Annotated in this window: 123 protein-coding genes, 1 tRNA gene, 1 pseudogene, 3 riboswitches and 1 other annotated feature (1 of these 129 only partly in view); of the genes and pseudogenes, 36 read left to right on the top strand and 89 right to left on the bottom strand. The window is 41.5% G+C overall.

Annotation, left to right across the window (positions count from 1 at the left end):
* From ABD010_RS03675 to ABD010_RS03635, 9 genes are all read right to left on the bottom strand, one after another.
* Nucleotides 1–492 carry the 5' portion of a DUF5412 family protein gene (locus ABD010_RS03675; RefSeq protein ID WP_343810385.1) on the bottom strand. Its footprint begins 30 nt before the window's first position, so 492 of the gene's 522 nt are visible here — the first part of the coding sequence; it begins with the start codon at nucleotides 490–492; the stop codon falls past the left edge of the window.
* 30 nt (nucleotides 493–522) lie between these two features.
* Entirely contained in the window at nucleotides 523–813 is a 291-nt protein-coding gene (locus ABD010_RS03670; protein ID WP_343810383.1) for a TIGR04104 family putative zinc finger protein, read from the bottom strand.
* Nucleotides 814–1137: 324 nt separating this feature from the next.
* On the bottom strand, nucleotides 1138–1320 hold the full coding sequence (locus ABD010_RS03665) for a PspC domain-containing protein (RefSeq protein ID WP_343810381.1): 183 nt from the start codon (nucleotides 1318–1320) through the stop codon (nucleotides 1138–1140).
* Between the two features lie 165 nt (nucleotides 1321–1485).
* Entirely contained in the window at nucleotides 1486–1623 is a 138-nt protein-coding gene (locus tag ABD010_RS03660) for a DUF1541 domain-containing protein (RefSeq protein WP_390350851.1), read from the bottom strand.
* A 27-nt stretch (nucleotides 1624–1650) separates the two neighbouring features.
* Entirely contained in the window at nucleotides 1651–2424 is a 774-nt protein-coding gene (locus tag ABD010_RS03655; protein WP_343810379.1) for a DUF4396 domain-containing protein, read from the bottom strand.
* A 321-nt stretch (nucleotides 2425–2745) separates the two neighbouring features.
* Nucleotides 2746–3711: an ornithine carbamoyltransferase gene (gene argF, locus ABD010_RS03650; RefSeq protein WP_343810459.1), complete on the bottom strand. Its 966-nt coding sequence runs from the start codon at nucleotides 3709–3711 to the stop codon at nucleotides 2746–2748.
* 23 nt (nucleotides 3712–3734) lie between these two features.
* Nucleotides 3735–5156, bottom strand: coding sequence for an argininosuccinate lyase (argH, locus tag ABD010_RS03645; protein WP_343810378.1), 1422 nt, complete (start codon nucleotides 5154–5156; stop codon nucleotides 3735–3737).
* Entirely contained in the window at nucleotides 5153–6412 is a 1260-nt protein-coding gene (locus ABD010_RS03640) for an argininosuccinate synthase (RefSeq protein WP_343810377.1), read from the bottom strand. Before ABD010_RS03640 ends, argH begins: the two co-directional genes overlap by 4 nt.
* Nucleotides 6413–6564: 152 nt before the next feature.
* On the bottom strand, nucleotides 6565–6897 hold the full coding sequence (locus ABD010_RS03635) for a DUF4363 family protein (RefSeq protein ID WP_343810376.1): 333 nt from the start codon (nucleotides 6895–6897) through the stop codon (nucleotides 6565–6567).
* An 84-nt stretch (nucleotides 6898–6981) separates the two neighbouring features.
* Here ABD010_RS03635 and ABD010_RS03630 point away from each other — a divergent pair, with 84 nt between their 5' ends.
* The gene (locus ABD010_RS03630; protein WP_343810375.1) at nucleotides 6982–7848 is read left to right on the top strand and encodes a DUF421 domain-containing protein; all 867 of its coding nucleotides are present in this window, start codon (nucleotides 6982–6984) and stop codon (nucleotides 7846–7848) included.
* 103 nt (nucleotides 7849–7951) lie between these two features.
* Here the strand turns inward: ABD010_RS03630 and ABD010_RS03625 are convergent, their stop codons facing one another.
* The 14 genes from ABD010_RS03625 to ABD010_RS03560 form a co-directional block, all read right to left on the bottom strand.
* Nucleotides 7952–8608 (bottom strand): ribonuclease H family protein, encoded by a 657-nt coding sequence (locus ABD010_RS03625; protein WP_343810374.1) that lies wholly within the window; start codon nucleotides 8606–8608, stop codon nucleotides 7952–7954.
* 158 nt (nucleotides 8609–8766) lie between these two features.
* Complete coding sequence (gene sspO, locus ABD010_RS03620; RefSeq protein ID WP_343810373.1) at nucleotides 8767–8916, bottom strand: small acid-soluble spore protein SspO; 150 nt, start codon at nucleotides 8914–8916, stop codon at nucleotides 8767–8769.
* 196 nt (nucleotides 8917–9112) lie between these two features.
* The gene (gene sda, locus ABD010_RS03615) at nucleotides 9113–9271 is read right to left on the bottom strand and encodes a sporulation histidine kinase inhibitor Sda (protein ID WP_343810372.1); all 159 of its coding nucleotides are present in this window, start codon (nucleotides 9269–9271) and stop codon (nucleotides 9113–9115) included.
* Between the two features lie 102 nt (nucleotides 9272–9373).
* Nucleotides 9374–12466: an AAA family ATPase gene (locus ABD010_RS03610; RefSeq protein ID WP_343810371.1), complete on the bottom strand. Its 3093-nt coding sequence runs from the start codon at nucleotides 12464–12466 to the stop codon at nucleotides 9374–9376.
* Nucleotides 12467–12486: 20 nt separating this feature from the next.
* Nucleotides 12487–13671 carry an exonuclease SbcCD subunit D gene (locus ABD010_RS03605; RefSeq protein WP_343810370.1) on the bottom strand — a complete coding sequence of 395 codons (1185 nt, stop codon included), beginning with the start codon at nucleotides 13669–13671 and terminating at the stop codon, nucleotides 12487–12489.
* 203 nt (nucleotides 13672–13874) lie between these two features.
* Nucleotides 13875–14837: a nuclease-related domain-containing protein gene (locus tag ABD010_RS03600; RefSeq protein ID WP_343810369.1), complete on the bottom strand. Its 963-nt coding sequence runs from the start codon at nucleotides 14835–14837 to the stop codon at nucleotides 13875–13877.
* A 135-nt stretch (nucleotides 14838–14972) separates the two neighbouring features.
* Nucleotides 14973–15818 carry a MurR/RpiR family transcriptional regulator gene (locus ABD010_RS03595; RefSeq protein WP_343810368.1) on the bottom strand — a complete coding sequence of 282 codons (846 nt, stop codon included), beginning with the start codon at nucleotides 15816–15818 and terminating at the stop codon, nucleotides 14973–14975.
* 29 nt (nucleotides 15819–15847) lie between these two features.
* Nucleotides 15848–16744 (bottom strand): ROK family protein, encoded by an 897-nt coding sequence (locus ABD010_RS03590; protein WP_343810367.1) that lies wholly within the window; start codon nucleotides 16742–16744, stop codon nucleotides 15848–15850.
* A 75-nt stretch (nucleotides 16745–16819) separates the two neighbouring features.
* Entirely contained in the window at nucleotides 16820–18499 is a 1680-nt protein-coding gene (locus ABD010_RS03585) for an FAD-binding protein (protein ID WP_343810366.1), read from the bottom strand.
* Nucleotides 18500–18526: 27 nt separating this feature from the next.
* A complete protein-coding gene (locus tag ABD010_RS03580) occupies nucleotides 18527–20023 on the bottom strand; it encodes a sodium:solute symporter family protein (RefSeq protein WP_343810365.1) in 1497 nt (498 codons plus the stop codon).
* Between the two features lie 15 nt (nucleotides 20024–20038).
* Entirely contained in the window at nucleotides 20039–20908 is an 870-nt protein-coding gene (locus tag ABD010_RS03575; RefSeq protein ID WP_343810364.1) for an N-acetylneuraminate lyase, read from the bottom strand.
* A 25-nt stretch (nucleotides 20909–20933) separates the two neighbouring features.
* On the bottom strand, nucleotides 20934–21605 hold the full coding sequence (locus tag ABD010_RS03570) for an N-acetylmannosamine-6-phosphate 2-epimerase (protein WP_343810363.1): 672 nt from the start codon (nucleotides 21603–21605) through the stop codon (nucleotides 20934–20936).
* Between the two features lie 335 nt (nucleotides 21606–21940).
* Nucleotides 21941–23419 (bottom strand): sodium:solute symporter family protein, encoded by a 1479-nt coding sequence (locus ABD010_RS03565; protein WP_343810362.1) that lies wholly within the window; start codon nucleotides 23417–23419, stop codon nucleotides 21941–21943.
* Between the two features lies 1 nt (nucleotide 23420).
* Nucleotides 23421–23609, bottom strand: a complete 189-nt coding sequence (locus ABD010_RS03560; RefSeq protein WP_343810361.1) for a hypothetical protein — start codon at nucleotides 23607–23609, stop codon at nucleotides 23421–23423.
* 188 nt (nucleotides 23610–23797) lie between these two features.
* Here ABD010_RS03560 and ABD010_RS03555 point away from each other — a divergent pair, with 188 nt between their 5' ends.
* Both ABD010_RS03555 and ABD010_RS03550 read left to right on the top strand, forming a co-directional pair.
* Nucleotides 23798–24337: a transcription repressor NadR gene (locus ABD010_RS03555; protein ID WP_343810360.1), complete on the top strand. Its 540-nt coding sequence runs from the start codon at nucleotides 23798–23800 to the stop codon at nucleotides 24335–24337.
* A 334-nt stretch (nucleotides 24338–24671) separates the two neighbouring features.
* Complete coding sequence (locus ABD010_RS03550; protein ID WP_343810359.1) at nucleotides 24672–24938, top strand: 4a-hydroxytetrahydrobiopterin dehydratase; 267 nt, start codon at nucleotides 24672–24674, stop codon at nucleotides 24936–24938.
* Nucleotides 24939–25010: 72 nt separating this feature from the next.
* Here the strand turns inward: ABD010_RS03550 and ABD010_RS03545 are convergent, their stop codons facing one another.
* From ABD010_RS03545 to ABD010_RS03525, 5 genes and pseudogenes are all read right to left on the bottom strand, one after another.
* Nucleotides 25011–25208: a M4 family metallopeptidase gene (locus ABD010_RS03545; RefSeq protein ID WP_343810358.1), complete on the bottom strand. Its 198-nt coding sequence runs from the start codon at nucleotides 25206–25208 to the stop codon at nucleotides 25011–25013.
* A 46-nt stretch (nucleotides 25209–25254) separates the two neighbouring features.
* Nucleotides 25255–26208, bottom strand: coding sequence for a hydroxyacid dehydrogenase (locus ABD010_RS03540; protein ID WP_343810356.1), 954 nt, complete (start codon nucleotides 26206–26208; stop codon nucleotides 25255–25257).
* Between the two features lie 163 nt (nucleotides 26209–26371).
* Nucleotides 26372–27238, bottom strand: a complete 867-nt coding sequence (locus ABD010_RS03535) for a DMT family transporter (protein ID WP_343810355.1) — start codon at nucleotides 27236–27238, stop codon at nucleotides 26372–26374.
* 105 nt (nucleotides 27239–27343) lie between these two features.
* Nucleotides 27344–27801, bottom strand: a pseudogene (locus ABD010_RS03530) (hypothetical protein).
* A gap of 5 nt (nucleotides 27802–27806) precedes the next feature.
* Nucleotides 27807–28595: a hypothetical protein gene (locus ABD010_RS03525; protein ID WP_343810354.1), complete on the bottom strand. Its 789-nt coding sequence runs from the start codon at nucleotides 28593–28595 to the stop codon at nucleotides 27807–27809.
* A 154-nt stretch (nucleotides 28596–28749) separates the two neighbouring features.
* On the opposite strand from ABD010_RS03525, the gene ABD010_RS03520 reads away from it, so the two are divergent.
* Nucleotides 28750–29292, top strand: coding sequence for a CBO0543 family protein (locus ABD010_RS03520; protein ID WP_343810352.1), 543 nt, complete (start codon nucleotides 28750–28752; stop codon nucleotides 29290–29292).
* Between the two features lie 53 nt (nucleotides 29293–29345).
* Here the strand turns inward: ABD010_RS03520 and ABD010_RS03515 are convergent, their stop codons facing one another.
* The 3 genes from ABD010_RS03515 to ABD010_RS03505 form a co-directional block, all read right to left on the bottom strand.
* Nucleotides 29346–29969 carry a DUF421 domain-containing protein gene (locus ABD010_RS03515; protein ID WP_343810350.1) on the bottom strand — a complete coding sequence of 208 codons (624 nt, stop codon included), beginning with the start codon at nucleotides 29967–29969 and terminating at the stop codon, nucleotides 29346–29348.
* 164 nt (nucleotides 29970–30133) lie between these two features.
* Nucleotides 30134–30206: transfer RNA gene (locus ABD010_RS03510), tRNA-Val, on the bottom strand.
* A 109-nt stretch (nucleotides 30207–30315) separates the two neighbouring features.
* Nucleotides 30316–31068: a GNAT family N-acetyltransferase gene (locus ABD010_RS03505; protein ID WP_343810347.1), complete on the bottom strand. Its 753-nt coding sequence runs from the start codon at nucleotides 31066–31068 to the stop codon at nucleotides 30316–30318.
* A 227-nt stretch (nucleotides 31069–31295) separates the two neighbouring features.
* Between ABD010_RS03505 and ABD010_RS03500 the strand changes: the two genes are divergently transcribed.
* The 7 genes from ABD010_RS03500 (at nucleotide 31296) to ABD010_RS03470 (ending at nucleotide 38452) form a co-directional block, all read left to right on the top strand.
* Nucleotides 31296–33029 (top strand): ABC transporter ATP-binding protein, encoded by a 1734-nt coding sequence (locus ABD010_RS03500; RefSeq protein WP_343810345.1) that lies wholly within the window; start codon nucleotides 31296–31298, stop codon nucleotides 33027–33029.
* Entirely contained in the window at nucleotides 33016–34833 is a 1818-nt protein-coding gene (locus tag ABD010_RS03495; RefSeq protein ID WP_343810343.1) for an ABC transporter ATP-binding protein, read from the top strand. Before ABD010_RS03500 ends, ABD010_RS03495 begins: the two co-directional genes overlap by 14 nt.
* Nucleotides 34834–35068: 235 nt before the next feature.
* Entirely contained in the window at nucleotides 35069–35797 is a 729-nt protein-coding gene (locus tag ABD010_RS03490) for an alpha/beta hydrolase (protein WP_343810458.1), read from the top strand.
* A 112-nt stretch (nucleotides 35798–35909) separates the two neighbouring features.
* Nucleotides 35910–36428, top strand: a complete 519-nt coding sequence (locus tag ABD010_RS03485) for a YjcG family protein (RefSeq protein WP_343810341.1) — start codon at nucleotides 35910–35912, stop codon at nucleotides 36426–36428.
* Nucleotides 36425–36856 carry a GNAT family N-acetyltransferase gene (locus tag ABD010_RS03480; protein WP_343810338.1) on the top strand — a complete coding sequence of 144 codons (432 nt, stop codon included), beginning with the start codon at nucleotides 36425–36427 and terminating at the stop codon, nucleotides 36854–36856. The genes ABD010_RS03485 and ABD010_RS03480 overlap by 4 nt, the downstream gene beginning before the upstream one ends.
* Nucleotides 36857–37099: 243 nt before the next feature.
* A complete protein-coding gene (locus ABD010_RS03475) occupies nucleotides 37100–37798 on the top strand; it encodes a DUF421 domain-containing protein (RefSeq protein WP_343810336.1) in 699 nt (232 codons plus the stop codon).
* A 192-nt stretch (nucleotides 37799–37990) separates the two neighbouring features.
* Complete coding sequence (locus tag ABD010_RS03470) at nucleotides 37991–38452, top strand: CotY/CotZ family spore coat protein (protein ID WP_343810334.1); 462 nt, start codon at nucleotides 37991–37993, stop codon at nucleotides 38450–38452.
* Nucleotides 38453–38618: 166 nt separating this feature from the next.
* On the opposite strand, the gene ABD010_RS03465 is transcribed toward ABD010_RS03470, so the two are convergent.
* The gene (locus tag ABD010_RS03465) at nucleotides 38619–39170 is read right to left on the bottom strand and encodes a CotO family spore coat protein (protein ID WP_343810332.1); all 552 of its coding nucleotides are present in this window, start codon (nucleotides 39168–39170) and stop codon (nucleotides 38619–38621) included.
* A 67-nt stretch (nucleotides 39171–39237) separates the two neighbouring features.
* Nucleotides 39238–40578 (bottom strand): magnesium transporter, encoded by a 1341-nt coding sequence (gene mgtE / locus ABD010_RS03460; RefSeq protein ID WP_343810457.1) that lies wholly within the window; start codon nucleotides 40576–40578, stop codon nucleotides 39238–39240.
* 194 nt (nucleotides 40579–40772) lie between these two features.
* Between mgtE and ABD010_RS03455 the strand changes: the two genes are divergently transcribed.
* The 4 genes from ABD010_RS03455 (at nucleotide 40773) to ABD010_RS03440 (ending at nucleotide 44977) form a co-directional block, all read left to right on the top strand.
* A complete protein-coding gene (locus tag ABD010_RS03455; protein ID WP_343810330.1) occupies nucleotides 40773–41954 on the top strand; it encodes an FtsW/RodA/SpoVE family cell cycle protein in 1182 nt (393 codons plus the stop codon).
* Nucleotides 41955–41962: 8 nt separating this feature from the next.
* Nucleotides 41963–42706: a bis(5'-nucleosyl)-tetraphosphatase PrpE gene (prpE, locus tag ABD010_RS03450; RefSeq protein ID WP_343810456.1), complete on the top strand. Its 744-nt coding sequence runs from the start codon at nucleotides 41963–41965 to the stop codon at nucleotides 42704–42706.
* Nucleotides 42707–42829: 123 nt separating this feature from the next.
* Nucleotides 42830–42931, top strand: a riboswitch (purine riboswitch).
* Between the two features lie 157 nt (nucleotides 42932–43088).
* On the top strand, nucleotides 43089–43676 hold the full coding sequence (locus tag ABD010_RS03445; protein WP_343810328.1) for a xanthine phosphoribosyltransferase: 588 nt from the start codon (nucleotides 43089–43091) through the stop codon (nucleotides 43674–43676).
* Entirely contained in the window at nucleotides 43673–44977 is a 1305-nt protein-coding gene (locus ABD010_RS03440; RefSeq protein WP_343810326.1) for a nucleobase:cation symporter-2 family protein, read from the top strand. Before ABD010_RS03445 ends, ABD010_RS03440 begins: the two co-directional genes overlap by 4 nt.
* 31 nt (nucleotides 44978–45008) lie before the next feature.
* Here ABD010_RS03440 and ABD010_RS03435 read toward each other — a convergent pair whose 3' ends face one another.
* From ABD010_RS03435 to yjbM, 3 genes are read right to left on the bottom strand one after another with little or no spacing between them, the layout of a single operon-like run.
* Entirely contained in the window at nucleotides 45009–45917 is a 909-nt protein-coding gene (locus tag ABD010_RS03435; protein ID WP_343810324.1) for an RluA family pseudouridine synthase, read from the bottom strand.
* Nucleotides 45918–45945: 28 nt separating this feature from the next.
* Nucleotides 45946–46773, bottom strand: a complete 828-nt coding sequence (locus tag ABD010_RS03430; RefSeq protein ID WP_343810322.1) for an NAD kinase — start codon at nucleotides 46771–46773, stop codon at nucleotides 45946–45948.
* A gap of 12 nt (nucleotides 46774–46785) precedes the next feature.
* On the bottom strand, nucleotides 46786–47394 hold the full coding sequence (yjbM, locus tag ABD010_RS03425; protein WP_343810320.1) for a GTP diphosphokinase: 609 nt from the start codon (nucleotides 47392–47394) through the stop codon (nucleotides 46786–46788).
* A gap of 136 nt (nucleotides 47395–47530) precedes the next feature.
* On the opposite strand from yjbM, the gene ABD010_RS03420 reads away from it, so the two are divergent.
* The 5 genes from ABD010_RS03420 to ABD010_RS03400 all read left to right on the top strand — a co-directional run bounded on the left by ABD010_RS03420 (nucleotide 47531) and on the right by ABD010_RS03400 (nucleotide 52437).
* Nucleotides 47531–48106 carry a CYTH domain-containing protein gene (locus tag ABD010_RS03420; protein ID WP_343810318.1) on the top strand — a complete coding sequence of 192 codons (576 nt, stop codon included), beginning with the start codon at nucleotides 47531–47533 and terminating at the stop codon, nucleotides 48104–48106.
* A gap of 82 nt (nucleotides 48107–48188) precedes the next feature.
* Entirely contained in the window at nucleotides 48189–48566 is a 378-nt protein-coding gene (locus ABD010_RS03415) for a globin domain-containing protein (RefSeq protein WP_343810316.1), read from the top strand.
* A gap of 493 nt (nucleotides 48567–49059) precedes the next feature.
* The gene (locus ABD010_RS03410) at nucleotides 49060–49959 is read left to right on the top strand and encodes a ClpXP adapter SpxH family protein (RefSeq protein ID WP_343810314.1); all 900 of its coding nucleotides are present in this window, start codon (nucleotides 49060–49062) and stop codon (nucleotides 49957–49959) included.
* 405 nt (nucleotides 49960–50364) lie between these two features.
* The gene (locus tag ABD010_RS03405) at nucleotides 50365–51558 is read left to right on the top strand and encodes a hypothetical protein (protein ID WP_343810312.1); all 1194 of its coding nucleotides are present in this window, start codon (nucleotides 50365–50367) and stop codon (nucleotides 51556–51558) included.
* A 696-nt stretch (nucleotides 51559–52254) separates the two neighbouring features.
* A complete protein-coding gene (locus ABD010_RS03400; protein ID WP_343810310.1) occupies nucleotides 52255–52437 on the top strand; it encodes a hypothetical protein in 183 nt (60 codons plus the stop codon).
* A 207-nt stretch (nucleotides 52438–52644) separates the two neighbouring features.
* Here ABD010_RS03400 and pepF read toward each other — a convergent pair whose 3' ends face one another.
* From pepF to ABD010_RS03360, 8 genes are all read right to left on the bottom strand, one after another.
* Nucleotides 52645–54456: an oligoendopeptidase F gene (pepF, locus tag ABD010_RS03395; RefSeq protein WP_343810308.1), complete on the bottom strand. Its 1812-nt coding sequence runs from the start codon at nucleotides 54454–54456 to the stop codon at nucleotides 52645–52647.
* 96 nt (nucleotides 54457–54552) lie between these two features.
* Nucleotides 54553–55737, bottom strand: a complete 1185-nt coding sequence (locus ABD010_RS03390) for a competence protein CoiA (protein WP_343810307.1) — start codon at nucleotides 55735–55737, stop codon at nucleotides 54553–54555.
* A gap of 265 nt (nucleotides 55738–56002) precedes the next feature.
* Complete coding sequence (gene mecA, locus ABD010_RS03385; protein ID WP_343810305.1) at nucleotides 56003–56707, bottom strand: adaptor protein MecA; 705 nt, start codon at nucleotides 56705–56707, stop codon at nucleotides 56003–56005.
* Nucleotides 56708–57008: 301 nt separating this feature from the next.
* The gene (gene spxA, locus ABD010_RS03380) at nucleotides 57009–57404 is read right to left on the bottom strand and encodes a transcriptional regulator SpxA (RefSeq protein ID WP_174612800.1); all 396 of its coding nucleotides are present in this window, start codon (nucleotides 57402–57404) and stop codon (nucleotides 57009–57011) included.
* A gap of 309 nt (nucleotides 57405–57713) precedes the next feature.
* Nucleotides 57714–58307 (bottom strand): GNAT family N-acetyltransferase, encoded by a 594-nt coding sequence (locus ABD010_RS03375; RefSeq protein WP_343810301.1) that lies wholly within the window; start codon nucleotides 58305–58307, stop codon nucleotides 57714–57716.
* A 671-nt stretch (nucleotides 58308–58978) separates the two neighbouring features.
* Nucleotides 58979–60196, bottom strand: coding sequence for a putative glycoside hydrolase (locus ABD010_RS03370; RefSeq protein ID WP_343810299.1), 1218 nt, complete (start codon nucleotides 60194–60196; stop codon nucleotides 58979–58981).
* A gap of 356 nt (nucleotides 60197–60552) precedes the next feature.
* Nucleotides 60553–61494, bottom strand: a complete 942-nt coding sequence (locus ABD010_RS03365; protein WP_343810297.1) for a cation diffusion facilitator family transporter — start codon at nucleotides 61492–61494, stop codon at nucleotides 60553–60555.
* Between the two features lie 42 nt (nucleotides 61495–61536).
* Nucleotides 61537–61836, bottom strand: coding sequence for an ArsR/SmtB family transcription factor (locus tag ABD010_RS03360; protein ID WP_343810455.1), 300 nt, complete (start codon nucleotides 61834–61836; stop codon nucleotides 61537–61539).
* 417 nt (nucleotides 61837–62253) lie between these two features.
* Nucleotides 62254–62351, top strand: a riboswitch (SAM riboswitch).
* Nucleotides 62352–62440: 89 nt separating this feature from the next.
* Between ABD010_RS03360 and ABD010_RS03355 the strand changes: the two genes are divergently transcribed.
* Nucleotides 62441–63547 (top strand): 5-methyltetrahydropteroyltriglutamate--homocysteine S-methyltransferase, encoded by a 1107-nt coding sequence (locus ABD010_RS03355; RefSeq protein ID WP_343810295.1) that lies wholly within the window; start codon nucleotides 62441–62443, stop codon nucleotides 63545–63547.
* A gap of 299 nt (nucleotides 63548–63846) precedes the next feature.
* Here the strand turns inward: ABD010_RS03355 and ABD010_RS03350 are convergent, their stop codons facing one another.
* The 5 genes from ABD010_RS03350 to ABD010_RS03330 all read right to left on the bottom strand — a co-directional run bounded on the left by ABD010_RS03350 (nucleotide 63847) and on the right by ABD010_RS03330 (nucleotide 68144).
* Nucleotides 63847–64425, bottom strand: coding sequence for a cysteine dioxygenase family protein (locus ABD010_RS03350; RefSeq protein WP_343810293.1), 579 nt, complete (start codon nucleotides 64423–64425; stop codon nucleotides 63847–63849).
* A 21-nt stretch (nucleotides 64426–64446) separates the two neighbouring features.
* Nucleotides 64447–65208: a sulfite exporter TauE/SafE family protein gene (locus ABD010_RS03345; protein ID WP_343810454.1), complete on the bottom strand. Its 762-nt coding sequence runs from the start codon at nucleotides 65206–65208 to the stop codon at nucleotides 64447–64449.
* Between the two features lie 59 nt (nucleotides 65209–65267).
* Nucleotides 65268–65825 carry a hypothetical protein gene (locus ABD010_RS03340; RefSeq protein ID WP_343810291.1) on the bottom strand — a complete coding sequence of 186 codons (558 nt, stop codon included), beginning with the start codon at nucleotides 65823–65825 and terminating at the stop codon, nucleotides 65268–65270.
* A gap of 33 nt (nucleotides 65826–65858) precedes the next feature.
* On the bottom strand, nucleotides 65859–67058 hold the full coding sequence (locus ABD010_RS03335; protein ID WP_343810289.1) for an FAD/NAD(P)-binding oxidoreductase: 1200 nt from the start codon (nucleotides 67056–67058) through the stop codon (nucleotides 65859–65861).
* A gap of 195 nt (nucleotides 67059–67253) precedes the next feature.
* Nucleotides 67254–68144, bottom strand: a complete 891-nt coding sequence (locus ABD010_RS03330; protein ID WP_343810287.1) for a LysR family transcriptional regulator — start codon at nucleotides 68142–68144, stop codon at nucleotides 67254–67256.
* A gap of 516 nt (nucleotides 68145–68660) precedes the next feature.
* Here ABD010_RS03330 and ABD010_RS03325 point away from each other — a divergent pair.
* Nucleotides 68661–68891 (top strand): heavy-metal-associated domain-containing protein, encoded by a 231-nt coding sequence (locus ABD010_RS03325; protein WP_343810285.1) that lies wholly within the window; start codon nucleotides 68661–68663, stop codon nucleotides 68889–68891.
* Between the two features lie 92 nt (nucleotides 68892–68983).
* Here the strand turns inward: ABD010_RS03325 and ABD010_RS03320 are convergent, their stop codons facing one another.
* Both ABD010_RS03320 and ABD010_RS03315 read right to left on the bottom strand, forming a co-directional pair.
* On the bottom strand, nucleotides 68984–70204 hold the full coding sequence (locus ABD010_RS03320; RefSeq protein WP_343810283.1) for a hemolysin family protein: 1221 nt from the start codon (nucleotides 70202–70204) through the stop codon (nucleotides 68984–68986).
* Nucleotides 70205–70365: 161 nt separating this feature from the next.
* Nucleotides 70366–71553: an amidohydrolase gene (locus ABD010_RS03315; RefSeq protein WP_343810281.1), complete on the bottom strand. Its 1188-nt coding sequence runs from the start codon at nucleotides 71551–71553 to the stop codon at nucleotides 70366–70368.
* A gap of 232 nt (nucleotides 71554–71785) precedes the next feature.
* Nucleotides 71786–71961: a binding site (T-box leader), on the top strand.
* 64 nt (nucleotides 71962–72025) lie between these two features.
* Between ABD010_RS03315 and trpS the strand changes: the two genes are divergently transcribed.
* Entirely contained in the window at nucleotides 72026–73024 is a 999-nt protein-coding gene (gene trpS, locus ABD010_RS03310) for a tryptophan--tRNA ligase (RefSeq protein ID WP_343810279.1), read from the top strand.
* A gap of 251 nt (nucleotides 73025–73275) precedes the next feature.
* Here trpS and ABD010_RS03305 read toward each other — a convergent pair whose 3' ends face one another.
* From ABD010_RS03305 to ABD010_RS03280, 6 genes are all read right to left on the bottom strand, one after another.
* Nucleotides 73276–74037: a YjbA family protein gene (locus tag ABD010_RS03305; RefSeq protein ID WP_343810278.1), complete on the bottom strand. Its 762-nt coding sequence runs from the start codon at nucleotides 74035–74037 to the stop codon at nucleotides 73276–73278.
* A 145-nt stretch (nucleotides 74038–74182) separates the two neighbouring features.
* Entirely contained in the window at nucleotides 74183–74386 is a 204-nt protein-coding gene (locus ABD010_RS03300) for a YuzI family membrane protein (protein ID WP_343810276.1), read from the bottom strand.
* Nucleotides 74387–74671: 285 nt separating this feature from the next.
* Nucleotides 74672–75907: a beta-ketoacyl-ACP synthase II gene (gene fabF / locus ABD010_RS03295; protein WP_343810274.1), complete on the bottom strand. Its 1236-nt coding sequence runs from the start codon at nucleotides 75905–75907 to the stop codon at nucleotides 74672–74674.
* A gap of 32 nt (nucleotides 75908–75939) precedes the next feature.
* Nucleotides 75940–76878: a beta-ketoacyl-ACP synthase III gene (locus ABD010_RS03290; RefSeq protein WP_343810272.1), complete on the bottom strand. Its 939-nt coding sequence runs from the start codon at nucleotides 76876–76878 to the stop codon at nucleotides 75940–75942.
* A gap of 101 nt (nucleotides 76879–76979) precedes the next feature.
* Entirely contained in the window at nucleotides 76980–77933 is a 954-nt protein-coding gene (locus ABD010_RS03285; RefSeq protein WP_343810453.1) for a BMP family ABC transporter substrate-binding protein, read from the bottom strand.
* A gap of 53 nt (nucleotides 77934–77986) precedes the next feature.
* A complete protein-coding gene (locus ABD010_RS03280; RefSeq protein WP_343810270.1) occupies nucleotides 77987–78565 on the bottom strand; it encodes a hypothetical protein in 579 nt (192 codons plus the stop codon).
* 122 nt (nucleotides 78566–78687) lie between these two features.
* Here ABD010_RS03280 and ABD010_RS03275 point away from each other — a divergent pair, with 122 nt between their 5' ends.
* A complete protein-coding gene (locus ABD010_RS03275) occupies nucleotides 78688–78876 on the top strand; it encodes a DUF2929 family protein (protein ID WP_343810268.1) in 189 nt (62 codons plus the stop codon).
* A 221-nt stretch (nucleotides 78877–79097) separates the two neighbouring features.
* Here ABD010_RS03275 and ABD010_RS03270 read toward each other — a convergent pair whose 3' ends face one another.
* Nucleotides 79098–79412 (bottom strand): hypothetical protein, encoded by a 315-nt coding sequence (locus ABD010_RS03270; protein ID WP_343810266.1) that lies wholly within the window; start codon nucleotides 79410–79412, stop codon nucleotides 79098–79100.
* Between the two features lie 100 nt (nucleotides 79413–79512).
* Here ABD010_RS03270 and ABD010_RS03265 point away from each other — a divergent pair, with 100 nt between their 5' ends.
* Together ABD010_RS03265 and ABD010_RS03260 are read left to right on the top strand one after the other, a co-directional pair.
* Nucleotides 79513–80325, top strand: coding sequence for an undecaprenyl-diphosphate phosphatase (locus ABD010_RS03265; RefSeq protein WP_343810452.1), 813 nt, complete (start codon nucleotides 79513–79515; stop codon nucleotides 80323–80325).
* A gap of 50 nt (nucleotides 80326–80375) precedes the next feature.
* Nucleotides 80376–80660 (top strand): YrhK family protein, encoded by a 285-nt coding sequence (locus ABD010_RS03260; protein ID WP_343810264.1) that lies wholly within the window; start codon nucleotides 80376–80378, stop codon nucleotides 80658–80660.
* Nucleotides 80661–80774: 114 nt separating this feature from the next.
* On the opposite strand, the gene ABD010_RS03255 is transcribed toward ABD010_RS03260, so the two are convergent.
* Nucleotides 80775–81014, bottom strand: a complete 240-nt coding sequence (locus ABD010_RS03255; RefSeq protein WP_343810262.1) for a DUF2249 domain-containing protein — start codon at nucleotides 81012–81014, stop codon at nucleotides 80775–80777.
* Between the two features lie 189 nt (nucleotides 81015–81203).
* On the opposite strand from ABD010_RS03255, the gene ABD010_RS03250 reads away from it, so the two are divergent.
* The gene (locus tag ABD010_RS03250) at nucleotides 81204–81899 is read left to right on the top strand and encodes a Crp/Fnr family transcriptional regulator (protein ID WP_343810261.1); all 696 of its coding nucleotides are present in this window, start codon (nucleotides 81204–81206) and stop codon (nucleotides 81897–81899) included.
* Between the two features lie 303 nt (nucleotides 81900–82202).
* On the opposite strand, the gene moaD is transcribed toward ABD010_RS03250, so the two are convergent.
* The 5 genes from moaD to ABD010_RS03225 all read right to left on the bottom strand — a co-directional run bounded on the left by moaD (nucleotide 82203) and on the right by ABD010_RS03225 (nucleotide 84706).
* On the bottom strand, nucleotides 82203–82436 hold the full coding sequence (moaD, locus tag ABD010_RS03245) for a molybdopterin converting factor subunit 1 (RefSeq protein ID WP_343810259.1): 234 nt from the start codon (nucleotides 82434–82436) through the stop codon (nucleotides 82203–82205).
* Nucleotides 82429–82902: a molybdenum cofactor biosynthesis protein MoaE gene (locus ABD010_RS03240; protein ID WP_343810257.1), complete on the bottom strand. Its 474-nt coding sequence runs from the start codon at nucleotides 82900–82902 to the stop codon at nucleotides 82429–82431. The genes moaD and ABD010_RS03240 overlap by 8 nt, the downstream gene beginning before the upstream one ends.
* Complete coding sequence (gene mobB, locus ABD010_RS03235) at nucleotides 82895–83401, bottom strand: molybdopterin-guanine dinucleotide biosynthesis protein B (RefSeq protein ID WP_343810255.1); 507 nt, start codon at nucleotides 83399–83401, stop codon at nucleotides 82895–82897. Before mobB ends, ABD010_RS03240 begins: the two co-directional genes overlap by 8 nt.
* 143 nt (nucleotides 83402–83544) lie before the next feature.
* Nucleotides 83545–83856 carry a metal-sulfur cluster assembly factor gene (locus ABD010_RS03230; RefSeq protein ID WP_343810253.1) on the bottom strand — a complete coding sequence of 104 codons (312 nt, stop codon included), beginning with the start codon at nucleotides 83854–83856 and terminating at the stop codon, nucleotides 83545–83547.
* Nucleotides 83857–83944: 88 nt separating this feature from the next.
* Entirely contained in the window at nucleotides 83945–84706 is a 762-nt protein-coding gene (locus ABD010_RS03225; RefSeq protein ID WP_343810251.1) for a prolyl oligopeptidase family serine peptidase, read from the bottom strand.
* A gap of 139 nt (nucleotides 84707–84845) precedes the next feature.
* Between ABD010_RS03225 and ABD010_RS03220 the strand changes: the two genes are divergently transcribed.
* The 4 genes from ABD010_RS03220 to ABD010_RS03205 all read left to right on the top strand — a co-directional run bounded on the left by ABD010_RS03220 (nucleotide 84846) and on the right by ABD010_RS03205 (nucleotide 86573).
* Complete coding sequence (locus tag ABD010_RS03220) at nucleotides 84846–85679, top strand: Cof-type HAD-IIB family hydrolase (RefSeq protein ID WP_343810249.1); 834 nt, start codon at nucleotides 84846–84848, stop codon at nucleotides 85677–85679.
* A gap of 119 nt (nucleotides 85680–85798) precedes the next feature.
* A complete protein-coding gene (locus tag ABD010_RS03215) occupies nucleotides 85799–85948 on the top strand; it encodes a hypothetical protein (protein ID WP_343810247.1) in 150 nt (49 codons plus the stop codon).
* Entirely contained in the window at nucleotides 85949–86146 is a 198-nt protein-coding gene (locus ABD010_RS03210) for a DUF3813 family protein (protein WP_343810245.1), read from the top strand.
* 163 nt (nucleotides 86147–86309) lie between these two features.
* Nucleotides 86310–86573: a NifU N-terminal domain-containing protein gene (locus ABD010_RS03205; protein ID WP_343810243.1), complete on the top strand. Its 264-nt coding sequence runs from the start codon at nucleotides 86310–86312 to the stop codon at nucleotides 86571–86573.
* 135 nt (nucleotides 86574–86708) lie between these two features.
* On the opposite strand, the gene ABD010_RS03200 is transcribed toward ABD010_RS03205, so the two are convergent.
* Nucleotides 86709–87554: a YitT family protein gene (locus tag ABD010_RS03200; RefSeq protein ID WP_343810242.1), complete on the bottom strand. Its 846-nt coding sequence runs from the start codon at nucleotides 87552–87554 to the stop codon at nucleotides 86709–86711.
* Between the two features lie 234 nt (nucleotides 87555–87788).
* On the opposite strand from ABD010_RS03200, the gene ABD010_RS03195 reads away from it, so the two are divergent.
* The 3 genes from ABD010_RS03195 (at nucleotide 87789) to yppF (ending at nucleotide 91371) form a co-directional block, all read left to right on the top strand.
* Nucleotides 87789–88649, top strand: coding sequence for a DegV family protein (locus ABD010_RS03195; protein ID WP_343810240.1), 861 nt, complete (start codon nucleotides 87789–87791; stop codon nucleotides 88647–88649).
* Nucleotides 88650–88878: 229 nt separating this feature from the next.
* Complete coding sequence (locus ABD010_RS03190) at nucleotides 88879–91092, top strand: beta-propeller domain-containing protein (RefSeq protein ID WP_343810239.1); 2214 nt, start codon at nucleotides 88879–88881, stop codon at nucleotides 91090–91092.
* 81 nt (nucleotides 91093–91173) lie between these two features.
* On the top strand, nucleotides 91174–91371 hold the full coding sequence (gene yppF / locus ABD010_RS03185; protein ID WP_343810238.1) for a YppF family protein: 198 nt from the start codon (nucleotides 91174–91176) through the stop codon (nucleotides 91369–91371).
* 242 nt (nucleotides 91372–91613) lie between these two features.
* Here yppF and ABD010_RS03180 read toward each other — a convergent pair whose 3' ends face one another.
* The 3 genes from ABD010_RS03180 to ABD010_RS03170 form a co-directional block, all read right to left on the bottom strand.
* Nucleotides 91614–93107 (bottom strand): alpha-amylase family glycosyl hydrolase, encoded by a 1494-nt coding sequence (locus ABD010_RS03180; RefSeq protein WP_343810237.1) that lies wholly within the window; start codon nucleotides 93105–93107, stop codon nucleotides 91614–91616.
* A 117-nt stretch (nucleotides 93108–93224) separates the two neighbouring features.
* Nucleotides 93225–94229: a FecCD family ABC transporter permease gene (locus tag ABD010_RS03175; protein WP_343810236.1), complete on the bottom strand. Its 1005-nt coding sequence runs from the start codon at nucleotides 94227–94229 to the stop codon at nucleotides 93225–93227.
* Nucleotides 94226–95245, bottom strand: coding sequence for a FecCD family ABC transporter permease (locus tag ABD010_RS03170; protein WP_343810235.1), 1020 nt, complete (start codon nucleotides 95243–95245; stop codon nucleotides 94226–94228). Before ABD010_RS03170 ends, ABD010_RS03175 begins: the two co-directional genes overlap by 4 nt.
* Nucleotides 95246–95407: 162 nt before the next feature.
* Between ABD010_RS03170 and ABD010_RS03165 the strand changes: the two genes are divergently transcribed.
* Entirely contained in the window at nucleotides 95408–96373 is a 966-nt protein-coding gene (locus tag ABD010_RS03165; RefSeq protein WP_343810234.1) for an iron-hydroxamate ABC transporter substrate-binding protein, read from the top strand.
* A 109-nt stretch (nucleotides 96374–96482) separates the two neighbouring features.
* Here the strand turns inward: ABD010_RS03165 and ABD010_RS03160 are convergent, their stop codons facing one another.
* The 15 genes from ABD010_RS03160 to ABD010_RS03090 form a co-directional block, all read right to left on the bottom strand.
* Nucleotides 96483–96854 carry a YisL family protein gene (locus tag ABD010_RS03160; RefSeq protein ID WP_343810233.1) on the bottom strand — a complete coding sequence of 124 codons (372 nt, stop codon included), beginning with the start codon at nucleotides 96852–96854 and terminating at the stop codon, nucleotides 96483–96485.
* A 159-nt stretch (nucleotides 96855–97013) separates the two neighbouring features.
* On the bottom strand, nucleotides 97014–98204 hold the full coding sequence (locus ABD010_RS03155; protein WP_343810232.1) for a DUF418 domain-containing protein: 1191 nt from the start codon (nucleotides 98202–98204) through the stop codon (nucleotides 97014–97016).
* Between the two features lie 42 nt (nucleotides 98205–98246).
* Entirely contained in the window at nucleotides 98247–98780 is a 534-nt protein-coding gene (locus ABD010_RS03150; RefSeq protein WP_343810231.1) for a 2'-5' RNA ligase family protein, read from the bottom strand.
* Nucleotides 98781–98825: 45 nt separating this feature from the next.
* Nucleotides 98826–99326, bottom strand: coding sequence for a GNAT family N-acetyltransferase (locus tag ABD010_RS03145; protein ID WP_343810230.1), 501 nt, complete (start codon nucleotides 99324–99326; stop codon nucleotides 98826–98828).
* Between the two features lie 23 nt (nucleotides 99327–99349).
* On the bottom strand, nucleotides 99350–99817 hold the full coding sequence (locus ABD010_RS03140) for an NUDIX hydrolase (protein WP_343810229.1): 468 nt from the start codon (nucleotides 99815–99817) through the stop codon (nucleotides 99350–99352).
* Nucleotides 99818–99877: 60 nt separating this feature from the next.
* Nucleotides 99878–100438 carry a DJ-1/PfpI family protein gene (locus ABD010_RS03135; RefSeq protein ID WP_343810228.1) on the bottom strand — a complete coding sequence of 187 codons (561 nt, stop codon included), beginning with the start codon at nucleotides 100436–100438 and terminating at the stop codon, nucleotides 99878–99880.
* Nucleotides 100439–100602: 164 nt separating this feature from the next.
* The gene (locus tag ABD010_RS03130) at nucleotides 100603–102234 is read right to left on the bottom strand and encodes a sodium:solute symporter family protein (protein WP_343810226.1); all 1632 of its coding nucleotides are present in this window, start codon (nucleotides 102232–102234) and stop codon (nucleotides 100603–100605) included.
* Between the two features lie 185 nt (nucleotides 102235–102419).
* Nucleotides 102420–102525, bottom strand: a riboswitch (SAM riboswitch).
* 79 nt (nucleotides 102526–102604) lie between these two features.
* Nucleotides 102605–103168 (bottom strand): GNAT family N-acetyltransferase, encoded by a 564-nt coding sequence (locus tag ABD010_RS03125; RefSeq protein WP_343810224.1) that lies wholly within the window; start codon nucleotides 103166–103168, stop codon nucleotides 102605–102607.
* 158 nt (nucleotides 103169–103326) lie between these two features.
* Complete coding sequence (locus tag ABD010_RS03120) at nucleotides 103327–103767, bottom strand: YrvL family regulatory protein (protein WP_343810222.1); 441 nt, start codon at nucleotides 103765–103767, stop codon at nucleotides 103327–103329.
* Nucleotides 103768–104019: 252 nt separating this feature from the next.
* The gene (locus ABD010_RS03115; protein ID WP_343810220.1) at nucleotides 104020–104304 is read right to left on the bottom strand and encodes a DUF3231 family protein; all 285 of its coding nucleotides are present in this window, start codon (nucleotides 104302–104304) and stop codon (nucleotides 104020–104022) included.
* Nucleotide 104305: 1 nt separating this feature from the next.
* A complete protein-coding gene (rlmD, locus tag ABD010_RS03110) occupies nucleotides 104306–105841 on the bottom strand; it encodes a 23S rRNA (uracil(1939)-C(5))-methyltransferase RlmD (protein ID WP_343810218.1) in 1536 nt (511 codons plus the stop codon).
* A 787-nt stretch (nucleotides 105842–106628) separates the two neighbouring features.
* Nucleotides 106629–107882, bottom strand: coding sequence for an aminopeptidase (locus ABD010_RS03105; protein ID WP_343810216.1), 1254 nt, complete (start codon nucleotides 107880–107882; stop codon nucleotides 106629–106631).
* Nucleotides 107883–108043: 161 nt separating this feature from the next.
* Entirely contained in the window at nucleotides 108044–108175 is a 132-nt protein-coding gene (locus tag ABD010_RS03100; RefSeq protein ID WP_343810451.1) for a GNAT family N-acetyltransferase, read from the bottom strand.
* Between the two features lie 120 nt (nucleotides 108176–108295).
* Nucleotides 108296–109117 carry an alpha/beta fold hydrolase gene (locus tag ABD010_RS03095; protein WP_343810214.1) on the bottom strand — a complete coding sequence of 274 codons (822 nt, stop codon included), beginning with the start codon at nucleotides 109115–109117 and terminating at the stop codon, nucleotides 108296–108298.
* 249 nt (nucleotides 109118–109366) lie between these two features.
* Nucleotides 109367–109846, bottom strand: coding sequence for a GyrI-like domain-containing protein (locus ABD010_RS03090; protein ID WP_343810212.1), 480 nt, complete (start codon nucleotides 109844–109846; stop codon nucleotides 109367–109369).
* Nucleotides 109847–109952: 106 nt separating this feature from the next.
* Between ABD010_RS03090 and ABD010_RS03085 the strand changes: the two genes are divergently transcribed.
* On the top strand, nucleotides 109953–110915 hold the full coding sequence (locus tag ABD010_RS03085) for a helix-turn-helix transcriptional regulator (RefSeq protein WP_343810210.1): 963 nt from the start codon (nucleotides 109953–109955) through the stop codon (nucleotides 110913–110915).
* A 256-nt stretch (nucleotides 110916–111171) separates the two neighbouring features.
* Here ABD010_RS03085 and ABD010_RS03080 read toward each other — a convergent pair whose 3' ends face one another.
* From ABD010_RS03080 to ABD010_RS03055, 6 genes are all read right to left on the bottom strand, one after another.
* Nucleotides 111172–111597, bottom strand: coding sequence for a MarR family winged helix-turn-helix transcriptional regulator (locus ABD010_RS03080; protein ID WP_343810450.1), 426 nt, complete (start codon nucleotides 111595–111597; stop codon nucleotides 111172–111174).
* Nucleotides 111587–111883 (bottom strand): transporter suffix domain-containing protein, encoded by a 297-nt coding sequence (locus ABD010_RS03075; RefSeq protein WP_343810208.1) that lies wholly within the window; start codon nucleotides 111881–111883, stop codon nucleotides 111587–111589. Before ABD010_RS03075 ends, ABD010_RS03080 begins: the two co-directional genes overlap by 11 nt.
* A 200-nt stretch (nucleotides 111884–112083) precedes the next feature.
* Nucleotides 112084–112845 carry an arylamine N-acetyltransferase family protein gene (locus ABD010_RS03070; protein ID WP_343810206.1) on the bottom strand — a complete coding sequence of 254 codons (762 nt, stop codon included), beginning with the start codon at nucleotides 112843–112845 and terminating at the stop codon, nucleotides 112084–112086.
* A 286-nt stretch (nucleotides 112846–113131) separates the two neighbouring features.
* Nucleotides 113132–113668 (bottom strand): NAD-dependent epimerase/dehydratase family protein, encoded by a 537-nt coding sequence (locus ABD010_RS03065; RefSeq protein ID WP_343810204.1) that lies wholly within the window; start codon nucleotides 113666–113668, stop codon nucleotides 113132–113134.
* A 14-nt stretch (nucleotides 113669–113682) separates the two neighbouring features.
* The gene (locus ABD010_RS03060; RefSeq protein WP_343810202.1) at nucleotides 113683–113988 is read right to left on the bottom strand and encodes a hypothetical protein; all 306 of its coding nucleotides are present in this window, start codon (nucleotides 113986–113988) and stop codon (nucleotides 113683–113685) included.
* 142 nt (nucleotides 113989–114130) lie between these two features.
* The gene (locus ABD010_RS03055; RefSeq protein ID WP_343810201.1) at nucleotides 114131–114964 is read right to left on the bottom strand and encodes an aminoglycoside 6-adenylyltransferase; all 834 of its coding nucleotides are present in this window, start codon (nucleotides 114962–114964) and stop codon (nucleotides 114131–114133) included.
* Between the last annotated feature and the right edge of the window lie 379 nt (nucleotides 114965–115343).

Genomic DNA, 115343 nt, shown 5'->3' with positions numbered 1-115343 from the left:
ATTCAACGTATGATTATTAATTTTTACAGTATGATTATTTATCCAATTGACATCAGCCTTGTTCATATTAATGTCGCTATATATTTTTTTCGTGAACCATAGCGGCCCATTTACTATTCCTTTAACACTAATGGATGTAGCTGCTCCTCCATTTACCGTAAAAAAGTCGATAGTGATTGCGGCATCCGGAGAGTGTACTGTTTTTAGCGGTTCTTCCACCATTATATTTACTGCCGTTAAAAACAATAGAATGACTGAAAGCAAAAATGACATGATTAGCGTGAACCAGCCTCGCCATTTAGCAAGACTGCTCTGTTTGCCTTTTAATCCCTTCATACCCATAACAAAAGCAATAATAGCGATTAACAACAAAATAAATACGGGTGGTGCCGCTGACCATAATTGATAAATGGAAGCATATATAGCGTTTAATGAAAGCACGAGTGCAATTAAGGTTAAAAAGAATGAGCCTTTATTCATTGTTCCTGTCAATAAATCACCTTCTGTTACAGTATATGATATCTACCAATACGGTTCCTCTTCGTTGGATAATTTTAAAATAAATGGATAGGAACAGAACATAACTAAGAGAAAAGTAACAGCCAGAAAGATAGCCATACCAATCGACACGTCTGCCCAGATATTAACAGGCAATATCAGAATTAATGGAATAAGCGCATACATGCCGCCCCACCTTCTTGACGAGGCAGATTCATACTGCTTTTCACCACAATGCGGGCATTTCAGTTTGAATAAAGTTTTAACCGTTTGTTTCCAGGACCATTCTTCACCACAGTTTTGACACGTCGGCATACTATCATCTCCTTCATTTTTGTTTATGTATTTTTGCCGATCACTTTTATTAATCTCTTAAAAAAATGATTTTAAAAGGAGAATTGGTTATCGAATCCCTGATGACTGCATTTTCATTTTGCAAGGAATCGTTTATCTGTTTTCTTCTATTCGGAATCATCAAGAAAGGCAGTTTATTTGGGGACCATTTCACTTCCGCTGTTTCCGGGCCATCTTGTACAGGTATACCGCCTTGCAGTTCTCCTATAAATATATGTTGCATGTCATCGTATTGCGTTTGAAAGTACTCACCTGTTTTACACAGGAAAAAAATAAACGCATAAACTACAATGACGGCGGACTGTCCGGAACTGCATTGGCAAGAATGATGTAGATAATCAGGTTTGCCGGAAGAAAAATGAATATAAGTCTGACTGCAAATGAGGACATGCCGAAAAACTCAGCTATACCTCCGCAAACACCCGCAATTGCCCGATCCCTTGATGATTTTCGTAATTTATTTTGCAATGCACTCCCCGCCCTTTTAAAAATTCTTCTTTAAAACTATTTTACCACAAATATTCCAAAAAATGTGAATTATTATGAGGTGTTTAACCGAAAAAAATCAGCCTTAACTTCTGAGGCTGATTGTTTACAGATTATGTTTCAGATATTTCATTTTCAGTGACCCACTTATAGTTCATCACTTCCTTCCCAGTCCATATAAACGATCGCTATTTTCGACGGTTCACTCGTTGCTTCGGCTCCTTTCATTCCTTTCATTCCTTTCACATGGGAAGCCGTTAGTGTGACTTTTGTTCCTGGTTCCAGCGTATTTTCGCTTGCAAAAACTTGCCTCTACATCGCATGTTTGACGCCTTTTTTGACCAATAACCAATTGGCTGGATAACTTGTCAGGAATCCGAGCATCATGGCAATTTGCATCATAAACCAGAACACTGCTGATGTTGGTTCAGGCATTTGTGTAAAAAACGCATAGTGAACAAGTGCCATCCAGCCAAACATGCCAATCTCAAAAGCAATTAAGGACAATGTATCTGCTTTGATCGCATTTTTAATTGCCTTTCCTGGTTCGCTCTGCTTTTTAAATCCCATACCATAGTATTGAAAAGCAATTCCGAAAATATAAGCAAGAATAAATTCAACTGCATAACTTGCGAATAATGTACTTCCGGCAATCGTTAGACCGGTCATTGCTATAATTGGAACACCAATCATATCACCGAGTGAACACCCGCTGCTGCAATGCGTTGTAGACACAAAAACACTTTGCCAAAACGGTTTGTTGCCATGATTATGATGGTGCATGTGATCATGGTCGCTGTGATGATCCAAGTGTTCATGATGGTGATCATGATTTTCCATATGCTCATGACGTTCTTGGTGGCTCATGTGATCCATGTGTTCAGAGTGATCATTTCCATTATTCCTCCCCAGACTGTAGTACGCCCATATACCCACAACAGGAAAATAAAGGCCTGTGAGCGGCCAAACAATATTCATAATCGGCATCATCTTTTGCGGATGCCTCTTCACATCAATTGCAATGAATACTGTCTGCAGTATCCCAATGATAATTGCAATCCATGCAATTATTTCCAACCAACTCATTTAATCAACACCTTTCCGAATACCTTTACGGGGTATAATTTTCCCGTGTTTTGCATAATTAAACACAAAATTAAATTATTTCTTCATCATTCAATTGCATTATACCCCCCTACTGTATCTTGGAAACGTTAAAATAAATAAAGCCAAGCACTCCTAGCAAAAGGAGCGCCTGGCTTTTTATGTGCCAGTCATGAAAACCGCGAATATCATGACTGTTTTCACGAATATATTGGTAAAAAACACGAATATCTGTTGCGAAATAACGAATAACCAATCCAAAACCAAGAATAAATCCGTCATCAGCAAAATTTTTGCAGCCTATTACCCCATCAAAGCAGTCATTAACGCTTTTTGAGCATGGAGGCGGTTTTCGGCCTGTTGAAAAACAACGGAATGCTTGCCATCAATCACATCAGCCATTACCTCTTCACCCCGGTGCGCCGGCAAACAGTGCATAAAGGTGACGTCTTTTTTCGCCAACGAAAGCAGCTTGCTGTTTACCTGAAAATCAGCAAACGCCTGCTCCCGAACTTTTGATTCGCTTTCCTGTCCCATACTTGCCCATACATCGGTGTAAATAACATCAGCCTTTTCAGCGGCATGTACAGGATTTGCAGTGATCTCAACTTTTCCGCCTGATGCTGCAGCAATCAATGCAGCTTTTTTGGAAATAGCATTCTCCGGCTGATATCCTTCCGGTGCGGCAATGCTGATATGCATCCCCATGATTGCCGCTCCTATCATAAGCGAGTTGGCCATGTTGTTGCCATCCCCGATGAATGCGAGCTTCACACCCTCTAATCCCCCTTTGACTTCTTCAATCGTCTGCAAATCGGCAAGCACCTGACAAGGATGGTAGACATCCGTTAATCCGTTAATGACCGGTATACTTGCGTTGGCGGCCAATTCTTGCACCATCGCCTGTGAATACGTGCGAATCATGATGCCATCCAAATAGCCGGAGAGAACGTTAGCTGTATCAGCAACCGGTTCGCCCCTGCCCAGCTGGAGATCATTGGTACTAAGAAAAATTCCCATCCCGCCTAATTGATACATCCCTGTCTCAAATGAAACACGCGTCCTGGTCGACGATTTTTCAAAAATCATCCCAAGTGTTTTTCCTTGAAGCGGTTCGAAAACCTTACCGGATTTTTGCTTCTTCTTTAAATCGTGCCCAAGCTCAATCAAATCGGACAGCTCGCTGGACGAGTAATCCGTCAGTTTTAAAAAATCTCTCCCTGATAATCCCACTGAGGCCCCGGGACCGGGTTGTTTCGTATTTACCATCATGTTCGCGTCACACTCCTTTTTCAATTGCTCAAGGCAATCTTTTGTTCATGTTTCTTGATCCAGGCAGTTGTTTGATCAAAAAGTTCCGCTGCTTTATCGAGCTGTTCCTGCACACGGTTTTGTGCGGTCCCGCCCTCCACATCACGTGCGTTGACCACTGTTTCCGGGGCAAGCTTTTCAAAAATATCCGATCCAATAAGATCAGAAAATGATTGCAGTTCCTCCAATGATAAGTCGAGCAGGTATGTGCCGCTTTCGATGCAATGCAGGACGATATTTCCAACAACTGCATGTGATTCGCGAAATGGCATCCCTTTTGTAACGAGATAATCCGCCAGATCGGTCGCATTGGAAAAGTCATTTCGAACAGAACTGTACATGCTTTCTTTTTTCACCTGCATCGTTTCAATCATCGGTGCAAACAGTGCGAGTGCACCTTTCAGCGTTTCGGCTGAATCGAACATCCCCTCTTTATCCTCCTGCATGTCTTTGTTGTAAGCGAGCGGAAGGCCTTTCAACGTTGTCAGCATACTTATCAGGTTGCCGTATACACGACCGGTTTTACCCCGGACAAGCTCCGCAACGTCAGGATTTTTCTTTTGCGGCATCATGCTGCTTCCCGTGCAAAAGGCATCATCCAATTCGATAAAATTAAACTCAGCACTGGACCACTGGACAAGTTCCTCGCATGATCTGGACAGGTGCGCGCCAACCAGCGATGCATTCGATAAAAATTCAACAACAAAATCGCGATCACTGACTGCATCAAGACTATTTTCACAAATTCCGTCAAAATGCAGTTTTTCTGCAGTCAGTTTCCGGTCGATTGGAAAGGTTGTGCCGGCCAATGCGCCAGCACCGAGCGGCGATTGGTTCACCCGTTTCCAGCTGTCGGCAAGTCGCTCAATATCCCGCTGAAACATGAAAACATACGCCATCATATGGTGTGCAAACAGGACCGGCTGAGCCCGTTGTAAATGGGTGTACCCCGGCAAAATCGTGTCCATATTACGCTCTGCCTGCTTGTAAAGTGATTGCTGAACGTCAAGCAGCAGCTGACTGAGTTCAACCAGCGTTTCCCGTAAATAAAGCCGCATATCCAGTGCCACCTGGTCGTTTCTGCTTCTTCCGGTGTGCAGTTTTCCGCCGACTGAACCGACTGCTTCAATCAACAGTCTTTCCACGTTCATATGGATATCTTCATTTTCCTCAGTCAGTTCCGCTTCCCCGTTTTTAATTTGTTTCGAAACGGTTTTGAGTCCTCCTGTAATGACGGCCGCATCTTCTTCGGAAAGAATTCCTGTTTCCGCAAGCATTGCCACGTGCGCCAGACTACCCTGGATATCATACTGTGCCAGCTTCTGATCAAAACCGATGGACGCCGTATATTCATCCACTAATTGGTTGGTTGGTTTTGTAAAACGTCCGCCCCATAGTTTCACTGTTTAATAGCTTCCTTTACGTCAAGCTTAATTTTTTCAGTAGAGTCATCCTTCGTCTCAGCTTGCTTATTTACCGCGGAATGAACTTGTGTCGGCAGTCCCCACAGCTTAATAAATCCAAGCGCCGCTTCATGATCAAATGCGTCCTCTTTATCATAGGTTGCCAGGTCAAAGTCATACAGCGAGTTTGCGGATGTGCGGCCGACTACTTGTGCATGCCCTTTGTACAGTTTTACTTTCACGGTTCCGGAAACATGCTCCTGTGTTTCCTTGATAAATGCTTTTAGTGCATCGGTCAACGGTGAATACCATAGGCCGTCATATACGCTCTGGGCAAATTTTTGCTCAACGACAGGCTTGAACTGAGCCACTTCTCTCGGCAGTGTCAGTGCTTCCAGTTCCTGATGGGCCGCAATCAGGGTCAAAGCTGCCGGTGCTTCATAAATTTCACGCGACTTAATTCCAACGAGACGATTTTCCACATGGTCGATACGTCCAACCCCATGTTTACCGCCAATTTCATTTAACATTAAAATCAGTTCCTCCAGTGGCAGTTCTTCGCCATTAAGTGCAACTGGTTTTCCCTGCTTGAACGTAATCGCCACGGTTTGTGGGTCGTTTGGTGCATCAACCGGATTTGCTGTTAGATCGTATGCTTCTTCCGGCGCTTCCACCCAAGGATCTTCGAGGATGCCACATTCGTTGCTGCGTCCCCACAGGTTCTGGTCAATGCTGAACGGATTATCCTGCTGTATCGGAACCGGAATCCCGTGCTCTTCCGCATAGGCAATTTCCTCGCCGCGGGACATTGCCCATTCACGAACCGGGGCAACAATTTGCAGATCCGGATTCAATGCAGTAAATGCCACATCAAATCTGACCTGGTCATTTCCTTTTCCGGTGCAACCATGCGCAACCGCAATAGCACCTTCTTTTTCTGCAATATCAGTCAGGATTTTCGCAATGAGCGGACGGGACAGTGCCGAAATGAGCGGGTATTTCCCTTCATACAGCAAGTTTGCCTGCAGTGCGGGAAGCACGTATTCATCGGAAAACAGTGACATAGCATCCACTACATATGATTTAATCGCGCCGACTTCAAGTGCTTTCTGCTGAACAAAGTCCAGATCCTTGCCTTCCCCAACATCAAGTGCAACCGCAATGACATCGAAATTATATTTATCCTGAAGCCACTTCACTGCAACGGAGGTATCAAGCCCACCGGAATATGCGAGTACAATCTTATCTTTAGCCATCGGAATCTCCCCTTCGAAATTTATATTACGTATTATTATGCATTATAATGAATAAAAATTCAACAATAAAATTTAAAAACTTAATACAGACACATAAATAAAAAGAGGGAGTGAACCAATCAAATTGGACCACTCCCTTCTTTTAAATTCCATCAAAACGAATATATATCCAATAAATGACCGCGGATTGTTCCCAGTGAGACTTTTACCTGTGTTTTATCTTTCGCCTGCACCGATTGTTTGAGCACCTGCAGTTCGACGTTAATTCCTTCATATTCGGCTTCGTCTCCCAGCAATTGCAGTTTCCACTTCTGCTTTTTATAGACTTTACTCAACTTTTTCACACCAGCTTTTGTTTGTTTCCAGTCCGCTTGATCCACAGTATCATTAATTTCCTGGATTTCCTGATAAAAAGCCTGCTCAGATTGACATCCCGTTATCAGTATCATGCATATGGCAAGGAAAATCGGTATTAACTTTTTCACCAAAACAACCCTCCTACATGTTTTTTCTTATCTTGTCCAATAATATAAAAGAATTACATGTAAATAGAGGAATGGAGGAACATCATGCCTGAGTTTTTATTAACTATTATCCGATCAATTCTTGCTTTTCTTTTGTTGATGGTCATGGCACGAATCATGGGGAAAAAACAAGTTTCCCAGCTAACCTTTTTTGATTATTGTGTAGGAATCACGATTGGCTCAATTGCCTCAGCCATGGCAATCGATCAAAATATAAAAATCACCAATGGACTTGTTGGACTGATTATCATGGGACTCTTCCCGGTATTACTTGCATACGGCTCGATGAAGTCACTCAAGTTCCGCCGCCTGACCGATGGAAAGGCATCTGTATTAATTGAAGACGGAAAAGTTCTGGAAAAAAACATGAAAAAAAGCAAAATGAATATCGATGAACTAATGCTGTTTTTGCGGGAAAAGAATGTATTCAAATTATCAGACGTGGAGATGGCGGTTATCGAAACAAACGGGCAGCTAAGTGTATTAAAAAAATCTGATCAGCAGCCACTGACGGCAAAACAGCTGGGCATCACCGTGAACATGGAACAGGGTCCCGCTATTGTCATTATGGATGGGAAATTGATGAATAAAAGCCTGCAGTCACTTGGTTATTCCAGTGAATGGCTGAAGGGGGAAATTCAAAAGCAAGGTGCAACGGATTATGAGGATGTGTTTTTGGGACAAATAGATTCGAGCGGCAATGTCTATGTTGATCTATACAATGATGACCTGCAGCAGCATAAAATTAAACAAAAACCGCTTCTTGCTGCTTCCCTGAAAAAAGTGCAAGCCGATTTGGAGACATATTCACTGCAGACTGAGAATCCAGAAGCAAAGAAAATGTATTCGCAGCAGTCCGACAAATTGCAGCAGACGATTGATTCGATCCTTCCATATTTAAAAGAAAGTTGAAAGTATCTTCTGGTTAACGGAAGATGAATTATTGGGCAGTTTACCTAGAATATTTGGCAAAAAGTATTGAAAAATAAAGCTGCGAGCAGTTGCAAATCCCTTATTACATACGCTCGACAATGCTTTCGACTTCGACACCGTTAAGCGCCTGCGTTGCCAAATGGTCTGCTTCCCGATTTTGTTTCCTTGGAACCAATTCATATTCCGGAGTAATCCCCAACCGTTCCAGCTGCTGCTCAATCCGATCCGCCCATTTGGACAAATCCGCTTCGTAACATGGCCAGTCGCCGGCTAATTGATTAATGACGACTTGCGAATCCCCTGCAAAAACAACAGGCATATGATGGACGCCCAGTTGCTCGACTTCCTGCAATGCCAGATGAAGTGCCGCATACTCAGCTTCGTTGTTCGACTGCAATTCATCGACGATTGCATTTTTGCGGATCCGTAATGATTTGTTGTTCTGCTCAAAATAAATAGCACACCCCAGCCCTGACTTTTTCGTTTTCCAATCAAATCCACCGTCAAATAATACCGAAACATTGTGCGGCTCTGTCTGTATTTCCTCCAGCACCTTTTTCAATTCTTTCAGATTCCACCTTGCATCGTATCGGTCAATAAATATAATATGTTTCATGCGTCCCGATTTTTCCAGGTCTTCTGCCAGAAGTAATGCTTTTTTGCCACGCATCTCGTCTGACTGAAACACTGCCTCGGTTCCTTTTGGCGTTCTATATGTAAATTCTATTTTGACGTTCATGTAAGTCCACCTCTATTTCAGAAAACCTCATTAAAGGGAAGGGAACTTTGCTTTCCTGGAAGCCCTTATGCTTAAAATGTAGCAATCATCGTTGCGCTCATGCAGTAAGAAAGGATTTGAATACGAAGGGAAATGGTCAGCCCATCTCCCCTTCTTGTTTATTGCCGCTTTTTCGTTTTCTTATTATTTGCCCGCTCTGTTTCCGTCAATGGTTCATTGGCAAATTCATGGTCATATTTTCGACTGAGGTTTTTCCTTACCGCCTGCTCATCACTGAAGCCTTGTTTCTTTTCCCTGCGATTTTCCATTTCAAACACCTCCAACCTATATTTTGGCTTGGAGGTTCGGTTTATATGTATGTCTGCGGTATGTGGAAATTTTCATCGGTTCAGAAATTGAAAAGAAATCCGGCATTTATCCGAATGGCCACCGGTGGAACGTGCTGTAGATGGATGCAAGCAAGATACCAGCGGCATAATCAGACAAAAAGTTGAGGATGAATGATCAGACAGATATTGCACGTTTTCTTAATTCATCCTCAATCAACCGAATGAAGTCTTGATCCAGTTTTTGTTCTTTTGCTTGATAGAAAGCTTCTACAAGCAACTTATCAGATAATGTTTCCATTTTTAATCTTTTTAACTGCTCCTCTTTTTTAGTCAAATCTTTATATAACTTTCGATAAGAACAGCAATTTTCTGAGGAGTAATCGGAAAAATTCTACATTTTTTCCAAAAAGTTGCTGAAACAACACCATTCCTGGTATTATTTCACAACAAATTCCGCCCTGCTGTGCCCTTCTTTTGTTTTTTGCACTTCCAGTATTGCCGGGAACATCGTTTTCAGTTCCTGAACGTGTGAGATCACCCCAATCATGCGGCCGGACTGCTGCAGATCGATCAGCGTGTCGATTGCTTTATTGAGGGATTCCTCGTCCAGCGTGCCGAACCCTTCATCAATAAACATGGTGTCGATTGCGATGTTGCCCTGGAAGTTCTGGATAACGTCGGACATACCGAGTGCCAGACAAAGGGACGCATTAAATTTCTCACCGCCTGACAGTGTTTTGACATCACGGGTCTGTCCGGTATAGGCATCATAGACATCCAGTGCAAGCCCGCTCTGCCTGCCATGAGACTCCTGCCGATCACTGCGCATCAGGTAAAATTGCCCATTGGACAATCGTTTCAGACGGCTGTTCGCCGCATCGATAATCCGCTCCAAATATTCAATCTGCAAGTATCGCTCAAATGATATTTTTTGGCTGTTTTGTCCACGCAACACGTCATACAAATCGGTAATCGCAGCAAGTTCTTGTTCACGCTCGGCAGCTTGTTCATGTGCCTCCAGAATATTTTGCCTTATAGTCGATGCCTGATCCATATATTTTTCCGAATCCTTAAATGTCTTATAAGCTGCTTCATATGCTGCCTTAAGTTCCTGCTGCTGCTCCTGCAGTACAGTCAGATCAACCCGCTCTTTATCTTTGAGGGTTTCAGCCAAATCGTTCACCTGCTGTCTTTTTGCAGTCAGGTTCTCCTTGAAGCGTTGAATCGATTCCTTCCATTCCTGACGCTCTGCTTGCTGCATTTTCGCCTGCTGATACTCCGCTTCGGATTCAAATAATGCCTCTCGCAGTGCTTCATCAAATTGCTGCTCAGCTTTCGCATGTTTTCCCCTCGATTCCTCCAGCTGCTGTTGTGCATGCGTCAAGTCTGATGCTGCTTTAGTATCGGCTTCCGTTGCCTGTTGAAGCTGCTGTTGCGCATCCACCCAGGCTTTTTCGAGTTTTGCTTTATGTTCCGCCGTTGCATCGATTTGTTTTTCCAGCGTGTTACGTGTGCGCACTTCTTCTGGAATATTACGCAATTTCTCATTGTATACGGCCACATCAGCCCGGTAACTGGCTTGAAGTTCGTGGTAGTTTTGTTCTAGCTGTTCTTTCTGCTGTTCAAACTGTAGCTGTTGTTCTTTTACCGTTTTAAAATCTTCCTTATACTGTTTTAATTGCTCACGCTGCTTCTCCAGGTGTTCCACTTCGATCTTCAGTTGTTTGCCTTTTTCCAGCAGTTCATCTCTGACAGTGGAAACGTTCTCCGCCTCTATCGAATAAGTGTCCAACTCCTGTTGTTTCTCTGTTAACTGACTAGAAACAGATTTCAACTCTGCAGCTGAATCCCGGTATGTTCTATCGCTTTCATCGAGTTCTTTCTTCAGGGAATTAAGCTCATCACGTGTCACCATTTCGCCCTGTGCCGCCGCTTTACGCGGATGTTCCGTATTCCCGCAGACGGGGCAGGCTTCCCCTTCATGCAGGTGACCGGCAAGAACGACTGCCTGATTGTTCAGCCAGGTATTTTCCTTTTCGCTATATGCCTTTTTCACTGACAGATAAGCCGTTTCCTGCTTCTCTACTGTCTGCTTCAATAAATTTTGCTGTTTGTATAAGGTCATATAAGCATCCACAATCCGGTATTGTTCCCGCATGTCCACCCGTTGCTGCTGTTTATCCGCAAGCTGACTCACTGCTTCATCCATTTTGGCAATGTGTTTGTCATATTTTTCAGCACTGGTGACTTTTTCCTGAAGATTGGTGCGCACCTTGTTCAAATCCGCACCGGCTTTTTTGCCTTGTTGTGCCAGTTGATCGAGGTTTTCTTTTCGTTCATCCATCTCTTTTACCGGTTCTATAAACCCTTTCAACCTCTCAAGCTGCCGACTGGTTTCTTCGCGTTCAGCTTTCCGGCCATCCTCCTGCTGATAGGCCGTTTCAGCCTGCGCGCGCTTCTCTTTTGCTGACTTCGCTTTCGTTTCAGCTTGCTTTAATACTTCTGTCTTGGCAGTCTCATCCTTTTTCCATTCCGCAACCTGGTTCTCATAAACTTCCAGATGGCTCGCACGTTCGGCCTTTTCCAGCAGCTTTTCTTTTTCCTGGAATGCCGGCACTTGCTCTGTCAAATTGTTCAGTTCGTCCCGTTTTTTATCCAAGTCCGCAAACTGATTATTGAGTGCCTTTGCCTGATGCAGCTCGTTTTGTTTCTCGTCATGCTTCTGATACGCGTCCTGATACGCTTGCTTGTCAGTTGTCATTTTACGTGTGTAATATTCGGATTCCGTTTCGAGCCCCGTAACAACCTGATTGATGTTATAAAACTCCTCGTCAAGCACGTTAAAAAGATCGGATTCCTCGCGAGCCGGCAGCGCCGTATGTATGCTTTGCACATAGTGGTCACGAGATTGCTGCGCCTGCTTAAAACGCTGATCGACACGATTCTTTTTATCCCGCAGCAGCTGATTCAGTTGATTGTAGCTTTCCGTTTTGAAAAGCCGCCGTAAAATTGCCTCCTTGTTTTCGGTTTGTGAGGTGAGGAGCTTGCGAAATTCACCCTGCGGCAGCATAACAATTTGCTTAAACTGATCCTGCGTCAGCCCGATAATTTCCTCCACTTTTTTATCGATTTCAGACACAATTTGCCGGTCAACACACGGTATTTCTCTGCCGTCAACTTGTTCGAAAAACTCGAATCGTTCGCCGGTTTTAGACTTATTTCCCTTTTTTACATGCCCAAGCTGCCGGAGAATCCGGTAATGCCTGCCATTCAGTTCAAACTCCAGCTCGATTGCAGTATGTGTATCATCCGATGCAAAATCACTGCGAAGCATCCGATTGTCTTCACGGTCTGTTCCACTGGCACTGCCATACAAGGCAAAACATATTCCGTCAAAAATAGTCGTCTTCCCTGCGCCGGTATTTCCGGAGATTACGAACAAATTATATGGATTGAGATCGGTAAAATCTATCGTTTCCGTACCCTTGTACGGGCCAAATGCCGTCATCGTTAATTTCAGCGGTTTCATCGTATTCCTCCCCTCTTCTTTTAGTTTTCTATTGTTTCTTTTACTGGAATGGTTTCGCGGTCTTCTTTTAAACGTTCTTCCAAAACGTCCTTAAAAATTGCTTCCGTATCTGCTGACGCCTCGTGACCTTTTACCTCTTTGTAGAAGGCATGAAAAAGATCCAGGTCGCTCATGTCGCTTCGATTTGCGTGATTGATGGATTCTGGCTGGTCCGGTGAAAACATGATATTTCCACGTTCAACATGCATCGCATTTGGGAACACTGATCGAATCCGCTCCATCGGGGACAACACAGGCGCCTCATCAAGCAGCCGGACAAAAACATAATCATCATTGACCGGCTGAGTAAGCAGGTTTTCCAATGTGTCCTCCACCCGCCGGATATCCCGCCGTGGTGTCAATGCACGCTTTTCAACGGTTGTGCTTCCATCATTGGCCAATTCAACAACATGAAAGCCTTTTGTGTGATGTGCTTCTGAAATGGAATATTTTAAAATGGAGCCGGAATAACGAACGGTTTCATTAAGCACGTGGTGAGCCTGATGCAGATGGCCAAACGCCGTATAATGAAACGGCTCGAAATGATGGGCGTCCACATATTCCGCTCCGCCGATAGACAACGGACGCTCCGAATCACTTGTGTTCTCTTCTTCCTCGCCAAACGGGGTCACAAAAGCATGTCCAACATACACGTGACGCGCGCTCAGGCCCATCGACTTGTGGATGTTGCCGATAATTTTTCGAGCTGCATCATTGTGGCTGCGTATCTCCGGATCATCCAGTGTTGCCCGGACAACACTCGGATCACAGTACGGTACCAGGTGAAAATGCACCTCGCCATGCGCATCATGGAGAACTACCGGCTCTGTATTGGCACTGAAATTCCCGACGATATGAAAGCCGTTCTGCTTCATAATCCGACTGCCGAAATTAAGCCGGCTCGGACTATCATGATTTCCCGCAACTGCCAGCACCGGCGTATTCAATTTCAGCACAATCGTCTCCAGCACCTCATCCAGCAAGTGCACCGCTTCCGTCGGCGGCACCGCCCTGTCATACAGATCCCCGGCAATAATCACCGCATCCGGTTTTTCTTTTTTAACAGCATCCAGAAACTGCTCAAGCACATACCGCTGATCATCCGTCATGTAAACGCCCTGCACCAGCTTCCCCAAATGCCAATCTGCTGTATGAAAAAACTTCATCCATCTCTCTCCTTTTCCGTTCGAATCTATGTTTCTATTATAGTATAAAATTGCGGATTTTTGTGAGGTGGCTTACTTATTGTCCAATTAATAATCTTCCGCATCGTCTTTCCTCGTTTTGATCCCGGATATGTGCGATTTAGCACCATATATGTGCGGTTTTGAAGTAGATATGTGCGATTTCGGACTATATATGTGCGGTTTTAAAACTTTAGAATATATCTTGATCCTTTGTTATCGCCTAACCGTTCAAAACCAGCTTTCTTCATTAATCGATAAGTAATATATCTTCCATCCAACCTCAAAAATTGCATAATCTGACGAATACTAACTTCCCCGCCAAACAACAGACATAAATCCTGCAACGCATCAAGATATGCCACCTTTGACGTTGCTCCGCATGGTGCGCAATTCCACTTTGCCCCAGAATATATCATCGGTAACGCACCACAGTCCGGGCAGATAACGCCGTACTGAATCTGCTCACACATGACGTGAAATTTTTCTAATATATTAACTTGTTTCGGCGTATGCAGTGCAATCAGCAAATCGGATAATCGCTGCAACTGCTCGTCCGTATAACATACTGCATGATGCTTCCTCGCAAAATCGGATATTCTCGTCAGCAGCTGCTCTTTGTGGATAACCATATTTGCGACACTTTTGTTGTTGGTAATATTTTTGATGATGGTGTTGGGATTGCTGTACGTGATTAGTTTTTCGATAGGAATTGGGGGAAGGTTGTAATTTCGCATCAGACGAAGCAGCCTGGAATGCTGGAGGTTCACTTGTTCAAGGTGGTTCCCCATATTTTCTTCCTTGCCGTTTTCCCTGATGCGGATTGCCTGGCCAAACTCATCATAAATGACGGTGCCGGAAATATTCTTCACCTCATTAATCAAAATCAACTGGCGGGAGTTGATCAAATTATCCATTTGAAAAAAATCATTTTCATCGGGGATCCGGATGTTATGGAGAATGTGAAAGGCATCATCCTGGAGAAAACGTAAATGGAAGTCAAGCGACTTTTCGCCGTTGTATCCTGCCCGCAGTCTCCGGGCGCTTTCGTTGACCTCCGCCTTTTTAGAATGATGGGGAGACAGCCGCCTGCTGAGAGCTTCCGTTTGCTGCATCAAAATTGGCGGCTCGAGGGATTTTATTATCAAGTTGTGCACTTCCTTTACGATTTCGTCTAAATACTAATACGACGTCATACCTGAAAAACCCTGCTTTTTTGACAAAATTTGTACAGCTTTTTTTTCAAGCAGAAATACTAAAGCCGCTTCTTTGAATAAGTGGCTTTAATACAACTTACTTGCCGTATTTTCCGTAATCATCATTTTCATTTTTTCCGCTTCGTCAAAATTACGAAGCGTTAAACCTGTACAAATCAAATCTATCAAATACAGCTGTGTTATTTTGGCAACAAGTGATCCGCTGTTTAATGGGCTTTCTTTTGCGGATGAGAGCAGCACCTGGTCTGCAAATTGGGTCAGTGGAGACTTTACATAGTTGGTTAGCACGACGATTGTTGCAGCTTTATCCTTGGCAATTTTCACGGAATCAATTATATCTTTGGTACTGCCGGTTAAGCTGATTGCAATAACCACTGTCGTTTCATTCATGGATGAAGCCCGCATAACCTGACTGTGGGGGTCGGTTACAACACCTACATTTTTACCGACCCGCATCAGCCGATTTTGCATATCCATTCCCGCGATTCCGGAAGAACCCACACCAAAAATAACCACATCATTGGAAGATTCAATCGCACTTATCGCCGCATCCAATGCCTCAACATCGATTACGTCATATGAATCTTCCACGGCACGTACCATGCTGTTTTTTATTTTTTCGATATACGTGCTCTCATGGTGAGCCTCAGCTTCAGATTCAGTTATAACTTCCTGAGCAAAAGAAAATTTAAAATCCTGAAAGCCTTTGAAACCAAGCTTTCGAAAAAAACGCAATACAGTCGCTTCTGCAACCTTACATCCTTCCGATATTTCGGTTAACGAATGATAGATTACCTGATCCGCGTTCGACATGATATAGTTGTATATTTTATTTTCGGATTTGGTAAAGTTTTGCTTATTCTGCTCCATAATGATGGATGGTTTAATAACTTTCGCTTGATTTTGCACCATACCAAACATACTCCTTTTTGATATTAGCTTTATCTGCTGAAAAAGTGTTTTGCAGCACCTAATAAATTCGCCTTATTCTCATTCTGGGCCAGCTTTACGGTTAATGACTTTCGATGATTAGGCATCAATTTTGTTTTCAAAGCAGAATCAATTGCCTGCAGTAGAAACTGTCCCTGCGCCGAGATGCCGCCGCCAATAACAATTAATTCCGGATTAAAAATATGAACAAGGGACTGCAGCCCTGTAGTCAAATCATCTATCCAACGTGCAAATATTTCACTGCAACGAACATCACCGAACGACAACATTTCAAAAAACTTCCTTAATTCCAGGGAATATCCCAATCGTGACACAATCATTTCTTCCAAGGCCGAGCTGGATGCATATTTTTCAAAACATCCATCATTTCCACACGTACAGGCTTTTCCATGAGGATAAAGGTTGATATGTCCAATTTCTCCTGCTGAATAGTTGTGACCTGTGTATAATTTTCCATCTAAGAACAAGGCGCCACCGATGCCTGTGCCGATTGTTACACACAAAAAGTCGTCGGCACCTTTAGCTGCACCTTTCCAATATTCCCCAAGTGCTGTACAGTTTACGTCATTTTCCACCTTGACAGGCAAATTTGTATGATGGTGCACCATGCCCTGAATCGGCAACCCGGAAAAATGCGGAATGTTGTCTGTTGCAAACACAACCCTTCCATTCACATTGTCAATCTGACCCGCTGAACTGATGGAAACACCATCCACTGTATAATGCTCCCTTAGTTCATCACACTTTTTTAAAAGTTTATTTATCACCGCTTCACCGCCGTGCTGTGCTTCAGTGGCAATGGAATCGCTATGAAAAATTTCTCCTTTATTATTTACTATACCATATTTTATCGAGGTACCACCGATATCAAAAACAGCAATCTGCATGTAACTTACTCCTTTCACCGTTTCCATTAGAAAACTTGGCTGTCACCAAGCATTTTGGTGACAGCCATAGTTGCTTTATTCTTCCAGGAAATCAATGGAAATGGACTGATTCCCCTGCTGTGAAATAAATTGACGTTTGTTAAATGACGGATTTTCAGAAGGATAGTCTTCACGGTAATGCGCACCGCGGCTTTCTCTTCGTTCGAGCATTGCCCGCAGCACCATTTGTGATAATTTAATGGTATTGGCTGCTTTGAAAGCCAGTTTTCGCGTGTGTTTATTGCGTATTAAATTCCCAAATGGAAGCATATCGGCAAATTCATTTATTTCCTTAATTCCCTGTTCCAGCTGATGTTCAGACCGGACGACATTTCCGTTATACCACATAATTTCCCGTATCTTATCCACAATCTCATTAGCGGAAAGATCGCCTTCGTGTTTAGTTGCCTTATGGTTTGCCTGCAGCTGGTTTAAGTGCAGATTGCCTTCCTTCTCGGTAAGTTCATACGGCGCAGCAATTTGTAAATAGCGGTCACAATCAATTGCCGCACGTTTTCCGAACACCATACATGCCCCGGTCGAATTACCGCCGAGCCGATTGGCCCCCTCAATATTGGATGAAAGTTCACCAATTGCATATAAACCATCTACACCGGTTCGCCCGAAAGTATCGATAAACACACCGCCATTGCTTGCATGTGCAAAAGGAGCAATTTTCACTTCATCCTTTACCAGATGAACATTCTTTCCCTTCAGCCAGTCCAAATACACCGTATAAAATTCTTCATTATTATCATATAGTTCATCCGAAAATAAAAGGGTAAATCCTTTTTCATTATTTGATGCAATACTATTTTTCATCATCGCAATATCAAAATACTTCGATTGAAGCGAATGAGTGAATGGTCCATGTGTACTCCGGATTTCCAAACATTCTTTTTTGGAGACACCCTCAGGAAGAATGGGATCCAGCAGACTTTTTCCATCATCATCAATAATATCATGGCAATACATCAGGGTGTGCTCCCCGAATAACGTTTTATACCGGGGAGCAGTAATGCCGGGAATGAATTGGATAAACTCCATATTCACCAATTTTGCACCTGCTTCAACTGCCAGGACATGACCTGATCCATCCACATCAGCCGGGTTAAGGTTATGCTTATATAAATTTCCAAAACCGCCCGACGCCAAAATGATTGCACTGCATTCCACAAGGACAAACTCATTTTCATTATCCAGAAGAATTGCCCCAACTATCCGTTCTTCCCGTTTTATGACAGAAACAACGACCGTTTTCTGCAGCAGTGACAGGTTGTCATATTGACTGAAAATAGTTCTGACATTTTCTCGGATTTGATCCCAATCGCTTAACAGGTAAATATCTCTCGCATGATTAGCGAAGCAGGCTTTACGTTCTCCTTCCAGCTTTTTTGGATGAACACCAATCTCCCCATATTCCTTTACGCCATCAGGGATTTTGTCCACGTATACTTCAGCCAAATCTTTTCGGTGCATCCCCCGGCTTAATTCGTCAATATCATTTAAAAACACCTGCTTGTCCGCGTTATTCTTCGTTACTTGGGTTCCCAATGAAGCTTTTAATGGATAAAAACTTGAACCGGATGCCAATTTCGTTTTCGTTACCATTAATACATTATGATTCATGGCTGCCAGTTCTTTGCTTGCTTTGATTCCAGAAAGCCCGCTCCCGACAACTAATGCGTCTGTGGTGATTTTCCTGCTGATTTCCATTTATAACCCACCTGTCAAACGTTTTCCTTATTTATTAATATCATAGAACGTTAATCTTTTATCCTCATCCTCGGCATTACTTTTACCTGCAAAGATTAAACTAAACACATATCCAAACACGACGGATGCAATCAAGTTTATCACTGAATATGCCCACAAGGTTGTATCCGTAAAGTAGGAAACGTAAACAGCAATGATTGATGTTGCAATAAATCCAAGAAGCGCACCTTTCGCATTTGCTTTTCTTGTCATAATGCCAAGTGTAAAGGTACCACCGATAATACCTAAGATCAGTCCCATCAATCCATTAAACCATTCGTACGCTGAACTGATATCAGTATACACGAGAACGATTGCAAACAGAATGGAGAAGATCCCGACAATCCAGGAAACCGCCCTGGCAATACGCGTGCTGGCATCATCACTCAGATTAGGATTGATGATTCTTTGGATATCCAGTGTCCAGCTTGTTGCCACACTGTTTAAACCAGTTGACAGGGTTGACTGACCTGCTGCAAATAATGCTGCGATCAGTAATCCGGAAACTCCTGCAGGCAATTCACTCACAATAAAGTTTGCAAAAATTATGTCCGAATTACCGCTTGGCATGTCAGCACCCATTTGCTGTTTGTAAAATACATACAATGCTGTTCCGATGAAAAAGAACAGAGTGGCAGTACCAAGTGACAGCACACCATTTCCGATTGTCATTTTATTCATTTGTTTAATATCCGTCGTTGTCAAATAACGCTGCACCATATCCTGACTGGAAATATAGGAGAAAGCAGTGGACAGTCCGGCACCAAGGAAAATGATAAACAAACTGTCATTCAGGATATTTGGATCAAAAATGACTTCCTCGCTAAAGAACTTATTGTCCGCTATTCCGGTTTCGAAAATTTCAGGTAGACCGCCCTGGATAGAGAATATTAAGACAATTAGTGCAAAAATACCCCCGCCGATTAGTACGACTCCCTGTATAAAGTCTGTCCATAATACGGATTTTATACCGCCAAACGCAGAATAAACGGTAGCGATAATTCCCATAAACAAAATGATGAGGACCGAATGAATTCCAGTCACCGCCGATAAAGCGATGGATGGCAAGTACATAATGATTGACATCCGGCCGATTTGATAAATAATGAACAATACACTGGCGATAACGCGCAGGTTTTTGCCAAAACGTCTTTCCAGATACTCATAAGCCGTATCAAGATTCAAGTTACGATATACGGGCAGGAAGAAGATCATAGCGACTGGCACTGAGATGAATAATCCCAGCTGAGCTACCCATAACTGCCATGAGTCCGAGTAGGAGTTACCTGCAAGTGACAGGAACGAAATGGGACTCAAGAGTGTAGCGAAAAGGCTTACAGAAGTGACCCACCAGGGGATGGAGCCATCCCCTTTAAAAAATTCCTTCCCTTTCATCTCTTTCTTTGCTACCGCGATACCGATATACAAAATAAACAGTAGATAAGCAAATAAAATAATATAGTCGATTACTTGAAAGTTCCCCATTTTTACATCCCCCTGTTAGTTCATATATTTTTCCGCAATTTGTTCAGCCTGTGCAATGCCCTCTTTTCCAAGCGATTTCATAGGCTTTCTGCAGATACCAGCATGGACACCTTTCACTTTCAGCATCTCTTTGATTGTCTGATAAAGGCCGTTATTCAGAATAGCGGCAATCATATCGTTTGTTTCTTTTTGGATTTCCCTTGCTTCCTCAATTTGTCCTTTTTGGGCAAGTTCAAAAATCTGTTTTGCACGTTGTCCGTTCACATTAAATGTACTTCCAATTGCACCATCAATATTAAATACAGATGCAGGAAGAAGCATTTCATCAAAACCGGAATAGATTAATTTATCAGGAAATGCATGTCTTAATCGTTCCAGTAAGAAAAAGTCAGGTGCCGTAAACTTAACACCAATCACTTTTTCGTTTTCAAAAAGCTCACCAAACTGTTCAAGGTTCATATTTACGCCTGTTAACGCTGGAATGGAATAAATAATCAGATCATTATCCACATTTGCTAAAATCGTGTTGTAATAATCCTTTATTTCTTCAAAATCAAACTTATAATAAAAAGGCGTTACCGCAGAAATGGCATCATAGTTAAGATTGGTAGCAAATTTTGCAAGATCAATTGCTTCATCGATATTCAATGCCCCAATTTGCCCAATGAGCTTCACACTGTCCCCTGCTTCATCTTTTACAATTTCAAAAATCTGTTTCTTCTGTTCTGCGGAGATCAGGAAGTTTTCGCCTGTACTTCCATTCACATATAACCCATCGACCCCGGACACATCGATATTGTGCCGGACAATTTCACGTAGACCCTTCTCATTCACCTGTCCATTTTCGTCAAATGAACACATCAGTGCTGAATAAATCCCTTTCATGTTTATCTCACCTTTCCTTTTTTGGTTATTCCAAAGCTGTTGCAAATTTTCTCGTTATGATTTGCGGACGTGTAATCGCACTTCCTACAACTACTGCATGGACCCCCAGTTGAAGGGCTTTTTGGGCTTTTTCCGGAGTATCAAAGTTTCCTTCCGCAATTACTGGAATATTCAAATTCCGGACCAGTTCGCCAGCCAATTCCAATGGAACCGCCCCTTTGGAGTATGGTGTGTAACCTGCCAATGTAGGAGCAACAATATCCACCCCAGCTTCTTCTGCACGCTCTCCTTCTTCCAGTGTTGAAATATCGGCCATAAACAGCTGATCGGGGTATTTCTCCTTCAGTTCAGCAAAAAATTCCGGAAAATGCTGCCCATTCGACCGTTCCTGTTTCGTTGCATCCAGTGCAATAATATCAACGCCCTCCTGATAAAGTGCATCCACTTCATGTAAAGTCGGTGTAATATAAACATTGCTCCCCGGATAATCTTTTTTAACAATCCCGATAATGGGTAGATTAACCTCTGTCTTAATAGCCTGGATATCCTTCACTGTATTTGCTCGAATACCTGCAGCGCCTCCCTCGTACGCCGCCAATGCCATCTTTCCCATGATAAACGAGCTGTGAAGCGGTTCATCTTCCAAGGCCTGACAGGAAACAATTAACTTCTTGCTAATCTTATCCAATACGTTCATAAGTAATCTCCTTGCTGACATTAGTATTGATGAATAATCTTCTGTAGCCATAATGAAATAGCGCTTTCAAGTGAACTATATCATTTTGATATTTTACTGTCAATATATTAAATAAAATGATAGCAAACAATCATATTGAACAAATAAAATAAGAACAGCGGCTAGGCACGACCCGTAAAAAAACGCCACCTAAGCACTCTGGCTAACGATAGTAGTTTATACCATACAATCGTTTGCTGGAGTGAAAAGGTGGCGGAAAGAACAAAGGAGGAAGCGCCCGTTTAGCAACGTACAAACTGGAGCACTCCGCAATGAATAAATGTTATTATTACCAGCTATGAAATTTTTCTCGCCTGCTTTCGTTCTTTTTTCAAAATATGGATAAATGCATCTGCTTTTTCCAATGGGGCCTTTGTCAACAGACTGACACCGACAAATAGGACAGATGACGCGAGCAGTCCCCAGATTCCAGCAGCGAGTCCCAATGGTTTGATGCCGGAAAATTCGATGGCAAGAACAAGCAATGCTCCAACCGTAACACTAGAAATTACACCAGCTGCCGTTCCACGCCTCCAGAAGAATGCACCGACAATCGAAGGCACCGAAACAATCAACCCGGATGATGCAGCAACTGACAGTACCGCAATCAGATTAAGCTGCAACTCCGCAAAAGCAAATGCCAGCACTGCAATGACCGGAATGAAGATTTTTGCCACCTTCAATTGTTTTGCATCGTCAGGTCGCTTTTTCGAATTTCCGTATACATCACGGGCAAACATGGATGACAGTGTCAGCATGATGGAATCAATGGTGGAAACGGCAGCAGCCAGAATTCCGACCATCACAATCACACCGAGTACTGGCGGAACCAAATCTGATGACAGCAATTTTGGTGTTGCCAAATCCGCTGTGGTAAGGTCCGGAAACATCTGCAGTGCGGAAAAACCCCACAGCACTGATACAAATGTATAAATGAATCCGAAAATCAGAAAGCCGATCAGCATTTGCCGCAATCCTTTTAACGAGGAGGGCATGAACAAGCGCTGACTTACCTGCGGATTGGATAAACTGAAAAAGAACCACGGCAGTGTCAGTCCAAGAAATGTTAAGAAATTAAAATATCCGTTTCCTGGTACCGACAATGACTCTGGATGGCTTGTTTGCAGGCTTTCGAAAAATTGACCAAATCCGCCTAGCCCATGAACCACCAGCAGCACAACAAGTGTGGATGTAATAATCATGATCACTGCCTGCAGCGAATCAGTCCAGACGACGGATCGAATCCCTGCCATAAATGAAAATAAAATCGCCAGCACTGTCGCAATCACAACACCGACCGTAAATGGAATCGCGTTCCCGGTAATTCCCTGCAGCAAGTAGCCTACACCGGCAAGCTGAACAGCGCAGTATGGAATCAAAAACAGACAGCTGACAAGTGAAATAGCAGCTGCAGCCTTTCTGCTTTCATAGCGGCCGCCAATCATTTCCGATGGTGATACATAGCCATATTTTTTGCCTGCCAGCCAAAAACGCGGCCCAAACAGTGCAACGAGTGACACGCCAGTAAAATAGACGATTTCAAACCCGAGTGCACCGACCCCGCCAGTATACGTAAGGCCGGCCAGACCAACCATCATAAATGCACTGTACGTTGTGGCACTATAGCTCAACGCTGACAGAATACCATTCATATTACGGCCGCCCAGGAAAAATCCGGACATATCCGAACGGTTGCCTCGTCTTGACATCCATGCAACCAAGATTGCCAATAAAAAATATATAATAATTCCACAGATCACCAGATTTGTAGTCAATTCACTTCCCCCAGTCTTTCGTTACCATGATATTGGCCAAAATAATTAAAATACCGATGATACCCCAAAGCAAAAAGCTCCCATACCAGGCTTCAACTCCTGATAGAATTGTATATGGCAAGAGGTATGCCAATATTATTAAAACCGCAATCAGCACGCCCCAGCTGAATTTTCCTCCCTGTTTGGACATTACTGTTCCTCCTTTAATGCACATTTTTACATATGTCTTTACACATATATAGTTACATAATCCGGGAAGCTTTTCAAGGGTTTTTAACTATCCACTGGTAAACGGGCAAAAGAGGGTTTTTCTGATGAAAGGAAATGGACGGTTTGCTATAATATGGGTAATGATGGATGACTGTGGAGGTGCTATTGTTGAGTGAAGGAACGAAAATATTAGGTGAAAAGCGGAGAGATTTGATTCTCACGTGGCTAAAAGAAACCACAAAACCGCTTTCCGGAACAGTTCTAGCGAAAAAAACAAACGTCAGCAGACAAGTGATTGTTCAGGATGTGTCCCTTTTAAAAGCGAAGGGCGAGCCAATTATGGCGACCGCACGGGGATATGTCTATATTACGGAAAATGGCCAGTCCGCTAAATGTACGCGAATTATTGCTGTCAATCACCGGCTGGAAAAGACCGGAATTGAGCTGAACACCCTTGTGGATCATGGGATAACGGTCAAAAATGTAATGGTTGAGCATCCGATTTACGGTGATTTGACCGGCTCATTAATGATCAAAAGCCGCATCGATGTCGATGCTTTTTTACACGAACTGAAACAGACCGAAGCATCACTCTTATCCAAACTGACCGATGGCGTGCACCTGCACACAATTGAGGCTGACACAGAAGACCAGCTGGACAAAGCATGTGCGGTGTTGCAAACAGAAGGAATTTTACTGGAGTCATAGAGTGAGCTTCCTGCATTTAAACGACTGTGGCAGCAAATCGAGCATACCGCATTTTCGAGCATATCGGCAGCAAAACCGAACATATCCTGTGCGAAAGCGAGCATATCTTTTGCACTTACGACAGTCACAAGCTTTCACATTCATAACCCCAGGAACCTGCCCAACGGTCCAAATATCCAGTCAATTAAGTCCGTTGGTCCGGGTAATTTCGGGAAATACAACAGCAGCAAAGCCACAATAATACACTTTGGGACCCTGAGTTATCCTTATATGTATAAATAGTTTATGCCTGGCAATGAAAGGGAAAGATAATCATATGAGGAGGCGATTAACGTTGGATAACAGTCAAATCAATGAAAAATTGAAAGAAGTTTCCGGCTGGGAGATGCAAAATGGTCATCTGACAAAAACTTATCAGCTTGATGATTTTAACGCATCCCTGAAGTTCGTAAATGCGGTTGGAGAGCTTGCCGAGAAAGCAGATCATCATCCTGATATTTTAATCCAATACAATAAGGTAAAACTTTCACTCAGAACACATGATCAGGACAGCATTACGGAAAAGGATTTTAATCTCGCCGGTAAAATTGAACAACTGTAAGACAGCGAATGCTAGTCTATTATAAAAATATCCCCTATCACTTAGATGCTGTGACAGGGGATAAATAATGTATTATTTTTTGATGCCGGCTTCATTAAAACCATCGATGCATGCCTCAACTTCAGCACTGTTCTCCCCGTAAAGGTCTGTGGCGGACTGCACAACCGCTCGCCGGGCATCACTAAAATCGGATGTCGGTGTTAAATAGTGTGCCACTTCATCACAGCAAAAACAATGAAGTATCTGACAATCAGCATAACCGATATCCAAAAATCCCCTTGTCGTCATGAAACGACAAGGGAATTTACGCGCAACATTACACCACTGCACAGAGTGATTTTCCGCCATTGAGAACTTTCATTACTTCACCGGCAATCAGCATTGCGGTCCGGGATTGTGCTTCTTCAGTCGAACCGGCAATGTGCGGAGACAGACGAATGGATTCAACTTGAGCGAGCGCTGACCCCTTCTTAACAGGTTCAGTTTCAAGCACATCAAGATATGCCCCGGCAATTTCGTTCGCTTGAACAGCATTCACCAGATCCTGTTCATGCACAATACCACCCCGCGCTGAATTAATCACATATGCATGTGAATTCATCAATGGCAGATTTTCTTCGTTAATCATATGCTGGGTTGCTTTTGTAAGCGGAACGTGAACAGAAACAAAATCGGATTCGGCAAGTAATTCATTAAGCTCCGTTACCGGCTGCACGCCTGTTTCCGCAAGTATATGATCAAACGGCGTTACAAATGGATCATAACCGATAACTTCCATTCCGAAAGCCTTGGCCCTTTTGGCGACACGATGACCAATTTCACCTAGTCCGACAAGCCCCAGTGTTTTACCATTCAATTCGGTTCCTGTAAATAATTTACGGTTCCAGTTCCCCTTCCGGACATCAGCATTAGCATTATTCAGCGGACGGGATGCATCCATCATCGCAGCCATCACATATTCGGCAACAGATGTAGCATTCGCGTGTACAGCGGGAATAACCGGAATGTTCCGTGCTTTTGCCGCCTTCAAATCAATGTTATCCAGTCCGACACCAAGACGGCCGATTACCCTTGTGTTTTTTGCAGCATCCAGCAATTCCGGATCAACCTTCGTCTCATTCCTGACGAGGAGTGCATCGTATGACGGCACCAGATCAAGCAGTTCATTTCTTTTGCGGCCCAATTCCTTATCATAATCCACAGAATGGCCATTTCGCTTAAGTTCTTCCATCCCATCGTCCCACATTAACTCAGTTACAAGTACCTTCATGAACACCACTCCCCGTAAAATTATCTATATGTAACTGTTCCTGAATTTTCATTCATGTAAACTGATTTGCTGTTTGTAATTGATTATATGCAGGAGTCCGGAAAAATAATATTCTCAGAAAGCAAAAAACAGGACAGCATCATATTAGATGCTGTCCGGGTTTCTATTTGGCCTTTTCCAAATCCATTTTGTTATTTTTCAGGAACATATAGAACGATGCACCGAAGATAATGAAATAGCCGAGAACACTGAGCATCGTTGGAATTTGACCGAACAACACAATGCTTAGCAGGGCCGAATAAACAACGGTTGAATAGAAGAAAATCGATATTTCATTGGCAGGCGCAAATTTATATGCAAGCGTGATCCCAAATTGACCCGCAGTTGCACAAACTCCGGCCAAAATCAGGTAAATCCACTGTGTTAAACTCATCGGTTCGTAGGCAAAAATCGTAAATGGCAACAGCACAACCGTTGCGAAAAAGGAAAAATAAAAGACAACGGTATAATATTTTTCTTTATTTCCCAAAACCCTTAGAAATGTATACGCACCAGCTGCAAACACTGCCCCAAAAACACCAACAATATAAGGGAAAAGATCCACGGAAAATTCAGGTTGTATAATAAATAACGCACCAACAAACGCCACGATAACAGCGATAACCTGAAACCTGCGAGCCGTTTCTTTCAGGAAAATTGCTGAGAATATAATTAGAATGAACGGACTGAGTTTGTTCAGCATCTCAGCATCGGATAATACGAGACGGTCAATCGCATAAAAATTCAGCACAATGCCAACCGTTCCTAGTGCAGAGCGGGCCAGCAGAAGTTTCTGATTCCCTTTTTTTCCGAACAATCTTTCTTTATGATGCAATACAAAACCAACTGTAATAACAGCTGCTACAATATTTCGGAAAAATGCTTTCTGTGCTGTCGGCAAATCACCTGAAAGCTTTACAAACGCACCCATGAGTGAAAAGCCCAGCGCAGATACCAATAATAATATAATGCCTTTATTTCGATCAGACATCAACGCTTCCTCCAATTGCTAAATCCTAACGTAATCACCTAAACCATGCTAATACAAAGCCGTAGAATTGGAAAGAAATTTGTTTAGGAGGAAGAAATCTTACTTTCATTTCACTTTGCCTACGCCAAGTGCCAAATGTTCCCACAGGATGTCTTCTACCAAATCTCCCTGTTCTTCTTTACAGTCAATAATTAAAATCATCTCTGATTTCTTTCCTTTTAGCAGCCTTTTTCGCTTTTAATAACCTTTTCCGTAAAAAGTCTGATTGCAAATCCCAAAGCGAACCCGAACGCTCCAAAGATCAGTCCCCACCAAATCGGTCCCCAGGCTAACTCAAAACCGATGCTCGTTCCAACAACGGAAAACGCTGTGGCAAGTGCCGCCCCGATATCAATGAGTGATGTGCCGTCAGATGTATGGTTACTGTCGAACAATCTTCGCTCTTCAATTCGGTTATCAAGCGGGATTGCATAAATGCTTTCCCGTGTAATCCCCCTTTTTTCCAGCGTTGAAATAGCCATCTCCAAATAAATACTATGATTAAAAGTGGAAAAAACTTGCATACTTATCACTTCACCTTTAGCTCGTTGGAAATTTGAAACCCGGGTTCCTGATAATTATCTTTCAGAAACCTTCTTTGCTCCCTTTCAAAAAGCTTGTTATTTTCGACGGTATTCATATACGCATCAAAAGCGGCAAATCCGTAAGAAGAAGGCAGCATTAGCAGCCATTCCGGATTCAAAACAGACGTTGCACGCTGAACCTCACCCACAAATAAATACGTAATGGCTTCTACACTATGTGATAAATAAAAAAAGAGAACAGTCCAGAAAATAACAAAGAAAGCTGTAAGGATCCGATGAATATAAAGCTGGCCGAGACCTGGAACAGCAAGTGACCAAAACACAGCCATAATAGGATCTCTTTTATCCAGATAGTTGATTTCCAATGCACCAAGACTAAATGAATTAAAGCGATGTTCTTCATGTGCTGCCAATACATAAACCTTATTCATATCTACTGTTGTTCGATGACTGTCCCAAATTCCAAAGATATAAACCGGTAAATTAACCAGCAGCCACCTGGTGTCCACAACGTTTACTGCCATGTCAAAATCACCTTGAAATGAATAGATAATCGCAAAGTTCACATTTGCCTGCACATTAACAATCACTTCCCAGATAAACAAGACATATCCGCGCAGGTACTTTGATAAAAGCAGATGCCCGAATCCCGGATAAGCGGCACTCCACCAGGCAATGATGGAAGGACTTCTTAAATGAATCTGTGTAGTCCCCATAATGCTCACATGCGCCGGATACCGCCTGGCAGTATTGTCAGATACATAGTTGTTCATGTTAACCCCCCAAAAAAATCGCAGTATCCTTTAGAATCCCCATAAATGGCTTGCTTATCCCGTTGGACAACAGGAAAAATCACATACCGTGTATATATCTTTAAGGACAATGAATAATAAGCTTAGCAGCTGACCGGGAAGGATGAATAATCTAATGAATCATGGAAGCAAACTGCTCGAAACGCAGGAAAAATACGGACGCTTAATTCAACAGCACTACTTTGAAGATGTGCTCTTTTCCTTCCAGTGGTGGTTTTTGTTGATTATTTTTATTTTGGTTTGGGCAGTCTGGATGATTGTTTCTGATAAAAGAAGACTGAATACCATCCTGCTTGCTGGTTTTTTTCCGACTGTGATGGCAACCATTATGGACGAAATAGGTCTTTTATTACATTTATGGTCATATTCCTATCACCTGCTGCCTTTTACCGTTGAATCCTATTCTATAAATTTCAGTATCATACCGGTAGGATACATGCTCTTGTATCAATATGCCCGCAAATGGAAAACCTTTTTAATTATACTTGCCGTGTTAACAGCGTTTGCTGTAATAGTTGCGGAACCTGTTTTTGAGTTTTTGGGAATTTATAACTTGCATACATGGAAGCATGTGTACTCCGCTCCGATTTACTTCCTGATGGCAGTTATTACAAAGTGGCTGGTAGATAAGCTTGCAGGAAAAGAGAATAATACATAAAAACAGGAGTGGCACATGTTGATGCCGCTCCTGTTTTTACTCATTTTCAAATTTTATTGCAAATGTTCCGGTGGTGAATTTTTGTGACCATTTTCCACTTCCGAAAAAATATTATTTCCGTTTAGCTGCTTCTGAAGTTCATTCATTTGACGATTCAATTGTTCGATCTGTGATTCCGTTGATTTATTAATCGATTGCTCCAATTGCTTAAAGTCCTTTTTTGTAACCGGCTGTGCATCCTGCTTTAATGTAAAGCCTAATTTTCCATTGGGCTCCAATGTTGCCCACTCAACATCCTTAATGTTTGTGATATTTTTCTGCCGTAAATTCATTTCAAGCTGATCCACGGTCATTCTTAACTTTGCCAGGTTTTTTTCATTCAACGTTCCATTCTCAATCAATACTTTTGACTTACCCGTAATAATCTTTTCTATCCCGTCAAATTTAAGCTGCCCATACTCCATTGCAAGTAATGTTACAACTAGTACTGCGCCTGTTGCGAACGCGATCCAAATGTTTTGAGTGGTAACGGGTTGAACAATCAGCGTTCCAATCGAGACCATAAGGACCGTTTCAGCTAACGTCATTTGTGACACGGTCTTTCTGCCGGCAACCCTCAAAAGAAGCGTTCCAACAAAGACAATCAAAATTCCTTTCCAGATCCAATTTATTTCCATCTGCTCGTCACCCCGTTGCTTTCAGTTTCAGCATTTTTATCGTTTACTTCAACAAAAAAATTATACGGAACGAGCGATTGCCTGATTCCTGATCCATAAAACTATTGTCGGAATATAAAAAAGCACCAAAACGTTAGACAATTAACGCTTTGGCACCTTTGCAGTGATTCCGATTGGGCTCGAACCAACGACCTCATGCCTGTCAAGCATGCGCTCTCCCAGCTGAGCTACGGAATCATATAATTTTTTCAGGAACAATAAATAGTATAATCGACAAGCTCAGATGGCGTCAAGCATTTTTTGGAATGCCTGGCACCACCTAAAATTTTGTCGAATTATCTTTAGCTTACTTTACTATTTTCAGCAGCTCATATTTATAGCTCAGGTAGCGATAGTTCTGCTTCTGATACATTTCACGCGGCGTATCCTCGCCGTCAGCAATCAGTAAAATGGCGGAATCATGATAACGATCCATGGCATAGCGCTGCAACTGTGATCCTATACCCTTCCGCTGAAACTCACTGCGTACTTCAAGATTTTCAATTTCCACTGCTTTTTCCCCAACGTAAATATCCATCGTACCGGCCGGGTCACCATGATAATACGCAATGACCTGCACATACTGATTCGCCTCAAACTGATGCTTATTCAATCCCACTTTTTGTTTGGCAAAGGTCTCGCCGAATTCCATGTCAGCCTCGTATTGAAGCTTCAAATAATCATCGAGTGTAATATCGGTCACTTCTTCAATCGTAATGTCCGTATTTATTATATGTGGAAAATCAAGCGGATTGATCACATACAATTCCATGAAACCAATATCATAGTTTTGATGGCTTATGTATTCCAGCAGATCACCAGCCGGTTTCTGATTATCTGCAAAGTAGAAGCGAAGATGGTGCTGGTCATGCTGCTGATGAAACGCTGTTAAATATTGTTCTGCTTGCTGAAAATCCGCCAGAGTTGGCATCCGCCTGAATTCGATAAAACTGCTATCATACCTGATCGGCATTTCCGGATAATGGTACTGATCATATAGTTCATTTCCTTCTATCAAATGACCGATTGTGTTTGTATGCTTAAAAGTAAACTGCTCCATATTTATTCCCCCACCCTGTTTCTCCGTTTTTAATTTTAATATATAGGTTCAGTCGCCCAATTTCAATCAGAACCGTATAAAACCACTTAATATTCAACAAAATTCGGGCAGCACAAGCACTCGTCGAATTTATTTCTGAACCCGAAATAAATGCTTGGCTAATTGGGAGATTTAGCTTTATACTAAAAAGACAATTGTCAATTTTTACACCAAGGGAGGGCAGTGTGTTGAGGAATGTTTTATCTTTCTTAAAGCCGTATAAACTTCCGGTTGCAGTTGCATACAGCTTGATGCTTATTGAGCTGCTGGTGGAACTGTTGCTTCCATTTTTTCTCGGGAAGATGATTAACCAGGGAGTTTTAAATAAAGATCTCGATAATATTATCATGTGGGGTTCTGTCATGATTGCGATGGCGCTTACGGCGTTCATCGCCGGAATTATCAACTCTTTTTTTGCCGCACATACAACATTTGGTTTTTCCTATGATTTGCGGGAAAAGCTGTTTGAAAAAATACAGGGCTTTTCGTTTGCGGATTTAAACCTGTACCCTGCGTCAGGACTTGTCACCCGGTTTTCCAATGATATCCGGCAGCTGCAAAACCTGATTTTCATGGGGCTGCGCATCATGATGAAAGCACCGCTCCTGATTATTGGCGGGGTGATTATGGCATTCATCGTGGATTACCAGCTAGCCCTTATTTTTCTTGTTACCGTTCCACTGCTGGTCGGATTTTTGCTATGGGTACTGAAGATGGCAAGCCGGATGTTTAACAACGTGCAGCGCAATGTCGACAATGTGAACCAGGTCATGCAGGAAAACCTTGCCGGAATGCGGCTGATAAAAGCGTTCGTGCGCCGGAATCACGAATCCGCCCGATTTTCTGATGCAAACGAACAGCTTGCAGCTATTACCCGCAAGACATTCCGATTCATTGAAACGTCGATGCCGATTCTGTTATTTGTAATGAATCTGAGTCTCATTTTTATCCTTTGGTACGGTAACAGCCTGGCTGTTGCCGAGGAAACATCTGTCGGAAATGTAGTGGCAATCGTCAACTATGCACTGCGTGTTTCGATGGCCATTTCGATGCTGACATTCATCATCCTGGCATTTTCCAGGGCACGGGCATCTGCTGGACGGCTCAATGAAGTGCTACAAGTCAAAAGTGACCTTGTTGATTTTTCAATAAGCAGTGCCGATTCACCAAAAATTAACGGAAAAATCGCTTTTTCCCATGTCGGTTTTTCCTATCCGAAGTCAAACGAAAAAGCACTCCAGGACATTAATTTTACAGTTTCTGCCGGGGAGAACCTGGCCATCATCGGTGCAACCGGGTCTGGTAAAACATCCCTTTTTCAGTTGATACCAAGACTTTACGATCCGCGACAAGGGAAAATATTTTTTGATGATAAGCCGATTACATCATTTCATTTGAACGTATTGCGGCAAAATATTGGTTATGTGCCGCAGACCCCGCTTTTATTCGGGGGTTCCGTCTATGACAATATTGCTTGGGGAAAAAATAATGCCACACAGGATGATGTCATCCAGGCAGCCAAAGATGCGCAAATCCATGAAACCATTTTGGAACTGGAAGAAGGCTACAATACGAAGATTGGCCAAAAGGGTGTCAATTTATCCGGCGGCCAGAAACAGCGCCTCTCAATTGCACGCGCATTGATCCGCCACCCAAAGATACTTATGCTTGATGACAGTACAAGTGCACTTGATCTGGCTACTGAGGGACAGCTGCTTGAGGCGATTCAAACGTACGAATGCACGACACTGATTATCACACAAAAAATTTCCACTGCAATCAATGCGGACCGTATTTTGCTGCTCGATGACGGCGAAATGCTTGCGATTGGATCGCATGAGGAACTGCTGAAGGAATGCGCACTTTACACCAGAATTGTAGCATCGCAATTCGGAAAGGAGTACGCTAATGCCAATTCGTGAACTGAAACGTCCATTTACCCATAAACGCATACCGATTGATTCAATCAAAATTGATAAATCGGACCGGGCAAACAATACATCTGCTACGATCAAACGGATCTGGAACTATCTCGCCCGTGAAAAAATGATGCTGACATTGGTCATTTTAGCAGTTGTGGTCAGCTCTGCGATGAGTCTCGCCGGCCCGTTTATGGTCGGCATGGCAGTCGATGATTATATTGTAACGAAAGATCCATCCGGGCTTGGCATGCTGCTGATCTGGCTGGTGTTCATTTACGTTTTTCATTCCGTTTCGATTTTTTTGCAAAACTACTGGATGGTTGGGATTGCACAAAAAACGGTGTACACCCTGAGAGAACAGCTGTTTAATCAGTTCCACCGGCTTCCAATTTCTTTTTTTGACAAACGGCAGCATGGTGAGCTGATGAGCCGGGTAACCAACGATATCGACAACGTAAACAATACGCTCAACCAGTCAGTCATTCAGATTTTTGCCAGTATCCTGACACTGATTGGGACCGTATCCGTCATGCTTTACCTGAGCCCGCTCCTTACCGTGGTGACCATGACTATCATTCCGGTGATGTTCTTTGCAATGAAATGGATCACCAAACGGACCGGACCATTGTATAAATTGCGGCAGCGCCACCTTGGCGACATGAGCGGTTATGTGGAGGAAATTGTGTCAGGGCAGCATATTGTCAAAACATTTTCCCAGGAAAAGCGGGTGATTGGTGAGTTCCGGGAAAAAAATGCGAGCTTGCGGGAATCCGGATTCTGGGCATTAAATGTTGCCGGGTTTATCCCGAAAGTCATGAACATGCTGAACTTTTTAAGCTTTGCCCTGATCGCACTTGCCGGTGGTATACTTGCCATTAACGGACACATCACAGTTGGTGTAATCGTAATATTCACCGAGTTCGCCCGACAGTTCACCAGACCGCTGAATGAACTGTCCAATCAGTTCAATATCCTGCTCTCAGCAGTGGCCGGCGCAGAGCGCGTTTTTAACATCATTGATGAAGAGCAGGAAGAGCGTGATGAAGTTTCAGCACAGGAAATCAAGCAGACAGACGGCCGATTGGAGTTCCGTAGTGTTACTTTCGCCTATGAAAAAACACCAATTCTGAAGGGGATCAGTTTTGAAGCCAGGCCGGGACAGACGGTTGCGTTTGTCGGGCACACAGGGGCAGGTAAAACAACCATTATCAACCTGATTTCCCGATTTTACAACTATGATTCAGGGGAAATATTACTTGATGGGACGGACATCAAAAACATCAAACGGTCCAGTCTCCGCAGCCTGATGGCATTCGTGCTCCAGGATACGTTTTTGTTTCACGGAACCATCCTGGAAAATATCCGTTACGGTCGTTTGAATGCTGCGGATGATGAAGTCGAGGAGGCTGCCAAAAATGCCAATGCTCATGATTTCATTGAACGACTGCCGAATGGCTATCAAACGGTGTTGGATCAAGACGGGAGCGGCATCAGTCAGGGACAGAAACAGCTGATTACGATTGCCCGGGCGATTTTGGCAGATCCGGCAATCCTGGTTTTAGATGAGGCAACGAGTAACATTGATACGGTTACCGAGCTGAAGATCCAGGATGCACTGGAACACCTCATGCAAGGTCGAACCAGTTTTGTCATCGCGCACCGGCTGAATACGATTCAGGAAGCCGACAAAATCATCATGTTGGAACATGGGAACATTCTTGAACAAGGATCGCATGATGAACTGCTCAAACAGCGCGGACATTACTATGACCTGTACGAAGGCCAATTGCAGGAATCGGGATGATTCAGGGTGGCTTCGCATAAGGGGCATCCAAAACGTATGAACTTCGACTGAAACGTGCGAAACCAGATCCAAAACGTGCGAACTTCGGCCGAAAACGTGCGAAACCAGCTCTTTTAGCTTCACCACGCTTCTAAAGTCGTATAGAATAACCGACAAAAACATGATAAACTTTTAATAAGTCGATTTTCCAACGATCTTTTCAGGAATATACACAAAGAATAATGAGGTGTTTTTAATCGGACGCAAAGGAACTATGATCGATAAAGAAATTGACAGCAGCTATTTAAATGAAACCATGACACTAAAGCTTTACCAGCCGGAATCATTTTCACCGCTCTATAAATATCATATTTGCATCGTACATGATGGAAATGACTATTATCAGCTTGGCCGGCTTGCGACGTTAAGTGATAAATTGCATGGCAGCGGAGAAATTGCCAATACCGTGTTTGTCGGCATCCATTACAAAGATAAATTTGACCGTCGGAAAAAATATCATCCAAACGGTGAACAAAATCAGGATTATATCCGATTTTTGGTTCATGAGGCCGTCCCCTTCCTCGATGATTTGCTGCCAACTTATCATATGGGACAATCCCGAACACTCATGGGCGATTCACTTGCTGGAACACTTGCTCTCATGACCGCAATAAAGTATCCGAATACATTCAGCAATGTGATTATGCAGTCGCCATATGTCGATGAAACCGTCATTGAATCCGTTAAGCAAGGAAAACGTATGGATTCCATTGATATTTACCACACGATTGGTACAGCTGAAACCGCTGTCGAAACTACCGACGGCAAAACACTTGATTTTGTCGGACCCAATCGCAAGCTTGCTAACGCTCTGACCTACTCTGGTGCCAGCTGTCACTACCATGAACTCGAAAGCGGAGAGCACACATGGAAGTATTGGCAAAAAGATTTAAATCGTGCGTTAATGACGATGTTTGATAAATAGTTCGTAATTTTTGAATTTTTACTTCCTTTTTTGTATATTTTTTTGTTATAATTAAAGTTAGACTAAAATACAGTAAAAAACTAAATCAGAATAAAATAGGAGGTTTATTAATATGAAATACGGTATAGTCGTATTCCCATCAAAACCTGTTCAAGACGAAATTAATTCATACAGAAAGCGTTACGATCCGCATTATTCGACGATTCCGCCACATTTGACACTTAAAGAAGCATTCGAAGCGGATGATAATACGATCGAAGAACTGATTATTGAATTGAAACGGATTGCCAACAGCACTGATTCATTTAAGCTGGAAGTCAATAAGGTCAGCACGTTTGCGCCTGTAACCAACACCATTTATTTAAAAGTGGAACCGGTTCAGGAATTGGTTGATTTGTTCAATAAAATGCAAACGGGTAAATTCCCGGAAAATATGGAATATAACTTTGTACCGCATATCACCATTGCCCAGAAGCTTTCACATGATGAATATTCAGATGTGTATGGCAGCCTGAACATGAAAGATATTCAGCTGGAAGACACTATTGACCGTTTTCATCTGCTGTATCAGCTTGAAAATGGAACGTGGACTGTTTATGAATCATTTGTTTTCGGAAAAGAAAGCCTATGATAATAAAAACAACCGACTCAGACACGGAAAAAGAGCTGGCATTCGATGTCCGCACAAAAGTATTCGTCGATGAGCAGAACGTCCCTCCTGAAGAGGAACTGGACGAGTTTGACCAAGATAGAGAGACGGTTCATTTTACCGGTTATGAAAATGATGAGCTGATTGCAGCCAGCCGTCTCCGTTTCGTCGACAGCTACGGAAAATTGGAACGCATCTGTGTGTTGAAGGGTCACCGAGGCAATGCGCATGGTACACAATTGATTTTGGCAATGGAAAACAGGATTCAACAGCAAAACCTCACAAAGGCAAAACTGAATTCCCAAACACATGCAGTGGACTTTTACAAACGCCTTGGATATGAGGTCGTTTCGGGTGAGTTTATGGATGCTGGCATCCCGCATGTAACGATGGTAAAACAACTCACGTAAAGAAGAGGCTCGGATGAGATTCCGGCTTCTTTTTTGTGCTGATTAAAATAAAGTTTTTTAGTACTGTTCAATCCCGTTTTGATACTGAACCCTCCGTTTTGATACAGCTCTCCCCGTTTATAAACGCCCTTTCCAACAGGAACAGATCATTATCCAAGTAAAAAATTTTTCTGTCCGTTTCCATCATGTATGGATTATTTTATTCTGGAAAGCCTAACAGATAGTGTATCTGGAGGGTTTGCGATGGAAAACTTTATGCCAATTCTGGTTGATACGTTGTTTGGGTTTGCAGCGTTATTTGTATTAACCAAGGTGTTGGGGAAAACACAGATTATTCAGCTGACAGCATTTGATTTTATTGCAGCTCTTGTCCTTGGTGAACTTGTTGGAAATGCTATTTTTGACAAGAAAATCGGAATCATGCACATTGCATTTGCAGTGCTGGTAGCGGGAATTCTTTTATACGTTACTGAATTCATAACACAACGTTACAAAGCATCACGTTCTCTGCTCGAAGGAAAACCTTCCATTATCATTCATAAAGGAAAATTGATTAGAGAGGAAATGAAGAAAAATAAACTGGATATTAATCAACTCCAGCATTTGCTGCGGGCAAAAGATGCATTTTCGATACAGGAAGTCCAATATGCCATTTTGGAAACAGACGGGACCGTTTCCGTCCTGAAAAAATCCGCACATCAAACACCAACAAACAATGATCTGAATGTGCGTCCGGAATCGGTCATGCTGCCAATGATGATTATTAATGATGGTGAAGTTTTATGGGATAATCTTGCTGAGGCAAAATTAACAAAGGAATGGCTGCAACAGCAATTAAAACGGCAGGAAATTGATTCTGTCAAAGAAGTATTTTTTGCCGAATGGATTGAGGGACAGCAAAATTTATTTATCATACCATTTAAGAATAAAGATAAACAATAGGTTCTGGAGCTACTCCAGAGCCTTTTTTTGAGTTTAAACCAAGTTTTCTAACAGTCTCTGGACAGTGAAACTTTATGCAGAAATTTACCATTCAATTAAGTGAACACTGACAAGCGCCCACACCATATGCCCTAATACACATACCCTATTAAAGACAATAAGTCAATAAACATTCGAAAGGAGTAATAATTTATGGGTTGTGGAAAAGATTTTGATACAGGGAACTGTGTTTGCGATATCCTAAAAGAAATAGTCGATGCCCAGAATGATGTAGTTGAAAATTGCTGTGACACCAGCTGTGAGCGCTCCATCAGCGACTTACTCGGCGAAACAGATAACGGCAATGGTCTGGATACAGTACCATTAATCCTGTACTGCAAAGAAGGATGCAAACCATTTAAAGGATATGGTGCATGCCCCATTGATAATAATGGCGGCGGACATGTGGAAGCAAGCTACTTCTTCCGTGTAAAAAAGGTAATGGACGATTGCTGCGCTGTTGTCGAATTGTTGAGAGATGATGAAGCTGAAGGGGATCCGCATGGTCCTTTCTGCAGCGATGTAGCAGATTTGAGTGCAACTGGTATCTGCATGACGGTAGACCTGAATTGCTTCTGCCATGTAACATGCCTGCCAGCAATTTCAGCATTTTAATTGAAAAATCAGGAGCCCCCGTCTTACTGGGGGCTTTTTTTTGCTTAAACCGATTATTTCGTTCTTCTCCCGTTAAATTCATTCTTCTCCCGTTAAATCCGTTCTGCCCTATTCCATTAAAAAAGGAATCGACTTCCAAAGAAGCCATTCCTTTTCCAAACATTTATTAAAACCCGATAAGTCCGATTTCCAAAATATCATCAAATGGAATTTTTGTTGCTGATCTTCTTCTGCCGACTTGCATATAAACTTCCTCTTCCTGAAAATCAACGATCTTGCCGCGATATTTACGTTCCTCTGTTTTTATTTCACAACGCATTGTTGGTACATGCTTCGGAGTGTTCAAAAAGTAATCCACACGCTCATCTAATGTCATATCCTTAAATTTTTTTCGATCACCATCGCCGGCATGATCATCCGCAACCGTTTGTTCAAAATTATCGTCATCTGTAACAGTGTGATCTTTCGTTGCTTTTTTCCCCGCAGAATTACTGAAATAATCCCGCTTTACAGGACGGCGTGCCGGAGCTTTCTTCTTTGGTGCAGCATCTGCTTCACCATTTGACGATGCCTCCCCGGCATTTTTTTCCCCCGTTGCAGAAACTTCTCTCTTTTTAGGGGTCCGGTAGTTATCCTGCATCGGTGCTTCCGGTGTCCGTATAGTCGGCTGATGGATATAAAGCAATGGGCTTTTGGCGTACTTTTTCTGTCCCATCATAAATCGCTCCTTTGTATTCCAGTAGTCAGACCAGTATATGAACCCGGATTTTGAAATGTGCGTTTGACTAGATCAGAAAGCTCATGAATGCGGTCGCCATGCCAAAATAGATTAAAATTGAAATAATGTCATTAATTGTTGTGATAAATGGTCCGGAAGCAACAGCCGGATCGATGTGGAACTTATCCATGACCAGTGGTACCAGGGAGCCTGCCAACGTAGCTACAATCAGTGTGGCCATGATCGAGAGCCCAACCAGGATCCCAAGAAAAATTTCTCCCTTCCACAAGTAGATAACGCCTGTTATGACAATTCCACAGACTGTTCCCGTGATCAGACCGGTCAAACCTTCGCGCATGATTAACTTCCATTTCCCCTGCTTTCCGTATTCACCAGTTGCCAGTCCGCGTACAGCAACGGCCAATGCCTGTGTACCAGTATTGCCGGCCATCCCGGCGATAAGCGGGATAAAAATGGCCAGGACGGCAACTTTATTCAAAGTTTCCTCAAAACGCCCTATCAGGCTGGCAGTCAGCATACCGAGAAATAACAAAATGATCAACCATGGCAGGCGTTTTTTTGCCGAAATAAGTGCACTGTCATTCGTGCGGTCCACGTCAGACACCCCGGCTAGTTTGGAGTAGTCATCACTTGCCTCTTCATCCATAACATCGAGGATGTCATCAACGGTAATAATTCCGAGCAAATGATGCTGAAAATCCACTACCGGCAGGGCCAGAAAGTCATAGTCGCGCATCATTTGTGCGATGTCTTCCTGATCCTCGGCAACCGAAACAGACACGATTTTTTCACTCATGATTTCTTCAATCAGCACATCATCATTGGCAATTATCAAATCCCGCAACGACAATACCCCGACAAGGTGCTTATCCTCATCAAGCACATACAAATAATAAATGGTTTCCGCTTCAGGTGCCTCTTTTTTTAAAAGTTGCATCGTTTCTTTAACGGTTTGTGTTTGATAAATCGCCACAAACTCCGTAGTCATAATACTTCCAGCAGTTTTTTCCTCATAATGAAGCAGTTCCTTGATTTCATCGGAAGCTTCTTCATCCATAATAGTCAAAAAGCTGACCACTTTATCCTTTTCCATTTCATTTAAAATATCGACCGCATCATCAGTGGACATTTCAGCAAAAACCATTGCAGCATATCGTGGATCCATCTCGGTGAAATACGCTTCAATATCCTCCATTTCAATATTTTCCATAATGTCAGCTGTTTCTTCAGGTGACAAAAAATTATATATTTGTAAGCGGATCGACTCCGGCTGTTCAATAAAAAACATCGCCTGGTCATATGGATGCATTTCGAGAAAATCATCCCTGAATGCCTCAATTTTTTCTGAAGATAAGAACTGTTGCAGTTCATCCCATTGAAGCTGCACTCTATTGTCTTTTTCCACATGATCACTTCCTTACTGACTCATCTGAAAACATTATAGCACGGAAAAAAAATCATGACATCATGGTAACTTACATGAAATTTTCTGAGACAAAGACTTAAATTCTTGTTCATTTTCATGTAAACTTGCTAAAGAGGAAAAACTATCAGGATAAATACAGAAAGCAAGGTAAAACTATGAAAAATCGTTCTACTGTGAATATCGATTATACATTATTATTTATTATCATTTTATTGGGGATTGTCAGTGTCTTTACATTGCACACAATTGCCCCGACATTACCCGCCAAATATGACGGGTCCAATTTCATGCTCAAACAGGCCATGTGGTATATCGCCGGCGGGTTTGTCATACTGATTACCATGCTGATCGACTATGACCGATTTCGTCAGATTACCTGGATTGTATATGGATTCGGTGTCCTTTCACTGTTCATGCTGTACATTGGATTTCCGCCCGGGATTGTTCATGAGGCAAATGGTGCAGTCAGCTGGTTCAAGTTTCCATTGATTGGTACGATCCAGCCTGCGGAATTCATGAAGGTTATCCTGGTCATGACAATTGCGCATGTTCTGGTCAGCCACCATGATAAACATCCCGAGAAAACGCTGAAGTCCGACTTCTGGCTGTTAGGTAAAATTTTGGTGATTTCACTGCCGCCGATGGGCTTGGTTGCTGTACAACCGGATTTGGGAGGATTTCTTGTACTGGCATCCATTACAGGCAGCATGATTCTGATTTCCGGAATCAGGTGGCGGATATTGTTCTCCATTTTTTTCCTGGCAGTTCTGGTGATGGGATCATTGTTTGCCGCATGGTATTTTTTCTCGGGACCGATATCCGAATTTCTCGAGGAATCACTGTTTGGTCATGTTTCCAGCCGCTTATATGGATGGCTCAATCCGGAGAAGAACTATAATGCCGGTTACCAGCTTATTTACGCAATGCTGGCGATCGGATCTGGTCAGCTTTCCGGCAAAGGCATCGGTGCTATGGAGGTAAACGTTCCGGAACGCCATACGGATATGATTTTCACCGCCATCTCGGAACAGTTTGGCTTTATCGGGGCAAGCCTTGTTGTAACATTATTTTTCCTGTTGCTTTATCGGCTCATTCATATCGCTTTATTGAGTAATGATAAATATGGGAGTTATCTGGTCACAGGACTTGTTGGAATGTTTGCTTACCAGATTTTCCAGAATATCGGGATGTCGATTCAACTGCTGCCGATAACAGGGTTGCCGCTTCCATTCCTTAGTTATGGGGGAAGCTCAACGATTACCTACTTGCTCGCAATCGGAATCGCGCTCAATGTTCATTCCAGGACGAAAAAATATATGTTCGACGAGTCAAGGTGAGTGATATGATGAAATTGGATATTATCGGTGATGTGCATGGATGCATGAATGAGCTTCATCATCTTTTTATAACACTGGGTTACCATAAAAAGCACGGCATCTATGTCCATTCCGACAGCCGAATTCCTGTTTTCCTGGGCGATATCACAGATCGCGGTCCGGATTCCATCGAACTGATTAAGCTTGTATATGAGATGGTAATTGTCCATCGTCAGGCGAAATATATCCCAGGAAATCACTGCAATAAGCTATACCGTTATTTTCTAGGTAACAATGTACAGCAGCGCCATGGGCTGGAAACAACAGTAGCGGAATACAAGGCACTGTCTCCATCAGAACAAACTGAAATCAGGAAGAAATTTATCAAGCTGTATGAAGATGCTCCCCTTTATTTAGTGCTTCCGAAAGCGGATTGTATTGTTGCCCATGCAGGAATAAAAGAATCGTATATTGGAAGAACAGATAAAGAAGTAAAAACCTTTGTGCTGTATGGGGATATTACCGGTAAATTTCACCAGGATGGACGTCCCGTAAGACGGGATTGGGCACAGCATTACAATGGTAAACGCTGGGTGGTTTATGGACACACTCCTGTAAAAGAACCCCGAATTGTCGGTAAAACAATCAACATTGACACAGGGTGTGTTTTCGGAAATGCGTTGACTGCCTTCCGCCTGCCTGAAGAACAGGTTGTATCCGTCCCTTCAGAGCAGCCGTTACAAGAAGAAAAGTTTCATTACTCATCTGAATAATTTGCAAATATGCTTTTCCTGAATTCGACATTGCATTCCCCTTTTCGCATGTTATAATGGTTACATTCTTTTCATTCGACAATATTTTGGCGAATGGCTTCAGTAGGAAAATATAATTTTCCATTTACCAACTAAATATACACTCATATAATCGCGGGGATACGGCCTGCAAGTTTCTACCGGTTTACCATAAATGAACCGACTATGGGTGGCAATGTACGGGAAAGCGGCATCGCTGGCATGCCTTTTTCCTGATTCTTTCGATTAAAAGCTCGAAGGACGTTGTTCCACTCACGAATTGTATGAGTGAACATAACGGTCCTTCGAGCTTTTTTAATGGCGTCCATTTTAAAAGAACCGTAAATTGGAGAGGAGCATTACAATGAAAGCATTAAAGGAAAAAATTCAGCAGGATGGAAAAATGTTATCTGAAAGTGTTCTGAAAGTGGATGCATTTTTAAACCATCAGATCGATCCACAACTGATGAAGGAAATTGGTGAGGAATTTGCAGAAAGGTTTCAGGGGCAAGGAATTACGAAGATATTGTCGATCGAATCTTCCGGGATTGCCCCTGCTGTAATGACCGGTCTTGTTATGGATGTACCGGTTATTTTTGCCCGCAAACGCAAATCTTTAACATTATCTGACGACCTTTATACAGCAAATGTTTATTCCTATACGAAACATGAATCCAATGATATATCCGTATCCAGAGAATTTATCAACAGTGGGGATACCATTCTTATTATGGATGATTTTTTGGCAAATGGACAAGCCGCACTGGGATTAATAGATATTGCACAACAATCCGGAGCAGCTATTGCAGGGATCGGAATTGTCATTGAAAAAGGCTTCCAGCCCGGCAGAAAACTGATCCAGGAACGTGGCATTCAGGTGGAGTCACTTGCGAACATTGCTTCATTGAAAAATAAAGAAGTGTCATTCTTTGAGGAGGTTGATTCCAAATGAAAAACATCTTTAAAATAAGTGCCCACGGAATTCAGCATCTTTTGGCGATGTATGCAGGCGCCGTTATTGTACCACTGATTATTGGCGGGGCTCTGGGGTTCAATTCAAGTGAACTGACATACCTGGTATCGATTGACATCTTAATGTGCGGTGTTGCAACGCTACTGCAACTTATGAGCAGCCGGTTTACCGGAATTGGGCTTCCGGTCGTGCTCGGCTGTACGTTTACTGCTGTTGGACCGATTATAGCCATTGGCAGTGAGTTTGGTATTTCAGCAATTTATGGAGCCATTATGGCGTCCGGGTTGATCGTGATGCTGATCAGCGGTTTGTTTGGCAAGCTTGTGAAATTTTTTCCCCCGGTTGTAACAGGATCCATCGTCACAATCATTGGCATTACCCTTATCCCGGTAGCCATTAATAATTTAGGCGGCGGACAGGGTGCTGAGGACTTTGGCTCGCTGTCAAACATCGCCCTTGGATTTGGAACGTTATTTGCTATCATTCTTATTTATCGTTTTTCCAGCGGCTTTATTCGTTCTATTTCCATTTTGCTGGGACTGACAGCAGGTACCATTATTGCCATATTCATGGGCAAAGTTGATTTTACCGCGGTTCAGGAATCATCCTACTTTCATATCGTCCAGCCTTTTTACTTTGGAATGCCAACATTCGAATGGTCGGCTGTACTGACAATGACACTGGTGGCAATCGTTTCGCTTGTGGAATCAACTGGTACCTATTTTGCACTGGGAGACATCTGTGATAAGGATTTAAAAGAAAAAGACCTTGCGAAAGGATACCGTGCCGAGGGACTAGCCTCGATAATAGGCGGTATTTTCAACGCGTTCCCATATACGACTTTTTCGCAAAATGTCGGGTTGATTCAAATGTCGGGGATCCGGTCGCGAAAAGTTATTATGCTAACCGGAGTTATGCTGGTTGCCTTGGGATTTTTGCCAAAAGTTGCAGCACTGGCCACGATTATTCCTAAATCTGTTTTAGGCGGCGCAATGGTTGCAATGTTCGGGATGGTTGTGTTCCAGGGAATTAAAATTCTCAGTACCGTTATTACTGAAAAACAGGAAAACTCCATGATTATCGCCTGCTCGACAGGAATTGGACTTGGAGTAACCGTAGCTCCTGAATTGTTTGCCCAGCTGCCGTCAGGTTTTCAGATTTTAACAAGCAATGGAATTGTGGCGGGAAGCCTGACAGCAATCGCATTAAATATCGTGTTTAATATGCTTCCTGAGAAAAAACAGAACGATGTAACGGTATTATATGAAAAAGAGGCATAATCATGACTGATTGTCTTATTAGGGAATGCAGTTATTCGAAATTGTTCAATACCTGCATTCCTTTCTGACTTAACTGCCTTTGCATATCTTGTGCAAGTGGAATAGAAAACTCCATTCCTTTTTTTGTTACCGGATGCTGAAATGACAGATAATCACAATGCAACGCCTGTCGTTTCATAAAATTCCGTGACCCGCCATATAAATTATCACCTGTGAGCGAGTATCCCAAATGTGAAAAGTGTACACGAATCTGATGTGTTCTGCCAGTTTCAAGTTGTACATTAACTAACGAATGTGCACCGAATTCTTCAAGCACCTGATAGTGTGTTACAGCGTATTTACCATCCTCTCTCACCGCCCGTTCAATAATTGAACCTTCCTTTCGACCAATCGGCCGACTGATTGTACCGGTTTCATCCGGTAATCGCCCTTCGATAATTGCTTTGTATCGCCGGTTGATCGCCCCGGATTTTTGCGCAGCAGACAGAATCGAATGACTGTACCGGTGCTTTGCGACGAGCAAAAGACCGGACGTATCACGGTCCAGCCTTGTAACAATATGAATCGTATATGGAATGTTATGTTTTTCATAATAATAAAGCAATCCATTCGACAGTGTTCCGGAGGTATGGATGCCGGATGGGATTGTCACGATCCCTGCCTGTTTGTTTAAAACCACAACATCATCATCTTCATAAATAATGTCCAGGGGGATTTGTTCCGGCTTCATAAACTCACTTTTCATTTCGGCAGGAAAATGAACAGCAAGGATTTCCCCTGCTTTCAATTGGTGCCGGACTGTTCTTTGCTCTCCATTTACGAGCATTTCCCCGCCGTTAAATTTTATCGATTTAATCAGCTTTCTGGAAAAACCATGAACGTCCCGCAAATAAGTCCGGATCATCAAACCTTCATATTTTTCATCTATCGTCCATTTCAACCTTTGTCACCTGCCATTATTAGCCTGTTTATGAATTAGATCGTTTTATGCTGTCACTATCATCATCCGTAACAAAAGAATCGCGTACCCGGTCCCAAAACGGAAATGGTTTAAAGCGTGCAAACCGTACCTGCTCCTTAGCTACCCTGCATTGGATGGATTTAACATTTGTATAGCTTTCGGTAAAGTGATCAATTGTAATCAAAAAGCTGCGATCCACAAGCGGCTTCAGCAAACACGTATGATGTTTCGGGAGAATAAGCGGCGAACCAATTGTCCGGAAAACCCGGTTGTTGATGGAAGCCATCTCGGTAAGCTGAATTGCCTCAAGCGACGGATGGATAATTCCGCCACCGAGTGCTTTATTATATGCCGTGCTGCCGGATGGTGTCGAAACACATAGCCCGTCCCCGCGGAATGTTTCAAAATGGTCTCCTTTAATTTCCACATCAAATACGACTGATCCTTCTGCTGTTTTAATAGTCGCTTCATTCAAAGCGAGAAACTTATCTTCCGTTCCGCCCGATTTACTGCGGATAATCACTTCAAGGAGTGGATATTCCACAATCTGAAATGGTGTTTTGGCAATTTCAATAATCAGCTTTTCGACCTGATCCGGTACCCAGTCCGCATAAAAGCCCAAATGTCCTGTATGTACACCGATAAATGCCGTTGATTTCAGACAATGAATATAACGGTGGAATGCCTCGAGAAATGTTCCGTCCCCGCCTACTGAAATTACCAGATCCGGATATTTTTCATCATAATCCAAACCAAAATCCGTCAAATATTGTTTCATCGTCCCTTTAATGGTTTTGGATCGTTCATCGCCCTTTGACACAATTACAAACTTCACGGTTCTCTCTCCTTACTTTCGATGGAATATGCGCTGTGCTTCCTGTACCTCGTTTTTTATGCTAGACATTTCCTCATCCAGTTTAAAAGCCGCTTCCGCAGCACGCTGCAGCCTTTCTTTTATTTCGGATGGAATTCTCCCTTTATATTTATAATTAAGGGAATGCTCATTGGTTGCCCAGAAATTCATAGCCAGTGTACGAATCTGAATTTCCGCAACAACCTTTTTCACGCCATGAATCGTTTCCACCGGATATTCAATAATCATATGAAACGACCGGTACCCACTTTCCTTCTTTTCCGTAACATAATCTTTTTCCTCGATTATCGATAAATCTTCGCGTGACCTGATCATTTTTACAATGGTATAAATATCATCGACAAACTGACAAACCACCCGCACTCCGGCAATATCCTGAAGTTCCTCTTCAATACGGTCCAGTGGTATCCGTCTGCTTTCTGCTTTTTCCAATATGCTTGGTATCGGCTTAACCCGTCCAGTAATAAACTCTATCGGCGAATGACTGGATTCATGCTCAAACTGTGCCCGAATCCCTTTCAGCTTCACTTTCAATTCCTCGACCGCCTGTGAATATGGTGCAAGGATTGCTTTCCAATTCATGGTCACCACCACCTGTTACTCTTCTATTTTCCCATTTTATCATAACATATACCAAAGGATAATCTTTGCAAATTTAACCGCCATTCGGGATAATTAACGCAAATAGAAACAATTCTTGTATGCGGGGGAAATTATTTTGACACAGGAGATTGAAATAGAATTTAAAAATATGCTGACGGAAACGGAATTTGAACGTCTCTTAAATAGCTTTCCTTTCCCGGAGCAACCTCAAACACAGATAAATTATTATTTTGAAACTGCTGATTTTAAACTGAAGGCAAGCGGTGCAGCGTTAAGGATTCGAAAAAAGCTTGGATCGTATACATTAACATTGAAACAGCCGCACGACAAAGGTCTGCTTGAAACACACGATACACTGACTGACCAGGAAGCCGCTCAATGGCTGAATGGTAAAATTGTAATGAAGAAAAACGTCGGCAGACAACTGAAAATGCTTGATATTGCACCCAATAAACTTATTTGTTTTGGCAGTCTGATTACAGAAAGGCGTGAACTTGCCTACAAAGATATCCTGCTTGTACTTGATTACAGTAAGTATGGTGAAACCGCAGATTATGAATTGGAACTCGAAGCGGGCTCAGCAGAAACCGGGGAGCGGATGATTGATGAAATCCTAAACGGGTATAACATTATTAAGCGGGAAACCCCAAATAAAATCAAACGGTTTTTCCGGGAGAAAATGGATAAATAACAATTACTGGAAAGTCGGATTAGTTGCCCATCAAATTTTACGTTGCTACAATATATACAAACCATTAGGAGAGAAGTTAACGATGACAAGGCCTGGAACGATGTATAAAGCAATTGGCGGATTCGATTCCGTAGATCGATTAGTAACCGCATTTTATAAACGAGTAGGAAAACATCCAAAACTTGTACCAATTTTCCCGGAAGACCTGACGGAAACCGCACGAAAACAACGGTTATTTTTAACACAGTTTTTTGGCGGACCAAGGCTCTACTCCGAGGAGCGCGGCAATCCCATGCTGCGCAGGCGTCATTTTCCCTTTGAAATCACACCAGAACGAAAAGACGCCTGGCTTGAGTGCATGGATGCCGCACTAGACGAAGCACAAATTGAAGAACCCTATCGCACGGCTATATTTGAAAAACTAACCATGACGGCACATCATATGATGAACACACCGTAAAAAGAAAAGCGGAAACGCCCGTTCAGCAACGTACAAACTGCGCCCTGCCATTTAGTGTGGGTCGGCGTTGCCGCGCAAAGCGGCGATCTTAGCCGATCTTCCTTAATCCGCAATGAGATTAGATGAACTTGACTTATCGCCAATAATGGCGAAAGTCAAAGTGAATCTTATGCTCGAAAGCGAAAAGGAAACACGCCCCTTCATAGGGGTGTTCCGACGTTGGCGCGGGAGGCCGGATTTAGTCGGCCTGCCTTAAACTTCGAGCCGATGTTGACTTTCATCACAAGGGTATAAGGACGACTAAGCCTCTGGTTTCACCAGTCGGCAAGTCTTCTTTATCGTAGTGAGGAGTGTGAAGTTTGGGACTACGCTAAAGCTTGTCCCACCAAAACCTCTGCTATTGCTGGGCGTTGGAGCTGGACATGGCTTACACAGCTAAGAACTGGATAGCGACACTTTAAACATCCTCAGCGTTTAAGAAAGGAGAATCGATGTGAGTTGGAATCAATCTGAGCTTAAATGCTCAAATCAGACACACACATCGTCAAAATATAGCTACTTTGATTTTGTTCAGAAACCGATTGAAATTTACGTTTTTATAGATCCACTTTGTCCGGAATGCTGGTCACTGGAACCATTTTTGAAGAAATTATCGATCGAATATGGTCGGTTTTTTACCATTCGCCCAATAATCAGCGGGCAATTGGATGCTTTAAATAAAGATAAATTCGATAAACCGAAACGTCTGAAAGATATTTGGGAAAAGACTGCGTCGCGAACCGGTATGAGCTGTGATGGTGACCTGTGGATTGAGAATCCTGTCTCATCACCCTGGATTGCATCATTGGCAATCAAAGCAGCTGAACTGCAAGGCAAAAAAGCGGGACGGATTTTTCTTAGAAAAGTACAGGAAAGCCTGTTTCTCAAAAAACAGAATATTTCTGATGAAAAAGTGCTGTTTCAGTGTGCTAAGGCTGCAAAGCTTGATGTTGGCGAATTCGAAAATGACTTATACTCCGATACGGCAAAAAAAGCATTCCAAAGCGATTTGAACCTGACGAAAGAAATGGACGTTGATTTTATTCCTGCAATTGTATTTTTTAATCCATCAACGGAAGATCAGGGCATCAAGATTTCGGGACTTTATCCATACGATATTTATGTTCAGGTTCTGAAGCAGATTTTACAGAAAGATGCTGTACCGTCGAGCAAGCCGCCACTTGAGGATTTCCTGTCCTACTACGAGGTTGTCGGAATCAAAGAAGTTTCGGTTGTATACGATTGGACAAAAGCAAAAGCCGAACGTGAAATGAAAAAACTGCAACTTCAGCAAGCCGTGGAAAAAATACCAGTAAAGTATGGAACATTCTGGAAATATAACGATGAACAATAACCCCGGAGCATAAGGTGTGGATGCTTCGGGTATTTTTTATGGAAGACCAGCCCCGTTTTGATACACTTTAGTTTTTCCTTCTATCTCCGAATCTCTTGTATAAAACGGCTCTCGATCACCAATGTACCCCTGTTCTCATAAAAAATGGCCAGAATCAAATCCACAGCCAAACAGTTTCATCCCCTATTTTAAGCATCATCAATACAACAATAACTATTTAGGAATAGATTTTTTAACAAAAACACTAAAATCAACCTTGTAAAATTCACCGGATTCTACCAAAATAAGAAATGGATAAACAAAAAGTGACAGATTTTTCATTTTAGGGTTGTCCACGTAGTTAATAGTTCCAGTATATGAAAAGCTACGCATTATTCTGAAATATTGAGAAGGAAGTGGGATACTGTGGGGAAACCTTATTTAATTTTTCCGATTATCTTAGCAGTGTTATTAATTACAGCCGGATGCGGGGAAACGGCGACCTCAGCAAATCAGGATGGGGTTCAAGAAGATCGGAATGACGAATCACCGTCAGAGGAATCATCAAATCAGGGGAAATCCGCTGACAAGGATAATGACAAGACAAAAGCTGAAAACTCAGAAACAGGTAACGAAAAATCGGGGGAAGATTCATCGGACAAAACCGAAGAAACAAAACAGAAGAGACCGTTTTCCCCTACTCCGCCGCCAAAGAATGCCAAACCTTTAAAAACAAAATATCCGAGCAAGGTGAAAAAGAAAATGCCATGTGAAGAAGCACACGGCAAAAATCCGACAAGGACAATACCATTGGGCCAAACCCTTTTAAAAGGAAAAAAAGACCTGACGGATGGGCCGCTTCAAAATTACAGATTAGTGACGTATTACGGCACACCACTTTCCAGCCAGATGGGAATCCTGGGAAGGTATTCGCCAAAAAAGATGATGAAAAAGCTCAAAAAACAAGCCAGCGTCTATTCGAAACTGGATCCTGACCACCCTGCAGTTCCAACAATTGAATTAATTGCGACTGTGGCCCAGGGAAGTCCGGGACCTGATGGAAACTATGTATTAAAAACTCCCGATGATGTGATTCAACGCTATGTCAAACTCGCGAAAAAAAATGATGCATTATTGGTATTGGATGTTCAACTGGGCAGCGCTTCGGTCATGCATGGTGTGAAGGCTGTAGAAAAATACCTTAAACTTCCATTCGTGCATTTAGCAATCGACACAGAATATTCTATCGGGAACGGAGAAGTCCCTGGAGAAGATCTGGGTCATGTGGATGGTTCCGAAATTCAGAACGCAATCCAATATGTCGATCAAATGGTTGAGAAATATCAGCTTCCTGACAAAATTGTCATGGTTCATCAGTTTGGGGATGGAATTATCACGAACAAAAAACGGATTCACCCGTCCAAAAATGTTGAAGTTGTCCTTAATAGTGATGGTTTTGGCAAGGATGCCATCAAAATGGCTGCATACGGAAAACTGGTTAAAGAACAATCCATTCAATATGGAGGATTCAAGCTTTTCTATAAAAAAGACAATCCGCTCCTTACCCCAAAGCAGGTATTGAAACTGGATCCAGCGCCGGCAGTAGTGAACTATCAATAACAGCAGCTTTACAGCTTAATAGAATTTCCTGACCGGGTACCCTACCCGGTCTGTTTATTGCACAAAAATATACTTTAAATCAGTCGCAAAATATTTAATAATCTGTACGGAAAGTTTATTTCTCTTTAGTAAGGAACAGCACCCTATTATTTAATATTGTACGATTCAGGTACAATTATTATCTGATTACGACACTACATGTGCAATAAAAACAGGCTATGAACAAAAGCGGAAGCGCCCGTTTAGCGACGTACAAACTGGAGCACTCCGCAATGAGATAAAGGAAACACGGTGAGCTGAAAGCGAACCGATGTTGACTTATCGTAGTGAGGAAGTGTGAAGTTTGCTAGTCGCTGGGCGCTGGAGCTGGACGTGGCTGATTAGGAGCAAGTGCATTATCCACATCTACAAAATTTTATAATTTCCTAGACAATAAAAAAGGATACACGGGGCAGCGTGTATCCTTTAAGGGTTCTCCGACTTTGTATTAAACAAAGGGGGATGGGAGAAAGTTTCATGATCATAAACAAAGGGGTTTTTGTTTGTGATTCATATCACATTTTAACTATATCAATCGCTATAAAAGTTGACAACAGTTAGCACTCCGGTTCACAAAAATGTCATACTTCTAATTCAAATAATTGTAACATATGATCTATTGGAAGGGATAGAATACTGATGATTGGAGTGAGGTTCATGCAGGATTCATTGCCTGTCCTGTTGCTGATCATCACGATTGTTGCGTTTTTTTTAAACATTCTTGGACTCATGCAGATTATTCCATTCTGGATAACGCTGCCGATGTTATTCGTATCCATCTACCTGACAATATATGCATTCACACACCGAAATGTGTACCGCGGCAAAATACGGGGCTAGTTTCAGGTAAGTATGTGACTTGAATTCAGCATCAAAAGTCATTCGGGACACAAACTCTCGAAATTGCCGTTTCAATTCTTAAAGGTGGCACCCAATCTCCCGACGATGGCCCCTAATTCAGGAACCAGCTAGCCGTTATACCGGCGCCGCGTAAAGATAGTAATTAAATAATGGAGGCTTGCGCATTCGTGCAAGCCTCCATTTTATTTATCCAAGCAGCAGTTTTTCCATTTCATTCAGTTTTTCTTCAAAAACATCAAGTGCAGACAAAATCGGTTCCTTGGATGTCATATCCACGCCGGCTTTTTTAAGTACTTCGATTGGATAATCGCTGCTCCCTGCCCGCAGGAAGTCCAGGTACCGGTCAACAGCACCTTCCTCTCCGCTCAAAATCCGGCTGGCAAGTGCTGTTGCTGCAGAATATCCGGTTGCGTACTGGTACACGTAATAATTCATGTAGAAATGTGGAATACGTGCCCATTCCAGTCCAATTTCATCATCCGAAACAACATCTTCCCCGAAATATTTTTTATTTAACTCATAATATATATCGGTCAGTCGTTCTGCACTGAGCGCTTCCCCATTTTGCATCCGCTTATGAATATCATGTTCAAACTCAGCAAACATCGTCTGACGGAATACTGTTCCACGGAACCCTTCCAGGTAATGATTCAATAAGTAAAGCTTTTGTTTCTCGTCATCCACATTCTCAAGCAAGTAATCATTAAGCAGTGCCTCGTTGCATGTGGACGCTACCTCCGCAACAAAAATCGAATAGTTGCCATAGCGGAACGGTTGATTTCCATGTGTATAATAACTGTGCAGCGAATGCCCCAATTCATGTGCAAGCGTGAACAGGTCATTCACTTTATCCTGCCAGTTCAGCAGGATGTATGGGTTGGTTCCATATGCACCTGATGAGTAAGCTCCGCTCCGTTTTCCTTTGCTTTCTTCCACATCGATCCAGCGGCTGTTAAATCCTTCCTTCAGGGTACTGACATATTCCTCGCCAAGTGGTTTCAAGCCTTCCAGCACATATTCCTGCGCCTTTTCATACGGGATATCCATATCAGCGTCTTTAACAAGTGGTGTATACATGTCATACATATGGAGATCATCAACTTTGAGCACCTTTTTCCGAAGGGCCGCATAACGGTGCAAAAGCGGCAGTTTTTCATTGACAGCCTCAACCAAATTATCATACACCTGTTCCGGAATCCTGTTAGAGTCCAGTGCTGCTTGCCGTGCAGAATCATAATTTCGCACTTTTGCATTAAAGTTATCAGCTTTTACGGTACCTGTTAATGTCGATGCGAAGGTGTTTTTAAATTTACCGTATGTGTCATACATCGCTTTAAAGGCATTTTCACGCACACTGCGGTCTTTTGATTCCAAAAAGCCGATGAAACGGCCGTGTGTCAAATCAACCCCTTCCCCTTGATCATTCTTAATCGTCGGGAAAGTAAGATCAGCATTGTTCAGCATGCCGAACGTATTCGAAGCGTTCGACATCGGCTCAGACGCTTCTGCCAGCAATGCCTCTTCATGCTTGCTTAATACGTGCGGGCGCTGCCGGGAAATTTCATCCAATGTGTGCTGATACAGCTGCAGGTTCTTATTTTCATTGATGAATGCATCCAATTTACTTTCATCCATCATCAGAATTTCCGGAACGATATAACTCATCGAACTCGATGCAATTGTCAATACATTTTCCGCCTTGGCATTCATCTCCTGGTATTTCGAGTTCGTTGTATCCTGATCATTTTTCATATGTGCATATGTAAACAACTTTCCAAGCCGCTCTGACAGCTCATCCTGAAGCTTCAATACATCATACAGATTTTGCGCGGATTCAGCTATTTTCCCCTGAAATTTTTCAATCGACGGCAGATCATTTTTCAATGCCTGCAGTTCTTTTTCCCATTCCTCATCCGTTGAAAAAATATCCTCCAGCTTCCAGGTATGTTCTACAGGGATTTCACTCCGCTTTGGCAATTCTTTTGTTGACTTTGCCACAATTATCGTCCTCCTTAATAAATCAACTCTCTATACTACTTCTGCATTGAGGAAAAAATTCCTTCCTTCTATTTAGTATAACGAAATTGCCGGTTATCATGCTTCTATTTTGTTTGTACATAGCCGTTCCATCAATTGCTCATCGCCCAGCAATGCCTCCTCAACATGTTTATGAAAAGGAAGCGGATTCTTTTTTGTGAAAATATGAGTGGAGTTTTGTGTGATCACTTGCAGCTTGACAAGCAGTTGAAGATATTGGCTGATGGGGTTTTCGACTGAAGTGAGCAAGGAGAAGTATTCTGGACGGATAAGATGGCTTCGTAACAGCCTTTTACACTTGGCAACAGTTATGGCTGCACCAGTTGCTGCTGGTTCAATAATATCCAGACATATGCGGCTCTGCCAATCCCATGGCGGGGTTTTCATCAATACCTGTCCGCGGATCGGCAAATAAACAACGGATGGCAAATGTTCTTTATGGGTTCCTTTTAAGTATAGCCACTGATGCCATGTCATTTCTCTTCCATACAGTCTATTTACAGCTCTTAATCTTATTTTTCGTTTTTCAAAATTCCATAATCGGGTAATTTCCCGGTTTGAAAAAGACTGCTTATGAAACACATCCGTAAAACGCATTCGATTCAACTGACGTATAAGAATTTTCCCTATCGCCCTGTTAGTGGTGGTGAAGAACAAATCCTGACAGGAAATAAATTGAAGGGATTCCGGACAAAAGAAGAACAATGTCAGTGGAAATTCAGGAGAAAATTGATGAATAAATTGCAGATGAAAAGAATCCAGTTTCAGCTGATGTTGTCCCCGGCGCTCCAATCTGATTGCACCGAGTATCCAAATGGGAATGATTCCAGCCCGCCGGTAACCTTCATTCCGCTTATGCACCTGTTCAGCGGATATTCGTGCACATTGATACTCAATTGCCAGCACTCGGTTATTTACCCGCAAAAGAATATCCGGCCGCTGCATAATTTCCGGGAGAAATGCTTCCAATTGGACATCAAGCTGCTGGTTTTGCAGCCATTTATAAAGAAGCAGTTTTCCTTTCTCATGGTATGCCCCTTCCCCGCCTTCCGACGATGGACAATTTTGCTTCGAGCGGTGTGCAAAATGCGGAACCATTTTCTGCCCCGCCTTTATGATCACCGGGTCGTCGCATACAGGACACTGGAACCACTGCTGTTTACCTTTTAATTGTGTAATTTCCTGCTTTGTCAGTAAAGCAAGTGTCACAAGTGTTCCATCGTTCATTTTTGCTTGCAGCATTTATGGATACCCCCTCTTTTCTTACTTCTTCTATATTCGACACGAGAGGCGTTTTCTCCTGCTTTTTCGAAGGTAATATTGAAATAGATGGGATTGACTCGGTATGATGGATGGTTGGTGTGGTGCAATTGGTGGTTGACTCGAACCGGTTGATGTCTGGCGCGATGGGGATTGATGATATTTGAAGAACTCCTGTTTCCACTTAGCGATAGTGTTTGTTCACAACAAGTCCATCGTAACGAAGGCAAAAAAAATAGACACCCGATTATGAGCGCCCAATAGTAGCAGGAAAATGATTACGTACCTGACTGAGTGTATTATCAGCAAAAATCTGTTTACCGTATTCCTCAAGCAAATGAACCGTTACATCTGTGTCATGTGCAAATTCGAAGATCTGGCTGAGTAAATCTTCCTGACGATCGTCATCATCATCTTCATCTCTGGTAAATTCCACAAACAGATAGTAGTCATCTTTATAATGAAACAAACTGTTTTCAATTTCTTCATCGAATCCGTCAAAATAATGACTGAGCTGAATGACGTCTTCAAAGTCATCAAATTTTACAATGAGTGACAAATTGCCATCCTCGTCTTCATTGTCACTTTTTGCGGATTTTCCTTTATTTTCACCGAATTTATCATCCAGCATATCTTCAATTTTATCATCAACAGAAATATCAATGGTACTTCCATTCTCAGTTGGCAGTTCTATATTCTCACCGTTTTTCGATACCTGTGCCTTTGTAACGACAATTTCCAATCCTTTATCCATTGCCTGCACCTGAATCCACAACGGCCCATCAACATTAAAGTCCTCTTTATAATTGACTTCATCCATCATCTGCCAAAATAGCTGTTCACTGCGTTCCCGGTTATACCAAATCTCCTCGCGTTCAAAGCCGCGATCTTCAATATCGATATAGGAAATATAAAATTTTACGGTGTTCTCATTTATGCGCTCTATTTCCATCCTTTTTCTCTCCCTTCTTTTTAAAGCTGAAGTTTGGTGGAAGAGACTGCTTCCCCATATCGCCCATCTATAATTTCATGTTCCCATTTTAATCAGATCATAACCATTTTTATTTCTATATAATAATTGTATGATATCAGCAGCAGTTTTGAAAATTTATATGCCTATAATCCAATTATTAATTTTCTATTTTAAATGATATCGGTCAGATTGTCACTATTATTGAATAAAAAAGCGCAGACCGGCTTTTTCAAGGATCTGCGCTTTAAATTTTTTTGATAAGTTTACATCTTTTACCCGATTAGTTTACCATACGTTGTGCTTCCCGCAATTGAAATGTTCTTACCGTTCTTGGCAGGAACCTGCGGATTTCATCTTCGTTATAGCCGACCTGCAAGCGTTTTTCATCAAGAATAATCGGCCTGCGCAACAATCCCGGATTTTGCTGAATCAGACGGAATAAATCTTTCATTGGCAGCTGATCAATATTGACATCAAGCTTTTGAAAAACCTTTGAACGTGTTGAAATAATCTCATCAGTTCCATCTTCAGTCATCCGTAATATTTCTTTAATTTCAGTTAAAGTCAGTGGTTCAGAGAAAATATTGCGTTCATTAAACGGAATATCATGTTCTTCCAACCACGCTTTTGCTTTTCTGCAAGATGTACAACTTGGTGAGGTATAAAGTGTTACCATTAAACTTCACTCCTCAATCTAAAGAATGTATAGTCATTTCTGGAACTTTTAACAACTTATCAGATTAAAATAAGTTTAAATAACCTATATGTACAGTATACTATAATTGTCAAGTAAAAGATAGGTAATTCTGTGGAAATTTCGTGAAAAATCGATTGTTCATAAAAGGTTATCTTTACTTTGTAAGATTCCCTATTTCCTATTAATTAAACATCCCTAATTGAAAATAATTAAGAAAATCGCCATATCCATTCCTTGTTTGCCATTAAATCAGCCCCTTGGACGGAAAGAAACAAGAGGCTGTCAGTGTTACGCTTTTTCAGATGCCTGAATTGCATCAAAAATATCGTTGGAATCACGATTCTCGTCGTAACTCAGCACTTCATCGACAGGCTGATAGGCTTTTCCGTATATTTCTTCATCTTTATACGTATGAATATCCTCATACATTTGTTTCATTCGCTGGTAAATTTCTTCTTCTGATTCGTCATTTGGAGACCAATACAGGATTTCCATTGGAGTTTCCTCATTAGTAGCCAGTGAGCGGCGATTATAGTCAATATATTGAGCGTGGGTAAATCCTTCGCGTTTATAAAAATGAAGTCTTTTTCCAGTATCTGTATCATCATAATCAACTGGTTCAACCTCAAGGATGATTGGCTTATTATGTTCTTTTAATTTCTCAATCAATTTATGACCAATTCCCTGTCCTCTTGATTTGGATGAAACATATACATAATCAATAAAGATGAACGTATCAAATTCAGCATACATCAATACATGATACTTCCCTTCATCCTTATAATATACATCCCCTTTTTCTTTCAATAGCATGTCCATATGTTCCTTGGATTTCATTTCTTCCACAGGGAAATATTTACTTAACTTCTCATACCAATTCATACATCTACTCCTTAAAAATTTTTTGACTTTCATATTATAACGGAAAAATTACGTTTTGTTAAATCAGCATCATCCCTGTACACTATTTTTACTATACCCGATTTTTTCAATTTCAAACATAATAAGCAGCCTGCAGCGTTGTTATATTGGAACTAAGCAGTAATTCATGGATATACACGCCGGGAGATGAAGCACTGCGTTGAAGCTGGCAAGGAACAAAAGCGGAAGCGACCGTTCAGCAACGTACAAACTGCGCCCTGCCATTTAGTGTGGGTCGGCGTTGCCGCGCAAAGCGGCGGTGTTAGCCGATCTTCCTTAAATGAGATAAAGGAAACACGCCCCTTCATAGGGGTGTGCCGACGTTGGCGCGGGAGGCCGGTTTTAGTCGGCCTGCCTTAAACTTCGAACCGATGTTGACTTTCACCACAAGGGTATAAGGGCAACTAAGCCTCTGGTTTCACCAGTCGGCAAGTCTTCTTTATCGTAGTGAGGAAGTGTGAAGTTTGGGACTGCGCTAAATGCCTGTCCCACCAAGTTCACTGCTAGTCGCTGGGCGCTGGAGCTGGACGTGGCTGATTAGGAGCAAGTGAATTATCGTCATGTACAAAATTTTTTAATTTCCTGGCAGCAGAAAAACCGGCCCTCATGCTATGATGGGACCGGTTTTGCCATTAATTTTGCGGTGTGTAGTCAACATTTTCTGTATATGAGTTGCCGGCATTCCAAAGCAAAAATTCATTAATTCCATGTTCGTTCAATGCACGAATCTGTGCTTCCACTTCCGCCTTTCCGTACTGTGTCGGTGATCCGCTATAGAGCCACGGTGCTTCAAAGTCCTGAATCCATGGACGGGATGTTGGTGGATTTTTCAACTTGCCAAGTACCTTGTTTTCCACTTTTGCATATTCCGAAACGAGTTTATATGGATGTTTGTCAGGAAAATCAATCCCAAAATAAGATGTCCAGTGGCTTGGATAAATCATCGATGAAATCACATCAACATTGCTGGCAATATTGGAAAAGTCCTGGCCAATGCCTGCTGTTTGCGGAACGGTTGCGGCATATCCGAATATATCCACCGAAACATCGACATCGTAATATTCCAGTTCTTTGTTGGCATACTCGACAAAATCAGTAACGGCCTTTACGCGCCGCTGAACATTTTTTACATCAGCATTCTTATAGTCGCCCTGGTTGTATTGCAGCTCATCGTCATAATCCTCAAAACCTTCAGGGAAACGTACATAGTCAAACTGAATCTCCTGAAAACCCATTTCAGCTGCCATTTTAGCAATTTCCACATTATATTCCCATACTTCTTTCTGGAATGGGCTCACAAATGCTTCACCTTTTCCATTTGTCCATACTTCCCCATTTTTCGTAAACGACCACTTCGGATGTTTTTTCGCAAGTAAGGAATCTTTAAAGACAACAATTCGCGCAATTGGATAAATGCCTTTCTTCTCAAGTTTTTTCAATAATTTTCTGGGATCATTAATATAATTTTTACCAATGTCCGCATACTTGGAGCCCTCAGGCTTAAATGTCAAATTACCGTGACCTTCCTTTATGTCAATAACCATTGTGTTCAATTCGGTTGTTTCCACGAGATTGATCAGCTCTTTCATTCTGCTTCCGCCGGCAGAATGACCTGTAACATAAATCCCTCTTACAGCATCAGGGTAGTCAAACGTAAAACCGGAATCATATGTAAATCGCTGCATTTTATTCTCCAGTGCAATGGTTTCGACACTTGTATGCCGTTCCTTATGCATGCTTGCGCGGTGTATCTCTTCCCCGCTGGATTGTTCCGTAATCAGCATCACAGATGCCATTCCGATGAGGAGAACTCCAGCACATGCCAACATTATCAGCTGTTTTTTCCCCATTTTTCTATCAATCTCCTATACAAAGTTATAATTCTATTATAGTGTAATTTGTCAACTTTTAGAAGATAACAGCGAAAAATTTATCTGGATTTTTTTCCGAAAAGACCTTGAATTTCACCTGAAAATAAGTTACAAATCGTGAAACCTACTGAATTAGAATTTGAAGGGATTGATTGCTGAATTCTACGTCGGAATCACGGCATTTAGAACAAGACTACCCCGTTAAAAAACTTGGTTGCACTTAGAAAGTATTATTTTTGCTAAAAAAGCACCGCCGGCAGGGTGTACAGTCAATCGCTGAAGACCGCACCCCAGAAATATATCCCGGCAATTTTGTTTTTTTCACCGTTTTTCGATTATCCGTGTTCATGTGCCGTATCGCCATGATCATGACTGCACATTAAGGATTCATCATGTGGATGTTCTTTATTTTCCATCTGAATGGTTACATGGCCGATCCCTTTTTGCTCTAATCGTTCCTCAATGTTCCGGAGCAGTTTCTGACTTTCTTCAATATTGAGACCCCCATCAACTACGGCATGACAGGATAATGCATTTTGTCCGCTCGTAATACTCCAGACATGCAGATCATGAATACCCTGAATGCCTTGAACATTTTCAATCGTATTAATAACCTCATCCAATTCAACATTTTTTGGTGTACCTTCCATGAGTACATGAACAGCATCTTTTGTAACTCTCCAGCCGCTTATCAGAACCAAGGCAGCCACAATGACACTTGCCAGCGGGTCAGCCCATCCCCAATTGAAAAACATAATTAAGAGTGCAGCGATTATCGCGCCGACCGACCCGAGTAAATCACCGAGTACATGTAAAAATGCTGCCCGCAGGTTTAAATTTTCATCGGTGTCACCACGCATTAAGATCCATGCTACCACAATGTTGACCACCAGACCGATGATGGCAATGATAAGCATACCGGTCGACGCGACTTCATGCGGACTGCTAAACCGCTGAAATGCCTCATAAAAAATATATAATGCAATGGCGATTAGTGTGACACCATTAAAAAACGCCGCCAATATTTCAAACCGTTTATATCCATATGTCTTACTGTAGTTAGCCACTTTCTCGCCCATAGCAAAAGCAACCAATCCGACACCGAGTGATATGGAATCACTCAGCATATGGCCAGCATCAGAAAGTAAAGCAAGGCTGTTGGTAATAAACCCGCCGGCTGCTTCGATGATCATATATACAGTGATAATGATAAAACTGATCATCAGCGCCTTTTTGTTCGCACCATGTGTATGGTCGTGACCATGATCGTGTCCCATTTACAAAACCTCCTCACAAGTATGTACCGTTAAAAGTTTGCATCAGCTGTGCAGTGCATGGTCAATGGTTTGCTTCAGAATATTAATCACATGTTCATCGTCATGGGAATAGTACAATGTTGTACCTTCCCGGCGATATTTTACAAGCCGCAGATTTTTCAGGAATCGCAGTTGATGCGAAACAGTCGATTGTCTCAAATGCAATGCTTCTGCAATTCCGTTTACCGAATATTCATTTTGAAATAATAAATGCAAAATCCGGATTCTTGTTGGGTCTCCCAATGCTTTAAACGTTTGTGAAACTACAAACAATGTTTCCTCATCCAGATCTTTTGGTTCCATGTTTTTTTCTTCATTGTCCTCTGTCACTTATAATCCCCCCACTCGTCTATTCCATTCGACTGATTAGCAGCAAATTGTTAATCTTGATATATGTGTATATTAGTATATGTTCATATTTTATAATTGACACATCAAAAAGTCAAGAAATGCCAAACTAGATTCATTTCAATCCAATCATTTGATCCTGCATGTATATGTGCGAATTTGTTTTATCGATATTTTTTCTTCGATGTTCCGTCTATAGACCCACTGTTTTCCCGATATATCCGCTGTTCTCCCGTTATATTTTTTTCTCCCGTTATATCCGCTGTTCCGCCAGTCAGCCCGTATTTGTCCTGCATCATTCTAAACAATTCGTATTGACATTTGGAATTTTCAGGTGTATTGTATTACTTAAATTAAACTGAATAGCGAAATATCTTATCCAGAGAGGTGGAGGGACTGGCCCTTTGAAACCTCAGCATCGGTTGTCATGACTGTGCTAATTCCAGAAGCAAAATGCTTAAAGATAAGAAGAGTGATGTTTAAAACAGTCAGGTCTCTTCTTATTTTGAAGAGGCCTTTTTATGTTTCGGTTCAGTTGCCATCACAAGGAGGAATAGGTATGACGACTAAAATCAGTACAAACGCACCTTTTCGTGCAGACCAGGTGGGAAGTTTGCTCCGGCCGGATCGGCTGCATGCGGCAAGGAAAGAATTTAAAGAAGGCGCTATTTCTGCGGAACAATTACGTGATGTGGAAAATGAAGAAATCAAACGGGCAGTCGACAAACAAATAGAAGCCGGCCTGGAAGCTGTCAGTGACGGTGAGTTCCGCCGAACCTGGTTCCACCTTGACTTTATGGAGCATTTAAACGGCTTTGAAGGATATATACCTGAACAGGGTTATGCATTCAATGATCAGGAGACGGAAAAATATAACGTCCGGAATTCTGGAAAAATCTCATTCAATCGAAATCATCCATTTTTACAGGATACCCAAGACCTGCTTGATATTGTCCAGGAACGGGCAGCTGTGAAATTTGCAATCCCAAGCCCAAATATGTTTTTTAACGATGGTATTCGAAACCCGGACATTTACCCGGATGTTGAAAAATATGCAGAAGACATAATTCAAACGTACCAAGACGCACTTAAAGCTTTTTATGACAAGGGACTCCGCTATTTGCAGCTGGATGATGTTTATATCGCCGGGCTTGCCGCTGACAGTGTTCCATGGAACGAGGACAATGTCGACAGGGATTATCTGATCAACCTGGCAGTTCGTGTGCTCAATGAAAGTCTTGCCGGAAAACCGGATGATCTGACGGTGACAGTTCATTTATGCCGGGGTAATTATCGCTCTACATGGGCATTTGAGGGAGGCTATGACCGGATTGCACCGAAATTATTTGCAAAAGGCAATGTGGATGGGTTTTTCCTTGAATATGACGATGAACGTTCCGGCAGCTTTAATCCGTTGAAATATATTCCTGAGGATGGTCCGCGCGTTGTGCTGGGCGTGATCACATCCAAATCAGGTGAACTGGAGAACAAGGATGAAGTGATTGCACGTATAAATCGTGCAGCTGAATATGTACCGCTCGACCAACTGTGTCTCAGTCCGCAATGTGGATTCGCTTCAACCCATCATGGCAATAAACTTACCGAGGAACAACAGTGGGCCAAACTGAAATTTGTCGTGGATGTTGCCGGCGAAATTTGGAATTAAGAACAAAAGCGGAAGCGCCCGTTTAGCGACGTACAAACTGGAGCACTCCGCAATGAGATAAAGGAAACACGGTGAGCTGAAAGCGAACCGATGTTGACTTATCGTAGTGAGGAAGTGTGAAGTTTGCTAGTCGCTGGGCGCTGGAGCTGGACGTGGCTGATTAGGAGCAAGTGCATTATCCACATCTACAAAATTTTATAATTTCCTAGACAATAAAGAAAACAGCTTGCAGAAACATTACGCTGCAAGCTGTTTTTAGAGTTTTTATTACGAACTCCTATTTCCTAATTCCACAGATTTTAAAGACATGTTTCTGTTGTATACCCAACAGGTTTTTCATGCGTAATAAAGATGTCTTTCTGATCAGTCTGTTCAAATACCCGAAACTTTTTAAGTTGTTTGCCATAGACATGAACAGTAATAACTGTCTCATCCCCTTGGGGTTTTAAAATATGGCAATCCGCTGGTGGCAATAGTTCTCCAGTGCTTTGTTCGTTTATCGTCATTGTACCAGCATAAGTCAGTTTAGTAGTTTGATTGGAATACGATTCTGATTGTAAATAATTTAAAATCTTCATTCGACCTGAAACAACTCCCTCTACACCCCATGTTCCATCATGGTCATGTAATGGTGTACTATGTTCAGGTTCCCAAATAAGGGCGAGAATTTCAAAGCGGTCTTGTGGATCGCGATAAAGAGAATGGCGCCCATAACTGTTGTCGCCTGCATACATTTTTTCAGTCGGCAGCCATGACTTACTGCGCATTAATTTACTGAGATGATGCTCAGCCTGTGAAACTCGTTCACTATCCGAATTAGTTGTTTCTACTACATTGGTTAAATCACGAATAAAGTCTGACAGTTTATAATGGTCCATAAAACTTTCCTCCTTAAACATTTAAATAAAATCAAACCAAATTTTAATTACCGTGGCCAGGATAAACACCGATAAAATAGCTTTCAAGATTTGAGTATCTATTTTTTTACCAATTACTGCCCCCACCGGTGCAGCAATAAGACTGGCAACTACCATTACCCCCGCTGGTCCAAATAACACTTGACCTGTTATTATTTTTCCAGCGGTTGAACCTATTGACGATAAAAAAGTTATTGCAAGCGAAGATGCTATGGTGACACGGGTTGGTATTTTCAGTAACACCAGCATAATTGGTACCAGCAGGAATGCACCAGCTGCACCGACAATCCCAGACCCTATTCCAACAAGAAAAGCACTGACGATTGCTATTAGGCGGTTAAATTCAATTTGGTTTACCCGTTTTTCCAGGACATTTTCTTTCTTGGAGCTAAACATCATAATTGCTGCTATACTCGCTAATATTGCATATACAAGATTAATACTCTTATCCGATAAAAGAATCGAGCCATATCCTCCAATGAAGCTACCCACCAACACAGCGGTCCCCATTGTAATAATTAATCTTTTATTCAAATACCCGTCTTTTCGATATGCCAATACACCAGCAATTGATGCAAAAAAGACATCGACAGCTGATATCCCAGCAACCTCCGTCGCTGTAAAGGCCCCTATTCCAAGCAATGACGGAATGTAAAACAGTAATGGATATTTAATGATTGAACCGCCAATGCCCACCATTCCTGACAAAAAAGAGCCAATAAAACCAATTAAAAACAACACCATTATTAAGTCCAAGCCCAATCTTGATCACCTATTTTCCCATCTGTACAAACCCTATAAAGTTATTTTTCTTTAACAACATCAAGTAGTGTCTCCATATATTTAAACCCTTTTTGCATTACCGGATCTTTTAACAATCGATACATACTAAGTATCGAAACATTTGTTGTGTCCCCATCCCTATTAAAACGGTTATTGGTTTCATGAATAACCTCCAACCCTTTCTCAATCGGGACAATATCATTTAATCCTTTGAGGGCATATTCGACGGAAGTTGTATCTGACAAAAATTCATTTACAAAAAGGGTTACATCATCCAGCTTTTTCATCATTGGTACCAGACTGGGCATAAGCTGAACCATCTCTAGAAGTGCATCAAAATGTTCCTGGTTTAAATGCAGTTTATCAATTTTCTCATCTACTTCACGTCCAACAGTATTCATAGACTGCTGATCATTTATTACATCGTTAACAAATGATAGTTTATCATCTATTGAACGAATCGTATGAGTGAACTCTGGAAGCTTTTGTACAAGATAATGAAGCGAATCCAATTGTTCTCGTTCTTTCAATTCCCGCAAAATATCCTCAAGTTGGGAATCTGTTTCGGTAGTTTCCATTATTTAGCCTCCTTGTACGCCGAGTTTTGGCCGTCACATCGTACCCTTTAACATGCCATTCCAGTACAGAATAGGTAACAAATTTTTCTTTACAAGATACATGCTGGTTCTCTCTTTTGACTGATCGATTGGAAATGTTTCCTGAGGATTTTTATTATAATCAAATTCGGCCAGTACTAACTTATTATATCCTGTTACTAATGGGCAGGATGTGTACCCATCATATGACATTTTCATCTCCTTTTGATCCATGTGCGCCAGTAAGTTGTTAGCTAAAATAGGCGCTTGCTGTCGAATCGCTGCACCGGTTTTGGAAGTTGGAAGACTCGCTGAATCACCTGCACTGAACACATTTTTATATTGATGATGCTGCAATGTATATGGATCAACTGCTACCCATCCGTTTTCATCTGCCAATGGGCTTTTTGCGATGAATTCCGGTGCCCCCATTGGTGGCGTAACATGAATCATGTCATATTTACAGTGCATGGTCTCGTTTGATTCAACATGTTGAAATGTCGCTACCTTGTTTGTTCCGTCAATTTTGACTAAATCCATTTGAAAGGTATCTTCAATTTCTTTCCTTTTAATTACTTCTTTTAACGTATCGGCATACCGCTTTACACCAAAGATAGTATCTTTACCGGAAAAGAATTTTACCTTTGATTTATTGCGGACTCCGGAACGATTAAAATAATCCTCTGCCAAATACATAATCTTTTGTGGAGCTCCAGCACACTTCACTGGTGTGCTTGGTTGTGTAAATATAGCTGTTCCACCATCAAAATGCTTTAGATTTCCCCATGTACTTTGGACGTATTCAGATGAATAATTGCTGCAAACGCCATTCTTTCCAATTGTTTGCAGTAAGCCTTCAATATCATCCCACTTTATTTCAATACCAGCTGTAACAATCAGATACTCATAGTGAACTACTGTACCCTTATCAGTTATCACCGTATTTTCTTCCGGACAAAATTCTTCCACTGCCTCTTTAACCCAATTAGCCCCTTCAGGAATCAAGGTACTTTGCTTTCTATGTGTATCTTCAATTTTTGCTGCTCCCGCCCCAACTAATGTCCATAACGGCTGATAATAATGATCATCAGAAGGATCAATTAACTTAATCTGTCCTTTTAAAAAAGGTGCACTCTTCAAAAGCCTTGATGCAATCGATATTCCCGCTGAACCAGCACCCACAATCACTATCTTTCCATTGTCTTTTTGAGTCATTTCCATCCTTCTTGTAATCGGTTGCAATAGTAGAACATTATACTTTAGAATGAGGGCTTGTTACATAACTTCGAAAGTAAATATTTAACATAAATAAATGGTATCACACGTTAAAAATAGTGAATAATAGATAATTTTTATGGGGTATAACCTAAAGAATGAAGGATTATATAAGCTCAAAAAACTTCTTTTACATCATGTTGTTACCTTTTTCAAATAGAAGATAAACGAATTCATACTCTTTTTTGGAAAGCGGGAAGCAATTTTTATTACCGATAAATCCCTGGTAATATGAATGTCGGAGATTGTCACATGTTTTAAAACTCCTAACTCAAGCTCCCTTTTCACAGATAATTTTGGTAGGATACTAATACCCATCCCCGCCTCAACAGCGCTTTTAATAGATTGCGTACTACCCAACTCCATATAACTCTTCACTTTGTCTAACACATTATTTTCCTGTAATACATTTTCAACGATCTCCCTAATACCGGCATTTTTTTCTCTCCAAATCATTTTTTCTTCAGGCAATTCTTCGATGCTTATTTCACTTCGATCATTCCAATGATGATTACTTGGAATAACCATGATCAGCTCATCTTCCGAAAATTTTTCTATATGAAAATCATCATGTGTAACAATGCCTTCTACCAATGCAATGTCAATGTCCCGATTCTCCAGCTGAGCAACAATATTTGGTGTGTTTCCAATAGCTAAATTCAGCTTTAAATTCCTATTCTCTTTTTGAAATTCTCCCAATATACCTGGCAAAAGATATTCACCAATTGTTAAACTTGCTCCTATATTTAATGTGGATGCTTCAAGATGTGTAATGCCTTTTACCGCTTCTTCAGATTGATTGAAAAAATCAATGATCTCCTTTGCGTACGGATACAGGGCAGAACCCGACGCTGTGAGGTGCAATTTCCCACCAGTTCTATCGAATAACTCAGTACCATAATGCTTTTCCAGCTGCCGTATCTTACTTGTCACTGCTGGTTGCGAGATATACCCGATGCGAGCTGCTTGACTGATGCTTCCCTCCTCAATTACCTGACAAAACATTTCCAAATAATCTATGTTCATTTGTTAAACACACTCCTTTATTATTAATCTATCAACCCATTCCTATTTTAGCACGTAATTTTTGTAATTGTAGCAATCCTTTTAAATAGAAAAAGCCTGTATCATTACATCCGTTCAACAAAATAACCCTCATGCCTTTTGTGAAAGACTGAGGGTTATGTTTCAATTCTAATCGATTATACTATTCAGTTACATAAACTCTATCGTCCAAAAAAATACCACCATGATAACTGCAAGAACGTCAAAAATTACGAGTGTTTTCTTCATTCCTACTCACCTCCGATAACACGTCTGACAAACTGAAAAAAAATAAGATTGCACTTTGGTAATCTTTTATAGGCAATATTCCCTTTATTCATCAAATAAAACAGTTTCCGGAATGATTTCCCTCGGCCTGTCGAATGTTGAATGAATTCTATCAATGACAGCAAAAGCCTTTTCATAAATTTCAATAAAGCGAAGTAAAATGAATTATGGCTAATAACAATATTGACACGAAAGGTGGTGAATAGCAAAATGACAGAAGCAATATCCTTGGATGTCAAAGGTATGCATTGTCCGAATTGCCCTGCAAAAATCGAGAAAGCCGTTTCAAAAATGGATGGTGTTGCGCAAATACAAGTCAGTTGGAAGATGGAAAATGCCCGTGTGGAGTTTAATAATACCGTAACAAGCATTTCCGATATTATAAATCGAATTAACAAAATGGATTTTCAGGCAAAAATCATCCAACATAGCCCCCAGTGATAAATTTTTTCAGGTTGAATGCCTTGTAAACGACAACAAGCCCGCATCTGATATCAGGCGCGGGCTCTGTTGTTGTCAATTGTTCACCTGTGTTATTTACTAATTTGAACCTTACTAATCGTCCTGTCTTCCACTTCCATTATTTTAAAGGTTAAGTCCTTTCTCTCCATCACTTCTCCCCCTGCAGGAAAGTGATTAAATTCTTTTAACAGATATCCCGCCAGAACATCTTCATCTTCCGGTATCGACGTATTAAAAATGGAATTTAAGTGATGCAACGTAATCTTACCATCACAAATAATTTCCGTTTCCGTTAACTTTTCAACCATTGAATTGCTTTCCGAATCAATTTCATCTTTAATTTCCAAACCAATCATGGTCTCAATGATATCCTCGTGGGTTACAATCCCTTCTGTTCCACCATACTCATCCAATACAACAGCCATATGCTTTTTTTCTTTTGTCATTTGACGAAACACCCATTCAATGGAGTTAAACTCATACACAATCAACGGGCTGGTATCACTTAGGGATTTAAGGGGTTTATCAGGCATTGTAGACCATTGAATCAAATACTTTGAATGAAACACCGCAACGATATTGTCAATATCATCATCATAAATGGGATACCTTGTAAAAGGGTTTTGAATAACAACATCTCTAACTTCCTCGTATCCAGCTGTATGCTGCAATGCAACGATATCCACACGCGGCGTTTTTAATACATCTTTCACATTTAAATTATGAAAATCAAGAACCCCTTTGATTCGATAGGACTCATCTTTTTTAAGCATGCCTTCAGAATCAGCAATTTCAACGATTGCCCGAAGTTCTTCTTTTGACACAGACACAGGTTCTGCCTCACCCTTGGATAATGTTTTTGTTATGGAACCTGTCAGCCAGTTTAATACAAATGTTATCGGTTTAAAAATAGTTACAAAAAATCGGATGATCGGATATACCAGAAATGAAATACGTTCGGGGAACGCCGCCGCAACGGATTTGGGTATTACCTCTGAAAAGACAATAATTGTAATGGTCAAAACAGCCGAGGCAATTCCAACATTGATCCCATATTGAATGGCGAGTGTTGTTACCAGTGTGGGAAGTAAAATATTGGCAATATTGTTCCCGATCAATATAGTCGTGATAAATTCACTCGGCCTGGATACCAGTTTCAACAACTTCCCAGATTTATTGTCCCCATTGGACGCCTTCGTTTGCAGTCTCATTTTGTTTGTGGCAGTTAGCGCCGTTTCACTTCCCGAAAAGAAAAATGAAACAACTAATAAAAAGATGATCGCAATGATCACAAACATTTCCTCCTTATGTATGTACACATTACCTTAAGTATAGATTATTCTCTTTAAAAATGAAATTAATGTGTGGAATCCACTTCGCAGTAATTATAGTTCCGTTTACAACAGAATAAAAAAACAGCTTCATCCATGGCGGATAAAGCTGTTTTTTTCTATCACTCCATGCCTAAATAACTGCAAGCAACATGGCCAACTGATTTGGCAGCAACCAAAATCGCATCCTCATCAATATCGAATTTTGGATGGTGGTTAAAGTAAGGCTCATCCACCCCTTTTGGTGTACAGCCAATATAGAAATAGGATCCAGGGATTTTTTCCAGATAGTATGCAAAGTCATCAGATGGTGCCATTTTCGGAAATTCTTTTACTTCTTTGATGCTTTTATCTTTAAGGTTGTTCAGGACTTCTGCAACAAACGCAGTCAACTCGGGATCGTTGTACAATGGTGGATAGTCAGGTGTATACGTAAGTTCACACGTCACACCAAATAATTCTTCCACGCCTTTTACAATCCGATGAAATTCTTTGTCAATAACGTTCTGTGTTTCTTCATTTGAATAGCGAATATCGCCTTCAATTTCAATACTGTCCTTTATGACGTTAAAGCTGCCCTTTCCATCAAATGAACCGATTGTCACGACCCCGGCATTCATTGGATCAACACGGCGGCTGACAACGGTTTGTACTGCTGTTACAAAGTGAGCGCCTGCAACGATGGCGTCATTCGCTTTGTCGGGTGATGATCCGTGTCCGCCAAGTCCCTGTATTCGCAATTTAAAATACGTACGGCCATTAAATGAATAGCCGCTATGATAGCCAACTGTGCCAGCTGGTGCCATTGGCAGAACATGAATACCGAAAATCGCTTCCAGATCATCAAGCTTTCCGGAATCCACGATACTTTTGGCACCACCAGGGGGCTGCTCCTCTGCATGCTGGTGAACAATTTTTATCGTTCCTTTGATTTGATCTTTTAACTGGATGAGGCAATCCGCCAAAATCAGCAAGTATGCTGTATGGGCATCATGTCCGCATGCATGCATTACACCTTCATTAGCTGATTTAAACGGAACATCCGCCTCCTCATGAATCGGCAGCGCATCAAAATCGGCGCGAAGCCCAACTGATTTACCCCGCAATCCTCCGTTTATGGTAACAATGATGCCATGTCCATTTCCCACATTCGTTTCTATTTCGACATCTTTTCCTTTGTAAAAATCAGCAATGTACGCTGCCGTTTTTTCTTCTTTAAAAGAAAGTTCCGGATGTTCGTGTAAATAACGGCGAATTTCGATCATTTCATCTTCCCGTTCTTCCAGCATTTTCATTAATTCATCTTTCATCAAGCAGACTCCTTTCCATTTCAGTCCGTATAACATATTTTCTATTTAATTATACAACTTAATCCATAAGTGTTGTTGCATTAGGTCTCATTATAGAATACTTCAATACACTGGAAAGTATCCGTTTCCCAAAAACCTGAACAGTAATCGTCCAACATCATAGTCGCTGAACAGCTGATCAATTTGACTTGCTTTTCTTTCCAAAAATGATTTATAATTATATAAACACATATAAACAGCTATGAAAAAGGCACAGTACAATTACCCGCTGATTTTCAGAGAACTTGTGGCCGGTGAAAACAAGTATCAAGGTAAATTGGAATTGGACTTTGGAGCTTTTTACAATGAAGTGATTTCGTCGTAATGGCGGGATAAATAGGGTGGCACCGCGGTTCATTCGTCCCTTTTGACAGGGATAAATGGATTTTTTTTATTGTCCATTTTCCCGGAAATCGAAATGGAGTGTGAAAAGATGAAAACCATATTTTCCGGAATTCAACCAAGCGGAACACTGACAATTGGAAATTACTTAGGCGCGATGCAGCATTTTATCCCGCTGCAAGAGGATCATCATTGCTACTATTGCATTGTCGATGAACATGCTGTTACAGTTCCCCAGGACAGACTGGAGCTGCGCCGCAATATCCGGTCACTTGCAGCATTGTACCTTGCATCCGGTATTGATCCTGAGAAAACTACACTGTTTATTCAGTCGGAAGTCCCGGCTCACACGCAAATGGGCTGGATCATGCAGTGCATCAGTTATATCGGTGAGCTGGAGCGGATGACCCAGTTCAAAGACAAAGCAACCGGCAGCAAGGAAGCCGTTTCTTCGTCGCTGTTAACCTATCCACCATTGATGGCAGCAGATATTTTACTGTATAAAACCGATATCGTTCCTGTCGGTGATGATCAAAAGCAGCATATGGAACTGACACGTAATCTCGCGCAACGTTTCAATAACAAATTCAACGATATTTTAACCGTACCGGATGTAAGTATCCCCAAGTCCGGTGCACGGATTATGTCGCTGCAGGATCCGACCAAAAAAATGAGCAAATCCGATTCCAATGAGAAAGGATTTATTTCGATGCTGGATGAGCCGAAGAAAATTGTTAAAAAGGTGAAGAGCGCCGTGACCGACTCAGAAGGTATAGTGAAATTTGATAAAGAGAATAAACCCGGTGTATCCAATCTGATTACGATTCAATCCGCCTGCACCGGCAAATCTGTCGAGGAAATCGAAACTGCCTATGAAGGAAAAGGCTATGGGGATTTCAAACAGGACGTTGCTGATGCAGTCGTGAGTGTACTTGAGCCAATCCAAAAACGTTATTATGAGTTGATTGATTCAGAAAAGCTGGATGAAATATTGGATGATGGCGCTGATAAAGCATCCTTTGCAGCCAATAAAATGCTCCGCAAAGCAAAAAAAGCGATGGGACTGGGCCGGGTTCGGAAAAAGAAATAAACTGTAGAAAAGCACTTCCCTGCTGTGGGAGTGCTTTTCTTGTTTCCAGTGATAAATTCGTTGTCGGTAATGGTTCTTCTGTCGATATAACGGCGGTTCTCCCGTTAAATCAGTTCTTCTCCCGATATATCCGCGGTTCTCCCGTTATTCCCCTGTTAACCCGCTGCTTCAAAAACGAAAAAAGCAACCCCGGCCAAGGAGGAGTCCCCAAAAAAGGGGTTCCCTTAACCGGGATCGCTCTTTTCCACAATTTACTGCTGCTTCGATTTATTTTTATCCGACGATTGTTCGGCTTCCCACATTTTTTCGAGGAATGGTTGTCCTTTAATCATTTTTTGACAAAGTTCTTCATGCGATGAACTCCAGCCCTGTTTAACACCTTCATACAATGTGTTCCAGACCGTATCTTCATTCATGTAGCGGATGAACGGATACTGCTTCGGATCCCATTCCGTGAGCCAGTAGCGGAGTTCTTCCAGATTGTTGGTTGTGCGAAGCTGGTCGAGCGCGATCATCAGAAGTTGTTTCAATTGCCGCTCCCGACGTGTCAATCCATGGACAAGCTCCGGTTCCATCGATAGCATATGATACTCTTTTTCCGCCATTTTTTCATCAAATGTAAATGTTTCCGGCTGCGTTGTTTTAATCATGTCGAATACAAGCTGTTCCTGCCTTGGGATGAGCCTGCTTTTTCGTACGGGGATATGATAGCCAATCGTGTCAACGGCCAAGATATCATTCCCGTCTGTCACAACACATGCATATTCCAGCGCATTACGTTCCTGTCCTTTTCGAGAATAGGCCCGTTTGTACACCATATTAAGCATGCTTTCCGGCAAATCCTGCATGTCATTTTCAATGTAGTTGTAAAGCACTTCTGATATGTAGAGTAACGGTACCTGATCAAGCAGTTCAATCTGATCCTCCCGCCGCCATTCATGAAAATAACACACACTGTAACCATTTTCTTCACCTTCAAACCAGTTCACCCAAACATCATGTAAATACAACATATACAACCCTCACTTTTTGCACTTTAAATGTTTACTGCCAGCATTTTTTCGCCGGGCATAACGTTATCAGGCAGCTGCCTTTTTAACGGTTCATTTAAAATACATTATGACCATCATCGGAAAAAATATTCGATTGATTAAAAGATTAGGTGTTTGGATATCGATACAATGCAATCACCATCAGTAAAAAACCAACAGGCAAAAAATAGCACTCCGGCCGGCTTTTAATAAAAATCAAATAGTCAGTCCACTCAATTCCTGCTGGCAAAAAATTCATATATGCAATTATAGTAACGCCACCGGTGACAGCCAGTCCAAACCCGAGTAAAAAAAGAAACAGTTTACCCATTTATACTCCACCACCCATGCTTGTACAACCTTGTTATTTATTCTATGTTTCAGTTGGACAATCATGATAAACCAGCGGGATTAAGTGTCTTTTTCCCTGCAATATAAACAGCAGTGATTACGCGTTGAAACTTTTATCAGTCACTCTATTGAGTTTATCGGTGACTCAGGCATGTTTATCAGTCAAGTTAATGTGTTTATCGGTCACTTTAGCAAGTTTATCAGTCACTTTTACCTTTTCTAGACAAAAAAGGCCGACCGCCAAAGCGATCAGCCTCATCTCAACTTAATATTTTTTAAAAAGCAATGTGACATTGTGTCCGCCGAAGCCAAGTGAGTTGCTCATCACGACGTTGACATCCTGTTTTCGTGATTCATTCGGCACGTAATCCAAGTCACAATCCGGATCCGGTGTTTCATAATTAATCGTTGGCGGAATAACCTCATCTTCAATCGATTTAACGGAAATAACCGATTCGATACCGCCGGCCGCTCCGAGCAAATGACCGGTAACACCTTTAGTTGAGGATACCGCTAATTCCCTGGCATAATTACCGAATACGGTTTTGATTGCCATTGTCTCATATTTTTCATTGAGCTGGGTACTTGTTCCATGCGCATTCAGATAATCAACATCCGTTATCGTTATGCCTGCATCATCAATGGCCTGCTGCATTGCACGGGCAGCGCCCTCGCCATCTTCCGCCGGCGCAGTGACATGATAAGCATCACCCGTTGCCCCGTAACCGATAATTTCAGCGTAAATGTGTGCACCGCGGGCTTGGGCTGATTCCAATGTTTCCAGAATTAGGATACCGGAACCTTCACCCATGACAAAGCCATCTCGATTCTTATCAAATGGACGGCTGGCTTTTTTCGGATCCTCATTTACTGACAGTGCTTTCGCTGAGCAAAAACCAGCAAATGCCATATTGGAAATTGGCGCTTCTGCACCACCGGCTATCATATAGTCTACCTGACCACGCTGAATTGCTTTATATGCATCACCAATTGAGCTGGCACCAGATGCACATGCCGTTGTTGAACAAGAGTTAATGCCTTTAGCTCCCAGCTGAATCGATACCTGACCTGCCGCCATATCCGGAATCATCATCGGTACAAAAAACGGACTGACACGGCGCGGGCCTTTTTCCAAAAACTTTGTATGCTGCTCTTCCCATGTTTTCATTCCGCCGATGCCTGAGCCGACCCACACGCCAACCTGGTCAGCAATTTCATCATTGATTTCGAGTTTTGCATCATCAACGGCCATTTTCGCGGCTGCCACCGCATATTGGGTAAAAGGGTCCATTTTTCGGACATCCTTCTTATCAATAAAAACGGTTGGGTCAAAATCTTTCACCTCAGCCGCAGCTTTAGCTGGAAATTCATCTTTGTCCACTTTCGTAACAAAATCAATCCCGGTATTTCCTGCAACAACGTTATCCCACATAGACCGGACATTATTGCCAACGGGGGATATAGCACCGAGTCCCGTAACTACAACTCTTCTTTCTGCCATTTCGTACTCCTCCTATGAGATATACTGCGTTTTTATTTGCCCCAGCGAAGTGCAACAGCACCCCATGTCAAACCTCCGCCGAAACCTACCATCACGACTAAATCGTTATCTTTTATTTTACCATCCCGGACAGCTTCAGACAAAGCAATTGGAATGGAAGCTGATGAATTATTTCCGTACTTTTTAATGGAATCGGCCATTTTGTCCTTCGAAATGCCAAGTCGTTCGCGGGCGGATTCCATTATCCGGATGTTTGCCTGGTGCGGTATCAAGTAATCAACATCTTCTTTATTATAGCCAAGTTGTTCAATGACATTTACCGATGATTCCGGCATTTGCCGCACAGCAAATTTGAACACTTCCCGGCCGTTCATCTGCAGGTGATTATTTTTATCCTGATAAAGTTCTTTACCACCTGAACCGTCTGCTCCGAGTTCAAACGATAAAATCCCTTTTCCTTCAGAAACCGGGCCGACGACCGCCGCTCCTGCTCCATCTCCAAATAGGACACAGGTATTCCGATCAGACCAGTCTGTAATTTTGGACAATTTTTCCACACCTACAACGAGAATATTTTTATAGGCTTTTGTTTCAATAAACTGTTTGGCTGTTACCATTCCGTACATGAACCCGGAACAGGCTGCACTAATATCCATTGCGGCAACTTTCCCTGCGCCAAGACGGTCCTGAAGCATACATGCCACAGATGGAAAAGGTGTATCCGGGGTAACCGTTGCCACCAGAATCATATCTAAATCCTCTGCCGTCATATTTGCTTCGTTAAGTGCATTTTGAGCAGCGAAAAAAGCCATATCGGAAGTATCCACATCATCACTGGCGATCCGTCGTTCTTCGATGCCTGTTCTTGTCCGGATCCATTCATCATTCGTGTCCACAATCTTTTCCATATCCTGATTTGTCAAGACGTTTTCTGGGACATAATGTCCGGTCCCCAACAAACCTGCATCCATATTTCCATCCCCTTATAGTTAAAGTTAATATCAAATATTATGACTTGGTACTAATAATAATGCAAAACTGCACACTGTGCAAGTGTATAGCAACAGATTCCTCACTGCTCATTGGGCAGCAAGTCCGTCTCCTCGTATGATTCGATGGCCTCGTTCATCTTTTCCCGGAAGTCTTCCGGTACTTCCGGACTGAATTCACCCATTGAAATTACCCCATCCTGAAAATCAAAGGTTAATACACCACCTCGAAGTTCGTTGTCGTTAAATTTTTCAGCAATCCGGACATACAAATCCGAAACGTGCTGAACAGTGCTTGTCAACACCTGCTTTTCATCGATGGACGACTGATCCGTCACATAACCGATGCCGTACACCCCGTCTTCGCTCACTTCCTTTAAAACTTGTGCACTGTATAAATCTCCAGTCGGATAAATGACATCGGCATTCTCGTCATGCAATTGTTCATACAACTGCATTGCCTTTTTAGTATCATTCCAGCTGTTCACATACTTAATGTTTACTTCAGCTGCACGGTTTTGATATTTTACCCCTTCGTAAAACCCTTCAATTTCCGGTTGCCATTCAAATGCACCGATTACAGCAACCTCATTCGTATCGGTCATTTTCCCGGCAACCATTCCAGCAAAAAATCCCATGGCGTGCGAATTGAAATTAAGTGAGGTAACATCATCGCCAAATTCACCGCCATTAAAATAAACAAAATGTATTTCCGGATAAGAAGGGGCAATTTCAACAAAGTATTTTCCATACGTATTACTGTGTCCAAAGACCAAGTTTACGCCGTTTTCGGAAAACTCATCTACGGCTTCAATCACTTCCTGTTTCGTCTGAATATCCTCTTTATAATAGACTTCCGCATCAAATTCTTCGTTGATTTTCTTAAGACCTTTATACCCTTCTCTTGACCATGCATTATCATGGGCCGAATGCTCAACCAGCATGCCCACTCTTTGCAAGTTATCATCATAGCCCGTACAACCGTACAATATGGTGGAAATCCCTATAACAGTCAGCAATACGATGGAAAACTTCATCAAACCCCGCACTCCTATCCAGATGTAATTCCGCTATTCGTAAATAAAGTTTATCATACATTTTCATTAGATTCGTATAATTCACTGAATTTTTTGTAGTGATTTTGTACTATTTTCAACCGATCAGTAACAGGTCTATTGTTTCGGATGAAGACGGAATTTTCAACTTTTCTGTCATCCGGTACATCTGCCCCCCCTGTTTTTACTTTTATAACTGGAGGTAAGTTTGATGCACGAATACACTGATGAAAAATTTTTAAAAAGTCACCAATATAAACTGCCTTCTCCAAAAATTCTTCGGAATCAAATGTGATAAATTTACGACGGAAATACATGCCGTTATGATTCATTGGCATCCACTTCCCAAACAGGAGCGGCAAATATATCGTTGATGTGCTTTCTTTATGAAGCGTTAATTCCGTTTCACTTGGCATAATACGCATGTCATAGACAGTTTCATTCGACTGCTGTTCCACATGTGTGAAATTTTCATTCCGGCTAAAAAACATGGATAAATGCTCTTTTCCATCTGTATTAATTTCATCATTTCCGGTAACAGTATATCCCTGATTAAGCAGATACTCAACAATGTGAAACCCGATCCAATGAAAACAGTTTTCTACTAAAAACATCCCAGTTGCCTCCTTGTCAAATAATGTTCACAGTTGGTTCAGCTGCACAAATAAAAGCTTTTATTTTTAGATTCAATTTGATAAACTATATGAGGAAAGTATATGAAAACGAGGTGTTAGTAATGCGATTTATCGCACCATTGATTTGGGCATTTCTCATCAGCTGTGTTATATCCTATGTATTAACCAGCATGGGCGGCACTCCATTTAACCTGACCAGCACAATTGCAATGGCCATTGTTTTATCCATTGGGGTCTTCTTCCTTGGTGAAGGCGTTTTGAAACAAGGTGAAGGTGAACGTGAACAATAACGTAAAACTTCAATCAGTAGCGGTTTTCCCACTGATTGTCCGTTGATCGGATCGCACATATAATCGGCAGTTGATATCTGAACACATCTTTTTTTATCTGCCCTCAGTTGAAGGAGGGGCATCTTGCCGGTTAACGCTGGATAAATTAATCAAATTAATTGCTGCAATGAACCCTTGCCTTCAAGGTGATGAACGGCAAGGGTTTTTGCATTGTTTGTCATTCAGTACCACGGCAGAACACTGAGTGCTGTCAATGCAGCCAATGGCAAAATAAGGCGGCGGAATCTGCGTGGACGATGGTATCCGCCATACCCATAAAATCCGGGATTATAACCGCCGCCCCAGCCGAACTGACGGTGATGTTGCCCATGCGGCATGCCATTATCCTGTTCGAGTGGAACTGCAAAATAAACGTACTCATTATCCAGACCGGTAACAATTCCGTCAAAACTAGATCCATCGTTCAATTCAACGAGTACATAGGAATGCATATGGTCCTTACATTGATCGTATATATGTTGATAATGATGATTCATATTTTCAACCTCCTCACCAATCAGCCTATTCAATGGTTTAACGGTTGGTGATTTGTCCGGGGGTGAAAATATATACCAGGAGGCAAACTAAATGGACACCATAACAGAAATCTGGCTGCTGATAAAATACTTATTTCTTGGACTTGTACAAGGATTTACCGAACCAATTCCCATTTCATCAAGCGGCCATCTTGTTATTTTGCAAAAAATATTCGGGATAGAAATTGCGGGGCTTTCCTTTGAGATACTGGTAAACTTCGGTTCGCTTCTTGCTGTGTTGATCATTTACCGCAAAGATATTTTCCGTTTGATTCAAAACGGACTTCGTTACATGACAACGAAAGACAGTGATGCAATAGGCGATTTTCAGTTTATTCTGTATCTCGTAATTGCAACGATTCCAACAGGTATACTGGGGTTGTTATTTGAAGACTACATTGAAGAAGAACTTAGTACAGTAACTGTAGTAGGATTTACCCTTCTCATAACAGGGATTGCCTTATGGATCATTCGCAACTTACGCGGCAGAAAAAATGACAGTGAAATAACTGTCAAGGATGCAATTATTGTTGGCTTGGCTCAGTCTGTTGCCCTAATCCCAGGTATAAGCCGTTCAGGTGCGACGATTGTTGCTTCGATGCTTGTCGGCATGAAAATTGAAACGGCACTGCGATTTTCATTCTTACTGTACATCCCGGTCAGTTTGGGAATAACCGTGCTTTCCGTTGGGGATATCGTCGGCAATGACAATTTAAGTGGACTGGCCATACCGTTAATTTTGGCCTTTGCGGCATCAATCCTGGCGACCTATTATTCCCTGCGCTGGTTCATGAACATCATGAAACGCGGTAATCTAAAATACTTCACATTTTACTGCTTGATTGTAGGAATACTCGTTATTCTATTCCTGTAGTTCGTTTTAACGTCCCTCCACAAGGGTATCTGTATTGTGGAGGGATTTTTATGAGCTTCATTGAAGACGAACAACAATTTCTGGACATTCACGTTGGAACATTTGAATTATCGTTCAGTAAAAAATACCGCTATATTGCACTGATCAATGACCTTACATTGGGACTGGAATTTTTAATCGGCAGTGCCTTTTTCTTGTTTGAACCGTTGAAAACAGCCGGAATTATTCTATTTATTATCGGAAGTGCGCAATTATTGGCAAGGCCCGTCATTAAAATTATACACGCCATCCATTTTTCCCGGGTCAAAAAATCACAGCAGGAAAACTTCCAGTAAGTCCACTACTGGAAGTTTTAGCTGTCAGCGGTTCTTCGTTTCCCACGCCATGCAAATAGCTGAAGGCATTCATTGTCAGGTTAAAGGAACCCTTCGCTTCAGGGGCCTACTTCTCTATTTTTTGCCGATTGCCACACGCCACATCTTTGGTCCATTCTCCAAGTATTCCCATGTAAATGTATCTTCCCGCTCGATCATTAATTGATAATGGAGCGGTTTAGGATCATGATCATTCGACAGCTCCATGAATTCACCTGATCCCAGGCAATCAAATGTTTCAAATATTTTCGGATGACGATTCCTTGGATCATAATCTGGCGCATGTATTTTTACCGCAAACTGCGTATCATTCATTTTCTATTCCTCCTCAGTCAATTTTTGAAACACCTCTATCATATAAATAATTGAAGATTTTTAAAGTGAGAAAAAACACACCTTGGCATGATGTTTGTCACGCTCAAAAAGTTTTCACAATTGAGGATTATACGAAAGAATGGGAAGTGATAGAATAAGAATAGATTGATATGGTTAGGGGGCATCAAAATGAATACACATTCCATCAAGGAACTTTTACATAAGATTCCGTTGTTCAAAGACCTCACCGATTATGAAATGGAACCCATTGTCGATTTGGCAAAACACCGTATGTATCGGAACGGCAGCCATATTTTCATGCAAGGTGATCCACTGACGAACGTTTATTTTATCCATCAGGGGCGAATCAAAATATACAAAACTGATTTTCATGGGAAAGAACAGATTGTCAATGTGCTGCAGCCGGGCGACATGTTCCCCCACCAGGGTTTCTTCAGACAGGATGACTATCCGGCCCATGCAGAAGTAATCGAGGATGCCATCCTAATCTATATTCCGATTAAGGCATTCGAAAACTTTCTGATCAACCACCCGGAAATCTGTGTAAAACTGTTCCGCGTTCTTGGGGATATCATCATGGATCTTCATAACCGTCTGGAAGAAAAAATTCTTCACAATACGTATGAACAAATTATCATGCTGCTGCTGCGCCTTGCCAAGGACTATGGAAAGGAAACAAACGACAATCTGATGAAAATCAAAACGCATTTTACGAATCGTGATCTTGCCAACATGATTGGCTCCAGCCGTGAAACCGTCAGCCGCACCCTGACACAGCTGAAAAAACAGCAGCTCATCGCAACCGATAAATCCGGCGCATATGTTTTAAATACCGAAGCACTGGAAGACGAATTATTTTCATAGAAGTAAATCCCGCCTAAAGGAGGTGGGATTTTTTTATTACTCCTGCCGAAATTGAGCTAAACATGTTCGGATTGAGGTATATGCTCGTTTTTGAGGGTGATATGCTCGGTTTCACACCATATATGCGCGAATACGAATGATATATGATCGCTTTCAGCACCTTTATGCGCGATTTTTAAACATCGGCACGGTTTAGAAGCCGTGCCGATGTTGTTTACATATTAAAAATATCCGTCATTATTCCATCGGCGAAATTGCGACTTCTATCGGTATTTCACCTTTGCATCGAACTGCACAGCAAAATCAGCCGCCGCTTACCGGTGGAATAAACGCCACAACATCGCCCGTCTGCAATACCACATCATTCTGGGCATATTCTTCATTGACAGCAATCATCGCCTTGTCCAAACTATTCAGCTCATACGTGCTTACCAGGTTTTTTTTCAATTCCGTCAATGTCAGACCGTTTGCTTCAAGGGAAACCTTGTTGCTGCCTGCAGCGTCCTGAAGCTCCGCAAAAAATAACACATCAACCATTGCGCATTTCCTCCTCATTCGGAATTCCCTCATGATAGGATGTATTTTCCTTTTGATTTCCTATCCATTTCGTTCCATCTTCCCAATGTTCTTTTTTCCAGATGGGAACCATTTCCTTAATTCGTTCAATCGCATAACGGCTTGCTTCAAATGCATCATTTCGGTGGGGAGTTGACACAGCAATCACGACAGCCACATCCGATATATCCAGATGCCCTGTACGGTGGGCAATTACCGTATCAGCGTCTGTCCACTTCTCACGGATCTCCTCCCCAATTTGCCGAAGCATTTTTTCCGCCATTGGAACATACGCCTGATACTCGAGATACAGTGTCCGCTTCCCTTTCGTAAATTCACGAACCGTTCCAATAAACGTGTTCACGGCGCCGGCATCAGGACGAACGACCTTTTCAATACATTCATCGATGTTAATTGGTTTATCTGTAATCCAAAACTTTTTATTCATTCGAACACCTTCTTATATACGCGGCCAACCAGGGCAAATTTTCCTGCATCCTGTGCAGATCAAACACCGGTACATTCAGCCCGTCCAGCAATGCCGTATCCCAGCTCCCCGCAGCCATAACGTTGGATAGTTCATCAATCAGCATCAGATCTTCACTGTTTCGTACGAGAACGAATTTAGGGTATGCCGCTTTTTTAAACCCTTCAATCAGCAGCAAATCAACAGGCATGCTGCTGTACAGCTGAACCAGTTCATCAAGGTCCAGCGGCATTTTCAGCGTGAACTGGGAAATCGTTTCACCCTGCACACCGCTCATAACAGCACCCGAATCCAGATGCTGCCTGCTGTCGGTTGGCTTTCCCAGATCAGGTTCCCCGCCATGTCCATGATGTTTCAGCGTCCCCACTCTGACACCTGTTTCGAAAAAATACCCAATCAATTCGTTCATCAGTGTGGTTTTTCCGGAATTTTTATACCCAGCTATTTGACAAATCTGCATGTAATTACCTCTTTTGTTCTATCTAAGCATAAGGCTCGTCCTACAGCGATTACCGAAGTTTTCTTATAAACCATAATTTATACTTTCTGACGTTACAAAAAAAGGTCGATCCATTTCAGATGAACCAACCTCGTCTTTATGCATCAATCAGGGATGCCCAGTGCAATTTTAGCGTAACGTGACATTTTATCTTTGCCCCATGGCGGATCCCAAACAATATTCACTCTGCTTTCCTGAATTTCCGGTATATCAGAAAGTGCACGCTTGACGTCCTGTTCTATATGACCGGCGAGCGGGCAGCCCATAGCCGTTAACGTCATTGTGACGGTGCAAATACCATCATCGCCCAGGTCAGCATCATAGATAAGGCCCAGATTTACGATATCAATACCCAACTCAGGGTCGATAACATTCTCCAGCGCGCCCATTATATTTTCCTTCAGCGCTTCGTCCATGACCAAAAAACCTCCTTCATCATTCCTAACTTTATTTAAACATATAATTGTCGTTTTTGAAATGATTTTAATCACATCTGACTTCTTTTTACAAGTGTTTCTCAAACCATTTTACCAATTCAAGGATTGCTTGGCGGCTCACTTTATGGTCACGGTTCTCTTCCTTAAGAAATTGTATATTTTCCTTGTTTTTATACAGTTTTCTAGCGTTTTCATAAAATGTATAGGAATGGTCAAACGGCACGACCGCATCATTCTCACCATGCCAAAAAAACACCGGACGCTCCTGCAGTTTTTCCACCTGTTCAGATAAATCGTATAACTTTAACTGCTCATATAACTGGTCAATCATTTCATCACTGACAGGCAAGTTTCCCATCTTCTTAAAGCTGCTGACCAGCGTTTTAGCATAAACCGTGATTTTCGGTGATCCCATCATAACCCCAGCAGTCTTGATCCATGGGTACTGCGTCAATGCCGCGGAGGTTGTTATACCACCCATACTGGTTCCGGCAATTCCGAAACGCGCATCAAGAATCAGTCCCTCTTGATCGAGTGTATCCTTGATGTCTTTCAACTCCTTCACATTGAGCATGACAATATCCCAAAACGAAATTTGTTTCTTTATCTCGGATACGTCCACTTCCCGTTCCCCATGAAATTTGCTGTCCGGAAGTATGACACGATACCCCTTTTCAGCCAGCAGATAAGCCAGTGGAAGATTATGTTCTTTTGCACTTGTAAACCCGTGAAAGTAGGTGACTGCAGGGAGTGGTCTTCCTTCGTTTTCCTTATCCTCGACCACCAAACATGGTACAGATTTCATTGATTTTTTATATACCCCTATCATTTGCCGATTCCTTTCCAATTCGTTTTGTTTATTTATTCATCATAATATTAAGTTTACGTAAATTGCAACCGGCAGGGCATTTAATCCTTTACATATATTGGATTCACTTATACACTATTGTCATACGAGGTGAAAGCATATGGAAAATAACCGGCATTTAATTGCACTGGATCTGGATGGGACGTTATTGACAGATAATAAAGAAATCAGTGCACGTAATAAAAATTCAATACGGCAAGCGATAAATGAAGGACATATCGTTGTGATTGCAACTGGAAGACCACACCGCGCAAGCATTGACTATTACCATGAATTGAAGCTTGACACGCCGATGGTAAATTTTAATGGTGCGTTAATCCACCACCCAAAAGACGAAAAATGGGATGTTTTGCACAATCCGATGCCAGTCCGAACAGCATATAAAATTATCGACGCCTGTTATGAAATGAACGTTCATAATATTTTGGCTGAGGTGAAAGATCATGTATATATTGATCAATATGATGAAAAAATTACCGATATTTTTCAATCAACAAGCCAGGACCCGCCTTTTAAAATCGGCAGCCTCAAAAATGCGTTGAATGAAGATCCAACTTCCTTGTTAATCCACCCGAAAGAAGAACATATTGCGGAACTGCGAAACCATTTAGATGATTACCATGCCGAACTTATCGAACATCGCAAATGGGGTGCACCGTGGAATATCATTGAAATAGTAAAAAAAGGGCTAAATAAAGCAGTAGGACTGGAAAAAATAGCGCATTATTATCATATCCCCAAAGAACGAATAATTGCATTTGGTGACGAAGATAATGACTTGGAAATGATTGACTATGCCGGTGTTGGGGTTGCCATGGGAAATGGTATCGATGAATTGAAATCAATTGCTGCTCAGGTTACCGAAACAAACGAAAACGACGGAATTGGCGTTTTTCTGGAAGAATACTTAAAGCTTCAGGCCAAAACCATCTAAATTTTACCTTTTATAAAACAGGTGAATCAATCCATACTAAAAGTGAGCGCATTAAAAAGCGTTCACTTCTTTTCTTTTTTTGGAAATGCTTCATCAGCTTTCTGAAGGAGGAATTACCGATGGGGAAAAACAGCAAGTCCAGAAGATTCAGCCATCAAGGTGCTGATTCTGTAAAAAAACACGCCGAACGGTTTCCTTACCGTGCACGTTTCAGCGATACGGAACGAAAACACGAGGAAGCTGACAGCCACACAGTAGGAGGGTTTTAGATGGGAAACAATAATCTGTTCCAACAAGCTAAAACTGCTGTCAACAACTTTAAAAACGCTCAAGGAAATGCGTCTCAACAAGATAAGCAAGCTGCCAATAATGCGATCCAAGCCGCAAAAAATAACTGTTCACCTGAAGAACAGCAGCAGCTGCAGCAACTTGAGCAACAGCTGAAGCAACACAACCAGCTTAGTTAACCTCCCAAAATACGCATTAAAGATTTTCACTTCATTTAATGATAATGAAACGGGATTATAATGTGTATCAAGCATCTTTGCCAACAAAATGGCAAAGATGCTTTTTCTTATTTTTTCTGTTAAAATGATATTAAGTATGCATTATTTTTAGGAGGTCAAATCAATGGGAGTACGAGCTGAAGCTACGCCAAACCCGAATGCACTGAAATTTACAACGGACAAGCTGATTTTTGAAGGAGACAGCAGCATTTCCGTTATGCCTGGCGATACAAGTAAACATGAAATTCTGAATGACTTAATGAATGTTGAAGGTGTTGACAATGTCTTTGGGTACCAGAACTTTATCACCGTAAATAAAATGTTTGATACGGAATGGGATGACCTGCAACCAAAGATTATCGACGTTATCGAAAATCATGGGTATTAAAAAAGACAGCGGATGCTGTCTTTTTTATGTTAGGTTGTTCTGCTGATATAATTTTTCTTCTGTTGATATACCTGCTCTTCTCTCGATATATTTTTTATCTATCGATATTTCCCACGATGAAAATGCACCACCTGCCTAGTCTTTCCTGAAGAACCCGAATATGCCGGTTGTCTGCACGATGTTAGTAAATGCATTCGGATCAATTTCCCCTATAATGCGCTCCAGATCATAAAGTTCATAACGCGTGACGACCAAATACATCATATTTTTATCCTCCCGCGTATAAGCACCTTTCGCAGGCAATATCGTGATACCGCGGACCATTTTGTTATGAATGGCTTTTTGCAGCTCGTCTGCTTTATGTGTAATAATCATCGCCGTAACTTTTTCATGACGGGTATGGATTGCATCGATCACACGTGTTGTAACATACAATGTCAACAGTGTATACAATGCGTTTTCCGGTTCATACAGGATGCCAGCCATTGCAATAATGATTGCGTTCAAAAATAAAAAATAACTGCCGATCGGTCTGTCCTTCATCCGGGAAAGCACCATGGCTACAATATCCATACCACCAGTTGAAGCACCATGTTTCAGTGAAAGACCAACACCGGTCCCGCCGATCACACCACCGAATACAGCATTCAGGATGATGTCCTCGGACAAAGCAACTTGCGGTATTATTTCCAAAAATAAGGTCGTAAACACGACAGAAATAATACTGTATACAGTAAAACCTTTTCCAACTTTTTTCCAGCCCAGAATTAAGACCGGAATGTTCAGGATAAATAGAATAATACCAGTACTTACACCTTCAATGCCTATAAAATCTTTAAACACACTGGAAATCAGCTGAGCCGCACCAGTAAATCCACTCGCATAAACATTTGCCCCAATCAGGAAAAAATTCAGGGAAATGGCATTCAGGATTGCGCCAAAAATAACAATCAGAATTCGTTTTGCCTCAAATAAAAACATAGCTGCCTCCTCTGCCTTGTGTCTTATCATTTTTAATAGTAAATAAACTTTGACTAACCTTAAGGATAGCTTTAAACTGAAATCAATATCAAAAAACTGGATTGTCGCTAAAAGTGAATCTCAAAGAAGCGTTTGTGCCTTTTTAGAATTCCTTATGCTCTAGAGATGGCGAAATCCCCATTGCACTGATGCAGTATCAAAAACTGCCAAGATACGAGAAAAGTAGGTGAAATAATGAACACGAAAATCCTTGCAGATTCAGCATGTGATTTGACCAATCGTCATTATAAAGCATTTGACATCGAAATGGTACCATTAACCGTTCATTTGAAAGGAAAAGATTTTGAAGACGTAAATGAAATCGAGCCAAAAACAGTATATGACGCCATGCGGCAAGGTGAAGGGACGAAAACATCCCAAGTTTCCCCACAGACCTTTAAAACTATTTTTACATCGTATGCCGAATCAAATCAAGCATTAGTATATTTTGCATTTTCCTCAGAACTATCCGGCACATGCCAGACCGCGAAAATGATGGCGCAAGAAGTACAAGAAGAATACCCTGATGCCGAGTTGCATGTTATCGACACAAAATGCGCCTCCATCGGGTATGGGCTTGTCGTCCTGAGGGCTGCTGAACTCGCCAGGAACGGTGCAAGTACTGACGAAATCATCGAAACCGCTGAATACCACGCCAATCACATGGAACATATTTTTACCGTTGATGACCTGGAATACCTGCGGCGAGGCGGCCGTGTCAGCCGGACATCCGCATTCGTCGGCTCTCTGCTGAAAATTAAACCCGTCCTTCATGTCGACGATGGTAAACTCGTGCCACTTGAAAATGTCAGAGGATCCAAAAAGGTATTGAATCGCATGCTGGAACTTATGGAAGAACGCGGAACTGATTTTAAAAACCAGACAATCGGCATCAGTCACGGTGATGATTTAAAACGTGCCGAGCAACTGGCTGCCATGATTAAAGATAAATTTGGTGCCGACAATGTATTGATTGAAATGGTCGGTTCCGTAATTGGGGCACACTCCGGTCCCGGCACCCTCGCATTGTTTTTCCTTAACAGTGAATACAACTAATATCAGGCTGATCCGTACATGGATCAGCTTTTTTTGTAACGTCAGAAAGTATAAATTATGGTTGACCTTATAAGAAAAACTTCGGCAATCGCTATAAGACGAGGCGAATGCCGAGTTTTTCTAAATATTCCCGAGCGATTCCCGTACTTGTGCAAGAATCAAAACAAAACTGTAACATTTTTCCTTCCGTATCGTCTAACTAATTAAACAGGACCGATGAGGTGAAAAAATGATAAATCGAAAAACTGCACTGTATTGTTTAGTAATTCTAGTCGCAGTTGGTGCCGCCATTTTTTACCTGATGCCGGGTTCTATAGGCGTCAAGATTCCGGCAAAATCCAGCTATGCACCAACCTTAAAAGACTGGTCCATCCATTTTTCTGAAACAATGAACCCTGACACATTCACCAAAGATGCCGTAACCGTTACAAATCACAACAATGAACCTGTTGAGGTGACCATTACATGGAACAAGGAGCATACCGTTCTGACGCTTCAAGCACCCGAATCCGGCTATCAAATTGATCATACGTATATGATTACCGTTTCAGATACAGTTGAAACGGAAAATGGTGACAAATTAAACAAAACATTCACCCATTCCTTTACGACAGTATCTGACATACAAACCATTAAGGATAAGGAGCAGTTGGTCACATTACTGCAGGAACGATCAAATGCAACTCAAAAATTAATCAAAAAACAAGATCGCGGCGTCTCCATGGAAAGCGCACAAAGCGATTCTGGAAAAAACATGGCGAAAAGCGGTCCAGGTGCATCATCAACCAATACACAGGTAAATGGTATCGATGAGGGCGATATCATCAAGACAAATGGCGAATTTATTTATTATTCCCGGGGTGCAGATGTCGTGGTTGCCAGTGCTGCGAAGAAAGAAAGTAACATTGTTTCCACCATTTCGACAAAAGATTTCCGCCCGACAGAACTTTATTTGCACGATGACCTGCTGATTATAATCGGAAATTCACACCGCCTCAACCGTCAACCATCAACACAGTCTGCGGTTGTCGATCGGGCAATACTTCCACCTGGCAAAACAACAGCAATAATCTATAATGTTACTGATCCAGAACATCCTGAAAAAGTACGCGAAGTCAGTATGGACGGCTCATTGATTTCAACCCGGAAAATGAATGGATATTTGTATCTGATTGCCAATCACCATCCACCAATCCGAGTGTTGCAGGAAAAAAAGAAAGGCACCAATGATTTGCGTCCGTCAATCAAAGATACTGCTGTCAGCAACAAGACTCATCCGCTCAGATACAACTCGTTATACTTTTTCCCTGATACGAAAGAGAAAAACTTTTTGATGCTTGGTTCGATTAACTTAAACAAGCTGAATGAAAAAGCAGAAATTGAAGCTTATCTTGGTGCTTCCAGTCAAATATACATGTCCAAAAAACACTTATATATTGCAGCATACCGTTACAGCAAAGACATTTCACCTGAACGTAATAGTCCAGAGCTGTCGATTTCACGGCCTCCTGTTAAAACCAAAATCAATCAGTTCAAACTTAACAAAGGTGCGATTACCTACAATGCATCGGCGGTTGTTGAAGGCAGGCTGATAAACCAGTTCGCCATGGATGAACACGACGGAACATTTCGTGTTGCAACTACCAAGGATACCATGTGGAACGATGACAAACCTTCAACCAACAACCTGTTTACGTTTGATATGCAGATGAATCCGGTTGGATCTATTGAGGGTCTGGCAAAAGGTGAACGTATATACAGTGTCCGGTTTATGGATGATACAGCCTATATGGTTACATTTAAGCAGGTCGATCCTCTTTTCGTAATCGATCTTAAAAATCCGAAAAAGCCGGCTGTTCTTGGTAAGCTGAAAATTCCCGGGTTCAGCAACTACCTCCATCCACTCGATGAAGATCATGTTATTGGCTTCGGTCAAAATACCAAACTGGTGAATTCCGAACACGGTCAGGAACAGCAAGTGAAAATCGATGGACTGAAGATTTCCGTGTTTGATGTCAGCAATCCGGCAAAGCCAAAGGAGGAGTACAGTGAAATTATCGGTGAAGGCCATTCCTATTCGGAAGTAAATCATAACCACCGTGCACTTTATGAACACCCGAAACGCCCAATTTTCGGCTTCCCGGCCACCATTTATGATGCCAAAAACATTCAAAAAGGAGAAGCTTCCTATCGGGATGAATCATTATCATTTCAGGGCGCATTTCTCTACAACATAACATCGGATAACGGCATTCAGCTGAAAGATTCGATTTCCAATCTGAAAAGTACCAATCATGATTATCCATCAAGGCGTAAACATAAAATACGGCGGATGGTATCTGTCGGTGACACGTTATATTGTTTTTCACAAAATGAAATGTCGATTTATAATTTAGATAAAGAAAAAATAATCCTTCGCGTCCCGTTTCCGGAAATGAATTAAAAATTTCAACTCATGAAGTCGCAAACTCCCGCATATATTTCCTGTAGGACAGGCACAACCTGACGATGCGGGAGGGACTCTATGAGTATGAGTATCTTTGAATTGATTACCATTTATGAAATGGAACGAAACCAGCCACCGGAATCGATTAATGGATTGCTTGATTTCTATCAGCAAAAATACATCAATCGTGAAATTGACCTGAATGAATACCGGAAAGTGTATTATTACCTGTACAGACAAGGTGCTGTTTCCGCGCATGAATATGAATATGCGTGAACCGGCCAGTCTCTATCATGCGGAACAATATTGACGCACAAAAACGACGAGGTCATTTTCAATACGGCGGATAAATGCTTTTGTTCGGCGCGTATTGGAGTTGGTACGGCGGGTTTATGCAAAAGTACGGCGCGCTCCTTCACAATTATGCGGCAGGTCCCAGTTAAGAGAAGATCCGTAAATTTGCACAGTGCGGACGCGACCTACTGCTGCACTTTTAGCCAAAAGAAACGGAAAGCTGATTATTCCAAACCAGCTTCCCGTTTCTTTTGTTTTACGCTTAACCTGATGATTGCACCGACGAAAATAACAAAAACACCGATAACCATCCCGATAAACAGCCAGTTCAGACCTGTATCTTCCTGAATGACATATACTTCTGCTGTTTCACGAGGCAGTCCTATTCGATACTTTCCGTTTTCATTTTCGCGAACAAGATTGTCTCCAATCACACCTTTCAGCAGCTTGCCGGATTCCACACCATCAATGGAAATAACCTGTGATTTCACATCATTATTGATTGCAACATAGACTGATTCACCCTCATACGACCGCTTGAATAAACTCATTGCACCACTCGTTCCCAGCAGTTCAAAACTCCCTTTCTGCAAAGCAGGAAACTTAGCGCGCAATGCCGCTATCTGATTATAATAATCCTGCAAGTCCTGCTTGCTGGCATTAAATTGAACCAGCTGCAGACTTTCCGGAAAGTCCCCTCCCATTGGAATTTCCGAACCTTGAAAAATCATTGGCGTACCTGGAGCGGTGTATAAGAATGTCAATGCCAGCTTCCATGTTGTCAGCGGATTCCGGCCGTTCTCAAAAAATTTCTGAGTGAATCGTTCGGTTAACTTATTATCCAGATAGTTGAGCCCTTCCCTTTTTCCATTATTCTGCCAGGCTTCATAAATTGGTGCTACCGGATTTCCTGCCTTTACAAACGCGCTCACCATTGCTTCCTGCAAAGTATTGTTTTCCACTGCCTGTATGTTCGTGTTTTTTTCAATTTCCCCGTTATACTGCTCTGGCTTCAATATACCAGCCAGCAGGTAAAAATTTGGGTTTTCCTGACTGAGATGTGCTGTCAAATCCTTTAAAAATTCCTGATTCATCTGATCAGCTGCATGGAACCGATACCCGTCAATCCCTGCTTGATCAATCCAATAATCAGCGACATCTGTTATAAACGCCTGCACTTCCGGGTTGGACTGATCGAGCTTCACTGTCTGATTAAGCCATTGATTGGCGTTGACTTCTGATTCTTTGATCCAGTCTTTTCTTGCCGGATCATCCACCATCGGATGTGTCGGTGAAATATAATTTGTAACCAGCTCCAACACTACTTTTATATTACGATCATGTGCTTCTTTAACCAGTTTTTGAAGATCTTTCATTGTCCCAAACTGTTGCTCAACTTTGTAAAAATCCTCGATCCAGTAACCGTGATAGCCATCTGGCGCGTTTCCCATCACCGGTGAAAGAACAATCGTCGTAAAACCAAGCTCTTTTAACTTGTCCAATTTGCTGGTAATTCCTTTAATGTCCCCGCCATGGTATGCATGAGGTTCATCCAGATTAGTCTGTTTGCCAAGCGACTGATCCCCATTACTGAAACGGTCAATCAGAATGTTATAGATAATTTCGCTTTTGACTTCTTTATCACCCGCTGCTGCAGCCGGACTTGTCACACCTAGTGAAGTCAGTCCAATCAAAAGCACAAAAACTAGCCGTCTCATATATGTACTCCTTCAATAATTAATTTTCTTTGCACTATCTATTATTGCCAATTGACATTATTGGTCAATGGATTCGCCCGGATTGTTGAAAAACATTCATAACTGAGGTCCAGGCTCCTAGTTTGTTTTAATTAATAGATAGACAAAATAGGGTGTGCTTAAAATAGCGACCACAATGCCAACTGGTATTTGTGTCGGATCAAGCAGATTTTTTCCAATCAAATCAGAGACCATCAGAAGCAGTGCACCGATCAGGGCAGCAATCGGAATAATGTACTGATGGAGCGGTCCGATTATTTTCCGTGCGATATGTGGCACAACAAGTCCCAGAAAAGCAATTGCTCCACCCGCAGCGACACTTGCCCCAGCCAATGCAACAGCAATAAGCAGCAATGAGCGCCGTTCTTTTTCCACCTTGGAACCCAAACCGGCCGCCACGTCGTCACCGAGGGTCAATATGTTAAGGATATTTGCCTTGTGCAGTGCAAACGGCACAAGCAGCAAGATCCATGGTAACAATGCCATAACAAAAGTCCAGTCGGCATTCCAGATATCGCCTGAAAGCCATACGGTCGCCTGCCGAAAGTCCTGCGGGTTCATTTTCAGCTGAAAAATAATCAATGCTGCACTGAATCCCGCATTGACACCGATTCCGACCAAAATGAGCCGAATCGGATTAACGCCGTTTTTCCAGGCAAGCAGATAAATTAACAATGCAGCAAATAAAGCGCCCAGCAATGCAAACAGCGGCATAATGAATACAGACAATGTGCCATTAATCGAATCCTGCAGCAGGAAAATATACAAAACAACAGCAAGCCCTGCACCTGTATTAATTCCAAGTATGCCTGGATCAGCCAGGTCGTTTTGCGTGACACCCTGCAAAATTGTTCCCGAAACGGCAAGCCCCGTCCCAATCAGCAATGCCAGGACAATTTCCGGCAGACGAAAATTGAATAATACCAGCTCATATTTATCCGATCCCAGGCCAAATAGCGTTTTCACCACACCCATTGGTGGTACTTTGACAACACCGGTACCTAATGTAACAAAAAACATGACTATAATCAGAATGAGCAAGAGTGCCATAACTCCCGCAAAATGTGTGGTTTTTTTATTCATGATTTACCACCCCCGCTGTTCCCTCGTGCGAGATAGAGAAAGAACGGTACTCCGATAAGCGACGTGATCGCACCAACAGGCGTTTCAAATGGTGCATTTATCAGGCGGGAACCGATATCAGAGAGAACCAATAAAAGTGCCCCAAATATAGCAGATGCAGGAATTATCCATCGGTAGTCCGTCCCCATGATAAATCGTGTCATATGGGGTATGATAAGTCCAAGGAAGCCGATTGCCCCTGCAACGGAAACAGCGGAACCCGTCAAAATCAGGACCGTTAAAATGCCCATCAATTTTATCATAATATTGCGCTGTCCCAGCCCTGCGGCGACATCCTCACCAAGATTCAGTACGGTGATCGATCTTGCAATGGCAAAAGCTATTACCAAACCAATTCCACCCGCAATCAATAATATCTGAATAGATGTCCAACCTGTACCTGCCAGTCCGCCGGCAAGCCAAAAGCCGAGCTGCTTTTCCAAATTGAAGTGAAGCGCAATAATCGACGACACAGAACTTAACAGTGTTCCGATTGCAACACCAGCCAGCGCCAGTTTGACCGGTGTCAGGCCGCTCGTGGATAATGAGCCGACCATAAACACGAGTCCAACAGCAATACCTGCACCGACCAGTGAAGCGATGGTCATGCCGATGGTCGAAATTCCCGGTATAAATGCCAGCGTAATGACAAGGGCAAAAGCAGCACCATCCGTCACACCCATAATGGACGGTGACGCCAATGGATTGCGGGTCATGCCCTGCATGATTGCCCCGGAAACCGCCAAAAACGCACCAACCAACACTGCACCCACCACTCTCGGCAGACGGAGCTCCCGAATAATCTGATGGGAAGTATTTTCTGGATCAAATTCAATAACCGCCCGCCATACCGTTTCCAATTTGATATCCGCCACCCCATATACAATGGAAAGAACGGCTGAACAAAGTACCGCAATGATTCCTGCAAATTGAATGATTATTTTTACTAGTGATGAATGCTGTATAAAAGATAACATAATATACTCCCGCTAATTGAAATCGTCAAACGTCCCTAATGTTAAAGTATAATTCGTTCATAAGATTGTTGCAATGCCAATGAAAAAGAAATTGACAGAACAAATGAAAATGATTATCATTACCATTAGGTGTTTCATTATATCATAAAAGGAGACGTACATATGCTTAGACGAAATAAATCCTATTTAATAAATATCTGTATTATCCTGGGTCTTGCATTGATTATTTCAGCATGCGGCAGTGATAATAACGAATCTTCCTCCTCTTCTAAAGAAAATGGCAATAATAATGCTGAAATAACATTGGACAGTAAGAAAGGTAAGGTTACCATCCCTCAAAATGCAGAGCGTATTATCGCACCATACCATGAAGATGCATTGCTTGCCCTGGGTGTAACACCAGTTGCTAAATGGGCAATCGGTAACAGTATTCAAAATTATTTGGAGGATCAGCTGAAAGACGTACCAAAAATTGAATGGAACCTCCCGCTAGAACAAGTTATGAAATATAATCCAGATCTGATTATTTTATCAAACACACTGGACAGTTACGAAGGCTCCTATGAAGATTACCAAAAAATCGCGCCTACCTATGCGCTGACCGACGAAGCAGCCGGCAATTGGCGCAAACAGATTAAAATATTCGGTAAAATGCTGGGCAAAGAAGACAAAGCGGAAAAGGTACTAAATCAATATGATCAAAAAGTTTCCAATGCAAAAGAAAAGCTGAATAAGGCAATTGGCGATGAAACCGTCGCAATGGTCTGGACAATGGGCAATAAATTTTATCTGTTTGAAAAAGACCGCCACATTGCAGATGTTGTGTATTCCAAATTAGGCATTAACGTTCCCGAAGTAGTCGACAGCCTGGGTAAAGCACCGAATGACGCATGGAACGCGATTTCCATTGAAAAGCTTTCCGAACTAAAAGCGGATCACGTCTTCCTGCTGGGCATGAAAGGTGAAGAGGGAATCAAAACACTGCAAAACAGCAGTGTATGGCAAAGCATTCCGGCAGCACAATCCGGCAATGTCCATGTCATGAATGACCCAAGTCACTGGACAAATCAAGGACTGATCGCATCCAAAAAAACAATTGACGCCATTGTGGAGACCTTGGCTGAGTAAACTTCTTTTACCTATAATCGAGTCAGACATTAAAAAAGTGGCAGACTTTATAAAAAAGTTCCTGCCACTTTTTAATTTTTTTATACGATTATAGTTATACAACGACCATTTACGGCAAAAATCCGAGTCCGAGGCGCCCAAAGCCAAGCAGCATGGTAAGAATGACAGCAATGACAAGCTGAATCCACCAGCTTTTCGTCGGTTCTTCCCTGCCGGATTTCAAGCTGATCATTTCCATAGCAAAGATGGCCCAGATACCTGCCAGCCCTTTGAAAATTGCTTCACCCATCTGCGGAGCTCCAAAATAATTCGCAAGCAGTGTACCGCCGGAATAAAGAATAAGTAAATAATCCAGTCTAAGTATCATTTGTACGATTTTAGCACCTTTTGCCTTACCTGATTTATTCAAAATTACTACTACAATAAACAGAATAAAAGCAAGCGCCCACGCCGTAACGTGCAGGTGTGTGCTTGTACCCATAATAAGTATTCCTCCTTTGGAAAGTCCATTTCCATGTTAAACATATCATATCATGTACCATGTAGAATTTCATTTGAAAATTGTATGAACAATGGAAAAGGTGAAGAGTCAAACGAATCTTTTATTGGTGAAATTCGGCGTTAAACGGGCTAATAAAATTTACCCATCCACACCCTGTACCAGAACTTTTCGCATCGGCTGTTTCTTTTTATATGTAAGACTGCGCCACACCCATTCAAGCGGTCCGAACCGGAATTTCGCCATCCACCATCTACTGAGCACTGCCTGCAGACTGAATACCAGTACAACAATTGCAATACTAATACCCGGTGTAACAGAGCCATACAATCCAAAACCCACTCCATAAAACAGAATAAACTGAATCACGGATTGCAACATATAATTCGTCAGGGACATACGTCCAACATGCGAAAAAGGCTTCAGCAATTTAGCACCAAACACGCTTTGATGCAATAACGTGATTGAGAAAAGATAAAATAATGCAGAAGCAGTACCCCCAACATTATCCTGGATAAAATTAAACCATTCCGGGTTACCGTACAGATATGGTCCCCATTTCAACGCAGTAAAAAACAAAAGACTTACACTCCAGCAAATCCACAGCACATGCTTATTCGATTCGGGTTTATGTAACAAGCGTTTCCGGGCAATAAGCATCCCGAATAGAAACATCGGCAATAATGTCATCAACAAAAGAAAATAAGTAAACAATCCGTTTGAGTACAACCAATCATGCAAGTTTTGCGATAGAATAACCGATAAATCATTGCTTGTGTAACTTTCCATTGCACGACGAATTTCCTGGTAATTGGCATACCCCAGATATGCCCGGAAACTAAATAAATACATCGTAAAATAGGCAGCACTGCTCCCAAGCAACATCAGCGCCCATACCAACAGTGTTATATTTTTCCGGTGAATGAATGCGATGAGGAATAATCCAATAATGCCATACGACAGCAAAATATCACCGCTCCAAATAAGAAATGCGTGAATCAGCCCAAAGCCAATCAAGATTATCAATCTGCGCAATAAAAAAAGTTTTGCATTTATCCCCTTATCTATAACGCGCTCTTTCATCATCTGAAATCCGAACCCGAACAAAACCGAAAACAAGGTGTAAAAACTAGCCTGGAAAAATACATCTTTAAAATTTTGTATGAACTGATCAATCGGTGACGTCCAAGCTTCCTCCGCCCCGCCATACAAAAAATATGGTGCAGAAAAGGCTCCAATATTCACAATAAAAATCCCAAATATCGCAAAACCACGCGCAGCATCAATCCACGTAAGACGTTCGGAACCTTTTGTTGGTGTGACGGTGTTCATTTTGTGGCCCCCTTATTCTTTTATGATAGAATAGTAATTTATTTAATGCTGCGATAATGGAATATCCTCCATCTTTTTATATTTAGTATCCACTTCTTGGTAAACCGTCACAAAGTTAACTTCAAATGTTGGAAACGGACCAAGCTCTTCTACTGCTGATACTGCCATAACCTTTAAATCCTGAAATGTCAGCCCATAATTCGTTTTACCCAGAGTCAGATGCGGCACAAAGTCATCAAGTTCGAAATACTTTTTAATCAAGTCTTGCGCGGGAGAAAGTGCTTTGACAATTTTGCAGTGTAATTCAAATAGCTTCTCTGATCTGGCACCCAAATAAAGAATGTCATCATCAAAGAACTTAGGTTCACCCAATGCTAGTTGAAACGGTTTAAAGTTACGGCAGACATTCTTAACGACTGGCAGCCATTTTTTATCCGCAGTCAGACCGCCTTGTGCTTTTAGTGTTACATGCGGCTCAACAACCTCATCAATCGAGTTGTTCTTCCACTTTTGGCGAAACTTCTTAATCCTCGACATGTATTCATCCGGCGGTACAATTCCTATGAAATATTGCAATCGTTCACCTCTTCACTATCATTCTTTTTTCTAAGCCAACTCTATTTAGTCCAAAAGCTTTCCCATATAATATTCATCAACAAATTCGCCATCCATAAACAATGAATCCCTTTTCGTTCCCTCGATTTCAAATCCCATTTTTTTATATAATGATAATCCTGCTTTATTATTCGTAACTGCTGTTAATTCCAAGCGATGTACCCCTTGGCGTAATGCCCATTTTTCAAGCGCCTGAAATAGCTTGCTGCCGATTCTCTGTCCTCTGTATTCCGGAAGAATTCCAATAACTATGTAAACGGAGTGTCTATTTCTGTTGGCATTTCCACCGATAGCTATCAGGTAACCTGCCAATCCGCTATCATGTTCAGCGACGAAAATAGTGGAATTAGTTTTGTGTTTAATATTCTCAATCATGTTTAGTTGCTTTTTAAAATCAATTTCCCTTTCACCCGGTTCCCACAACATATAATCCGAACTTGCCTCCACTTGTTGAGTAAGCCAGACCAGGGCCTCAGCATCTGCAGTTTTTATCTCTCTAAATAGCACAAAACCCCACCTCGTTCAACGAATCATTTCACGATCGGACGCTCCTCCCGCGATAATAAATCTTTCAAAAACACTTTATGCTCATCAAAAATATCATCAGGTAAATTATTGAGCCTGAAAAATTTATTACATAAGCTCTCCTCATTATGTTGAATTAATTCACCTGTATATACAGTGCAAGTAAACGAGATTTGCACCAATGAAACCTGGTCTCCATTTGGAAAAGTTTTATCATATTCCGGACCAGAATAAATTCCAAATAACTCAAGGTTTCCAAGGCGAAGACCTGTTTCCTCATAAACTTCTCTTCTCGCAGTCTCTTGTACATTTTCACCCAGTTCCATAAAGCCGCCGGGAAAGCCCCACTTACCATTATCTGATCGTTGCTGCATTAGCACTCTGTTTTCATCATCAAAAACAAATGACCCTGCAACTACCATTATGACTTTTTCACGCCCCACCATGGACCGTAAATGTTTTATGTAATCCATGCTACACACCACTTTCTTCTTAATGAAAAGGCCAACCAAAAAATGGTCGACCTCATATAACTAACCTCTCAGCTGGTTTTTAAAATATAATACTGTTTCCAACTCATCTTCCCGGTCCTTAAAAATATTCAATTCTTTTCCAACTGCCACCGCAAATTCAATATACGCATTGCCTTCTGCAGTTATTAAGTTTTCGGACACTGTCACATCTGTTTCGCTTAAATCCATACCTTTAAAATAATCCACATATTCCGGCTCATTAGCAACAGACGTTGTAAAATTCCGATCACGCAAGATTCCAGCCGATGCCAGAAATGCAGGTGCACCGCAGATTGCTGCAATCCATTTATCTTGTTTATCAAACGCACGAATCAGGTTTAACAAGTGCTCCTCCCTAATAACTGGAGCAGGTTCTCCACCTGGTATCACCAAAATATCGTAGTCAGCAGAATCACATGCCTCAACCGGCAAATCTGCTCTCACTCTGAAGTTTCCAGCGTGAACGACCTCGTTGCTTAATGCCGTAGTAGTTACTTCAATATCAGATACTGATAACATGTACGATAAAGGGCTGATTTCCCAATCAACATACCCATCATACAAAAAGAATAATGCTTTCACCCATACATCTCCCTTAACTTTTTTGGACTAAGAGCCGGAACAACCTGGATATACCATCATTTTTTTTGCTTTTCATATGAATCAGCCCCTTTAAAAATAATCAATCAAACTGATTTTACCACAATATTTTTAAAATTAATACACTCTGTAAACTTCATGATATATCAGTTTGATTTTGTGCCGGCAATTTTCTGCTTTACATGACTGTCCGTCTCCTCCCGTGTACCGGGAATAAAAATTATACTTGCAATAAATAGACTGATAATAATGGAAAACGAAAAAATCCCAAGTAAGCCGGACTGGTGGATTTCCTGAAATTGAACAATCAGACCAGCCAGCAGCAGAACTGCTAAGCCAAATGCGGCATATCCTTTTCGGACATTCACGGAAGAAAAGTTAATGTTTAAATTACCAGCATTTTGTGCCAACGAAATCAGCACAAGCGTTCCGACATTAGCTGACATTCCAACCCAGACAGGATGGATGTTTAAATAAAATTCATTTGGCAGCCATCCGCCAAGATGGTACCAGATAAAGCCGGACAAAAAACCAACTACCATAGATCCAACCACCGCTTCCTTTGTTGCCAAACGCCAAAATAACACCGCAACCACTGGGGCGAATGTAGCGGAGTTCCGCATTGTCCACGCCAGAACATTCCACCATGCCGACTGCTCGGTTCGTGCCATTCCAAAAATAATCATCAATACTGTTAGCATGAGCAGCGATCGTTTTGTGTATTTTACAAGCTGGTCTGATGTGGCTGCAGGATTTATCGCACTCCCCACGTCCTTGCCCAAACTGGTTGCACCGGAAAACTGACATGGCGCTCCCCAGCTAAGGGCACAGGCCCAGATACCAAGAAAGAACAATCCAACAAGCGGGGCTGGCAGTACCTCCATTAAATATTGTGGTAATGCAACCAGGCCAAGTGATGAATCTGGAACAACAATTGCCGCGGAAATACCAAACAATGCACCAAACAGGATAAACGGGATTCCAAATACAACTGCTAGTTTAAGTCCTTTTTGTCCCTCCTCAGGTGTTCGGCACGACAAAGACATTTGAAATGCAGCCTGTGCCAGAATGACATTAACTAAAAATGTCCCAAACCAGGCCACAATCACCTGAATCCCAACGCTGTCCAATTGAAACATCGCAGGGTTTGATGCTGCAAATGCCTGAAGACCAGCTACCCCGGGATTAATAAAAAATGCAATTATACCAATTACAAACATGATGCCAAACACAACAAAATTCATCGTTTGCGTGAATGCAATCGACCACATCCCGCCAGCCTGCAGATAGAGATACAATAATAATGCAGTAAAAGCGACGGAAAGTGTTAATGAAAAACCTGTAAACACATGGACTGCTGAAGCAAACGCAATTGCCGTGGCGACTGACCACATCGGAAATGCAAATGCCGTTATTACCCCGCCAATACCAAGTGCAGTTCTGCCATAGCGATCACCGATCATGCCTGATACGGTAACCACCAGTTTTTCCCTAAACGGGCCAATAATCAAAAAAGCTATAATTAATATTTGCGTTGTTTCTGCAACACCATACCATATAGCTGAAATTCCTGATAGATAGGACAGCTCTACAATAGAAATAAACGTTGAACCCGAAAATAATCCGGTGATACAAAATGCCACAATCCATTTATTGAATTTGCGTCCGCCTACAAAATATCCAGTTTTAGCCTTTTTTCTGGATATTTGCCCCGCCAAAATTAATCCAAGTGTGTAAACAATTGCAAATAGAATCAACCACCAGCCATAAGACGTCATGATCCATGCACCTCCGTATCATTTGAAGAAGTAATCGTACTCACGATATACCTCCATAAAATTAAATTTATTAAACCAATAAGAATAGTCTATTTAAAAATAAAGTAACATACATAAAAAATCCTCCTCTCAAACTTAGATGAGAGAAGGATTCCATGTATATTTCCATAAAACACGATCAATTCATCTCATCTTCAGAATATCAGATATTCTTCTGAAATTAGCACCATACAATAATTGCTGGTTGCTGAGACATCAACGGGTCAGTCCCTCCGTCTCTCTTGATAAGAATCAACAATATTTAGTTAAAACGTATTATAAGCTTAGCTGACAGATTAGTCAACAAGCTTATGCAAATTTTTCGACTTATCTATATATGCCTTTCCCAATCGAGCATGGACATTGTATGCGCATCTACCCATTCTTCATCAAACTTTAACGCTTCCCGCTTTGTCCCTTCATGTTTAAACCCTGCTTTTTCATAAACATGACGTGCCCGCGGATTGAAATCGTATACTTCCAATTCCACACGATGCAGTTTTATATCTTCGAACGCATATGCCATGGTAAGCCGTACAGCTTCAGTGCCAAAGCCCTTACCAGTAGCACCTGCAATCCAAATACGAAAGTTGCAGCTGTTATTTTTCGCATCATAGTCATTGAGTACAGACTCACCGATAATGACGCCATCAGACTTCCTGATAATCATGAAAACCGTGCGCTCATTTGACAATGCCCAATTTCCGTAAAGTTCCTTGAGCCTATCCATCTCAAGACTCTTAATTTCTTCATCACTGGAATGAATAGATCCGGTGAGAATGTTTACCTCGCGATCAAGCAATAACTGTTGAAGAAATTCTACATCCTCAACTTGGACCGGATGCAATTTAATTTTTTCTCCTGTTAATTCTGGTTTGTACTTGAAAATACTCATGTAAAACACCACCTTCCTTGTATCCCGGAAAAAATAAGCGTTTGTCAGGGTGGTTTTATAAAATGTTTCCACACTTACTTTCTTTTGGGAAAACTCATCTCATCACTTTATTATATCAAACCCGCCCCTGTCACAGTTTGATAACCGCTATCAGCAACCTACTTTTTATCATCAAAAACAATTTCCAGTACTGCAATCAAAAAGGCAACAATAATCTCTGTTTTCATAGATAGAATCATACCGTTCAAAAACTCATCGACGGTATACAAAACCAGCAAATTCGATGTACCCTCAATAATGAATCGAACAATAATCACATTTACTTTTCCTGTCATATTCCGGACAGACAGTTTATAAATTGCTTTGGAAAACAATTCGACAATGATTCCAAGAAAAATAAAACATACAACAAATACAAGCAATGACCAAACAGATTTATACTGAACACCGAGCAGTTCAAAAATCCCTGCCAGGCCAAAGAAATAGATTCCAAATACAAAGGCAGCAACAAAGAAAATGAGAAGTCCTATTCCAACAACTACTGCCGTCTTTTCTACTATATTCATATCACGAAATGAACCGCGATTACGTTTTGACATGAATCTGTTACTCCTTTTACTGCTATTGTATAGTTTTTATCAGTCACGTAATTTCTTCCATTCCAAATTTATACGATATTTTCCCATGGAAGTTTCAATAATGCAACATTTCAAATGCATTAGAACAATCACTTTTTTGACCCCAACAGCTGTAGTTTTAATTAAAGTTTGATCAAAAATATCCCACAGAACATTAGGCAAAATAAAAAGAATCCTATTTGAAAAAAAGATTGATCAAAATGGATTCTTCTCCTATTCCCTGTCTAATGCTCTAGGTGGTTCTTCCATCAAGCCATTTTTAACCATGAGTTTCACACCATCATCTGAGAATTGAAGCACTTCAAGCACTAACCTGCTGTATTTTTCACCTAAATCCCTTCTAGGACTCATTGCCATACTTGAACCATAATAACCCACGCTTAATGCAATTAATGATGTGGTATAGAACATTATTAGCTTATCTGAAAAGGTATAAGTAGTTGAGTCCGAGACTTCGGTGCTAGTTGTCATAAGTACAGGAATGTCATCTTCTTTCATTTTAGTTAGGCATTTTTAGTACTAATTTTGTAACTGCTTCCACATGCACCGTCTGCGGAAACATATCCACCGGCTGAATACCTTCAACCGCATAGCCGTTCTTCACCAAGTACTTCAAATCCCGTGCCTGGGTCACCGGGTTACAGGACACATACACTACCCGCTTCGGCTGCAACTTCACCACGCTGGACAAGAACGCTTCGTCACTCCCGCTTCGTGGCGGATCCATAATCACCACATCTGCTTTCTCACCACGTGCTGCCATCTTTACCATGAACTCCCCGGCGTCTCCCTGATAGAATCGGGCATTTTTCACGCCGTTGCGCTTTGAATTATGGATAGCATCGCGAACCGCATCCTTATTCAACTCCACGCCAATGACCTTTCCGGCCTCCTGGCTGGCAATTAGACCAATCGTACCAATCCCGCAGTAGGCATCCACCACGGTTTCCTTTCCAGTCAGCTCTGCCATTTCAATAGCCTTTGCATACAATTTTTCCGTCTGGACTGGATTAATCTGATAGAAGGATTTCGCCGAGATGTCGAACTTAAGCCCGCAAAGAGTATCTGTTATGGTCCCCTTGCCGAACAGTACTTTTTCCTGATTGCCTAGAATCATGCTGTCATTCCTCTTATTCACGTTCATCAGGAGGGTCGTAATTTCTGGATGGGCCTTTCTTAGTGCTTTCACAAAATTATTCTTCCCTTTGAACATAGGTGATGCTACTACCAGTACCACCATGATTTCCCCACTGACTTTTCCAACCCTCACCAATACGTGTCGCAAAAAGCCCTGCCCAGTGTCTTCTCTGTAAGGCTGCATTTTAAAGGATTTCATCATCCCCTTGATGGTTTGAATAATCTCATCCGCTTTTTGATCATGGATGATGGACCTTTCCATTGGTATGATCTTATGAGTATTTTCAGCGTATAGCCCACTTATAATCTGCCTTTTTTTATTCAAACCGAATGTCATAACATTTTTGTTACGGTAGTAAAACGGAAACTCCATGGTTATGATTGGCTCTGGTTTTCCAAAAGGCTTCATTAGTTCATCTATGATTTTCTGTTTGAAACGCTTTTGGGCATGCTCATTCATGTGCTGAATGTGACAGCCCACGCCCTTGTAATAAGATGAGCGCGGTAAATTGACACGGACTTCTGAAGATTTAATCACCCGCTCCAGCTCTATATCGAAAAAGCGTCCTTTCTTAGAAATATTCACTTCAGCCGTTTCACCAGGCAACAGATTAGCTACTTCAAGCTGTTTTCCTTCCCACTGGACAATGCCTTTACCTCCATCGGTAAGGCCTGAGCAGGTCACCTCTGCGGTTACGGTTTTCTGGCTACGCTGGCGCACATCGTTTGCCTTAAGCTTGCCTTTGGATTTGCCGTCCGTTCGATTCGCCCGCCCCTGGTGCTGTCTACTGTACTTTTTCTCAGGATGATGGCTTTTTTTTCCTGATTTTCTATATTCGCTTTTCTTTCTTTTAGTCATAGGCACTTTCACATCTCTTCTTCTTCTTTGAAACTCCATTATATATTACCCAAGGCCGGCAGTAAACCAACTGTTGTAAACTCTACACATTGGATTGGCAGTCCTTATCCAATTGTACCGATACGATATAGTACATCAAGGTCAACACTCCTTTATTCGATTAAATCATCGGAGTTACTTCTTAAACGCGCCTAATTCTGGAATAATCTTCATGTTACTTAATCGTTAGAAATCCAGTTTGGACAATACGAAACTGTCATTAAATGTTTATTACACAACAAAGAATATAACACAAGCTATCATTGTTATAACTAGGCTTCACGCTGCTTTCTGTCCAGAAGAATAATCCATTTTTGTATTATAAACTTGATTCCAATCCATAGGTGTTGGGTATATGGTTGAAGGTTCGTATAACACTTCAATCATGTCACCTATATTTCCTTCCGTACTCACTTTGTTGGATCGGTTAGAAAGATATTTTCCAGAATAGGATGCGAATCCCTGATAAGGACAGACCCCAATATTGGCATCTTGGAAACCATAATGATGTATAGACTCTTTTCCACTCAAGCTTCCGGTTATAAGATTTACATTTTGGCATTTTCACACTAATCCCCCCCGCAGTATACTTCAAGGAATAATCCCTATTAAACCGCCCCTTTTAACTGAATAAGGGTGGCATTTATTATTTCAGATAAGTAAGCGACCGATTCTGGAACAGTCATTTTCTGCCTATATTTGCTAAGGGACCCCAAAGCTAGCAAATAACCATCGCCCCACTATCGTTACACCAAATTGTTGGCTTACCTGTTAAGGAGTAGCCAAATTAGAATTGGAAATCACCATCTTTCATTAGCAGGACTTCCGTTCCACCTTCTTTAATACCTACTACTTTCATATCTTCGGTACCAAAGGTCACATTGACTAACAATAGGGAAGTATTAAGTCCTGCTTCCTTCAACTCTTTCACCGATAGGTTGCTGCCATTTTGAAGGTTGGAAGGGGAGGCGTTTCCAATTCCAATATGGCAGGCCGTATTTTCATCAAACAAGGTGTTATAAAAGAGAGTATCCGCCTGCGAAAGAGGAGAATTGTTAGAGACCAAGGCAATTTCACCAAGATAATGTGAACCTTCATCTGTTTCGATGAGACTTTGTAACGCTTCTTGCCCGGTGGCGGTATAATAGGCAGTAATCCGTCCATCTTTAAAGGTTAGGTAAAAATCATCAATGACACTTCCCCCATAGATAAGCGGTTTAGATGCTACTAGTTTGCCATTCACCCCATTTTTATAGGGAGCGGAGAATATTTCTTCCGTGGGGATGTTCGGAAAGAACGGTATTCCCGTTTTATCTATAACACCCCCGCCGATAAAGAAGTGATTTTTAGGCATGCCGACTAATAAATCAGTTCCTCGGCTATTTGTAAAATGCAGGGCTTCAAACTGGCTTTCATTTAGAAGCTTTTTTCGGGACTCGAAGGCTCTGTCATGATTTTCCCAGTCTTTTATAGGATTTTTTCCATCTGCCCGAGCTCCTTGTAAGATTAATTGCCATAATGATTGCAGGGCTTCTTCTTTACTTAAGTGAGGAAATACTTTAGCTGCCCATGCGAAGTACGGGACAGCCAGAAGACACCAGCGTAGCTCGTGGGATCTAACCTTTGCGTAATGATCCTTCAACTTGGTGCGAGAGGCCTTTTGGAAGCGACTCATCCGTTCTGTAGAAACATCTTTAAAGACATCTAAGTTTTCAGAAATAATATGGATGTAAGCAGCACCCGCCTCGTCCCACTCCTTAAAGCGTGCATCCTGCCAGTTGGGAAAGTGATCGATGGCATCATCTGCTGCATTTAAATAAAATTCTTTGGTCGACTGTTCATCCGTCCAATCCATAACCACATTTGAAGCCCCCGCCTCATAGGCTGCCGTTTGAATTAAACGTGCAAACGTTACATTTTTTATGTCACTATGAATAATTACTAATTGATTCTTTTGCACATTTACACCTGCTCGTACAGCAAGTTCTGCATACTTTTTCAACTGTTCTTCGCTAACAAGCTCATATACTCCTTTAATCATCACACACCCAGCTCCTAACTTTTTACCCCTTTATATGCGATATTGGCGCCAATCTTTATTAAGAGAAAGTGCCCGATGATTGAAGAACCTTTATAATATTTATTTGTTCCATTCATACTCCAAAACACTATATAGTAAAGAATTTCTCCAACCATCTTTTATCATAGGTCCTCACGTATTTTCCCTTCCTGGGTCATCCCGGCTCTTTCTAAAACCATTAATGACCCAATATTTCTAGTGTCACAAGTTGCATATATTCGATGGAGGTTGAATTCTCTAAAACCAAAGTCAATAAGCAGTCTAGCGACGGATGTTGCTATTCCTTTCCCCCAATTGGAACATGAGAAGTTATATTCGTATCTCTCGCCCGTTCGTATTGCAGTATAAAGTTATATTATTCTAACTTCCTATATCTACTCGTTCAGCCGTAGCTGAATCCACTCTTTTATTTTTGCAGTAACTTTTTCCGGCGCATCACGATATATATCATGGCTTGTATTTAGAATGGACTGAACCTTTGCCTGCGGGACTCCTTCTATAAGCTGTTTTATAGCCTTCTGGCGTTCACCTTCTAATTCGTTAGGAAGTGTACTACGCAACAATAATGCAGGGGATTGAACTTTGGCAAAAATCTTCGCCGTTGGTTCAAGATCAATTCCCTTGATAATTGCCTTTGCTGTAAATGGCGAAACAACCAAACGAATTTCACCGTCAATTTCAGTTACCTGATCTAGTGCTGCTGCTTCAATCTCCTGCGACCATCTTGGAGATTCAGCTTTTTCAGATTCAAGAAATGCCTCCTGCGAAGGAAAGCGAACTGATTCATGAAATGCCTCAACATTTTTAAGTACTTGATCCTCTGACTCACCATCCGGATTTTGTTGAAAATATCCGCCATCCAACAAGACTAACCCTGTGATCGATTCAGGATACAATCCTGCAACATACAGTGCAAGATGTGCACCCCACGAGTGACCCCCAAGATAAATCTCGGATAGACCTAATAAATCAAGTTTTTCTTTAATCCACTTAGCCATTTGCGTTGAACGATAACTTTTCTCTTCATCCAAAGCCGCAGCGCCACCGTGTCCGGGTAAATCGAATGAAACTACATGAAAATCACTCATTAAATATTGTGCCAAATCACCAAAACTCAATCCAGTAGCACCCACTCCATGCATGAAAACAAGCGTCGGATGATCTCGGTTCCCCCACTCGTAAAAAAATTTATCCATAAAATCTCCCCCTATGTCACAGGTTCTTATTTTTAAAACTGAATATAGAAACCAATAGTAAGCGAATTTTTTTATTCCGCGAAAGCGCCCAATTAGAGAGTAAACGAAACGACACGTCACAATCAAGAGTTCAAAAGGTCAAAACAGATCACTTATTGGTAACGATGACCATTAGTGACCTGTTTTATCATGTCTATTTTAAATCATCATTAGGATAAGCATGAGGATTCCAACCCGCTGTTTATCGTTTTAATTTCTAACAACGGGGATCCACATTTCACCATATACTGAGTCGTCTTGCTGTCCCATCACAACCGCTGCATTTGGACCACCGACATAGGATACATCCGTTACTTCCATTAGGACCTCACCAAAGGCAATGCCAGTCAGCTTGTTACTCAGCTCTTCATCCGTATTTGCTTCTCCTTTAACAACAATATATTCCCCTTTAGGAAATTGGATAAGTCTCGTTGCTTCTGGTAAGGATTTCTCCGTCATAACACCAGCGTAATGCATCATCTTATTATTCACTGCTTCGTTTACAACAAAAATGTAGTCATTTGTTGCAACAGTTTTTAGTTTATCAAGTCTTCCATCTTGATTAACGGCTTGCCAAAAATCTGATTTTTCTTTACTAATACCAGCTTGGTCTGTGTAATCGCTTTTAATCTCTACTCCAAAACCTAAAACAGTAAAGCTGTCCTTTTCCTCTAAAGTATAGTTTGCCATTTCATAATTCCTCCTTTTAAATTAAACAAAAGACTTGTTTTTTCCCTTGTTACGTTTATGATAGCATTAAACCATGTCAAAAAATGATACTGTTTAGGAGGACCCAATGAAAAAAATTGAACGGATTAACACCATCATGCGGTATATCAATAACCGTTCTTTCTTTACAATTTCTGAAATAATGTTAGAATTTAACATTTCCCGTTCAACTGCTATTAGGGATATCAGGGAAATTGAAGCGATGGGGATGCCACTTGAAGTCGAAGTTGGAAGGGATGGGGGCTATTCTGTCATGAACAACTCTATCCTACCTTCTATTCGCTTTACTGATAATGAAGTTAAAGCGCTTTTTATTGCCTTTATGGCCTCAAAAAACCAACAACTTCCCTATCTGGAAGGTCGACAGTCTTTAGCTGAAAAATTACTAGGCCTCATCCCAGAAAACCAACAAGAGACCTTAGTTTTATTAAATCAAATTTTGCTTTTTGAAGGGACCAACCCTAATAATCCTGATTTACTTGATCTCTCAGACCTTCCTCATCCTATGTTAGAAAATCTCATCCAACTCCTTCTTTTAGATTGCCATTTATTGATTACCATCAAAGAAGGAAAGGCAGAAAAGTCTTTTCCAATTTTTCTTTTGCATCTTTATCGTGAAAAAAACCTTTGGCAAATTGAAGGATTCGACCTTGAGGAAGAAAAGAAAAGAATTTTTTCTGTTGACAACCTCATCAATGTGGAACCATATCCAACGAAAACAAAAGTAACTAGGAAAAAGGTTTTGGAAAAACTAAGTAAGCAGAAAGAAGTAATCAACCTTATCATTGAATTTGGTCCAAAGGCAATTGCCCAGTTCAAAAAGTACCATCCTTTTAAATTTTCAATATCCTATACGAATCCTTACCAAACAACAGGCATTCTAAAGACTTTTGTCAATGTTAATATTCCCGAGGAATTGACCGATATAACAAATTGGCTACTTTTCTTAGGTGAGGATATCAAGTTTAGGGAAGTGCCAGAGGAAGTCTTAGAAAGTCTACGAGCGAAATTATTCTTATACTGCAAATAAATAAGCAGTGGCTTGTTAAAAGCTCAGTAATCTTGGTTTTGTCCAGTTCCACGTTAAATTCTACATCAAAGTACGTAAAAATAACTTTTTGCTGCCACTGCTTATTGAACGCTTGAACAATTGAGGCTTCTATTCACTTTCTAATAATCCCTTCTCTTATTCAAGATTATGGCCCAACTAATGAATAAATTTATTCCGTACCGCGCCCAATCGTATTGATGAAGATCAATATCTTCAAAAAATCATTATTACTTAGTTATTCAAGTAATTCTTGTAGCTTTTGAAGTGCTGATAACATATGTAATAATTCCTTAGATGATAAATTCGCATGATACTTTTCAGAAATTTGTTGACAAAATGCTTGCATTTCATTTTTATAAAGCAATCCTTTTTCGCCTAATTCAATAGAAAATGCACGCTTGTCTTCTATATGTTGCTTTCTAACGATATAGCCATCTCTTTCAAATTTTGCTAACTGTTGACTGACAGCACTTTTTGTGATGCCCATTTTTTCGGCTAATTCTGTAGGAGACGAGAACGGATGTCGAATAATCAATGTTAACAATATATATTGTTGGTTATTTAATTTAATATTCGTATAAGCTCTTTCTTTTTTTTCGAGAATAATCCATATATCTTCAATTGTTCGATTAATTTGCTCTGCTATATTCTTATTCTTCATGCTTTTGTCTTTCACCTTTCTTCCACCAATTTTTGGGGTTTAAATAACATTTATATTTTGATACTACTTCTTTACCAACGAGTAAAGCACCTATCCAAAATAAGATTTCCCCTATTATGAGACTACCTGTTATAATACTTGCCTTTACCGTAAATGAAAATGGCATAAGTGTCGTGACAGCAGCAATCAACCAGCATAAAACAGCAATAATTAAAAGCGCTATTCCAAACTTATAGGATATTGATTTTTTTTGATTCTTTTTGATTGAAACCTTTTCTTTTCCCATTTTACAACCCCTGATTTAGTTAACTTAACTAAATTATATAATGATAATGTATCAATTACAAGAACTCTTAAAGTTGGCTTCGATTCAAGAAATCAACTTTTACTAATGAACTTTTTTTATTCAGCTTGGACGCTAATACCTGTTCCCGATTAGCGCTCGTAAAACTCAAAAACCCTCGTATCCAACGACGAAGAGCCAAATTAAACCGAGTGATTAAAATGAATACCGAAATATTGTTCCAGAACAGACGACTTTTTACTATTGCTAACGGTCGTCTTTTGTTTTTCCCCATGATGAGTAGCGATTAAAGAATTTCCTGAAAACGTCATTCGACCGTCCAAAGTGGCCAACGATACGATTTCTTTTTGCGTAAAATGAGATTTTGAGGAGGTCTGGTTAAAATGGCAAGCCTCGTCAAAATCCGTTAATTTCCTGGGTGTTATGTCAAAACGGAATAACGTATTCCATTCATACTCATTTTCCTTTCTTTGCAAGTCAAAAATCTTCTCTCTTAACTTAATGGCACGGTACACCCCACTTATATCTTCCCGAGTCTCTCCGGTTAAAGGAATCGGCACTCGAGCTGAGTCACCAAACCCGACATCGACCAAATAAGCTTGGTCAAGGTTAACGATCTGAGTGGCATGACTTCCATTCTTTGCCCATGAGCCATCAGGGCGATTAATGGTGCCCGATATAAAATGACTCTTGAAACCAAGGTTTTGTAATAACCAGTTAAACAGGCCATTTAATTCATAACAAAAACCACCACGTTGATTCAACACAATCTTTTTATAATAGGTTTCTACGTCTAGTGGAATCGGAATGTGATGCATCACATCCAAATTTTCAAATGGAACATGGAGCATGTGCTGTAATTGAAGTTGACTCAGCGTTTCCAAGCCTATCCCTTTCGTATTACCAATACCAATTCGTTGTAAATACTTATCAATTTCCATCATGGGAACCTCTCCCTTATAAATTCATTGATCCATCATTTTATTCAAGTGAAACACTTGTGGCTTCGAATACGTGCAGAACCAACTATCTAATTGACACAACCTATACTTTTAGCCAATTATATCATAAAAAAATTTTTTCCTTTACTCTACAAACTGGCCCTTATCTATAGGTACAGGCACCGAGTCCTTATTAAAGAATGGCGCCCAATTCAGGAACAATCTTTTCTGCTATTGGCTGGTATTGTGGAGTTGTGGCTAATCTGAACCAATGGGTGACTTTCGTAAATTATTCATTAAAATTATAGCCGCATTTTTGAAATCCATCGTCTTGAGGCTGATAGTCAAGGACTTCTTTTGTATTTGAAATATCAAGTCTTTTAAAACGATTATTAGAAACAGCATGAAAAATTTCAAAAGGCCTTTGCATGGAGGTTATAATACACTGTTCTATTAAATGACACATATCCTTAGGACTGATATAAGCACTCATATCCCGCGCTGACAAATCTGTACCTACTTGAAAAACTTCATCGAATGCTCCAATTCTTAAAGCAATACTCGGTAAATTTTCTTCATAAGCAAAATACGAAGCTAGTGCTTCTCCAAAAGCTTTGCCTACGCCGTACAAATTTTTGGGGTGAACTGGCATATCCGACTTTACCTGTGTATCAATCGGGTACCCTTCCACTGCCTGAGCGCTGCTTGCAAATACTACTCGACTGCACCTTTCCTCCTGAGCAGCCTTAAAAATATTATAAGTTCCTTCGATATTAACCTTCAGCACAGATTCAAAACTTGCATTAGGAGATGGAACACCTGCCAAGTGGATAACAGTATCTATACCTTTACAAGCCTGTCACAGGATTCTATATCCCGGACATCCAAATGTACCAATTTATGTCCATCATATTCCCTTTTTTGTAACTTAGATGTATTGATATCGCCTAATGTTAGACTAAACCTGTCACTCCAATGATCTAATTTAAAAGCTAGTAGTCCCATAAGCAGCACAAAAAATAATCCAAATAACGATACAGTTAGACTTTTTTGCTCTACAACATAACTAGTATAAAAAACTACCACAGATAAAACAGCAAAAAGTAAAATACCAAGCCATTTCTTAACTCTGATTTTCCATTTCATCTTTCTCCCCCTTCTTCACAGCATTATATGAGATATTGGGATTTCCTTTATTTCCTTTCCCGCAGGATTGGACGTCGATACTTATTCCAGATAGGCGCCCTATTGTTTAACAGTAAAAAATTGTAAAACGCCTTAGTTTACATCACAAAACCATATCTAAAATTTCATTTACCCTCTCAAGGTTTTCTTCAATTTCGTATTTTTCACATAAACTGCTATGGACCTTTATAAATTCGGGTACTATACTTTTTATTACGTGCAGAACCTCATTTGGTTCTCGACTACTGTGCCAATCTGCGAGAAGTGATAACTGCCAATCCTGCAGTTCACTTCTTTGCCCTTCTATTTTTGCCCAATCTCCAAATGTATTGGGTTGGATTCCTGCTTCCATAAACCAAGCAGTTACCATCGACATTCGCAAGTTATCTAAACAATGTAGGGCATAATACAATTCTTTCCTCATTGTTCTTCTATATGCTTCATGAACATAAGCAAAAAATTTTGATCTCCAAAACTCTATTTCTTCAACATTTGGCTTATAGGATAATCTCATCGACCTTTCTAGTACATCGTTCATCAATCCATTAGTATCGTGGACAATTTTAATATTTTGAAGCCAAACTGAAGGCTGAATATCTTTCATTTTAAAGTAAAAGGTGTCTACTTTAATGAAGGTATCAAAGTGAGCAATACTGTATGTTGCACAAGGAAAGTCTTCAAAAATATAAACCTTCCCCCATTTTTTAGCCCGTTGCTTTTTGTTCAATCTATATTCTTCAAACACTTCATCTTTGACAACTATACGAAGATCAATATCAGAATATAAATCTGTATTATGATTTCCTATTGAACCACCATAAAAAACAGCTATAATATTTTCATCACTTAGCAAATCCTGTTCAATTGTATTTAATAAAATTTGACGATGTTTTGGAATTTCTAAATCCCTTTTTCTGTGCTTTGTTTCAAATCCCACTCACAACACACCAACTCCTTTAATTAGAATCTTTCGACATTGAATTCGCTAAAAAGGATAAAATCCCTGCTTTCACTCAAAAAATTAACCAATTCTTGCAAGTAAGGACCCCTTTCTTTATTCCAGAAAGGCGCCCGTTTGCTTAACAATTTTTTTCCGATACTAATTAGTATTAGAGAAAACAATTTGAAAGGCAACAAATATTATAATTACACCATCAATCTGATATAATGAATTAAAGGCGGTGATTCTTATGTTAGAACAGCGAAACAATGAATCCAAACGAAAATACGGCTGGGTAGACAAATGGGCCAAGATGACCGGTGAGCGAGCCAGAATTGATGCTAAAGTAAATAACACATATATTATATACGACAAA

It is taken from the genome of Virgibacillus siamensis, from assembly GCF_039522605.1.
In the GTDB taxonomy this organism is placed as follows: Bacteria; Bacillota; Bacilli; order Bacillales; family Amphibacillaceae; genus Lentibacillus; species Lentibacillus siamensis.
The sequence above is the reverse complement of the archived record's forward strand: the minus strand, read 5'-3'. Positions and strand labels throughout refer to the sequence as shown.

Excerpts from the sequence above, each read along its gene's own strand:
- ABD010_RS03670 (WP_343810383.1), bottom strand. The coding sequence starts at position 813 with ATGCCGACGTGTCAAAACTGTGGTGAAGAATGGTCCTGGAAACAAACG.
- ABD010_RS03655 (WP_343810379.1), bottom strand. The coding sequence starts at position 2,424 with ATGAGTTGGTTGGAAATAATTGCATGGATTGCAATTATCATTGGGATA.
- argF (WP_343810459.1), bottom strand. The coding sequence starts at position 3,711 with ATGGTAAATACGAAACAACCCGGTCCCGGGGCCTCAGTGGGATTATCA.
- ABD010_RS03640 (WP_343810377.1), bottom strand. The coding sequence starts at position 6,412 with ATGGCTAAAGATAAGATTGTACTCGCATATTCCGGTGGGCTTGATACC.
- ABD010_RS03630 (WP_343810375.1), top strand. The coding sequence starts at position 6,982 with ATGCCTGAGTTTTTATTAACTATTATCCGATCAATTCTTGCTTTTCTT.
- ABD010_RS03625 (WP_343810374.1), bottom strand. The coding sequence starts at position 8,608 with ATGAACGTCAAAATAGAATTTACATATAGAACGCCAAAAGGAACCGAG.
- sspO (WP_343810373.1), bottom strand. The coding sequence starts at position 8,916 with ATGGAAAATCGCAGGGAAAAGAAACAAGGCTTCAGTGATGAGCAGGCG.
- ABD010_RS03610 (WP_343810371.1), bottom strand. The coding sequence starts at position 12,466 with ATGAAACCGCTGAAATTAACGATGACGGCATTTGGCCCGTACAAGGGT.
- ABD010_RS03605 (WP_343810370.1), bottom strand. The coding sequence starts at position 13,671 with ATGAAGTTTTTTCATACAGCAGATTGGCATTTGGGGAAGCTGGTGCAG.
- ABD010_RS03595 (WP_343810368.1), bottom strand. The coding sequence starts at position 15,818 with ATGGTGCAAAATCAAGCGAAAGTTATTAAACCATCCATCATTATGGAG.
- ABD010_RS03590 (WP_343810367.1), bottom strand. The coding sequence starts at position 16,744 with ATGCAGATTGCTGTTTTTGATATCGGTGGTACCTCGATAAAATATGGT.
- ABD010_RS03585 (WP_343810366.1), bottom strand. The coding sequence starts at position 18,499 with ATGGAAATCAGCAGGAAAATCACCACAGACGCATTAGTTGTCGGGAGC.
- ABD010_RS03580 (WP_343810365.1), bottom strand. The coding sequence starts at position 20,023 with ATGGGGAACTTTCAAGTAATCGACTATATTATTTTATTTGCTTATCTA.
- ABD010_RS03575 (WP_343810364.1), bottom strand. The coding sequence starts at position 20,908 with ATGAAAGGGATTTATTCAGCACTGATGTGTTCATTTGACGAAAATGGA.
- ABD010_RS03570 (WP_343810363.1), bottom strand. The coding sequence starts at position 21,605 with ATGAACGTATTGGATAAGATTAGCAAGAAGTTAATTGTTTCCTGTCAG.
- ABD010_RS03560 (WP_343810361.1), bottom strand. The coding sequence starts at position 23,609 with ATGTCCAAACAGGGAGGAAAATTCAGCTGGGGCGTGCTGATTGCGGTT.
- ABD010_RS03540 (WP_343810356.1), bottom strand. The coding sequence starts at position 26,208 with ATGAAGGTACTTGTAACTGAGTTAATGTGGGACGATGGGATGGAAGAA.
- ABD010_RS03535 (WP_343810355.1), bottom strand. The coding sequence starts at position 27,238 with ATGTCTGATCGAAATAAAGGCATTATATTATTATTGGTATCTGCGCTG.
- ABD010_RS03525 (WP_343810354.1), bottom strand. The coding sequence starts at position 28,595 with ATGAACAACTATGTATCTGACAATACTGCCAGGCGGTATCCGGCGCAT.
- ABD010_RS03520 (WP_343810352.1), top strand. The coding sequence starts at position 28,750 with ATGAATCATGGAAGCAAACTGCTCGAAACGCAGGAAAAATACGGACGC.
- ABD010_RS03515 (WP_343810350.1), bottom strand. The coding sequence starts at position 29,969 with ATGGAAATAAATTGGATCTGGAAAGGAATTTTGATTGTCTTTGTTGGA.
- ABD010_RS03505 (WP_343810347.1), bottom strand. The coding sequence starts at position 31,068 with ATGGAGCAGTTTACTTTTAAGCATACAAACACAATCGGTCATTTGATA.
- ABD010_RS03495 (WP_343810343.1), top strand. The coding sequence starts at position 33,016 with ATGCCAATTCGTGAACTGAAACGTCCATTTACCCATAAACGCATACCG.
- ABD010_RS03485 (WP_343810341.1), top strand. The coding sequence starts at position 35,910 with ATGAAATACGGTATAGTCGTATTCCCATCAAAACCTGTTCAAGACGAA.
- ABD010_RS03480 (WP_343810338.1), top strand. The coding sequence starts at position 36,425 with ATGATAATAAAAACAACCGACTCAGACACGGAAAAAGAGCTGGCATTC.
- ABD010_RS03475 (WP_343810336.1), top strand. The coding sequence starts at position 37,100 with ATGGAAAACTTTATGCCAATTCTGGTTGATACGTTGTTTGGGTTTGCA.
- ABD010_RS03470 (WP_343810334.1), top strand. The coding sequence starts at position 37,991 with ATGGGTTGTGGAAAAGATTTTGATACAGGGAACTGTGTTTGCGATATC.
- ABD010_RS03465 (WP_343810332.1), bottom strand. The coding sequence starts at position 39,170 with ATGATGGGACAGAAAAAGTACGCCAAAAGCCCATTGCTTTATATCCAT.
- ABD010_RS03455 (WP_343810330.1), top strand. The coding sequence starts at position 40,773 with ATGAAAAATCGTTCTACTGTGAATATCGATTATACATTATTATTTATT.
- prpE (WP_343810456.1), top strand. The coding sequence starts at position 41,963 with ATGAAATTGGATATTATCGGTGATGTGCATGGATGCATGAATGAGCTT.
- ABD010_RS03445 (WP_343810328.1), top strand. The coding sequence starts at position 43,089 with ATGAAAGCATTAAAGGAAAAAATTCAGCAGGATGGAAAAATGTTATCT.
- ABD010_RS03440 (WP_343810326.1), top strand. The coding sequence starts at position 43,673 with ATGAAAAACATCTTTAAAATAAGTGCCCACGGAATTCAGCATCTTTTG.
- yjbM (WP_343810320.1), bottom strand. The coding sequence starts at position 47,394 with ATGAATTGGAAAGCAATCCTTGCACCATATTCACAGGCGGTCGAGGAA.
- ABD010_RS03415 (WP_343810316.1), top strand. The coding sequence starts at position 48,189 with ATGACAAGGCCTGGAACGATGTATAAAGCAATTGGCGGATTCGATTCC.
- ABD010_RS03400 (WP_343810310.1), top strand. The coding sequence starts at position 52,255 with ATGCAGGATTCATTGCCTGTCCTGTTGCTGATCATCACGATTGTTGCG.
- ABD010_RS03390 (WP_343810307.1), bottom strand. The coding sequence starts at position 55,737 with ATGCTGCAAGCAAAAATGAACGATGGAACACTTGTGACACTTGCTTTA.
- mecA (WP_343810305.1), bottom strand. The coding sequence starts at position 56,707 with ATGGAAATAGAGCGCATAAATGAGAACACCGTAAAATTTTATATTTCC.
- spxA (WP_174612800.1), bottom strand. The coding sequence starts at position 57,404 with ATGGTAACACTTTATACCTCACCAAGTTGTACATCTTGCAGAAAAGCA.
- ABD010_RS03375 (WP_343810301.1), bottom strand. The coding sequence starts at position 58,307 with ATGAATTGGTATGAGAAGTTAAGTAAATATTTCCCTGTGGAAGAAATG.
- ABD010_RS03370 (WP_343810299.1), bottom strand. The coding sequence starts at position 60,196 with ATGGGGAAAAAACAGCTGATAATGTTGGCATGTGCTGGAGTTCTCCTC.
- ABD010_RS03365 (WP_343810297.1), bottom strand. The coding sequence starts at position 61,494 with ATGGGACACGATCATGGTCACGACCATACACATGGTGCGAACAAAAAG.
- ABD010_RS03360 (WP_343810455.1), bottom strand. The coding sequence starts at position 61,836 with ATGGAACCAAAAGATCTGGATGAGGAAACATTGTTTGTAGTTTCACAA.
- ABD010_RS03355 (WP_343810295.1), top strand. The coding sequence starts at position 62,441 with ATGACGACTAAAATCAGTACAAACGCACCTTTTCGTGCAGACCAGGTG.
- ABD010_RS03350 (WP_343810293.1), bottom strand. The coding sequence starts at position 64,425 with ATGGACCATTATAAACTGTCAGACTTTATTCGTGATTTAACCAATGTA.
- ABD010_RS03345 (WP_343810454.1), bottom strand. The coding sequence starts at position 65,208 with ATGGTGTTGTTTTTAATTGGTTTTATTGGCTCTTTTTTGTCAGGAATG.
- ABD010_RS03340 (WP_343810291.1), bottom strand. The coding sequence starts at position 65,825 with ATGGAAACTACCGAAACAGATTCCCAACTTGAGGATATTTTGCGGGAA.
- ABD010_RS03335 (WP_343810289.1), bottom strand. The coding sequence starts at position 67,058 with ATGACTCAAAAAGACAATGGAAAGATAGTGATTGTGGGTGCTGGTTCA.
- ABD010_RS03330 (WP_343810287.1), bottom strand. The coding sequence starts at position 68,144 with ATGAACATAGATTATTTGGAAATGTTTTGTCAGGTAATTGAGGAGGGA.
- ABD010_RS03325 (WP_343810285.1), top strand. The coding sequence starts at position 68,661 with ATGACAGAAGCAATATCCTTGGATGTCAAAGGTATGCATTGTCCGAAT.
- ABD010_RS03315 (WP_343810281.1), bottom strand. The coding sequence starts at position 71,553 with ATGAAAGATGAATTAATGAAAATGCTGGAAGAACGGGAAGATGAAATG.
- trpS (WP_343810279.1), top strand. The coding sequence starts at position 72,026 with ATGAAAACCATATTTTCCGGAATTCAACCAAGCGGAACACTGACAATT.
- ABD010_RS03305 (WP_343810278.1), bottom strand. The coding sequence starts at position 74,037 with ATGTTGTATTTACATGATGTTTGGGTGAACTGGTTTGAAGGTGAAGAA.
- ABD010_RS03300 (WP_343810276.1), bottom strand. The coding sequence starts at position 74,386 with ATGGGTAAACTGTTTCTTTTTTTACTCGGGTTTGGACTGGCTGTCACC.
- fabF (WP_343810274.1), bottom strand. The coding sequence starts at position 75,907 with ATGGCAGAAAGAAGAGTTGTAGTTACGGGACTCGGTGCTATATCCCCC.
- ABD010_RS03290 (WP_343810272.1), bottom strand. The coding sequence starts at position 76,878 with ATGGATGCAGGTTTGTTGGGGACCGGACATTATGTCCCAGAAAACGTC.
- ABD010_RS03285 (WP_343810453.1), bottom strand. The coding sequence starts at position 77,933 with ATGAAGTTTTCCATCGTATTGCTGACTGTTATAGGGATTTCCACCATA.
- ABD010_RS03280 (WP_343810270.1), bottom strand. The coding sequence starts at position 78,565 with ATGTTTTTAGTAGAAAACTGTTTTCATTGGATCGGGTTTCACATTGTT.
- ABD010_RS03275 (WP_343810268.1), top strand. The coding sequence starts at position 78,688 with ATGCGATTTATCGCACCATTGATTTGGGCATTTCTCATCAGCTGTGTT.
- ABD010_RS03270 (WP_343810266.1), bottom strand. The coding sequence starts at position 79,412 with ATGAATCATCATTATCAACATATATACGATCAATGTAAGGACCATATG.
- ABD010_RS03260 (WP_343810264.1), top strand. The coding sequence starts at position 80,376 with ATGAGCTTCATTGAAGACGAACAACAATTTCTGGACATTCACGTTGGA.
- ABD010_RS03255 (WP_343810262.1), bottom strand. The coding sequence starts at position 81,014 with ATGAATGATACGCAGTTTGCGGTAAAAATACATGCGCCAGATTATGAT.
- ABD010_RS03250 (WP_343810261.1), top strand. The coding sequence starts at position 81,204 with ATGAATACACATTCCATCAAGGAACTTTTACATAAGATTCCGTTGTTC.
- moaD (WP_343810259.1), bottom strand. The coding sequence starts at position 82,436 with ATGGTTGATGTGTTATTTTTTGCGGAGCTTCAGGACGCTGCAGGCAGC.
- ABD010_RS03240 (WP_343810257.1), bottom strand. The coding sequence starts at position 82,902 with ATGAATAAAAAGTTTTGGATTACAGATAAACCAATTAACATCGATGAA.
- mobB (WP_343810255.1), bottom strand. The coding sequence starts at position 83,401 with ATGCAGATTTGTCAAATAGCTGGGTATAAAAATTCCGGAAAAACCACA.
- ABD010_RS03230 (WP_343810253.1), bottom strand. The coding sequence starts at position 83,856 with ATGGACGAAGCGCTGAAGGAAAATATAATGGGCGCGCTGGAGAATGTT.
- ABD010_RS03225 (WP_343810251.1), bottom strand. The coding sequence starts at position 84,706 with ATGATAGGGGTATATAAAAAATCAATGAAATCTGTACCATGTTTGGTG.
- ABD010_RS03220 (WP_343810249.1), top strand. The coding sequence starts at position 84,846 with ATGGAAAATAACCGGCATTTAATTGCACTGGATCTGGATGGGACGTTA.
- ABD010_RS03215 (WP_343810247.1), top strand. The coding sequence starts at position 85,799 with ATGGGGAAAAACAGCAAGTCCAGAAGATTCAGCCATCAAGGTGCTGAT.
- ABD010_RS03210 (WP_343810245.1), top strand. The coding sequence starts at position 85,949 with ATGGGAAACAATAATCTGTTCCAACAAGCTAAAACTGCTGTCAACAAC.
- ABD010_RS03205 (WP_343810243.1), top strand. The coding sequence starts at position 86,310 with ATGGGAGTACGAGCTGAAGCTACGCCAAACCCGAATGCACTGAAATTT.
- ABD010_RS03200 (WP_343810242.1), bottom strand. The coding sequence starts at position 87,554 with ATGTTTTTATTTGAGGCAAAACGAATTCTGATTGTTATTTTTGGCGCA.
- ABD010_RS03195 (WP_343810240.1), top strand. The coding sequence starts at position 87,789 with ATGAACACGAAAATCCTTGCAGATTCAGCATGTGATTTGACCAATCGT.
- ABD010_RS03190 (WP_343810239.1), top strand. The coding sequence starts at position 88,879 with ATGATAAATCGAAAAACTGCACTGTATTGTTTAGTAATTCTAGTCGCA.
- yppF (WP_343810238.1), top strand. The coding sequence starts at position 91,174 with ATGAGTATGAGTATCTTTGAATTGATTACCATTTATGAAATGGAACGA.
- ABD010_RS03180 (WP_343810237.1), bottom strand. The coding sequence starts at position 93,107 with ATGAGACGGCTAGTTTTTGTGCTTTTGATTGGACTGACTTCACTAGGT.
- ABD010_RS03175 (WP_343810236.1), bottom strand. The coding sequence starts at position 94,229 with ATGAATAAAAAAACCACACATTTTGCGGGAGTTATGGCACTCTTGCTC.
- ABD010_RS03170 (WP_343810235.1), bottom strand. The coding sequence starts at position 95,245 with ATGTTATCTTTTATACAGCATTCATCACTAGTAAAAATAATCATTCAA.
- ABD010_RS03165 (WP_343810234.1), top strand. The coding sequence starts at position 95,408 with ATGCTTAGACGAAATAAATCCTATTTAATAAATATCTGTATTATCCTG.
- ABD010_RS03160 (WP_343810233.1), bottom strand. The coding sequence starts at position 96,854 with ATGGGTACAAGCACACACCTGCACGTTACGGCGTGGGCGCTTGCTTTT.
- ABD010_RS03155 (WP_343810232.1), bottom strand. The coding sequence starts at position 98,204 with ATGAACACCGTCACACCAACAAAAGGTTCCGAACGTCTTACGTGGATT.
- ABD010_RS03140 (WP_343810229.1), bottom strand. The coding sequence starts at position 99,817 with ATGGATTACATAAAACATTTACGGTCCATGGTGGGGCGTGAAAAAGTC.
- ABD010_RS03130 (WP_343810226.1), bottom strand. The coding sequence starts at position 102,234 with ATGACGTCTTATGGCTGGTGGTTGATTCTATTTGCAATTGTTTACACA.
- ABD010_RS03125 (WP_343810224.1), bottom strand. The coding sequence starts at position 103,168 with ATGAGTATTTTCAAGTACAAACCAGAATTAACAGGAGAAAAAATTAAA.
- ABD010_RS03120 (WP_343810222.1), bottom strand. The coding sequence starts at position 103,767 with ATGTCAAAACGTAATCGCGGTTCATTTCGTGATATGAATATAGTAGAA.
- ABD010_RS03115 (WP_343810220.1), bottom strand. The coding sequence starts at position 104,304 with ATGAAAGAAGATGACATTCCTGTACTTATGACAACTAGCACCGAAGTC.
- rlmD (WP_343810218.1), bottom strand. The coding sequence starts at position 105,841 with ATGGAGTTTCAAAGAAGAAGAAGAGATGTGAAAGTGCCTATGACTAAA.
- ABD010_RS03105 (WP_343810216.1), bottom strand. The coding sequence starts at position 107,882 with ATGATTAAAGGAGTATATGAGCTTGTTAGCGAAGAACAGTTGAAAAAG.
- ABD010_RS03095 (WP_343810214.1), bottom strand. The coding sequence starts at position 109,117 with ATGGATAAATTTTTTTACGAGTGGGGGAACCGAGATCATCCGACGCTT.
- ABD010_RS03090 (WP_343810212.1), bottom strand. The coding sequence starts at position 109,846 with ATGGCAAACTATACTTTAGAGGAAAAGGACAGCTTTACTGTTTTAGGT.
- ABD010_RS03085 (WP_343810210.1), top strand. The coding sequence starts at position 109,953 with ATGAAAAAAATTGAACGGATTAACACCATCATGCGGTATATCAATAAC.
- ABD010_RS03080 (WP_343810450.1), bottom strand. The coding sequence starts at position 111,597 with ATGAAGAATAAGAATATAGCAGAGCAAATTAATCGAACAATTGAAGAT.
- ABD010_RS03075 (WP_343810208.1), bottom strand. The coding sequence starts at position 111,883 with ATGGGAAAAGAAAAGGTTTCAATCAAAAAGAATCAAAAAAAATCAATA.
- ABD010_RS03070 (WP_343810206.1), bottom strand. The coding sequence starts at position 112,845 with ATGATGGAAATTGATAAGTATTTACAACGAATTGGTATTGGTAATACG.
- ABD010_RS03060 (WP_343810202.1), bottom strand. The coding sequence starts at position 113,988 with ATGAAATGGAAAATCAGAGTTAAGAAATGGCTTGGTATTTTACTTTTT.